Here is a 115,343-nt window from a genome sequence, read left to right on the forward strand (position 1 = left end):
GCAACAATGTCTTCCACTTCATTTCGATGTGTATCACGATAACGAATTGCAGCACCTGCCACTGCAAAGCGATGCAGAAAAGCCTTGCGGCCTTCATCTTCATTACATAGAAAAAAACTGCCGGAATTGCGCGTGATAAAATAATCCATTAAAAACTGCTGTACTGCCGCAACATCTTGCTGCTCAATGCGCAAAATTAAATGATGTTCATACAAATCACGAAATTGGTTCATGCGTTCTGGTAAATGATTTGGCAGTAGTTTCGTGAACATTTGCAAAACTTTATCCGACAATCCACGCATGCCCCAACGGGTTAGAAAACCATCAACTTTATCTTTCATGGCAAAAGCTGCAGGTACTTTACTGGTGCCAAACTTCTCGATAAACAAGAAGCTGTCTTTGCCATATTCTGCACCAATGTCATAGGCATCTCGATGAATATACTCGCCAGCAATCGGTACACGCGGCAAATCACGTAATAAAAAACGGCGAATCGCGGTTAAATCATCCTGCTGATTGCTGCCGATATAAAACACCTGACTCGGAATTTTCTCAAATGTATCCAAACGCACTGCAAACACACAGACTTTACCTGCCGAACCCGAAGCTTCAAACAAACGGCTCGGGTCGGCATTAAACCGTGCAGGCGTATCGGCATCGACTTGGGCAACATCATGCACGTAACGCTGATCTGAAGCACAACAATGTTCCGAATATTCAATATCTTCAGGGCGATATTGTTGTTGCTCAAGTTTGGTTAAAATTTCTTCTGGCGAGTTCCCTAAATTCACCCCCAAATGATTGATGAGTTGCAACTCGCCCAGTGCATCGACTTGTGCATATAAGGCCAACTCAGTATAGGCAGGACCACGTCTGACCAATGCACCACCTGAATTATTACATACCCCGCCCAACACTGAAGCGCCAATACAAGATGAACCAATGACTGAGTGTGGCTCACGCTGATGCGGCGCCAATTGCTGTTCCAAAGCATCCAATGTTGCACCAGGCAAGCAAATCACTTGCTTGGCATCGTTGATGAGCTGAATACCTTTTAAACGTTGGGTGTTGATCAAAATTACAGGACGATCATAGTCATCACCAAAAGGGGTAGAACCACCCGTGAGTCCAGTATTGGCGGCTTGCATAATAATAATGCAATCTGCTGCCACAGCCACTTGTAACACTTGCCACTGCTGCAATAAAGAACCTGGCGTGACCACCGCAAAAACCTGTCCTTCGCCAAAACGTCGCCCTTGACGATATAAACGAGTATCTGATTCATGGGTCAATACATGCGCTTTTCCCACAATATCGACCAAGTTTTTGAGGGTTGCTGCAGCATCAAATTGTGTTGCAGAAGAAATTGTCTGTGGCATAGTGTACAAGTCCTGAAACAAGGTGAAAAATACAATTAAGCGATTCAGCCAAATGCATCGGTTGATGGATTGATCGCTCCTGTTGGCAATTTAGCCTTTCAGTTCACGCTCAAGTTGTACCAAGCAATCTGAGTTAATCGCTTGAATGTTTTTAGCACCCGTTAAGGTCATTGCGACTCGCATTTCTTTATCAATCAATTCGAGTAAATTACTCACACCCGCCCCACCTGCTGCACCTAGTGCATAAATAAAGGCACGTCCGAGCATACAAGTATCCGCACCCATCGCCAACATGCGCACCACATCTAGGCCATTACGAATACCTGAATCCACTAGAATTTTTAGATCTCCTTTTACTGCATCGGCTATTGGCGGTAAAGCACGTGCAGTCGAGAGCACACCATCTAACTGACGACCACCGTGATTGGACACCACAATTCCATCAGCCCCAAAACGAACAGCATCCTTAGCATCTTCTGGGTCTAAAATGCCTTTAATGACCATTGGGCCATCCCAGAATTCACGAATCCACTCCAAGTCTTTCCATGAAATAGATGGGTCAAAGTTATTGCCTAACCAGCCAATATAATCTTCAAGTCCTGTTGGTTTGCCTAAGTATTTAGAGATATTGCCCAAGTCATGCGGACGACCTAGTAAGCCAACATCCCATGCCCAGTTTGGATGCATCACTGCCTGCATATAGCGGCGCATAGCAGCATTTGGACCACTCATGCCCGAATGTGCATCACGATAACGTGCGCCAGGCACAGGCATATCTACCGTAAAGACTAAGGTTGAACAGCCTGCTGCTTTGGCACGTTCCAAGGCATTGCGCATAAAACCACGGTCACGTAATACATATAATTGAAACCACATTGGGCGTGAAATGGCAGGCACCACTTCTTCAATTGGGCACACCGACACGGTAGATAAAGTAAACGGAATACCTTTTTTGTCAGCTGCAACTGCAGCCTGCACTTCACCACGGCGCGCATACATGCCCGTTAAACCCACAGGTGCCAAAGCCACAGGCATTGACAAGGTTTCATTAAATAAGGTGGTTTCTAAACTCAAAGCCGACATGTCATTCAAAACACGTTGGCGCAAGGCAATCTGTGAAAGGTCTTCCACATTTCTTTTCAGCGTTTGTTCCGCGTACGCACCTCCATCAATATAGTGAAATAAAAATGGCGGTAAACGGCGTTTGGCTGCTTCGCGGTAATCATTCGCAGAAGAAATAATCATGGCGCTATCCTGTTTAATCGACTCGCACGCTGACGACGCGCATCTTCCTCGTCTATCATGCGTACTTGTTGAACTACAAATTCAATATGTCCACACACTGCCGAACGGGCAGCTTCTGGATCCTGGCGTTCAATTGCATCCATCACTTGAAAGTGTTGATCGTGCAACTGATCGAAACGGTGGGCTTCGGTATAGACTTTGCGTCTGCCCAAAACTACGTTGTATTGCAACAAATCAAATAAGCCGCGCATCATTTGAATGAGCACCAAATTGTGCGATGCTTCGGCAATTGCCAAATGAAACTTGGCATCGGCAATTGCTGCCTGATCGTCATCACCTAAAATTTGAAAATGGGCGATTTGCTCATAACAGGCACGGATGTTTTTCAAATCCTCAGCAGTTGCCCGCTGTGCGGCATACCATGCCGTACCACCTTCAAGCACCATTCGTGCTTCCTGCACATCAAAACGATAAGCAGGATCTTCATCAATCAGGTTACTTAAAGGCTGCACAATTTGATATTGCGACCAATTGGTAGGCAGTTGTTGCAAAAAAGTACCCGCTCCAACTTTGCTGACCAGCATGCCCTGACTGGTCAATTGCTGAATAGCCTCACGCAAAGAGGAACGGGAAACCCCGAGTTGTTCACATAACTTTCTTTCGGCAGGCAATCGGTCTCCGACTTGCATCTGATTTTTTTCAACCAGTGTGCGCAGGTCTTGAACAACTTTGTCGGAAACTTTCATGCGGCTATCCTCTTGTGCATGTGGTTATGGAATCATCCATGGGAACACATAAGCTTGTAGAGTGATAATAATACCGATCATTACGGTGAACGTGATACTGTGTTTCACGGTAAAGCGGAATAAATCCGATTCTTTACCGACTAAACCAACAGCCGCACAGGCAATTGCAATAGATTGCGGTGAAATCATTTTGCCTGTTACCCCACCACTGGTATTGGCAGCAACCAACAGAACTTCTGGTACACCAATTTGCTGTGCGGTTGTGGCTTGCAAGGCAGCAAACAAGGCGTTGGCTGAAGTATCTGAACCTGTCAAGAACACCCCAATCCAGCCTAAAAATGGCGAGAAGAATGTGAAAGCATTGCCTGTGTGTGACAAAGCCAGTGCCAAAGTCGCAGACATACCTGAATAATTGGCAATAAATGCAAACGCCAACACCATCCCAATAGAATAAATTGGTGTTTTTAGCTCGTTGATGGTTTCAGCAAAAGTTTTAACAGCTTCACGCGGTTTCATTTTTAAATAAATGATGGTGATGATGGCCGCAATCATAATCGCAGTCCCAGTTGCGCTAAGCCAATCGAACTTAAAGATCGCATCATAGTCTTTAACATCAGCGACCACAGGCGGCATCTTTTGCACCAGTTGGTGTAAAAATGGCACTTTGATGGAAATTACCCAGTCGTGCATTGCGCCATCTTTGGCAAATAAATCTTTAAACGGCTTGATGCTCCAAATAGTGACCATCACCGTTAACACTGCAAAAGGTGACCATGCTTTAACAATCTGCCCGATGCTGTATTTTTGCTGTTGTTCTGCAACTAAGTTGGCATCCACTTTGGTGTCTGCATCGCTAAAACGGAAAATGTGTTTTGGCTGCCAGAATTTAAATAAGACCGTTAAACTAATCAAAGAGGCAATTGCGGCTGTAATGTCAGGTAACTCAGGTCCAACAAAGTTAGAGGTCAAGTATTGTGCAATCGCAAAAGCACCACCACCCACCAACACTGCAGGCCAAGTTTCTTTCACACCGCGCCAGCCATCCATAATTGCCATAATCCAGAACAGCACAATAGGCACCATAAATGGCAACTGACGCCCAACCATCTGGCTAATTTCCATGGTTTCTACACCCGAAACCTGACCCGCCACAATAATTGGAATCCCCATTGCGCCAAACGCAACAGGTGCGGTGTTCACAATCAAACATAAACCCGCAGCGTATAAAGGTTTAAAACCCAAACCCACCAACAAAGCAGCAGTAATTGCCACTGGCGCCCCAAAGCCCGCTGCACCTTCTAAAAATGTGCCAAACGCGAAGCCCACTAGTAGCATCTGGAGACGCTGATCTTCTGTAATTGACAGAATAGATGAGCGAATAATGTTAAACTGCCCTGTTTTTACAGAGATTTTATATAAAAATAATGCGCCAATAATAATCCATGCGATTGGCCATAAACCGTAGAAAAAGCCATAGATCAATGAAGCAAAAGCCATTGGTGCAGGCATGCCATAGGCAAATAACGACACCAATAACGCCAAAATAACCGTAATTGTTCCCGCAACACTTCCTTTTAAGCGAAATACAGCCAATGCCAGAAAGAAAAAGATAATCGGGATTAATGCAATAAGACTCGAAATCCAAATATTTGCCATTGGATCGTAGATCTGTTGCCAATGTTGAAGCATTGTCATCTCCTTGAAATGCTCACTCAAACGTAAACATAGGTCTAAGCATATAGATAAAATTCTAATTTTGGTCTGACCAATATTAAGATAAAAATCAAAATACTCTTAATATTTGCAACAAATAATAGTTTTATACAAATAAATGTCAACATTGGTCTGGTTATTTATTTAAATGGTCATACCAATTTAAATAAAGATGATCTTTGTTCGCAGCATAAAAAATACGGTGAAGAAAAATTTAAACTTTGTTTTTTCTGTAGTTTTTAAAAGGAAGGAAAAACCAAATTTATTCGGCACAGCCTTATACAACTTTCGTCTAATACAGGAAAATACGTGTGCTTTCTTCTAAGATGAATTGAACGCTTAATCAAAGGAATCATGGATAAATTCAGCTCAAGTGGCCGCTATTCGGCTTAAAAACATGTGGATTAAAAGAATTTTTTAGACAAAAAAATAACGCCATTATTGACTGCAACAATGGCGTCATCGTGTATTTATAACAGCAACTCACACCTTACTGTGGCTTAACCTGTCACCACGTTCAGGCGCTTTAAACGCGAAATATGCAAATCAATTTGCCCTGCAATTTCAGGTAAAATTTGCTTTAAAAACTGGCTATAGTTCATTGCATCTTCTGCTCTTAATACGCCTGCTTGTACCAATTGTTCCTGCTGTAGCAACATACTTTGTACACGGTTTAAATCAGGCTTTTGCCCTTGGCTTAAACCTGTACTAATTTGCTTAAAGCCTAAATACAACTGATCACGTTGCTGGATTAATTGCTGCATTTCAACTGCAGATACCGCAGCACGCTCTAGCATAGCGTTTGTTTCCAGTACATTTTCAGATTCATCTGAATATAGACTTTGCGTTGTTTCTATCTCTGTGGAAGCCGTGTTCGGTTTCACCCACACTGTTTCCGAAACAGTCTTATTCGGTGGTTGAAACACATACACCACGGTAAACAACACCGCGACCGCCAAAACAAAAAAGCCAATACCGAGCCATCGAGTCCCATTCATGTGCATGCTCCATAAGCAAACCATCCTAAAATGCGCTCAATTCAAATATCGTCTTGATCGCCTTAGCATGCTTTGCCTGTTATGATCGGCTTAAAAATTACGGCGTCGACCAATCGCTTGGTGCATAACCCAAACGCACTCGCTGTGGGTGATTCCCCACTGGCACACTGCGGACTTTTTCTCCCGTAGCAAAGTCAATCACCGTTACCACATCGGTTTCACTTTCTGAAATCACACAGCTTTTTCCATCTGGGCTACGGGTTGCCCAATATGGTTTACCTGCAGGAATCAGTTTGCCTGCTTTTAAACTCTGACGGTCTACAATGGTCGCGTAATCATCCATCGTGCCTGCCACACAGAGTTTTTCGCCATCTGCGCTGATGGATAAACCATGATGACGTGAATCATTTACCCATTTGCTGCGGTCTTTTGGAATTGTACTGCTGCCCGGTAATTGTCCAATACGCGTGACTTTATCGGTTTTTAAGTCGTATTCCACCAAACCATTAAAAAATGAAACCTGCGCATAAAGTTTGCTTTCATCTTTACTTAGCACCATAGGACGCACTGAGTTGGATAAATCTTTACGTCCAAAGGCATCTAACGCAGGTCGGAAATCAATTTTTTTCAGAACTTTATAATTGTTGGCATCGGCAATGGTAATAAAGCGCTTACCTTTGGTAAAATCTTGCCACTGTGCATCCATCGAAGTTTCTACGTTACCAATCGCAGAGTTTAAGATTTTCGTTCCACCTGCAAAGTAAATATTTTCGTGCGGCTTATCCCCTGTTGCAAAACGCCCCAATTCTTTACCTGTATGAATATCTAAAACATGCACCACATTACCTGACGATGCCGACACAGCAACACGTTGTCCATCTGGTGAAACCGCCATGTGGTCTGCGCGGAAACCTTCGACTGGCGTACGCCAATTAATTTTGCCCGTTTTAATGTTGATGGATACTACATCGGCAAAACTTGGACGTGAAGCCACAATCGACTGTCCATCTGGCGTGGAATACATATCATCCACCAACTGGTCATTGCCCTCACCTGCAGTTTGTTGAATGTAAGTGTAGGCAATCAATTTCACTGGATTTAAATGAATTTCTAATAAACGCTCTTTGCGGTCAGGAATCATATTGACCACACCCACTTTGCCAAAGTCTTGTGAAGGGTGAATCACCGTCACTGTGCCATCCCAGTTATTGCCGACAAAAAAGACTTGTTGGGTATTCGGTGGCTGCGGTAAATAGGTCGAATCTGCATAACTTTGTGCGCTGACACAACTTCCTAAAGCCAGCACGCCTTGAAGTAGATGTTTAAACACCTTGTTGGAATAATTCATGTTCTTGTTCTCCCTGAACAGCAAAATGAAAGTGTTGTTTTTGTTTTGGCTTGTGTTTTTACATATTTGTTGTTTTTAACTGAAGCCTGCCTAATCCATCTTGAAGCGATCTTGAAGATTGTTGGCGTGGCATTGATTGGGCAATAGCATAAGAGTTTTTGTAATTTTGCGTCTAGGGTTCGAGCTAGACTATCCGATAGCAGGTCAAGTTTCAGATAAACAGAAATACAGCATCACATCCTGTTAAAATGCCAAGTATGATAAAAGCTTGTTTTTGTCGATGAAATGACAGTAATCCCATACCCATTCAAGCATTTAAACTCAAGAATATAAGGATGTGCCGAGATGCAGTTGTTGGAACTTAAAACCTTGCGTAAACAGCTTCGACAACAGCGCAGAGCGGTCACGCGCACCCAACAGCAACACGCACAGCAAGCTGTTTTGCAGCGGCTAATACGACTGCCAAAATTTCAGTACGCAAAAAAAGTAGGTATGTATTTACATGCTTTTGGTGAAATTCATACACACCGCATCATTGAATATTGCTTCGCGCATAGCAAACAAGTGTATTTGCCCATGATTTGCAATATGAATCAACACTTGGTGTGGGTACAAATCACCCCACAACAATATCGTCAGCGTCGCTTTGCCCATCATCGTTTGGGGATGCAAGAACCAAGAACAAGTCGCGGAAAACACATCTCCCATTTAGATTTAGTCTTGATGCCCTTATTGGCTTGCGATACGCATGGCACCCGCATTGGAATGGGCGGTGGTTATTATGACCGCACTTTAGCCTCTGCCCCGCAGCATCCTTATCGCTTAGGGATTGCACATGATTTTCAGCTAATTCATACACGCTTGCCACGTGAAAATTGGGATCAACCTGTAGATGCCTTACTAACTCCACAACATTTTTTACAGTTTAAACGCACCTTGAAACGCTAAATTGATCATTTTGACTGAATAGATCAATTTAAAATCACATATTTAGCTACTTTTTAAACAATTTGTGTTGACCTGCCCTTGTATTTTAAAAAATACCCATCACTATTAAAAACATGGCAACACCGTTGTCACTCATTAGGAGTGCCCATGTCTGAAATTATTATGAATCAAGAAACCTTAGAGCCTCAGGTTCCAAGTGTATTACCGCTTTTAGCGCTACGTGATGTGGTGGTTTATCCACACATGCAAATCGCGCTATTTGTAGGTCGTGAAAAATCGATCAATGCAGTTGATGTGGCTCGTAACAGTGACAATCTAGTATTTGTAGTTGCGCAAAAAGATTCGCTTACAGAAGAAATTGATCACGACAATTTATATCAATACGGTACTGTCGCGAAGATTGTGCAAGTTGTGAATCACGAAAATGATGAAAACTGTATCAAAGTTCTGATTGAAGGCTTATACCGCGCCAAACTCGAAAAAATTATTGATGAAGACGCGTATTTGACTGCAGAACACAGCTTGAGCCCAATGACTGTTGCGATGGATGAAAATACCCAAGCAACACGTTTGCAAGAATTACGTGCCTTATTTGCGCAATATGCAGAAGCAAAATTACGCAATGCACGTGAACTGATTGCTGCTGCCAATAAAATTGAAGATTTATTGCAGTTGTTGTTCTTTGTTGCAACCCGTGTGCCATTGAATATTGATGTCAAACAAAAATTCCTTGAGCACGATGAGTTTGAAGCTCACTTGACCGAGTTAATGACTTATTTATTGCAACAGTCTGAAGAACAGCAGATTGAGCAAACCTTGCATGACTCTGTTAAACGCCAGATGGAAAAAAATCAGCGTGAATACTTCTTGAATGAGAAGATGAAAGTCATTCAACGCGAACTGTCCGATATGAACGGCGGTGCGGAAGATGATGTCGCTGAAATTGAAAAACGTCTGGCCGAAGCAGACTTGCCAGAACATGTCCGCAAAAAAGCAGAAGCTGAGTTCCGTAAGCTAAAAGCCATGCAACCTGCATCTAGCGAAGCGGCTGTGGTACGTAACTATCTGGAAGTAATTTTAGATACGCCATGGAACAAAGCCAGCAAAGTCAGCATTAACTTGGCGAAAGCACAAGAAATTTTAGATGCCGACCATTACGGTTTAGATGAAGTCAAAGACCGTATTGTGGAATACCTTGCTGTGCAGTCGCGCGTGAAAAAACTCAAAGGTCCAATTCTGTGCTTAGTCGGTCCTCCGGGTGTAGGTAAAACCTCACTGGGTGAATCGGTTGCAAAAGCCACTGGACGTGAGTTCGTGCGCATGGCGCTAGGCGGCGTACGTGATGAAGCGGAAATTCGCGGTCACCGCCGTACCTATATTGGTGCGATGCCGGGTAAAATTGTGCAGTCATTGACTAAAGTTGGTGTGAAGAACCCACTGTTCTTGCTCGATGAAATTGACAAAATGGCACAGGATTACCGTGGCGACCCTGCATCTGCTTTGTTAGAAGTACTTGATCCATCACAAAACAACAAGTTTAATGATCACTATTTAGATCTAGACTTAGACTTGTCTGAAGTGATGTTCATTTGTACTGCCAACAGCATGAATATTCCAGAAGCTCTGTTAGATCGTATGGAAGTAATTCGTCTACCGGGTTATACCGAAGATGAAAAAGTGAATATTGCAGAACGCTATCTTGTCCCTAAAGCCATCAAAAATAATGGCTTGCGTGCTAAAGAATTGACGGTTCATGAAGAAGCGATTCGTGACATTGTGCAGCGCTATACACGTGAAGCAGGTGTGCGTAGTCTGGAACGTGAAGTGTCAAAAATTGCCCGTAAGGTGGTGAAAGAAGCAGTCAGCAAAAAAGCCAAAAACCTACAGGTAGATGTGACTTCACAAAACTTGCCTGACTACCTTGGTCCACACAAATTTGACTATGGTATGGCAGAAGAAGAAGCCGAAGTGGGTCGTGTAAATGGCTTGGCTTGGACTTCAGTGGGTGGTGAATTACTCACCATTGAAGTGGCAACCATGAAAGGCAAAGGTAATTTCATCACCACAGGTTCATTGGGTGATGTGATGCAAGAGTCAATCAAAGCCGCGATGACCGTTGTGCGTACCCGTGCCGACAGTTTAGGCATTGAAGCCAATGTATTTGCCGAAACCGATGTACACGTACACTTGCCAGAAGGTGCAACACCTAAAGATGGTCCATCTGCAGGTTTGGCATTGACTACGGCATTGGTATCTGCATTTACAGATATTCCAATTCGTCCTGATATTGCCATGACAGGCGAAACCAGCTTACGTGGTCGTGCAATGCGCATTGGTGGCTTGAAAGAGAAACTTCTTGCGGCACATCGTGGTGGTATCAAACTGGTATTTATCCCACAGGAAAACGTGCGTGACTTGTCTGAAATTCCAGACAATGTCAAAGAAGGTTTGGAAATCAAGGCTGTGAAAAGCATTGATGAAATCTTGCCTTTGGCACTGACCAGTATGCCTAAGCCTTTAACCAAGGCACCGATTGTGAAGCCAGTAGCAGCAGGCAAAGCCGCACGTCATTAAGCAAGTTACTCTGCTTTAAGCATAGAACATCTCAAAAGAGCACTTCGGTGCTCTTTTGTTGTATTTAGATTCTGGATTTAAAATAATTGAATAATTTTTTAATTATTTTTAAAATGGATAGTCTGTTTTTAATTCAATTTCCTTGAAAAATAGGCAAACCATCCACATATATAAATTTAAGATACATCGCGCTGTATGTTTCTTGTTTGGTCTATTTAGACCGATAAATTGATCAGACGCTTTTGATTGAAGTGTGCTTCATGGTCTGGTCATCCATATCTCCAGGTGGATGACCTTTTAACCGCAGTCCTATTTCAATTCAGGGCTGCGTTTTTTATGCGCTGCGATCAATCATCAAGGTGATAAAATCTGTGCAACCAAGCCATTCACGACATGTGCCATTTTTTCAAAATTTACTGTTTTTAAAGTATCACCTGTGGTATGGCGAAGTGTGCTGCGATAACTGCCTGTATCGGTAATTAAAATGGCAGGAATATCATATTTCCAATAATTTAAATGATCTGAAAAATCCATGCCCTTGACGAAAGTCGGTGCGACCACACGCTCACATTGCAATTGATTCAAACGCTGCATCGCATTGCAATAGGTTGCACTCATTTCACGTGACTGCATATTGCTCAATGCCGCAATAAAATTGCCATGACTTGGGTAAATCCACTTTAAACCGATTGGGTAATTTTGCACCAAATTTTTATCGTAATAACCAATCATATCCAGCACATACACCGCACGGATTTTTTCCTTTTCAGCCTGCACAGATTTGGCATGTATAAAACTGCCCATCGACTCGGTTTTAAAAAATGGTGGCTCTGCCAAGGTATAAAAAACAAATTCAACATTTTGACTAAGTTTATTCTTTTCCTGCGCCAAAATTCGTGCTGTTTCGATTACACCTGCAACGCCAGAAGCGTTGTCATTTGCCCCCTGCTGCTGCCCATAAACATCGTAATGCGCACCAAAAATCGTTTTTTGCGCAGCACCGATATTCAATTTGCACACCACATTGCGGTAGCTTTGCTGATTGACCACATAATTTTGAAATTGACACGGAATTCCAAATACTCGCATTTGTTCCCGAATCCATGCCGAAACCCGATTCAGTTCAATCACATTTTTATAATGACGATACTGTTCGGAATTACCCAAACCCTGCTGCCCAATCACTTGCTGCATATAGACTTGCAAATTGTTTGGTTCTGCCCATTGAGCCTCAGGCACAGCAAATGTAGCAGTGGTCATCAATCCCATACCCGCGCCCAATATCCATGAATATAACTGCTGACTTTGAAACGCGCGCATGCTGATAATTCCAAGACAAAAAAGACCAATAAGATTGCTGAGTATTAAAGCAACAGCCTGTTGGCAAATTCAATTGCAAATTGTGTCGTTACACAGCGCTTGTGTTGAATCATGGTTATAATGCGAGATTCTGATTGATCGCTACATGAACTCGCCTATGAAAATTCGCATTCTGACCATTGGACAAAAAATGCCTGCTTGGGTGCTGACTGGTTTTGAAGATTATTTCAAACGGATTCAGCCTTTTGTGCAGACTCAAATTGTCGAACTGCCAATGGCGAAACGTGGCAAAAATGATTCTGAGGCCGATATTCTAAAATATCGCCAAATTGAAGGTGATAGCATTTTAAATGCCATGAAAAACAATGAGCTGTTAATTGCCTTGGAAGTGGGCGGCAAAGAGTTCAGCACCGAAAAACTTGCAGAAACCATGAAAGGCTGGATGCTAGAAGGCAATGATGTCGTGCTTGCGATTGGTGGACCAGATGGTCACTCTGAAGCAGTACGTAAAGCAGCAGCATGGCATTGGTCATTATCCAAACTAACTTTGCCACACCCTTTAGTTCGCGTGATGCTGATTGAGCAGCTATACCGTGCTATGAGCATCAACCACAACCATCCTTATCATCGTGCAGGTTAAATCAACTTATTCAATTTGTACGTTGAGTTATCAAAATATCTTCAACTCAAACGACGTTGCAAAGCTGCAACATAGCGTTGAACAAAAGTACATTTTGCTATACACACTTTTTTGCGATGCTGTAGAACAGCAGGCTTTAGGGATCTAGGCATGAACTTACAGACATTACCCGGTTTATTTATCTCACATGGTTCGCCCATGTTGGCACTCAATCCTGAACAGGTCGGGCCTGCACTCAGCCGTTTAAGTGAAAATTTGCCAACACCGCAAGCCATTGTGGTGATGTCGGCGCATTGGGAAAGTAATGCACTGGAGGTCAACACAGGTATTCGCCCTGAAACATGGCATGACTTCCGTGGTTTTCCTGAAGCCTTGTACGCCCTGCGCTACCCTGCACCTGGCTTACCTGAACTGGCAGAAGATATTTTGCAGCGTTTGGCTGATGCGGGCTTTGCTGCCCATGCCAACAGCACACGCCCGCATGATCATGGCGTATGGATGCCATTACTACACATGTATCCCGATGCCAATATTCCAGTGATTACCATTTCTTTGCCCATGAATATGAGCGCCGAACAGATTTATCACATTGGGCAAAGTTTAGCGCCATTACGTGAACAGCAAATTTTACTGATTGGCTCAGGCAGTATCACCCATAACTTACGTGAATTATCATGGAATACACCCAATGCGGCTGTGCCTGAATGGGCATCTAGTTTCCGTAATCGTGTGGTGCAGCATTTAAGTCATCGCAATTATGATGCAGTACTAGATTGGCAACAATTGCCACATGTAGCACGTAATCACCCAACCCTAGAACACTTTGCACCGCTGTTTTTTGCAATGGGTACGGGAGATCGATTTAACATTGTACATAGCAGCTTTAGCATGGGTTCACTCGGTATGGATATTTATCGTTTTGACTAACCGATAGCTCCGCTTATTTAAAATCTGACTTTTTAATTTGGATACATTTTGTTAGCAAAAGCTACGATTTGTATCCATATTTTTTGTTAATCTCTTGATTATAATCACGTTGAAACTTTAGCACATAGAATATAAACCAATGAAATTCAGTATTTTTGCGCTTGCCCTGCTCCCTTTGGCTTTAACTGCATGTCAATCTTCACATCTTCCTGCCACTTCAGGAGATCTGGCTATTTCTACTCTATCCACCACATTAAAAACGCCTACACAAATTTTGCCCGCTTATACCTGGGAACTTGATCGTGGGCTGCAACGCCCGATTGTTCTGAGCTTTGATCAACGAGGCAGACTAAGTGTAGCTTCTGGCTGTAATAGCCTTGGCACGAGCTGGACTGTTAAAGATAATACCCTGAGTACGGGTGACATGATGGGCACCATGATGGCATGTGATGCACCATTAATGGAACAGGAACGTTTTATCAGCCAGCTTCTGCAAAAGCGTAATATTCCGTTTAGTCTGGATCTAAATGATGCCAATCAGCCAAAACTGAGTATTACTGCAGCTGATGGTCAAAAATATGTCTTTACTGGAAAAATGACACCGGAAACCAAATACCAAGGTCAGGCAGAAACCATTTTCCTGGAAGTTTCGTCACAGACTAAAGCCTGTACGGGTGTAGCTCAGCAAACCTGCTTACAGGTGAAAGAAATCAAATATGATGAAAAAGGCTTAAAGACTCAGGTCGATAAAGACTGGACTTTATTTTACGATCAGATCAAAGGTTTTCAGCATTCATCGAATGAGCGTCAGATTATTCGGGTAAAACGTTATGAAATTAAAAATCCGGCAGCTGACCAGTCTAAATATGCCTATGTATTCGACATGACCGTAGAGCGTGAAGCAGTCAAAGGCACTCTATAACGATAAAATCGCAATATAAAAAAACCGAGGCATTCACCTCGGTTTTTTTTCAAGCTTAAACTCAGTCAGACTTAGAATACGCCTTGAGAAAGCATTGCATCAGCAACTTTTACGAAGCCAGCGATGTTTGCGCCGTCTACATAGTTCACGGTACCGTCTTCTTTCGTACCGAATTTTACGCAGTTGCGGTGAATTTCTTTCATGATTGCGTGTAAGCGCTCATCAACTTCTTCGAAAGTCCAGCCTAAACGCAATGCGTTTTGAGACATTTCCAGACCAGAAGTTGCTACACCACCGGCGTTAGATGCTTTACCTGGCGCATAAAGAATTTTCGCTTCAACGAATTTCTCAACCGCTTCAAGTGTAGAAGGCATGTTCGCACCTTCAGCAACACAGATTACGCCGTTTGCAAGAAGCGCTGCTGCATCATTCGCATCAAGTTCGTTTTGAGTCGCACATGGAAGCGCGATATCACATTTAATACCCCAAGGACGTTGACCTTCAAGGTATTCAAAACCGTGCTTAGACGCAAATTCAGAAATACGACCACGTTTTACGTTTTTAAGTTCCATCACTTCAGCAAGTAATTCTGGCGTGAAACCTTCTTTCACGTACACAGTACCATTCGAGTCAGAAAGTGAAACTACTTTCGCACCCAAGTACATTGCTTTGTCTGCAGCAAATTGTGCAACGTTGCCTGAACCAGAAATCGCAACGACTTTATCTTTAAAGCAATCGCCACGAGTCTTGAGCATTTCCTCAGCGAAATACACAGTACCGTAACCTGTAGCTTCTGGACGCGCCAAAGAACCACCGAAAGACAAGCCTTTACCTGTGAATACACATGAAGTGTCATTGCTGAGCTTCTTCATCATACCCGCCATGTAACCCACTTCACGACCGCCTACACCAATATCACCCGCAGGAATATCCGTGTTAGAACCTAAATGACGATATAACTCGATCATTAAGGCTTGGCAGAAACGCATAATTTCGCCTTCAGACTTACCTTTAGGGTCAAAGTCTGAACCACCTTTACCACCGCCCATTGGCAATGTAGTCAAAGCATTTTTAAAGGTTTGTTCAAAACCTAAGAATTTTAAAATAGAAAGGTTCACTGATGGGTGGAAACGCATACCACCTTTAAATGGACCAATTGCTGAGTTGTACTGTACACGGAATGCACGGTTTACGTGGGTTTGACCTTGGTCATCTACCCAAGAAACGCGGAACTGAATTGCACGCTCAGGCTCAACCAAACGCTCAAGCAAACCATGTGCTGCATATTGAGGGTTCTTTTCAATGAATGGCCAAAGACTGGTCATTACTTCTTCTACAGCTTGTAGAAACTCTGGTTGATGTGCATCACGTGTTTTAACGTAATCTAGGAATTCGTTAAGGCTGTTGTATTTCAACGCTTAATCCTCAGCAGAAAATGGATCAAAATTGGTCAAAATTTCAATCAATGATATATTTTGGCGCAAAATATTAAATATCTTTTGTTAACAATCTACAATAGTTTTTTTCAAAAAACTTTAAAACATTTGTATTTTCATAAATTTAACTTATTTTTTAGCGTGTTAAGCCCATAAGTTAATGTAACAAATTAATTCATAGTTTTGAGCATTTTTGCCCAAAAAGCTAGCAATTGTTGTTCTTAATTTGCGCACAAGCCTAAAAGCAAAAATCGTGCTAAAATCATCGACCTAGAATTTTCCCCTAGCCTTATCTTCCGTTTTTCTGCTGCTGTTAAAGTGGCATTGGTTTGTCCATGAATTCGCAAATTGCTCTGATTCAAAATATTGATGCGCTGCTCCCTCAAACTCAATGTGGCTTATGTGGTCACCGTGATGGCTGTTTACCCTACGCCAAAGCGATTGCAGAAGGCGAAGCGGCCAATAAATGCGTACCCGGTGGACAACCTGTTGCAGATGCACTAGCAAACTTACTGCAACGCCCTGTATTGACCGCAGAAGCCAGTGTTTGGCCTGTGCAGGCAGATGGACGCCCACAGCGTATGAAAGCCCTAATTCGTGAAGATGAGTGCATTGGTTGTACCAAATGTATTAATGCCTGCCCTGTCGATGCCATTTTAGGCTCAGGCAAACTCATGCACAGCATTTTGACTGATTTATGTACGGGCTGTGAATTGTGTATTCCGCCTTGCCCTGTCGATTGCATTGACTTGGTAGAAGATACACAACCCCTGCTTTCTGATAGCGCACGAGTGGCAGAACAGAATGATTTACGCCAACGCTACTACGCCCACATACAACGTGAAGAACAACGTCGTCTGCACCGTAAAGGCCCTGTGGTACGTGCAGAAATTGATACCGAACTGTTTGCTCAATTTTCTGCACAAGCCGATGCTGCTGTGCCTGTGATTGAATTGCCTGTGCAAAAAAATGAACAGATTTCCACTGCCGATGCACAAACCACCATCGAACTGGCAAAATTACGCACACAAATTAAAAAACTCGAAAAACAACTCAGTGTGCGTGACGATGAGAAAAAACGGCTATTACTAACCAATTTACAACAACAGTTACGTGAATTAGGAGCATAAACATGCCCGAAAGAAAGACACGTCTGACCAATAAAGCGGTTAAAACAACGACTGCCAAAAGCACCACGCTCAAAGAAAAGCCGTCTAAAAATATGACCAAAAAGCAAATTCAGACTTTTTTTGAGCGCTTACGTGAACAACGCCCAAATCCGACCACTGAACTGAATTTTTCCAATCCATTTGAATTGCTGATTGCGGTGACCTTATCTGCACAAGCGACCGATGTCAGCGTCAATAAAGCCACCGACAAACTGTTTCCTGTTGCCAATACGCCCGAAGCGATTTATGCCTTAGGTGTGGAAGGTTTAAAGGAATATATTAAAACCATCGGACTGTATAATTCCAAAGCAGAAAATGTCATTAAAACCTGCAAAATTCTCATCGAAAAACACGGCAGCATCGTGCCTGATAATCGTGCCGATTTAGAAGCCTTGCCCGGCGTGGGACGCAAAACTGCCAATGTGGTCTTAAATACCGCATTTGGACAGCCAACCATGGCGGTCGATACGCATATTTTCCGCTTAGGTAACCGCACAGGTTTAGCTGTAGGTAAAAATGTTTTAGAAGTCGAACACCGTTTGATTAAAGTCATTCCTAAAGAATTTTTAATTGACTCGCATCACTGGCTAATTTTACATGGCCGTTATTGTTGTATTGCGCGTAAGCCTAAATGCGCTGAATGTGTGGTGTCAGATGTGTGTAACTGGCCTGATCGCTTTGAATTTGGTGCACATCGTCATACTACGCTGCATGAAATTCATCACGCGCCCATATCTAAGTAAGTGCTTCGGTAGACTTTTGCAAAGTGATCTAAACTTATTGATGACATGCTAGATCATCAAAGCAATGCGAATCATCCAAAATAGTGTGGATAACTGTGCAATCTATGCACAAGATTGTACAGAGATGAACTTGTTTCTTCATGGTTGGTATTTTCACCGTTACCTAATCTTTTTGTCTCTGTAACTGCTTGAGATTTTATAAAAATTACAATACCTAAAGTAATAATACCAACCACAAGAATTATTAATAGAATTTTATTCTTTTTCATAAGGTTTTATAAAAACTGCCCAAATTTAAAATTGCAATCTTTTGCAGATGTGTGATGGTTTATTTATCCTGAGAATCTTCAGACTGACGTTGTTGCTCTTGCTGTTGTTTAAGTTTCGGATGCAATTGATAGTGCTTGCCTGATTTTTTTTCAGCCGAATTCTGAGCTTGTGTGTTGCGCAACAACTTATAGCTCACAAAAACAAGAAAGCCTAAAACGGCAATACTTGCCAATAACATGATGATCACAGCAGCATGTTGCAAAGCACTCTCCCAAACTGACACAAATAAAAAGAGCCCTAATATGAATCAGGACTCTTTTAAAGTCAAAACAAGCAGCCTGTTTAAACGATTTTATTTTCTTTTAAACAGACTTGGTCTAAGACCTAGACTTATTTTGCTTGGTCTAAAATAGCAAACAAATCTGCTTGAACTTCTTCAATTGGACGAAGACCATTCAATTTGTTATAGCTTGGTGCATTTTCACCAGAAGCAGCACGACCTTGATAGAAGCCAACCAATTGCTCAGTTTCTGAGTGATACGCTTTTAAACGCTTACGAATGGTTTCTTCTTGGTCATCTGGACGTTGAACCAAATCTTCGCCAGTTTCGTCATCTTTACCTTCCACTTTTGGTGGATTGTAAACAAGGTGATAAATACGACCAGATGCAGGGTGCTGACGACGACCAGACAAACGTTGTACGATTTCTTCGTCTGCAACATCAATTTCAATCACGTGGTCGATATTGATGCCTTCGCTTTCCAAGGCTTCAGCTTGTGGAATAGTGCGAGGGAAACCATCAAAAATACAACCATTCACGCAATCTGGCTGCGCAATACGCTCTTTCACTAAGCCAATGATCAGTTCATCAGATACCAAACCGCCACCGTCCATGACGCTTTTGGCTTGTAGACCTAATTCAGTACCTTCACGAATTGCAGCACGGAGCATATCACCGGTTGAAATTTGTGGGATATTGTAGCGCTTACAGATCAACTGAGCTTGTGTACCTTTACCTGCTCCAGGTGGTCCGAGTAAGATAATGCGCATAAAAAAACATCCTCATTTTAACAATGTATTTGACACTCGTTGCATATCAGAGCCATCGCCCTTTACGCAGCCAGCATCCTCTTATAAGAAAGCGACAAACAAATGTATTAAACCAGCAATAAAACCAGTTACACCACCCAAGACAATTAAAATCCACTCATCTTCCTGAAAGGCAGGACGCAAGAGATTCTGGAATTCTTTTGGCGTCAGTTCACGAATACGATCTCTGAACATTTGATAAATTTTCTGTGCACGGCTCGCATTAAAGGCAGGGTCGCATACAGGCACCATCGTAATTTCAATCGAACGATCAATCAAGTCAGTCTTGAGTTTGGCATACTCTTTTGGCCCCAAAGACAACTGTAAAGAGGTACGAACCAATGGTGTTTCCATAATTTCGTTGATGTGGCGTTTGACAATACGGCGGGTTTTGTCTTTTTTACTGCCATACATCATTTCAGTCATAATCGATTTTAACGTAATCAGATCTTCTGTGACTACCGTTGCAAACACATCCGAGACTTCTTCTTGGCGTTTCATGAACGCACCCTGAATATTATAAGTCCCAATGCGTGGAATCACTGGCTTAATCCATGGAAATTGACGATTTTCAGTCAATTTAAAGAACTGCGGATATTTCACGTAATGTGGTTCGACTGGGTTAAATACCATCCAAATCGCAATCCAGTTGGTCAAGAAGCCCCAAATTGCCGCCCAAAATGGAACCGTCCAGTGCCATGGTACAAGAAACCAAACAATCATTTGGAAAATACCAAAGAACATCCCAATCAATGCACTGATATGCCAAATAAAGTTAATTTCTTTTTGACCGACTTTTAGGAACATACGCACCATTAAGCGGCGATCACCTTCCATTTGGCTGACCACCATTTCACGCATATCCACCAAGGATTCAACATTCAAGGTCAGTTCAGTCACCAATTCACGCAGCACACCTGGCAATTGTTTATGCGCCTGAGCGTAAATACGGCGTTTAATCGAATAGGGTAGGTTTTCCCAAAGCACTGCATTACGGTCTAACATGACCTCATCAATCAAGTGTTCAAGTTCAAAACCCACTTGCTCACCAATAATACGCGCCATGTCTTCTGGGTCCATAGCGTTAAGAAACTCACGCAACGAGCCCAGTTTTGACAAGGTGTTATCGGTAATGATGCCTGAAATACGCCCTGCTTTACGCGGAACAATCCCCTGCCATCCCACAGGAATAGGTCCAAGGTGAAAGCCCCAAAAGCTAATTGGATAGAACACCATTTTTAGTGCCATCCACACGTGCGCCCAAGTCACAAAAGCAGTCACAGGAATAATACTGAGCACGGCCCAAAAATCTGGACGATTCAAAAAGGTTTGCCACAACTGATTGACGTACTCAAGCATGCATTTTTTCCATATTTAGTTCTAATTACAAGATTCTAAAGTAGTTAAAAGTCACTATTCTGACTACAAACCCATACTGAGCGTATAGGAAAATTGTAGTCTAGGCTCAGTTTCCGCAATCACTCGCCCTTGTCGATCTTCCAATTTTTCACCTGCGCCAATGCCAACACTAAAGCTACTGATGCGTTCAGGGCTCAGTAATACATAAGCCAGATCAATGCCTGCACCTAAACGCGCTTTTTCTTCACCATCCACCCATTTAGATTCTAGGTGTCCTGCGTAAGCGCCAATATAATAACCATTTTTGTCTTTACCTGTGAGGTGGTATGGGTAACGAAAACCTGTTTGCCCACCGACTTCATGGTCACCATTTAAAAAAGCCCCCGCTTTTAGATAGGCAATGCCATAAGGATTGACCCATTCACCATTCAAATGCAGTAATTTTTGGGTAATACCCGCCCCTACATTCCAGGTTTTTGCGCTATCTGCGCTAATTTTTGCTTCAGGTAAAAAAGTAGTGTTCCCAGCAAAGCTAAAACTTGAAAAGGCAAGTAATGCCACGAAAGAATAGACTTTTGTCATTATTGTCACCAGTGTCCATTTGTTTTAATTTTAAAAACAGTCCTGTTTTCGTGTTTTGACTCTAGCAGAATTGTCAGGATTCTTATATACAGCAAATTACAATTTTGATGTCGCTAAAGTCAAAAATTAAGATTGCGCCCATCTTCTAGGTTAAATCGGGCAATTCAGTCAAACATGGTTACTCAAAATTGCCAATAGATGCGTTAGAATAGTCCAAATTCGTTCTCCCTCATTTTTGTTAAGCCAATTTTTGTATGAAACAACACTATCCGTTAAAAAATGCTCAGCAAGAGAAGCGTATTTTTCGCAATCGCATCTTTTTTTCGGTGGGTGTTGTGGTTTTTTTCTTGCTGCTGTTGGTGGCTCGTTATGCCTTTTTACAAATTAGCGGCTACGATGAATTTGCGACTGCATCAGATAAAAACCGAATTCGGCTACAACCACTCGCACCTGCACGTGGTTATATTTATGACCGCAATGGTGTGTTATTGGCAGATAACTACCCTGTGTTCTCAGCCACTTTAAGCCGTGCAGATGTTGAAGATATTGACGATACCATTGCGCGACTGACACCTGTTTTACAACTGACAGAAGAAGATATCGATCGCTTTAAAAGTCGGATTAAAACTTCACGTAAAACTGAACGTGTATCGATCAAGCTGAATTTAAATGAATCGGATATTGCCCGTTTTAGTGAAGTTAAATTTCAGTTCCCTGGGGTCAATATTGAAACCCAGATGACACGTTACTATCCGCATGGTGACTTATTTGCGCACGTGATTGGTTATGTCGGGCGCATTAACGACAAAGAACTGAAAGAAATTGACAAAGATGCTTATGCAGGCACCAACTTGATTGGCAAAATTGGGGTGGAGAAATCGTATGAGCACTTGCTACATGGCGTACCCGGCAACGAATCTGTAGAAGCCGATGCACATGGTAATGTGCTGCGCAATTTAGGACGTAAAGACCCTGTACGTGGCAATGATTTGTTTTTGTCATTGGATTATGGCTTGCAAGTGGTCGCCTCTGAACAACTGGCAGAACGCCGTGGTGCAATTGTGGCACTTGACCCACGTACAGGTGAAATTTTAGCTTTAGTCTCCAGTCCGAGTTTTAACCCTAACTTATTTGTCACAGGTATTAGCCATACCGACTACTCTGCCTTACGCGATAATTTAGATCAACCACTCTATAACCGTGCAGTACAAGGTGTTTATCCACCGGGTTCTACCATTAAGCCGATGTTTGGTTTAGGCGGTATTCATTATGGCTATGTCGACTGGAAAACCGCCATTCAGGATTATGGTTATTTCACTTTACCAGGCGACAGCCACCGTTTCCGTGACCATAAAAAAACTGGGCATGGCATTGTCGATATGCACAAAGCTCAAGTCGTGTCGTGTGATACCTACTTCTATGTATTGTCGTATCGCATGGGCATTGAAAAAATGAACGACTGGATGCGTCAATTTGGCTTTAGTGAAAAAACTGGGGTCGATTTACCAAGTGAAAGCACAGGACTCTACCCAAACCCGGACTGGAAAATGCGTACGCGCAAAGCCAAATGGATGAAAGGTGAAACAATTTCCGTCAGTATTGGTCAGGGTGCATTTACCTCGACACCATTGCAATTAGCAATGGCCACCGCCATCACCGCCAACAAAGGATTTAAAGTCACACCGCACGTGTTACGTGAAAGTCGTGGCGCGAAACCATTTAAAGTTCACAATGGTACCAACGGAAAAATTGACTTTAACGGCACAGAAGAAGACTGGATTAAAATGCGTGATGCCATGGTTGATGTGATTCAATCAGGTACAGGTAAAGGGATTAAAGGCGGCTTGCAATATTCAGTTGCAGGTAAAACAGGTACAGCACAGGTTAAAAGTATTGCGCAAGGTAAACGCTATAACGAAGCCTTATTGACCGACCGTCAGCTTGACCACGGTTTATTTGTTGGCTTCGCTCCTGCCGAAAACCCTGAAATCGCAATTGCCATCATTCTAGAAAATGGTCGCGGTGGTTCTGCAGCAACGGCTTTGGCGCGTCCAATTTTAGACTATTGGTTACTGAATAAAAATAAAAAGCCAATTCGTCCATCTGCCGCACAAGTGAGTGGTGGCTTAATGACCGCAGGTTTAAAACCAAGTGAATTGCCAAGTGGTGAAGTCCCTTCATCTACTGCACCAAATACGAATAACGTGAATAATCCGAATACAGCAACCAATCACCCTGCGCTCAACCCAAATCCTTCGCAAACTACTCCGAGTTCAGCTCCAACCAATCCACCTGCAACTGCGCCAACAGCAGATGTACCCACTAACCCAATTGAGAGCGACTAAGCCATGAAAAATCAACTACGTATTATTGGTGGAGAATGGAAACGTCGTCAGTTGGCTTTTGCTTCAATTGAGGGATTACGCCCTACGCCCGACCGAGTGCGCGAAACCTTATTCAACTGGTTAATGTGGGATGTGCAAAACGCCAAAGTGTTAGACCTCTGTTCAGGTTCGGGCGCTTTAGCTTTTGAAGCCCTGTCTCGCGGTGCGGCACACGTGGTCATGATTGAGCCAAACCGTACACAAGCACAGTTTTTACAGCAAAATTTAGAATTATTACGCGTCAATAAAAGCAAAGCACAATTAAAAGTTTCTACCGCACAACATGCTTTGGCGACACTAAAAGATCAGTTTGATTTGGTATTTTTAGACCCGCCTTATAGTTTAGATTTATGGGAAGAATTGGCAGGGTTGGCTGATCCACTCATTGCGGCACAAGGTCTGATTTATGTTGAAGCAGATCGTGATTTAAACCTGTTAAAATTACCGCAGACTTGGCAAAAAGTTAAAGAGAGCAAAGCGGGAACTGTACGTGCGGGCTTATACCAAAAGATTGTTGTTTAAATTTTCTCCTTAAAAGATACGCGGTAATTTTATGACTATCGACACTTTTCAAGAGCCATCCATTAATGTAATATTATAACATTACATATTGTAGTGTTTATCTTCATGAAAGTTCGTTCATCTTTAAAAAGTGCAAAATCGCGTGCCGATTGTCAAATTGTGAAACGTCGTGGCAAATTATTTGTGATTTGCAAATCCAATCCACGTTTTAAAGCAAGACAGGGATAATCCCCTGTCTTTTAGTTTTGATAGATTATTACACTGAAATAGTGTGCTTATTCTGAATAGTAACGTGTATCGACACTAAAACTTTCAGGAAATTTTGCTTGAACCTGCGCATAAAATGCCATGATTTCAGCCATATCTTTTTCAAAATCACCGGTTGGATGCACAATTTTTCCCACACCCGTTTTCTTTTTTGCGTAATCCATATACGCCAAAGCAATTGGCACACCTGCATTTAACGCAACATGATAAAAACCTGTTTTCCATTGTTCTTGACGCGCACGTGTGGCTTCAGGCGTCACCAACATCACCAATTTAGGATGGTTTTTAAATAAGTCCGTCATGAGCTGAACCATACTAGGTCGTGCTTCGCCTGGTGCTTTCGGACGACGGTCTATACCAATACCTCCCATCGCACGGACAAATGGCCCAAACGGCAATTTCATATAGCTGTCTTTAATGGTCAAGCGAACATTAACGCCCAAAGCTTTAAGCCCTAAGCGTGCATATAAGGCATCCCAATTACTGGTATGCGGTGCAGCAATCATCACATATTGGTCTAATTCCAACGGACAATGATTGTCGATTTCCCAACCCATTAAATTTAAGCTTCGCTCAGCTAACTTTTCAAACACAACCGCATACCCCAAATAAAGTGTGCGAATTTTAGCAAGCATCGACAAATACAAAAGTCTAAAACGACGAATAAATAAACAAATACTTTATAAATGTATAAAAATTTCCTGCACTCATCTTATTTTTGTCATTCCATGCAAAATCATACTGTTTTTGCGCTTATTCATTGCTAGATTCAAGCAAGTTTAAAATGGTAAATATATAAATTTACGCACAGTTTGCTGAGTTTTTTTACGGTCTAATCCGATGTAATCCTTGAAGTGAAACTTAAAACTTTAAAACATCGGGCTTGTTATGATTTGCTACAAATCTTCATTAAAAATAAGGCAAATTGGCTTTTCAGATACAAGGTGAAAGTTTAAGGTGGCAGCAAGACAAGTTTGAAGTTTAGAACATTTATGCTGAATCGTTATCCGATTGCACTCAGTACACTTAGCTTATTTTTAGTAGCTTGCGGATCAACTGACCCAAGCAGGGAGTATCAATCCGCTTTGCCTTCTGAGCCACAAATTACGCCCAAAACTGAAGTTCAAAATTCAGCAACTTCATGGACAGGACAAGCTACAGGTAACTTTAGAGCCTTATTGCCTTGTGACAACTGTGAACAGCATGTGATTCATTTACGCCTGAATGATGATCAAACCTTTCAACTCAGCGACATTAAACGCTCGAAACAGCGCCAGCGCGAAAACCAAGTGGCGGGAACGATTCAAGCTGCTCAGGGCAACAATCAGCAAGACAAACAGAACCAACACCCATCGCAAAACACGGCAAATGAATGGTTGCTCAATACAGAAAATGGGCAAGCCTATGCACGTATTCAACTCACAGCTCACGGTCTTCAATTCAGCTTATACAATCAGAAAAAGACACAAAATCAGCAGAAAAATGAAACTCAGGTTTTCTTACATCCTGTAGAAAATATGCAAGTCAGTAATGCCCTGAAGCATGTCGATATTCAGGCTGAACACGTACAAAATGTTGAGGTCAAAGAATTAAACGACCCTGTGATGGCACACGATTATTTTCTGGCAATTCACAATCAATCTGATCAAGCATTACAATTACATGCCAATGACTTGGTTTTGGTCGATCAGCAATATCAAGAATATGCAGCCGTAGTCGATCCGCATTTTTTAGAACCAATTCCTGCACAACAAAAACAATGGATTAAGGTGTCTTTCCATTACCCAGCTTCTGTAGAGGCAGATGTGATCAAAATTAAATAGGTTACAGCTGCTGCATTTCATAAATGAAGGAACATCAATTTAAGGATGTTTCAAAGTTCTTTGACTATTTTAAATAGCCATAAAAAAACCCTGCATCAGCAGGGTTTTCTTTTAAACCATCAAGCGATTACGCGTTGAATTGGTTCATTGTGTTTTTAGCTTCGTCCGCTGCTTTAAGCGCGTTGTCACCAGAGAAAATTTCTTTGTGATCGTCACCGATGTCAGAACCAGCCATTGCTTGGTGTTTAACACAAGCGATACCACCGCGGATTTCTTTACGTTGTACGCCAGCAACATAAGCCAACATACCTTCAGAACCGAAGTAACCTTGAGCAAGCTCGTGAGTAGAAAGAGCAGCTGTGTGGTAAGTAGGCAGAGTGATCAAGTGGTGGAACACGCCTGCTTCACGAGAAGCGTCTGCTTGGAATGTACGTACTTTTTCGTCAGCTTCAGCAGCCAATTCAGAATCGTCGTACTCAGCGCTCATTAATTTAGCGCGGTCGTATGCAGATACGTCTTTACCTTCAGCAACCCAACGGTCGTACGCTTGTTGACGGAAGTTCAGTGTCCAGTTGAATGATGGAGAGTTGTTGTAAACAAGTTTCGCATTTGGCACAACTTCACGTACACGGTTAACCATGTGAGCGATTTCTTCTACGTTTGGAGTCGCAGTTTCGATCCAAAGAAGGTCAGCACCGTTTTGTAAGCTAGTTACACAGTCAAGTACAACACGGTCAATTTGAGTGCCTTCACGGAACTGGTACAAGCCAGAAGCTAAACGCTTAGGACGGTGTAATTTACCATCACGCTTGATTAGGATTTCGTCTTCTTTCGCTTCAGAGATGTCAATTTCTTGAGTGTCTAAGTAGCTGATGTATTGAGAAGCGATGTCGCCTGGCTCTTTAACTACTGGGATTTTTTGAGTTAAGTCAGCGCCTTCAGAGTCAGTACGTGCAACGATGATACCGTCGTCAAGACCCATTTCTAAGAACGCATAACGTAACGCGTGGATTTTAGCGATGAAGTCTTCGTGTGGAACAGTTACTTTACCAGCTTGGTGACCACATTGTTTCGCGTCAGAAACTTGGTTTTCGATTTGAAGTGCACATGCACCCGCTTCGATCATTTTCTTAGCTAATAAGTAAGTTGCTTCTTCGTTACCGAAACCAGCGTCGATGTCCGCAATGATTGGCACAACGTGAGTTTCAAAGTTGTCGATTTGAGCAGTGATTTCAGCAGCTTTAGCAGTATCACCAGCGTCTTGTGCTTTTTTAAGTGCGCGGAACAAATCGTTTAATTCTTTTGCGTCAGCTTGACGTAAGAATGTATAGATTTCTTCGATCAATGCAGGAACAGAAGTTTTTTCGTGCATAGATTGGTCAGGAAGTGGACCGAATTCTGAACGAAGTGCAGCAACCATCCAACCAGAAAGGTAGATATAACGGCGTTCAGTAGTACCGAAGTATTTTTTGTTCGCAATCATTTTTTGTTGCGCAACAAAACCGTGCCAGCAACCTAAAGATTGAGTGTATTTGCTTGAATCAGCATCATAAGCAGCCATATCACGACGCATAATCGCAGCTGTATATTTAGCAATATCTAAACCAGTTTTGAAACGGTTTTGCATTTGCATACGCGCAGCATCTTCAGGACTGATGTCTGCCCAAGTGTTGCCGAATTTTGCTTTTAATTCGCGGATTGCATCAATCGCTGTTTGGTATGTAGTCATGATATTGTACCCTGTAATATTATTTAGGATTTATCAATCGAAGGCTAAATCGCGCTTATGCTTGATTGCTCAGATTTAGAGCACTTCGTTACGATGAATACAGAGTAGAGTGACTGAATGAATTAATCCAATATTCTCGTGTAATTCTCGGTATTTTTTAAAAAAATGTATAGATCAAAGTCTTAATTCACAAAAACAATAAAAACACAACCTATTGATTTTAAAAACCTTATTTAGAAAATTAATCAAATATCTTTGCTTACAAATTCATCTCTGTGCCGATATTTTCTGCATTAGACTTAAGTCTTGCATTTCATAAAAAATGCTTGCATTGGCGATTTCTGCCATTTTTTAGCAAAATTTTGCTGCTTTTCAGCGCAATGTAAGTGCATAAGTTTCATACAAAATAGAATCTGCTATCAGTTCTGCCAATGCTTTTAAGTGTTTTTGCATTTAAGATTAAAAAGTATAGATGCAGTACTAGGCAACCTACATTTCTTTAGGAAATAATGATGGGGCTGGCTGTTTTTATTCAGATTTTTTGCTGTTTATCTCGTCGATTTTTTCATCATAATTTATACACAAGCCTTACGGCTTATGGCATAATTCCAATAATTTAGTGATTTTATTTTCGGTATTTATTTTATGAATCTGGAGCGGGTTGATCTTAATCTATTAATTTATCTTGACGTCTTACTTCGTGAAAAAAATGTAACCCGTGCTGCAGAACAATTGGGCGTTACCCAACCTGCGATGAGTAACATTTTACGTCGTTTGCGCAATTTATTTAATGATCCCCTGCTGATTCGTTCTTCTGAAGGCATGACGCCAACTGAACGTGCCTTAGAATTACAACCGCGTATCCGCGATGCCTTATCTGACCTTTCTATGATTTTGGAGCCGCGTACTGAGTTCCGCCCTTATACTTCAAATCGTGTATTTCGGATTATGACCTCCGATTACGCAGAAGCCACATTAGTCCCACGCTTGGTTAAAGCTTTACGCTCTGAAGCACCTAATGTGGTATTAGACTTTTTAACCCCGAGTGATGTGTCTTATCGCGACATGGAACAAGGTAAAGTCGATTTGGCGATTAACCGTTTTAATGAAATTCCACAAAGTTTCCATCAGGTTTTAGTTTGGCGTGATAGTTTTTCTTGCCTGCTCAATCACAAACACCCTGCTGCCAATAACCTGAATTTAAAAAGTTACTTAGATGCACAACATATTTGGGTTTCTAAAACAGGTATGGGCGTTGGTTTTGGTGTGAATCCAGAGAAACAAGCGGGACTGGGTTGGATTGATCAAGCTTTAGAGCGTATTGGACAAAAACGTAAAATTTCGGTGTTTACCCGTCATTATCAAATGCCTGCACTACTCGCGTCTAATGTAGATTTAGTCGCAACCTTACCTACACGTATTGCGCGCTTACAAGCCAAAAGCCAAAGTTTACTGATTAAAGACCCACCATTTTATATTCCAGAATTTGAATTAAAGATGGCATGGTGTCCGTTGTTACATCATCACCCTGCACACCGTTGGTTACGCCAATTGATTTTATATGTAGCGCGCCAAATGATTGAAGAAGAAAACCGTGAGTTTTTACTGAATAACTCTCAATTTTCAGCCTATTAATTAAAAATTCACTGAACTTATTGGCACAAACGCTTATACTCAGATGAGGAATATTTCGATATTCCTCATTGTTTAATCATGATTTAATAAAGATTCAAATTGTTATATTTAAAATAATATAATCCACAGGTGGATTCGTGAGCCTCTTCCAGAATATTGTTATTATCCTCATCCTCATTGTCGGAGCTGGTTTTTTATCGCTGACTGAAATTGCGTTGGCTGGTGCACGTAAAGTTAAACTGAAAATTCTAGCCGAATCAGGCGATGAACGTGCCCAAAAAGTTTTAGACCTACAAGAAAACTCAGCTGATTTTTTTGCTGCCTCACAAATTGGCTTAAATGCAGTTGCCATTTTAGGTGGTATTTTAGGTGAAGGCGCATTCCGTCCTTATTTTTACAACTTAGTTGTGCGCTTCTATCAAGGACCATGGGCTGAAACGCTTAGTTTTGCCTTGTCATTTACCTTAGTGACTTCGCTGTTTATTTTATTTGCCGACCTAATGCCTAAGCGTTTGGCAATGATCGCCCCTGAAAAAATTGCGGTATCGGTGATTAATCCGATTCAAATTTTTATTCGGATATGCAAGCCTTTGGCATGGATGATTAATGCGATTGCCAACGTGCTGTTCCGTTTATTCAAAGTAAACACCACGCGCGAAGACAATATTACCTTTGATGATATTTCTGCAGTCATGGATGCAGGCGCTCAAGCAGGTGTTTTACAAAAGCAGGAACATCACTTTATCGAAAACGTGTTTGAACTCGAAGAACGTAACGTACCTTCGAGTATGACCACACGTGAAAATGTGGTGTTTTTTACCCTAAAGGAATCTGAAGCCAGTATTCGTCAAAAACTTGCAGAATATCCTTATTCCAAATTTTTGGTCTGTAGCGAAAATATTGATGATGTGATTGGTTATGTTGATGCCAAAGATATTTTGGTCAGAATCCTCAATAATCAATCTTTACTACAACTAAATGAAAGCACCATCCGTAATGTATTAACCATTCCAGATACACTCACGCTGTCTGAAGTCTTAGACCGTTTCCGCTCGACCAAAGAAAAATTTGCCGTAGTCATTAATGAATATGCGTTGGTTGTGGGCGTAATTACCCTGTCTGATATTATGATTACTGTGATGGGCGATTGGGTAACACCTATTGAAGAAGATCAGCAAATCATTAAACGTGATAACAATTCTTGGCTGATTGATGGCAGTACACCAATTGAAGACATTAAACACGCGCTGCAAATTGATGAAATGCCAGATGATGAAAATTATGAAACCATTGCAGGTTTTATGATGTATAAGCTACGTAAAATCCCGCGTCCTGCCGACTCTGTACTTTTTGATGGTTATAAATTTGAAGTGGTCGACGTCGATCATTTTAAAATTGACCAACTTTTAGTGACACGAATTGTAGAAACGCAGGAAATACAAAACAACAATGAAGCAGATGGATAGTGAGATTCCTTGTATTCGTTCAGCCTGATTGCATCTACATTTTCTCGCATTCACAAAAAAGCACCACATCAAAATGAAGTGGTGCTTTTTTAAATCTGAACTGATACTTCTGAAATTTAGCTGAGTATTTACTTAATACTTACTGATCAACTCATCCAATACTGCTTGATAATGAATCGCAATATCTTCAGCTAAAATTTTATAGACATTGTCGAATTGCACCATTGGCCAACCTTCTTTCCAGAAAGGGAAAATATTGTGCAAATCATGCGTTACCACAGCATCTTCACGCACAATCGCTTGTGCAACCTGAGCCAATACTTGTGCAGTTTCTGTGCCATCAATGGCTAAATAATCAATCCCACGTGCTTTTAAAATACGCACACGGTCTTTTTTATAACGAATTTTTTTCATTTGCGCTTCATTTAACTGCAAAGCCAAACTCACCGCTTCTACAAATTTGCTTTCAAATGATTGATTCAGTGCCACCAACGCTGCTTTATGCGCTTCCTGACGACCTGCTTTCCCACCATTACGGATAATTTCTTTTGCCTCTGTGTCTAGCTCATCACTTTTCATAGACTGCAAAATGTCGAGTATTTCGATATCACTTAATGATTCAGGAGATTGGTCAATCATGTACTGCCCTTGGACAAAAATAGAAAAACGCTATTTTCGCACAATTTAGCTAAAAGCTCGACACATTCCGAAGCAATTGTTCACACAAGGCAGTGCTGCACCTATTACAGTGCAGCAGTTTAAAATTGATCTTTCAGCTTTGATCATCCTTGTTTATTTTAAATTTCTTATTGTTCCCTTAGTTTTTCTCCTGAATTTTACCGTCTATTTAAAACCCGTTATTTCAAATGAATAATCCAATAAATAACAGGTTTAACTTTTCAACTCACTTGTACTTTTTAGTAAAAAATAATTAACAGGTTGCTCTTTACACTTAATACAAGTTTTCGCGTTTATCATGATCGAGGCGGTCAATATAGCGTTCTAAATGTAGCATCGCATGATACATTTTATTTAAGTTCCGAACATTGATTTGCTGACGAACAATATTTTTGTGTAACCGTTTTAATGCACGTAGACTGTGTTTTGGCGTATATGCAGATAAAATTTTCATAAGCCTGCTCTCTCTATCAAATTATTTTACATGAACCGTTTTGTTATCTTGAGAATGAATTCAATGAATATAAAGATAAGCTCTATTATTGACAGGGTGTGTCCTACACCTCCTTAATATTTGACTATTTGGAAAAATTTTATTGTGTTGAATTGTAGTTTAAAGAAATATTTATGTAATTATGATTAAAATAATTGCTAAAAAAGATTCAAAAAATCTTTGTTAAAATCTTCTATAAAAATATGCATAAAAAAACTGACACTCGGTCAGTTTTTTATGCGGGCTGATTTTAAATTTTGAGTCTTTAAATCACTTCCACCACTACTTTGCCCACATGCTCACCTGTATCCATTTCGGCATGTGCTTGTTGAATTTGATCAAACTGGAAAGTTTTATAAATCATAGGCAGACATTCACCTTTGGCTAACAATGGCCAAACTATCTCTTGCAAACCTTTGGTAATTTCAGCTTTTTCTGCAGTATTGCGGGCGCGCATGGTCGAACCGGTAATGGTAAGACGCTTCATCATAATTTGACCAAGTTTTACTTCTTTGGCTTTTGCACCACCCAAGAATGCGATATACACCAAGCGACCATCACGACGTAATAAGTTTAAATTACGTTCCAAATACGGCGCACCAACAATATCTAAAATGATATCGACCCCGGCATTGTCTGTCGCTGCATTAATCACTTGTTCAAAATCTTGTGTCTTGTAATTAATCGCTGTGGTGAGGTGTGAAATTGCCTGTACTTTTTCATCTGAGCCTACGGTTGCAAAGGTTTTTAGATCTAAGGCATTGCACAGCATTAAAGCAGTTGTACCAATGCCACTGGTTCCACCATGAATCAGTGCCGTTTCACCTGCTTTGGCTTTACCCATTTGGAACACGTTGGCCCACACAGTAAAAAATGTTTCAGGTATCGCAGCGGCTTGCACAAAGCTGACACCCGCTGGAATTGTCAAAGTCTGGCTTTCTGGTACAACACAATATTCTGCATAGCCACCACCATTGGTTAAGCCACACACTGCATCACCAACTTTAAATTGGCTGACATCTGTACCCACAGCAACTACTTCACCTGCTACTTCTAAGCCTGGCACTGGCGTCACGCCTTTAGGCATAGGATACAGACCCTGACGCTGTAAAATATCAGGACGATTTAAACCAAAAGCATGTACTTTGACCAAAACCTCATTGGCTTGTGGCTCAGGTATTGCAACCGTTTCATAGGCTAATTTTTCTGGGCCACCTGGTTCTGTAATAATAATCTGCTGCATTGTGTTTTGTGTCATGGCAAATCCCTGATTGTTTGATGCTGATATGAATTCTGACTATTTGAACATAAAACAGCAAAGCATTAAAACCCAGATTAACTTAGGTATAATTCTCATGCCGTGGTGTTTCATGCGTGATTAAATTTTTATTTATGATTAAAGAGTATGTGATGTCAGAAATTGTGGAATACAACGAAAATAATTACCGTGAGTTTGAATATGAAACAGGCGTTGCGGTGATTCGTTTTTATGCGACGTGGTGTACGCCTTGTGTTCAAAATGCACCATTTTTTGAGCAGCTTGCCCAACTTTTTGATGCTTCGGTAAAGTTTGGCAAAGTGAATGTCGATCAATCTCCAATTTTAACTTTGCGTTATCAAGTCTTTGGTTTACCGACCACTCTGATTTTTAAAGATGGCAAATTGTTGAACGACTGTCGGGCAATGTTTCTGTCGTACAACTTCAACAAAAAATTCAGAGCTATCTTTAAGCCATGTAGAGTAGCGTCAACATATTAAGTTTGAATTACTACCTGATCGCGTCCTGCATGTTTGGCTTGATACAAATGCGCATCTGCAGCTTTCATAAAATCATCCACGTGCGTATACGCTTGTGCGCGAGTCATCCACGCTACACCGATACTTAAAGTCACATATTGTTTATGGTCTTCTCGTGCTACATGCTCAAAAGCTGCATCACGCACAGCCTGCAAGACCTTTTGCATGAGTGGTGCAATCGCAGGTTGCGGAATATCGTGCAGTAAAATGGCAAATTCTTCACCCCCATAACGTGCCACAAACGCATTTTTAGGCAAAGTATCTTGTAAAACTTTAACTAGGTTTTGCAGAATTTGATCGCCTTTTAAGTGCCCATAATGATCATTGTATTTTTTAAAATAATCGACATCGAGCATCGCAAAGACCAAAATATGTCGCTTATTTTGCAAGGTTTCAAAATACAAACGCTGAATTTCTTCATTTAATGCACGGCGATTATATGCCCCTGTTAATGCATCGGTTTTAATCTGTATTTCCAGTTTTTCATTCAAAAGACTGAGTTGTTCAGTGCGTTCCTGCACTTTTAAATCTAACGAGCTGTTTAAATGAATCAGTTTTTGGTTCAAGCGTTCAATGCGTAAGTTATGGTAGGCATAATTTCGTGCCTGCTGAAACATGATGAGCAATGCATAAACACTGGTCGAAATAAAAGATAAATGAATGGAATTGACCAGATTCAGCATTAATAAAAAATCATGAATAAATGTGCCACATAGAATAATTACTGCCCAAAAATTAATTTTGGAATAATCCTCTCCTGAACGCAGGGTTTGATAAAATCCATAAGCAAAATTTGCCAAAATCAAAACAAAGAAAAATGAACTATAAAATGCCAATTGCTGAAAAATAGTGGGTTCTGCCCACAGCGTCACCCCAATATTAAAGCTCAATAACAGCATTGCCGCGCTATATACCCAACGATGCAAATAGCGCGAACTGAGCAAAAACATATAACTCAGGAAAAATAAAATCGCTAAAAAACTAAATAAATATTCGAGTCTTATTCCCCAAGACCAACTTAAATTCAGGAAAGTGGTATAGGCATAGGGTGCAGAAAATAAATTGTGTAATGCCAGAAAAACAATAAAAATGCCGAAAATAAAAATACGCTTGGTCTTTCCACCATTTGCAAGACTAAATGCCGAAAACATCAAGGTAAACAAACCAATACCAAGTACTGCCCCACAAATCATGGCAATACTCATCATCAAACGCTGATACTGTTGATTGATGGTGCGACTTAAACCAATTTTCATTGGATTTTTTAAACCACCTTGCAAGCTCTGAAAGCTAGACGCTTGAATGGTCAGGGTAAAATATTCACTTTCAGGAACAAAATATGCAATTCGTGGGGCATTTTCGGTTTGGTGACTACTCGCATCTGCACCGACTGTGCCAACACGCACCAGTGGATCGCCATTTAAAAATACCCGATAGGCGCCATATTGGTTGGGAATCCAAATCGCAATACGTCTGCCTAGAAATTCTTTTGGAATTTGAAAGTGCCCAATAAAAGTGCCGTAAGTATTGGCATTGCCCATTAAATCTTCAAATGAAGCAGGCAATTCAACGGTATTCGATGCCAGTACCGCACTGGGTTCTTGAATCAATTGTTGCGGATAAAACAACCATCGCCCAGTCAAAATACTCGATTGATCTTCAGTAAATTGAACAGAATTGAGCAGTTGTTGATGTAGATAGTAAGATTCAGGTGCAGACTCATACTGCGCCAACACACGCGGTGGTGTGAGTACACTGCACAGTAAAATTAAGAAGAGTAATGCACACTTGTGCCACATCCGAGTGAAATTCAAAAATGCAAAAATCCTATTGTGCTTGTTTTTTAATCTAATCGTTCTTGCACTAAATTTGAAGTAAAAAATTAAGTCATTTATGCTAGACCTTACTGGCATCGGATGAATGACTTAAATTCTAGCGGTTTGGCTAAGTTGAAAGGTGTTTATTGATCGCGTGTTTTCACATCATACAATTCAATTTCAAAAATCAAATTAGAATTAGCAGGAATGATATTGCCCATTTTGCGCTCACCATAAGCCAAATGCGCAGGTACGATCAGTTTGCGTTTACCACCCACTTTCATCCCCATGATGCCTTGATCCCAGCCTTTAATGACACGACCTGTACCAATCACGGTTTCAAAATAGTTACCACGGTCTAAGGATGAATCAAACTTGGTGCCATCTTCCAACCAGCCTGTGTAATGCGTAGTAATTAAAGCGCCTTTAACCGCTTCTTTCCCCTCACCCACCACCAAATCAATAATTTCTAATTCTGCACTCATGTTCATCTCCAAATATTTACACTTCGATGTTTAAGATAATTTCCAGCTCGTGCAAGTGTTATTGCAACTGTGTCCACTCAATCTGAGCCTGTGCCTGATCGCCAATCAATGTCCATTCGCCATCCATTACATTCGACTGCAATTGCATGGTACGTTCGCATAAAGCTTGAACGGCTTCGGTACTCGCTGGCGATAGTTGCCACACTTCAACATTATTTAAAGTTTTGATTTTACTGTTACGTTTGTACCATTCATCTACCGATGAACCATAAGCAATAATCGCAACTTGCTTACAACGCGAACTGGCTTTTTTGACTTTGTCTTCATCTGGGCAACCGACTTCAATCCACTTAATTAACTGCCCTGTTAAGTCTTTTTCCCACAAAGCAGGCTCATCGGTTTCAAATAAATCTTTGGTAAATTCCAAAGCTTCATCTGCATAACGTGCGAATGCCAAAATACGCACCATCAATCGCTCAATAGTTTCAGAAGGATGCAATGCCATGGTGAGCTGATAGTCACCGTATTGATGCACATCCATATTGGCAATGTTCAAATCTGCCTTATAAATTGTCGCTTTCAGCGCCATTGTCTATTCCTAAAACTATGTTTAAATTTGCCACTAAGCATAATGGATTTTCTGTGATTTTGCTGTATCGTTTGCCCGATAACGTATAGATTTCAGTCTAGAACCGCAGCAGCATCGACCCGATACGCCAATAGTTCAGCCTCAAATTTTTCCCAATCACGCTCGCTTTGATAAATAATTTCCAACCGATTGTCTATGCCTTCATCGGTAGATTGATAATTAAATTGCTGCGGATTGAAGTTGAAACTTTTCCAACCCTGATTGGTATAAAAAATTCCTTTAATACGCAGCCAATCTTGCTGTTCACAGAGTAAATCTAATAAGGGATAAAAGTCGAATTGCCAACGTTTAGGCAATTTCCAACCTGCGACTGCATATCCTTGTGCAGTTTCGACATAGTGATATGGCAATTGTTTGATTTCTGCAGACTCTTGCAGATTTGTAGAGCTGACCTTCTGTTGCAATTTTAGCAACGGCTGAATTTTACGCTGTGTACCGACATACGGTATATCCATTTCGGTCAAAGCCAGATGACCCTGTTCTGCTTTCAACCATTTTTGCGCGTAGGCTTGATATTCCTGTTGTAGTTGTATGAGGGCTTGCTCATCTGCCGCCTGCATTTGGTCTGCATGTGACACCACAATAATTTGTGCAGCTTTGAGCTGATCGGCATACAGGTTTTGCTGCGTCCACGCCTGATCATGCAAACGCGAACCATCTACTACCGTCACCAAGGCGCGCATCGATAAATGCGTATGCCAATGTGGTTCGGTCAGTTGTTCCAAGAGTTGCGCAGGATGCCCCAAACCTGTCGGCTCGATGAATAAACGGTCAGGCTTCGCTTCGGACAATAAACGCGACAAAGCAATTTGCATAGGCAATTGGCTGCTACAACATAAGCAACCGCCCAATAATTCTTTGACTTGATAACCCTGTTGCTGAGGTAAGAGTTGTTGATCGACCCCGATTTGTCCAAATTCATTCATCAGCACCGCCCAAACTTCATGTTCTGGTTTTTGGCTGAGTAACTGTTTCAATAAGGTGGTTTTTCCTGCACCGAGAAAACCAGAAATAATATGCGTCGGGACTGCTTTTTGTGGTGCAATTAATTTCAAAATAAGCTCACTTTATTGAATTTCAAACAACTCAAGCATGCTAAGCAAGTTTAGCGATTAGTTCAATCTGAATCTAAACACACTGAAATTTATTCATTTCAGCACATCTATCACCATCATGATTTGAAAAATTCACTTACATTTATTACGTGATGATCTGCAACTTATTTGGGGAAATACACGAGTTTTAGCCGCTTGATGTTATGTTTTATTGCCAACCACGCAATTTTATTGCGGAAAACACAGCCATTTTGATTGGATTTGACTGCATATTTAAAACAAAAATTACCAAACTACGACCTATTCATCATCATTGTGCGGTTCAAGTAACCGTCATTGTTTTGCTTTGTTGCAAGCATTGATCCCATAGCTTTGGCTCTTTAGCATGAGTTCCTGTTCAGCCCGTTCAAATCAGGTGATGACTGACTTGAACACTTTAGCCGCAATAAGTTTTTTTACTTAATGCTTGTGCTGAGCACTCCCTACTACTCATGAAAAACTTTAAATAAGGATGCCAAACCATGAAATTGACACAAATTTTACTCGCTTCAACTTTTGCTTTTGCCACTGCAACTACTTTTGCTGCAAAGGCTGAATCGACAGCAACAGAACAGGAAAAAGTGGTTGTTTCAACGCAGGAAACTGTGGCTGAACCAGCTTCAGAACAAGCTGCTGCACAACCTGCATCTGAAGCAAGCACTGAAACCCCTGCTGCATCGACGCAACAGCCTTAAAACTTAGATACATTTAAAAATGTAAATCGAATACAAAAACTGAGTTTTCCGCCACTCTCTCGGTTTACTCAGTTTTTGTTTATCTGCATAACTAATCAATATTGCCTTGGACAAAATTAAAAAATAGGCACAAAAAACCTGTCTACAATTGCAAACAGGTTTTCAGCTAAATTTGATGAAAACTTAGTTTTGTTCAGTTTTCTTATAAATGCTGCAAGATGGATGATGATTTTCTTGCAAACGTGCAACTTTACGTTGCTCTGCTGCTTCAAAACGGCAACGCTTCCAGTCATTGTCTAATTTCAACGCAGGGATTTGTTTTGGTTTACCATTTTCATCGACTGCAACCATAGTGAAGTAACAGCTGTTGGTATGGCGCACTGTACGTTTTTGAATATTTTGTGCTTCTACACGAATCCCAATTTCCATTGAAGTACGACCGACATGGTTCACACTAGCAAGGAAAGTCACCAATTCACCCACATGAATCGGCTCTTTAAAGTTCACTTTATCAACCGAAAGGGTCACCACATAACTACCAGAATAGCGGCTCGCACATGCATACGCCACTTGGTCTAATAGTTTTAAAATTGTTCCACCATGTACATTCCCTGAGAAATTTGCCATGTCGGGTGTCATTAACACGGTCATGGTTAATTCTGACTGGTCATCTAACACTGGGGCAATTTGATCTAATGGTGACATCGCGTTCTCTAGACTCTTTTAAAGACAGTAAGATATGAGCCTATTATTATATCGCGTTTATAAAAGTTTGAATGTTCATTTCGGCAACAACTACATCATTATTATTTATATTGTTTATGATAACATTTATTTAAAATTATAAGACTAAAGACTAAGACTCCCAAGCTGTTATTTTTTAATCCATTTCTGATTTTTTAGAATATTTGTTCAAATTGAATATTACGTGAATCCCCCTGATTCAAGTGTTCAAAAAACAATCTAAAATCTTTTATTCAATGGATTATTCAAGCAAATTTCGGCGAATTTACACGAAAAAAAGTTCAATTTCCCCGTAAATTTTCAAACTTCGCTGCGACATTTAAACCAAGCGCAGCATTTCCTGCGACACATTGCTATAAGTCAAAGTTTGTTCAGTACTCAGTGCAGCTTCAATCACATAAGAACCATCTGGATTAATCATCGTCACTGTAAAAATAACTTGCTCCATAGTGGCAAGTTTCACCTGCTGTCCAATTTCAAAGCCGTGCATGAAGTATCCCCTCGATTTTTTATAAAGTTTTAAAGTCCTGAAGCACAAAAGTTAGGCTGTCTTGGAAGCATGTTCAATTGGTAAACTGCTTAAAAAACGAATTCAGTAAATGCTACATAGAATAAATGGAAACGGTGCGAAAGAACACGCTAAAAAATTGATTTTAAGTCTAAATACCTCATCTCAGTATTTAGATATCTTTATGGTATCTTTATTTTTAAACTATAATATCAAATACTTACAAAGAAAAATCTAAGCAATCTAACATTAAAGTTATTTTTATCAAGCACCTAATTAGACTTAAGTTAAATCTGTTGATTTCATTGAATTGACCTAAATGAAGGATCTGGACAGCTATTTAAACTGTCCATAAAGCCCAAAAGTATTACTCACTTTATAGTCTACAATTCTATGCCCATGCGCATAATGATGCTGTTGATAGACCTGATCGATTTTATTTAATTGCGCTGCGGTTGCTTCTGCACCTGCCAGCATAGTCGCTTCGCGCCCTTTTACATCAAAAATATGGGCTTTTTCACGTAAATCGGGTTGAATGACCACATCTGCCAGTTTCAATTCTTCATTGGCCAAATGCTTTTGCATAATATTAATATTTTGGTTAAACAATCCCCACACATTACTGGTTTCAGTATGAATAGGCTGCGCCAAAATATTCACGGCAATCACAATATCTGCCCCTAAATCGCGTGCAACCTTGACAGGTACAGGGCTCACTAAACCACCATCGACATATTCATGTTCTGCAATTTTAGTAGGTACAAACATACTTGGGATAGACACTGACGCACGCACTGCCTGCCCCGTATTGCCATAATTAAATACGACTTTTTTGCCTTCTTTTAATTCAGTCGCCACCACGTACATCGGGATTTTAAATTGCTCCAAACGGAGTTGATCGACTTGTGCATTGACATAATTTTCAACTTTTTTACCATCAAAAAAGCCTTTTAAATCTAAAGTCACATCCCGCACATCATTGGCTTTCATATTCATGGCAATTTCACGTAATTGCTGTGCATTTTTACCACTGGCATAAATTGAACCGACAATGCTGCCTGCGCTGCTGCCCACAATAAAATCAGGATGAATACCGTACTGCTCAAGTACTTCAATCACCCCAATATGTGCATAACCACGTGCGCCACCACTGCCCAAAACCAAGGCGACAACTGGACCTTTTTTTTGTTGTTTTAACTGACGAAAATCAATTTGATTCAGGCGTGACTCTGCTTCAACCACGGGCTGCGACTCAAGTAAAGTTTGAGTCGAAAATTGCTGCTGTGATGGCACTGCCTGACATCCCACCATCAATAATGCTGTAAGAGATACATACCCAATTTTCATAATGACCTTCTTGAATCCATAGGTTTCAGTCGATATTTCACCGCCAATCGTGACAAGGTTGATCAGCTAACTTGATACAGCAACCATCTTAACGTCAACAGTTATGCTCTCTGTTTTTACCTTGCATGAGCGCCCATAGTCTATCTACTATTTTAACCGATCCTTGTAGTAATTCGTTAAACTGTCACGTCTAGCGACTACAGTGGCGCACAAGTCAAATCTGTCTAAAATTATATGCCAACACCTTCTTATTCCTTATTATTCTGGATTTTTCTGCAATTAGGCTGTCTGTCTTTTGGTGGGCCTGCAGCGCATTTGGTGTTTTTCCATCAGCGTTTTGTGCAACAACTCAAATGGCTAGATGAATCCCAGTATTCACAAATTGTCGCACTTGCACAACTCTTACCTGGCCCAACTAGTAGTCAGGTGGGGTTAGCGATTGGTTATTTGCAAAAAGGCTATTGGGGTGCAGTCCTAGCTTGGTTGGGTTTCACCCTACCTTCAGCGTTGTTTATGGCTTTGGTTGCAGTTTTGGGACATCAATATTTAGATGTACTGTCGTCAAATAGCTTTCACAGTATTCAACTGATCGTATTGGCCGTGGTGGCTTGGGCATTTTGGCAAATGTTGCGTAGTTTTTGTAAAACGGTTTGGCAATATGCCTTAATGTTTGCTTCTGCCCTATTTATTTATCTGATGCCCTTGAGCTTCAATCAAGTTTTGGTGATTCTGATTGCCGCTTGTTTTGGCATTTGGATGGCGAAACACGCAGCACCGACTGCTGCACCAGCATCCACCAATACAACGGCGACAGATACTCATTTTACTGCGGCACATTTACTCAAACATCGTCGTTATGCTGTATTTTGGGCAGTACTTTTTGTTACACCCTTTATTGTGCTGTCAGGTCTAAACTGGCTGCAACCTCAATTACTCTATGCAGCCAATTTAAGTTTCTATCAAGCCGCATCTTTGGTCTTTGGCGGTGGGCATGTCATTTTGCCTTTATTGCATCAAGATTTTGTTAGCACATGCTTAGTCAGTGCAGAACAGTTCGATTTGGGTTATGCCATGGCGCAATTGGTGCCTGGCCCACTGTTCAGCTTTGCAACATATTTGGGCAGTTTGATTCCAATGACAGAATCTATGCTGCTGAATGCGACTTTAGCCACGTTGGCGGTTTTTCTGCCATCTTTCTTTTTGGTATTTTCGACTTTGCCTTATTGGTCTTGGTTGATGCAGCAAGCCTATATTCGTCATGCGGTTACAGGGATTAATGCAGCGGTAGTCGGTTTGCTGCTGTATATGGTGCTCGAAATGGCACAGCGTCATATTTTGAGTATTGTTGATCTGCTGTTTATTGTTTTGGTGATTGGATTATTAAAATCCAAACTACCTGTTTGGCTCAGTTTAATTGGTAGTTTTCTGGTCTATACAGCATTCTTGCATTTCATGGCTTAAATTAAAAATGCTATAGATCAAATAAAATGCCAGTTCAATTGAACTGACATTTTTTGTGGATGATTAAATCAATCCTTCATGCTTTGGAGCTTAGCCACCAAAGAATTTTAGAATAGATTGAATCACCGCAACGTTAATTAAATCGACAAAGAATGCACCACACAGCGGCACAATCAAGAACGCTTTATAAGATGGACCATACATATTGGTAATGGCCTGCATATTGGCGACTGCTGTTGGCGTTGCCCCCATCCCAAAACCACAGTGTCCTGCTGCCAACACGGCTGCATCGTAGTTTTTCCCCATAAGACGGAAGGTCACAAAAGCTGCATATAACGCCATTGTGAGTGCTTGCGCACCTAAAATCACCATCAACGGACCTGCCAAATCGGCCAATTGCCATAGTTTGAGTGACAACAACGCCATCGCCAAATATAACGATAAAGATGCATTCCCAAACACATCAATCGCACGGTCAAAAATATTAACTTTAAAAATACTTTCTAAGACATTACGCAGAACCACACCGCCCGCCAATGCCCAAACGAAAGTTGGTAATTCAAACATCGTGCCTTTGGCAGCGCCTGTCATAAATTCGGCAAATGCCAAACATCCAGCAAATAAACCCAAAGTAGTAATTGCATTATCTGCTGTAATTAAACGAACCTGATGCGGATATTCAAATGGAATAAACTCATTGGAATCTTGATCCGCAGGCGTATTATCGCGTTTTTCAATTTGTTCGTCGGTACGTGGTACAGCCAATTGATGACGGTTGATTAAAGTTTTAGCCAGTGGACCACCAATTAAACCACCAATAATTAAACCAAAGGTCGCACTTGCCATGCCCAGTGCCAAAGCACCTTGAATACCATATTGGGTTTCTAAAATTTCACCCCACGCACCTGCTGTACCATGACCGCCAGTTAAAGTAATCGATCCTGCAATTAAACCAATTAGTGGATCAATACCTAACAATGTTGCAAGACTAATGCCGACAATGTTTTGCAACACAATAAATGTGGAAATTGCAATCAAGAAAATAATTAAACCGATTCCACCCTGACGCAATTTTGTGAAGTTCGCGCTTAAACCAATCGAGGCGAAGAAAATAAGCATAAAGCTAGTTTGCAATGCGCTACTGGTGGTAATGCTATAACCCCAAAATTGATTCACCAACAATGAAACAATAGCGGCAACCAAACCACCTGCAACAGGTTCAGGAATATTATAGCGTTTTAAAAAATCAATTTTATTGACTAAAAGTCGCCCTAAGAGCAGGACGATGACCGCAGCAATCAGCGTATAAAACGCATTAAAAGTAAATTCCATGGCAATATCCATATAGTGATTGCAGATTATTTTTAATATGATCAAGAACTGTCTATGCAAACCAAAGTATTTGCATCACTATGACTCTAAATCAACTAAAAAATGCCGCAATACAAAGTATGTAAACAGTATCGTATTTGACCGAAGTTTAAGAGGTACGCATTTCGCTCAGCCAACCCATCCTTTGGTTTCACTCAAGCGTTATCATCTGCGTTTGCCTAGAACAGAAGAAAAGAAAGACAAAAGACAGCAATTTCACTTTCGGGGTGACTTCGAGTGCAAACAACTGAATCGGCTTAACACTGAGAGGTAATCTCATATAAGCTCCAAAATATCTGAGGTGGATAAATACCTTCCGATAAAGATATTCAACCACTTGATAAAAAACAGCAAGATTAAAGGTCGATCATTATGCATTTTTTTTGACAAAAAGCTGCTATTTTCTACATTTTTTCTATAAATTTTAATGATTGTTTTAAGCTATAAGTGAAAGTTACAGCATTTTATAAAAGTGGATAAAATTTAAGTTATTGAATTAATTTCATAAATTTAAATCATAAAAAAACAGAGCTTAATATTAAGCTCTGTTTTTTTTTCGCTAAAAGTACTGAAACTTAGAAGCTATAACGTGCCATAAAGCCTACACGGTCATCACTGAATTTTTGACCTTTGAAGGTTTCACGCTCACCATTAATATATTCAATACCTAAATCAACTGGTTTTACAGGTGAATAGATAAAGTTAATCCACGCTTGTTGTACTTTCTCGTTAGCGCCATCATTTAAACGCGCATAGTCTGTACCATCATCCGCAAATAAAGCACCATACGCTAAAGTTGAACGTAGTTGTGGTGAGAACTTATAGGTTGCACCCACTTGTACACCAATCGTTTCATTTTGCTCAATGCTATTACCATCAACTACAAATGCTGAGTTATTACCATATAAGTAATTGCTGTTACCTTTTACATATGTTACGTCTGCAGATACTTTTAAAGGTTCTGCAACTTGATAATTCGTGCCTACAGCAGCACCCCAACCAGTTTTATCATCATTTGCTGCTTCTGATTTGTAATGTTCAACCAATGCACGTGCAGAAGCTGAACCTTTACCATCAGCAAAACCTTGAGTCACTTTTGCAGTCAATACTGGTGCGCGATAAGTTACTGGTGTAGGTGAGACTGTACTTGCTGAAACTTTACCAGCTGTGCTGTTGCCCTCTTCAGCCGAAACAAATAATTCTGTTGCAGGCGCTAGCTTATAACCATAACGAACTTGCGGTACACGCGCTGTACCACCACCAATATTCGTTGCGAAGTCAATCATTTCTGGTGCATGATTAGACAAGAAGTTCGATGTGGTTTGACCAAATAACCAGTTATTTAAAGTCAAATAAGCATGACGGATACGTAAGTTTTCTGATTTGTCATTATCAGAACTTGCAAAATCAACTTCGATTTTACCACCTAGCTTGTTGTCACCCATTGGCGTATTAAAATCTAATCCAAAACGAGTAACTTTTGGTGTAGCACGTAATTTATCTTTTGTAGATTTAGTTGTTGCATTACCCACAGTATGAGTACTGTTAAAGTCACTATCCGCACCATCAATAATATAGTTCGCATCACCACGGATCGAACCATAAATAGAAACATCTGCACCAGATTTAGACTTTAAACTGCTTAATGCAGTTGCAGGTGCAGCAGGCTTCGCCTGTTGTACTTGGGCAATTTGAGTTTGCTGTTGTTGTTGTACTTGCTGTTGTTGCTGAATTAATGATTTTAACGCTTCAACTTCTTGACGAAGTTCTTGAATTTGTTGTTGCTCAGTTTTTGCTGCGTGTGCAGTACCTACCATTAATGTTGTAACGGCGATAGCTAAACCTTTGATCATAAATTGACCGTTGAGTAATTGACTCATTTATTCCTCCAAAATAAAACAACGCTGCATCCGTGCATGATGATTTTGTTCGTCATCTATCGATTTCACATCGAATTATAAAAATGGCTTAAAAATCAAAACACTTTTGCCAAATAGTCCAAGACACCCAAATATTTAAAATATTACAATTTGTGTCATTTATTACAGGCTTCAATCTATCAAGTTATGACGTTTATTAAAATCAGTTTTCCCGAATAAGAAATCACAATTAATCATAATTACAGATTCAAACAATTAAACCATATAAAATTCAACACCTTAAATAGGTTGATTATTCAAGTATTTACACCACCATTAGACTATTGTATATATTTCAGTTCTGTTAAAAAGCCCGATTTTTTCGAAAAAATCACCATTTGAAAAAGTATTGACCCCAACTCAATCTGATTGAGGTTGCAAAATATGAAAAACGGCAAACATCCCAAACCCAATAAATAGCAGCATTAATACAGCCATATTCAGCAAAGCACTGCCTGTTAAAAAGTTGAGTAACACCCCACCAATCAAGCCACAAAAGAATTGCACACTACCCATGACCGCACTGGCTGTTCCTGCACGTGCGCCTTGTTTTGCCATTGCCAGTGCCATGGCATTCGGGCCTGTAAAACCAATCCCAGACACGGCAAGAAATAAACCGACCATCACCAATGCCAAAGGTGCATACCCCAAACTACCTGCAAGCAGTAGAATGACCGCACCACTCAGTTGAATCATGCTGCCCAATTTTAAGCGTTGTAACACACCCAATTTGCCACTGATTTTTTTATTCAGGGTCGAAAACAGCATAATACCAATCGCATTGGCACCAAACACATAAGCAAAAGCTGTTTCACTCAAGCCATATTGATCCATCATGACTGCACTTGAACCGCTGATATAGCAAAACAATGCCCCACCAGTCAGACAGCCTGCCAACATTGGAAAACGAAAATCACGATCTTTTAAAATGGCAAAATATAAGGTCAGTACTTGCTGAAAGTTCAAATTTAAACGACGTTCTTTCGCCAAAGTTTCTTTAAAAAAGAAGTGCACACATAAACAGCAAATAATTCCAACGCAGGTCAGCACTACAAAAATAGCTTGCCAATTCATCCATCTAAGTACCCATGCGCCCAGCGTAGGTGCAATAATGGGCGCAATGGTCATCACAATCATCATGCTCGAAAAAGCTTGAGCGGATGTTTGCAAATCCAAGCGATCACGAATAGCTGCTCGTGCAATTACCACACCCACACAGCCACCCAAAGCCTGCAAAATACGTGCAGCAATCAGTCCCCATTCATTTTGTGCAAACACACACAACATACTGGCGAGTGAAAATAGTGCCAAGCCAAAATATAAAGGCGGCTTACGTCCAATCCGATCACTCAGCGGCCCGTAAATCAGTTGACCCAATGCCAAACCTAAAAAGTAGGCAGGCAAACTGTTTGCGACCATTTGGGTCGATACGCCAAACTCGCTTGCCATAACGGGCAAGGCAGGCAAATACATATCAATCGATAAAGGCCCAAGCGAAGTCAATAACGCCAACAATAAAATCCACGCAGTCGAATATTGCCGCATGTTGGGTTGTTGCGCAGATGGTGGCGTACTGCTTGAACTTGGCAGCGTTTTCGATATGCTCATATTTTATGATGAAATGACAGATGTACAGACAAGCTTACACGCTCCATAGTATGATTTGTTGTGATCAAAGATGAATTTTCACATATTAGGTACTCTAAACATCTCATCTACAGTTACAATGTACGCAAACCTTCATCTTGCAGCATAAATCTCTGTTTAGACAGAAAAGTTTACTTAAAGGAATGATGTTGAAACCTTGGCTGATAAAGCTCAAACAAGCGACCTATAACACCACATTTATGTATAACATCCGCATGCTCATTGCATTTGCGGGAACTGCTTTTGTTCCCTATTTTATGGGGATGCAGCTTGCCACTATTCCTTTAACTTTAGGTGTGCTTGCCGCAGGTTTGAGTGATATTGATGACCGTTTTTCGGTGCGTATTGTCAATCAGCTCTATACCTATATTGGTTTCTTTGTTACCGCCACATCAATTCAGTTTTTATTTCCGCATCCTATTTTATTTGCTACAGGCTTAATCCTGTCGTGTATTGTCTTAATTTTGCTCGGTTCGCTCGGACGACGTTATGCCACCATTTCTTATGGCTGTTTGGTAGTATCGGTCTATTCCATGCTTGGCGTCAACCTATTTGATGACTGGTACATGCAGCCGCTGCTTTTGGTTTCGGGCGCAATTTGGTACGGCTTAATTTCGACCATCAGCTTTTTACTGTTCCCTGTTCGTGCCTTACAAGACAAACTTTCACTCAGTTATTCTTCTTTGGGTGATTTTTTATTTGCCAAATCAAATCTATTTGATGTGGATATGACTGCACCGAGTTATCAACAAAGTATCATTGATTTATCACTTGAAAATGGCAAATTAATTGCGATTTTTAACGACTTAAAAACCGCTTTACTGACCCGTTTAAAAGGTGACCGCGGGCAAAAAGATACCCGACGTAGCTTACAGTATTACTTTGTCGCACAAGACATTCACGAACGTGCCGACTCTGCACATATTGATTATCAAAAACTGGCGAAAATATTTCAGCACAGCGATATTTTATTTCGCTTCCAACGCATTTTGTCGATTCAGGGCAAAGCCTGTAAAGATTTAAGCGAAAGCATTTTGCACCGTAAACCTTATGTGCATAACAAGCGTTTTAAACATGCTTTTGAAAATCTTAAACAGTCTTTAGAAAAACTGCGCAGTGAACAGCAATATGACCAAGTCTGGATTAATGCATTGTTTGCCCTATACCAAAACCTGAAATCTATTGATGCTCAATTGCGTAACCTTGAAACCGAACGCAATATTAAACTGGATAAATCCAAACATATTGAACAGCAACTGAAAGATGATGACTTAAAAAGTTGGGATGATATTGTCATTCGGATTAAGCAGCATTTAACCCCCGAATCGGTTTTGTTCCGCCACGCCATTCGTTTGTCGATTGTGCTGTTGATTGGCTATATTTTTGTGCAAGTCACCAACATTCAATATGGCTACTGGATTTTACTGACCGCCCTGTTTGTGATGCAGCCTAACTTTAACACCACCAAACGGCGTTTACGTTTGCGTATTATTGGGACGTTAGCAGGGATTGTAGTCGGCTACACCATTTTATATTTTGTACCGTCCGTTGAAGGGCAATTACTGGTTTTAGTGATTAGTGGCATGTTGTTCTTTGAATTGCGCAGTAAACAATATGCACAAGCCACTGCCTTTATGACCATTTTGGCGCTGATGAATTTTAACCTAGAAGGTTTGGGCTATGCCGCAGCTGTGCCACGTATGGTCGATACCTTAATTGGTTGTGCGCTAGCATGGTTTGGCGTGAGTTTTATCTTCCCCGATTGGAAATTCCGTCGTTTATCACGCACGATTCGCCGCTCACTCACCGCGCAATGTGGCTATTTGGCAGAAGTGATTGAACAATATAAAAATGGACGCAACAACGGTTTGAATTATCGTGTCGTGCGCCGTGCTGCTCATAATACCGATGCAGAAGTTGCTTCACTGATTTCAACACTCGCCACCGAACCTGATTTTGACCCCAATCAAAAAGCTCAAGCCTTTGAGTTCTTGTGTCTAAATCACACCTTTATTAGCTATATTGCTGCACTTGGTGCGCATCGTGACAAAATTGACGATCAGGAAGTCTTGCAACTGCTCGATCAAGCAATGGACGATATTCAAGGTGCTTTACTGAAAGATGAAACGCCAGATTTAAGTGCACACAACATGTTGCAAACCATTCGTCAGCGTTTAAGCCAAAACAAAGAAGAAGATCAAAAATCATTAATTATTTTGCAGCAATTATCTTTGATGATGAGTATCTTGCAACAATTAAGTCGCTTAAAACAAAGTTTAAGCCACGAACATGATCAGGACGCAACTGAACTGGCGTCTTTATAAACAATCCTGCAAACGGTCAGTGCCTACTTATTCGCCCTAAGCTGCACAAGTATTCACCGACCTTAGCATGATTTTGCGACAATATACTCACTGCATGACAGCAATTAATGCTAAACTTTTTATAGTTTTAAATTTGTTAGTTTCACTATGACCGCGAAAAGTTTATACGCCTATACCCTACAGCCTGTGATCTACGAAGTTTCTGAAGAAGAACAACGTCACGCACAACTGGTAATTTGGCGCAGTACCAATAAAATTGGCATGAAAGCATGGATTATTATGGGTGTGATTGTTGCCCTTTCCATTTTAGGCATTCTGCTATTAAAAAATTATTCGACAATTTTCTGCTGGGTTGCCATTGTCTGTGTGGTGCTCTACCTGCTCGTGCGTAAATACGGCTTGGAATGGTACGTTAAGCGAAAAATGAATGAATTTCCTGTTCAAGAAATTAAAGGGATTCGTTTAGGCGTACAGCCGCACGGTATCGTGATGCGTCAGCAAATGGGCGCTCAAGAAGGCGTGGGTGCAATTGGCTGGAAAGATGTGTATGAATGGTACAATACCCCTGAATTTATTTTGATGAACTTCAAAGTAAAAGGTCAGCAAGGTGCTTATATTCTGCCTAAGCGTATGGACAGCAAGAACTTTTCGTTCAACACCATTCGCAAGCATTTGACTGAAGCTGCAGGCGAAGCCAAGCAAATCTAAATATCCCTATTTAAAAATAAACCTCTATCCCCTGTGATGGAGGTTTTTTTTGCTTAAAATTAAAACAATGAACGATAATGAGAATAAATAGCATTTGCATTAACTTCATCTCTGCATTATTCTGCATCACAATTCATACTCAACAACCAACGCTTATGCTGAAGAAAGCCTTTTTCCAAATTCACTGGTTCCTTGGTATTACTGCAGGACTGATCTTGTCACTCATGGGCGTGACAGGTGCGATTTATTCCTACGAACAAGAAATTCTAAAATGGATGAATCCGAACAGTTATCAGGTACAAGTTGAGCAGAAAGCCAAACTAAGCCCTGCAGAAATTTATCAACATTTTCAGCGTACCCAACCTGACTATAAAATTAATAGCATCACCGTTGCAAAAGACCCGGCTGCATCTTCAACCATCAATATTGCGAAAGAAGGTGCAAAACGTGGACAAAATATCCTGATTAATCCTTACTCGGCAGCAGTGTTGCCTGAAATTCGGGGACGTGAATTTTTCCAGTTTATTCAGCAATTACACCGCAACTTAACCGTAGGGCCTATTGGTAAACAAATTACAGCCGCATGTACCCTCATGTTGTTGTTCTTTGTGTTAAGTGGCATTTACCTACGCTGGCCGAAACGCCATTCATTTAAACAATGGTTTGCGCTCAAACCTCAATTAAAAGGACGTAATTTTATTTGGGACTTACATGCCGTAGTGGGCACGTGGGTCGTGATTTTCTATCTAGTTTTGGCATGCACAGGACTGTATTGGTCGTATGAGTGGTGGCGCAATGGCATGTTTAAAGTCATGGGTGTGGAAAGACCACAAGCGCAATTGCAAGCAGATGGACGCAACAAACCTGTAAATTCAAATGCTCAAGCACTTCATCAGGCTGCGCAAACACAAACTGCAGGACGCCGCGCAAACACTACAAAACCAGCCAAGCAGAATACGCTGGATCAGGCACAAATCAATCTGGCATTGACGAAGGCATGGCAACATTTCCCGCAGCAATTGGGGCAGGATTATTCCAGTATCACTTTTAATGTGCCTAAACACGCCAATAGTGAAATTGAAATTAACTTTGTCGATGTCATTCCACAACATGAACGTGCCCGCAATAACGCAACTTTTGATTATCAACAAGCACGTATTACTCAACTTGAATTATATGTAGACAAACGGCTTAATGAAAAAATCATGAGCAGTATGCTGCCTGTGCATCGCGGTAGTTTCTTTGGGCCTGTTTATCAATTTTTAGCCATGCTTTCTGCATTGATGATGCCGCTGTTTTTCGTCACAGGTTGGATGCTGTATTTAAAACGTCGTAAACAAAAGCGTTTGACTCTTGCTGCACGTCAAAACCAGACTCAATTTCAGATCGACCCAAATGCTGCACACTGGCTCATTGTCTATGCCAGCCAAACAGGTACTGCCGAACAATTGGCATGGCGCACCGCTACTAGTCTGCAAGAAGCACATCAGCCTGTCACAGTCAAAGCCCTGCAACATCTCAGCCTTGAAGATCTTAAAAACACCACCCAACTGTTATGTATTGCTAGCACTTATGGCACAGGTGATGCACCCGATTTGACCTCAAGTTTTGTGAAAATAATCCTACCGCAAACCTGTGACCTGAGTCATTTGCGTTATGCAGTACTGGCTTTAGGTTCACGTGAATATGCAGATCATTACTGCCGTTTTGGACATACGATTGCTGCATGGTTGCAACGTAATCAAGCACATGCCTTGTTCAATACCATTGAAGTAAATAATGCCAATCCTGCAGACATACAGCGTTGGAATCAGGCTTTGGTACAGGTCACACAACTTGACTTACCAAGTATGCATATCGAAAAAACTTTTGATACATGGACCTTACAGCAACGTGACTTGCTAAATCCCAACAGTTTAGGCGCACCCGCCTTCAATATTGAACTGTTAGCACAACATGATGTGCATTGGTCTGCAGGTGATATTGCAGAAATTCAGCCTGAAAACAGCACTGCACGGATTCACGCCTTTTTAAAACAGCATCAACTCGATGCCAATACAATTCTTGCTGATGGTCAGCAAACCTTAGTACAGGCTTTGGCAGATAAAGACCTCACCGCGCCAATTCAGACATTTAAAACTGCGGATGAATTATTGGCACAACTTTCACCCTTGCCTAGTCGTGAATATTCAATTGCCAGTATTCCTTCACAACAGGTTTTAAGACTTGTGGTGCGTCAAAAATTCGATGCTCAAGGCGAGCTTGGCTTAGGTTCAGGTTGGTTAACTGCACATGCTGCACTTGGGCAAAATATCGCATTACGCATTCGCAATAATCCATCTTTCCATTTAATTGATGATGACCGCCCAATTATTTGTATTGGCAACGGTACAGGGCTTGCAGGATTAATGAGCTTATTGCATGCACGTACCCGCCTGAATTACACCCAAAACTGGTTGTTTTTTGGTGAACGTCAGCAAGCGCACGATTACTTTTATCAGCACACCATCGAGGCTTGGCAAAGCACAGGTATGCTACAACGCCTTGATTTGGCCTTTTCCCGTGATCAAGCCGAAAAAGTCTATGTACACCATAAGTTACGCGAACAGGCTGAAGAATTAAAACGCTGGATTGAACAAAATGCCGTGATTTATGTCTGCGGTAGCATTCAAGGCATGGCCAGTGATGTCGACCAAGCCTTAAAAGATATTTTGGGTGAGACTCAACTGGAACAATTACGTCAGCAAGGACGTTATCGCCGAGATGTGTATTAGGATTTGTTGACACTTTTTAAATGGCTTGCGCTGTAGCTCTATAGCTAAAACTTGGCAATTCACCCAAGTTTTATCCATAGCCTCAGCCGAAACATAATTCAGTTGAGGCAAAATTTTTCAGCAGCTTCGGCTATACTGTTTGTACAGCATCACAGTACAATAAAATTATGCAAGGCATGCAAGCAAGTCACGTACAAACACAATTTAGTCTATTTAAAAGAATATTGAGTAGCCTAATTGGATTAATTTTAGTATTGGATGGTGCCTATCTCATCAGCTTAAAGAAAATCCATTTCGGCACCATTTTACCTGTTTTAATAGGCACGATGCTGCTGTGTTATGCGATTTTCTATACTTGGATTCAAAGCCACTTAAAACAACATACTCGCTTAGATGGGCTGTGGAAATTCGGTTGGGGCATATTTTGGCTGTGGTGCATCAGCCTGCTGATCTTTTTTACTTATATTCATTTCAGTACACAGCAGCAAAATACTGTAACTAACAATGCTAAAGTGGTGATTGTACTCGGCAGTGGCATTGAAAATGGACAACCATCGCCCACGCTCGCCAAACGACTGGATACTGCAGCCGCGTATGCCTTGGAGCATCCTCAAAGTTATTTCATTGTTAGTGGTGGCCCTGCATTTGCGGAACAACTCACTGAAGCACAGGTGATGTCTAATTATTTGCAACAACGTTATGCAATTGCAGCATCACACATTATCTTGGAAACCCAAAGCACCAGTACGGCACTTAATTTGAAAAACAGTCAGCCCTTGCTGCATACATTAGGCACAGATAAAACCCAACTGATTATAATTGTCACCAGCGACTTTCACACACCACGTGCAGCAGCCATTGCCAAACGACAAGGATACACACAGTTCAGCATGCTCAGTGCAACGACACCACTCTATACCCGCTATAACGCATGGTTACGCGAGTATTTTGCTTATATCAGTGGTTGGCTGCTGAATGAGTATTAAAAATAAAATCTAGCAAGCAGATCGCTTAATTCAAACGTATCGAGCGTGGTAAAGGAATTTGCATATCTTTAAAAAATTCAGGTTTTTGCATATACACCTGATACAAATAATTTTTTAGATCAAGCAATAACTTTTCAGGGGCAACCAATACATTCTGCCCTTCTGGGCTTAGATTCATCGAAATATTGGTGGCTTCCTGACGTAAAAATGGAATCACTTTTTCAATAAAATCTTTCAGTGAAATTTCTTCGACTTGATAATTGGCCCAATTGTCTTTAATTAACAGTTTTGCCAGACTTTTATTTTGCCACATTGCAAAAGCACGTTGCCCTGTAGGCGTGGCACAGAGCGCCCAGCCATCTTCATACAATGCAAAAACATGCCCCTGAGACACAATGGTCTCAATAAATTGCTTGTAAATATCTTGTGCATTATAAGTTTGCGTTGCTTGCTTAGATGCAGCTTTACGTTGATAAGGATTTCGCATAAGTCACGGATATTAGTATTATTATTAAATAAAAATTTTAGGCGAATTTATTGCAATACGCAAGTAATATAAGATAAATGAGGATGAAAGGATATGGTGGGCGCTGACGGGATCGAACCGCCGACATTCTGCTTGTAAGGCAGACGCTCTACCAACTGAGCTAAGCGCCCTGAAGATTAAAAAATAACATCGTTATTTTTTATGATGCAAGACAAGCAAAGAACGTCGTCTTGAACTTTGAAATACATTTTTCACATCAGGGAATGAAAAATGGCGCAGCGGACGGGGCTCGAACCCGCGACCCCCGGCGTGACAGGCCGGTATTCTAACCAACTGAACTACCGCTGCAACGGTAATTGCGTAAGCAATTAAGGTCTTTTTTGTATGTATGCCAAGCATAAATACTAAAATATGGTGGGCGCTGACGGGATCGAACCGCCGACATTCTGCTTGTAAGGCAGACGCTCTACCAACTGAGCTAAGCGCCCTGATAAGATCAAAACAATATTTTGTTCTGATTTTGCAAAACTGTCAAACTTTGCATCATTTCAGTTTAAGTCTATCAGGCAACCTAAACTTTTCTTTTGAATGGCGCAGCGGACGGGGCTCGAACCCGCGACCCCCGGCGTGACAGGCCGGTATTCTAACCAACTGAACTACCGCTGCATCGCAAAAGAATCTGGTGGGCGCTGACGGGATCGAACCGCCGACATTCTGCTTGTAAGGCAGACGCTCTACCAACTGAGCTAAGCGCCCTCAAAAGCAATTTTATGTAAATGGCGCAGCGGACGGGGCTCGAACCCGCGACCCCCGGCGTGACAGGCCGGTATTCTAACCAACTGAACTACCGCTGCACTTACACAAAGTCACTATTGTGGTACAAACAATGGTTAAAGAATCTTAAGTGGCGCAGCGGACGGGGCTCGAACCCGCGACCCCCGGCGTGACAGGCCGGTATTCTAACCAACTGAACTACCGCTGCACGTAAGAATCTATAACGTAAAGGCTTGGTGGGCGCTGACGGGATCGAACCGCCGACATTCTGCTTGTAAGGCAGACGCTCTACCAACTGAGCTAAGCGCCCTTAACGTCTTTATCGTTTGTGAGGTGCATTATAGAGAATCTTTACCGCCTGTCAAACGCTTTTCGGCTTGTTTTCAGTTTTTTGTGACTGAGTGATTAAAAAATAGGTGATCCGCTATAAAAACAAACAAATTCTGCAAGTTATTTTAGTTTTCAAGCAAAATTAATGTGCTTTTCAACTTGTTAGCGTTGCACTCTACCTGCTCAATGTATTGGTTTTTTATGTTGCGATGAATACAACTTTATTCAATTGACTCGCACCATCAACGCACCATCAACCAAGCAACCCTAAGCTATTTAAATCTAGCTTGTGTTCAGAAATATAAACCAAGGCTTTTTCTGGAATCAGTTCAAACAATTCTAAAATATCATGGTTACGCATCCGAATACAGCCATGTGATGCAGGAATTCCCATCGGCTCTGTATCTGGTGTGCCATGTATATAAATATAACGCTGAAAAGTATCGCAGCCAATGCCTTGATTAAAACCTTCTTGCAAACCACTGAGCCATAAAATGCGGCTTAAAATCCAGTCCCGTTCAGGAAATTGTTCAGCTAAATCTAAATTGTAAATTTCACCTGTCGGTTGACGCGCAATAAATACTGCATTTTCAGGTTCATTTTCACCAAATTTTAAAGCGACTTCATGCCAGCCACGTGGTGTTTTACCACTATTTTCAGTTTCACCAATGCCATTCACACCACTCGAGATGACGTAGAGTTTCTGATGCTTCGGCAAATATAAAGTTTGCTCGGCTAAATCAATCAAAATATCTGCTTGTGTGTATAAAAAAGACATTGCGCTACCCTATTCTTCTTCTTTCGTGGGCGGCTGTGGTTCAGGACGTAACCACAACCAAATACACACCACCAACATGGTGGTATTGGTAAAAATTTTGACCGCAACGGGCGCAGTTGTGAACAGCATGATCACGGCACTAATACTCATCATGATCGTTGCAAACCATTTGGCTTTACGCGGTACAGTACCATTGGCGCGCCAATCTCTGAGTGTACTGCCATATTTAGGATGATTCAGTAACCAGTTGTCCATTTGCGGCCAACCGCGTGACGATGCCCAAGCTGCTAAAATCAAAAAAACTGTAGTAGGCATACCCGGCAACAATGCACCAATAAAGCCAAGGATGACAAAGATCACCACTAAACTTCGCCATAACAAGCTTTGCATACCACTGTCCTAAACTACGAATTGCGGTAGTATAAAGCGTTTTTTAATTTTCCGTTGTAATTCTGCATTTTTCAGCATGGATTCATAATGATTGAGTTGTATCAACCCGAACTTCTGCCCGAAGTATGGCTGACCTACAAAACCCCACTCATCCGTCAGTTGGCTTTTAGTGTGGCAAGTCCGAATATTTTATGTGCTGTGCCTGAGCAATTGCCCATTCAACATGCTTTTGAATTCCATTCAGATACTTTTTGGCAGCAGCATTATCACGCTTATCAATCACGTTTAGCCTATTTAGATTCACATCCAGAAGCAGTGTACGACTTTTTAAATCAACTGAAAAGCACCCGTTTAGGCTTACGCTTTGAAATGCTGATGTGGTTTTGGCTGCGTGATCGTGATTATCATCCCTTCGAATTATTGGGACACAGTATTCAAATTATTGATGGCGCTAAAACTGTGGGTGAACTGGATTTTTTACTGCACAACCATGACACACAGCAGGTTGAACATTGGGAAGTCGCATTAAAATACTATTTAGCCGAAGCGGATTGCTCTTTGGCACACTGGTATGGTTTAAACCGCTCCGATACTTTGGCGCGTAAACTGAATCATTTTAGTCAAAAGCAATTTCAATTTAAGCAAGCCTTGGATGTGCCGATTCAACGCCGTTTTGCTGTACTCAAAGGACAATTGTATTTCGCCATACATCACTTGGCACAATCATCTACAACACTTACGCCACACTGGATTAATCGCGCTCGTCGTTTAGGTCTTTGGGGGAGTGATATTCCTGCCCAAGCAGAACGGTTTTATCGCCTACAACGTCATGAATGGATTTGTCAAAATGCTCAAGCCAGTAGCCTACCGAATCAATGGTGGGGAGATGGCTTGTATTATCGGGCGGCACATTCACAATTTTATATGTATCGTGCTGCACCGCTGATTAGCTATCCCCCTTTAACACGCTGAATAACTGTTTCAACATTTTATTACGTAAGCACCATAAAAGTTGCCTATTTATTATTCTGTTTATTTCCTAAGCTAAAAAACACATCAAAATAATCTATCTAGAACATATTGGAGATGATCATGAAAAAAATTCTAGCGACTTCACTACTATTAGCCTTTGTTTTAACGGGTTGTAATACAATTAAAGGCGTGGGCGAAGACGTATCTTCTGCAGGTCATGCGGTGAGTAATACTGCTGAAAAAACCCAACAAGAAATTCGCAAATAATTCTGAGTATTTCAGGAATATCTTCACAAAAACCACAAAAAACCTTGTTCTCGGACAAGGTTTTTTCACGCTAAAATTTCACTTTTGTTGCATTATTCCCCTATTATTAGCACTTACTCTTGATAAACGTCTGAAACTCTCATGACCTCTTCTGCTACTCTGGATTTAAGCCTTCAGCTTTTACGCCAACCGTCTGTCACTCCTGTCGATCACAACTGTCAAAACCTCATGGCAGAACGCTTAGAAAAAATTGGATTTAAGATTGAATCTATGCGTTTTGACGATGTAGATAACCTCTGGGCGCGTAAAGGTACAGAAGCACCTGTCTTTTGCTTTGCAGGTCATACAGATGTTGTACCGACAGGCAATTTAGACGCATGGAATACCGATCCATTTGTACCTGAAATTCGTGATGGCAAACTTTATGGTCGTGGCAGTGCCGACATGAAAACCGCATTGGCAGCCATGGTGGTTGCCTCTGAACGCTTTGTCGCCAAACATCCTGATCACAAAGGCTCAATTGCCTTTTTGATCACTTCTGATGAAGAAGGCCCCTCTATTAACGGCACCGTCAAAGTCGTTGAAACTTTAGAAGCACGTCAGGAAAAAATGACTTGGTGTTTGGTAGGTGAACCTTCAAGTACCCATAAATTAGGCGATATTATTAAAAATGGGCGTCGCGGTTCGCTTAATGGTGTCTTGACGGTAAAAGGTAAACAAGGTCATGTGGCTTATCCACACTTGGCAATTAACCCGATTCATACCGCGTCTAAAGCGATTTCGGAACTGTGTGAAACGGTGTGGGATCATGGCAATGAATACTTCCCTGCCACCTCATTTCAAATTTCAAATATTCAAGCAGGAACAGGTGCGACCAATGTTGTCCCAGGTAACATGACGGTGACCTTTAACTTCCGTTATTCGACTGAAGTGACTGCAGATGAGCTAAAAGCACGTGTCTTGGAAATTTTAGATCGCCATCAAGTGGATTATGAAATCGAGTGGACGCTTTCAGGTTTGCCATTTTTAACCCCTGTGGGCGAATTGGTTAATGCTGCACGTCAAGCCATTCGCAATGTCACAGGTGTTGAAACAGAATTATCGACCAGTGGCGGTACATCTGATGGTCGCTTTATTGCGCCGACAGGTGCACAAGTGTTGGAGTTAGGCGTACTCAATGCCACCATTCACCAAATTAACGAGCATGTTGATGTGGCTGATTTAGAGCCATTGGCAGAAATTTATGAACAGATTTTGGAAGGATTACTAACTTAAATCCAATAAGATTAGTTGCATGAAGCAGAAAAGGAACTCTATTTGAGTTCCTTTTCTATTTTACAACGGAGAAAATTGCGTTTAGATCGTCAAATTTTCTTGAATGTATTGCAAATTAGGCACATGAAAGACCTGCTCACCCATACGGACATATTGGAATACCGCAGGATCAGTCGTGGTTTGCTGGTCATCATCTACCACTTCAGAAATACGCAAGCGCAGTGTTTTAGGCATTTCATTGCACATCAAAGCAAAACGCTGCTCCATTTCATCACCTTCAATGACCAGTGCCACGCCCATTTTTTTCTCTGGGTCATTGACTGCATAAACAGGCAATTGCGATTCGTGCCATTCCACAGTTTTAACTTGAGTGGCGTTATCCAGCGCTGACAACACAATATTTTGAGGTATCAGCATTGGTTGTTTACCATGACATTCAACAATATAAGCATCAATAAAACCGGTAGATACGGTAATTAAATGTTGCAGCTCTTGCTGACTGATTTGCCCGAGTAAATTTGGACTATTCGTCTGACTCATCGTTTACCCCTGACTGACTGCTAATAATTGTTCAATATTGGCAAGCAATTCTGCCTCTTGGAACGGTTTACCCATGTAGTGCGTCACACCCAAGCTAAACGCTCGTTCGCGGTGTTTTTCACCTGTACGTGACGTAATCATGATGATCGGCAGATTGCTATGCATGTCGTGGTGGCGTACAAGGTTAGTCACCTCAAAACCATCCATACGTGGCATTTCAATATCCAGTAACATCAAGTCAGGTTTGACGTTTTCAAGCTGCTCCATGGCATCGACACCATCTTTGGCAGTCACGATGTCATAACCTTGACGCTCAAGCAGACGTGAAGTTACTTTACGTACGGTGACTGAGTCATCCACAATCATAATTAAGCGGCGTGTATCACGACGTTGGCTATCACGTTGATCGCTGGCTTGTTTAGTACGTTGCGTTGCAAGAATTTGACGGGCAATGTTCTGACCATCCAAAATCAAACAAACTTGACCATCACCCAAAATAGTTGCGCCTGCAATTGCACCAATGCTTGAGAACTGTTGTCCAATTGGTTTCACAACAATTTGACCACGCGAACCAATCAACTGATCGACTAGTAAAGCAATGGTTTGACCTGTGCTGCCTTTAATTAACAGAACAGGTAGTGAATGACCCACATGGCTTAAACGCGGTAATGGCTGATTGCCAACGAACTCAGATAAGTAACGTAACTTGTAGTTCTGGTTGTCAATTTGGAAGAAATCTTCATTGCTGTTGAAGTAAGATTCCAAAGTGGTTGGTGCAATACGTACAATACGGTCAATTTGCGCCAACGGTACAGCAAATTGTTGATCACCAACTTTAACCATTAAGGCATCGGATACCGCAACCGTCGTTGGTACACGAATACTAAAGGTTGTGCCTTGACCTAATGTTGAATCTACAGAAACGTGACCGCCGAGCGCCTTAATCTCACTTTGCACCACGTCTAAACCAACGCCACGACCTGAAATTTGTGTAACCGATTGTGCTGTTGTAAAGCCTGGGTGGAAAATGTATTGCAGAATTTCATTTTTATCTAAATTCTGATCAGCTTTGATTAAACCTAAGCTCAATGCTTTTTCTTTAATCTTGGCATCATCAATACCCTTACCATCATCCACAAAAGTCACCATAACATCTGTGCCTTGGCGAGTAATGTTCAGTTCAATTTTACCAACTTCAGGTTTATTGGCTGCAGCACGTTGTGCAGGGTCTTCAATCCCATGGTCGACCGCGTTGCGCAGCATGTGTTCAAACGGTGTCACCAAACGCTCTAGAATGGTACGGTCTAATTCACCTTCAGTGTTATAAACCACCAATTCTGTTGGACGGTTTAAGGTCGATGAAGTCTGACGCACAATACGTTGTAAACGTGGCAATAAACGTGAGAATGGTACAAGGCGTGTGCGCATCAAGCTTTCTTGAATTTCGGCCTGAATACGTGATTGTTGTAATAACAAACCTTCAGCATCACGAATTTTTTCAGCCAAGGTGCTCTTAAAGTCCACCAAGTCCGATGCAGATTCCGCCAGAGATTTAGACAACTGATTCAACGATGAATATTGATCCATCTCTAATGGGTCAAAGTCTGCATAACGTGAGTTTTCAGAACCGTGCTTGGCAATAATTTGCGATTCCAGCTCGCCTTCCATTCGACGTAACTGATCGGCAAGACGTTTAATCGCCAATTCCATCTCATTCAACGTACCGCCCAGTTGCCCAAGCTCCATTTCAATACGTGAACGGTTAATCGAGTTCTCGCCTGACAAGTCAATCATCTTCTCGACTAAATCGGCAGAGATACGAATCATCTCATTGCTATTATCCAGCTGTGTGGTTTCGCCCCACTCACCCGACATTGCAGGTGGCTCTGTACCATCACCCTGAACAAACTCATAACTACGGCTTGGCGATAACAAGTCGGTATGCGTTAAACGCTCGGGCAATTGCGCAGATACATCTACAAACTGCATCGCCGACAAGCTAGATTTTAAGCTGTCATAATTGCTGTAATCTGCTTTGAAGATTGCATCACGCAACCACGCCAACGTGGTTTGCAATAAAGCATCATAAACATTTGAGTTAAATTGATGCACAGCAAACTGTTCAAAGGCACTTTCAAGTTGATAGGCGATTTGCGCAACAGACTCAATTTCAGCCATACGTGCACCGCCTTTTAAGCTGTGCGCCGCACGTTGTAATTGAAGCAAGATACTTCGGTCACTACGCTGTTCAAACCATTGTTTCAAGCGCTGATCTGCAGCATCCAAAATTTCTTCCGCTTCTTCTCTGAAAGTCTCAACCACAATTGAATGTAATTGCTCATCTTCAGATTCAGCACTTGCTTCAAGACTTACAGTTTCTGTGATCGGCTCAAATGCCGCAGCAGCAGCGTCTTCAAAATGTGCATCATCAGCAATAACTGCGTCATCTTCAGCTAAATCTGCAGTTGTATCTTGCAACGCTTCTACCGCCAACTCAGGCTGTGCATCAACCTCTTCTACTGCCTCAATAGTCTGTTCAGGCTGCGCTGCGGTTGTCGCACTTGCAACTGACACATCTGCATCGCCTTGTGCCAAGCTAACAATGTTGCCTAAAATTGCAATCGACTCTGGCGCAGCATAGTCCACACGCTCATCACGAATGGTCTGAATACGGTCTGCAATATCATCTTGCACCAAACGAATAATTTGAATTAACGCAGGTGAAACAACAATTTGGTTGTTAATGATACGCTCGTAAATCGACTCAAGGTTGTGTGCAATTAAACCAATATGCGTCGCAGAAATCATATTTGCACCACCTTTTAAAGTGTGCAAATAACGCATTAAGTTGTTTAAAGCCGAAGTATCGCTGGCGTCTTTTGACCAAGTATTGACATCTTCATCCATACCCACCAAAAGCTCTTCTGCTTCTTCCAAGAAGATATCCAGCAAGTCAGGATCGAAGTCTTTGTTGGCATCATCGGCATGCATGTTTTGTTGATCTGATGCAATACGTTGTGACAATTGCGCCAAATTCACTGTGCCCGAATTTTCGCTAGCAACTGCAGCAGGCACCGCTTCAGGTTCTACAACAACTGTTGTTTCTACAGCATTGTCGCTCACTGATGTTTCAGCATCTTCAAGTGCAATTGCATCAATGTCTTGCTGCACAAATGCAGTTAAGTCATTTAAGGTTTTCTGAATGTCTTCTGTAACCGTAACACGCTGTCCCGCAGCCAAGGTATCGAATAAATGAATAAACTCTTGGTGTGCCTGTGCAAATAACTCATAACCATATTCAGAGTTAAGCAGAATTGGTTTGGCTAAAACACTATCGTAAGCAGCTTTAAGTTCTTCAGTAAATTGATGAATACCCACAGACGCACGGTTATCGGTATGCTCTACCAACAATTGCGCTTGTGCGCTGAGTTCTTCTAAATAGCTTGGGAATTGCGCTTGCGCCAATTTATCAAATTCAAATTCGGCATCAAGTAAACGATCAATATTCAGTTCGATTAGCTTCGATACTAAACCTTGAGGATTAGAGTCTTCTGTATCGCTGGTGCTAAAGCCGTAGCTATCCCATGCTTTATTAAAAGTTGCATAGATTACATCTAAACCATCACAGTGACCTTGACGAAGTACATGCAGATAATCCCGGACAAATTCTGCATATTGCACCAACAGCGCAGTTTCTTTAGAGGTGGATTCAATTTCATCTTGTACAAACGCTTTAAACAAGTTTTCAACTTTAGAACTGGCTTGAAAAACTTGATCAATTTGCGCCATAGACGAACTGCCGCGCAGTGTATGTAAAGCACGGATTAAGCCATTATAGTCTTGTGAGTGAATCTGATCTTGCGCCAAGAACTGATCAATGGTCGCTAAATGCTCTTCAGCTTCTTCTACAAAAATAGCCAGAGTTTCAGCCAATAGACTCGCATCAGCAGCCGCTTCTTGTTCAACTTCTGTATGCAGCATTTCTTCAGCAGTCATTACATCTTCAGATGATTCAACTGCTGTGACTACTGCTGTTTCAACTGCAGCATCCGCCAATTCTAGTCCTGTCGGCATATCAGTTGCAGTCAGTTGATCCGCTAAAATCAGCAACTCTTCCAATGCAGGTTCAGGACTTTGGTTTTGCTGTAATTGTTGTCCTAAAAGCACTAATGGGCGTAAATCAAGATCAATTAAACCGACTTGTTTAAAAATTGGATAAAGCTTGTATTGATAAATATTTAAAACAGTTTTTGCGTATTTTTGAATATCAGTATTGAGTGTTACCGCACCCGAAAGCACACGGTTTAAAGTATCTTCAACCGTCCATGCCAATTCGCCCGCAGACTTCGCACCCACCATGCGACCCGAGCCTTTTAAAGTGTGAAAGTGACGACGAATAGTCACTAAAGTTTCTTGATCTGTTGGGTTCGCAAACCAAGTTGTAAATAATGGATTTAATTCTTCGAAGATTTCTTCAATTTCTTCGACAAAAATTTCAAGAATTTCCGCATCTTGCTCAAGATAACTATCTTCAGGAAGCGTCATTGTTTCGACTAAATTTTTTAATATTTCTTTCATAGCTAAGGCTTCTTACGTTTTCAGCACCAAAAGGCACTTCAACTTAATTGTAACCATCCTGAATGCCCCTAACCCAAAAGTTAAGTTCATCTTTGCGATGCTTTATCTCTGAATGATGGTGTACCCATAACTGTGTATAGGTACACCTTTCCCCAAGCTGGAATCCCGCTTATTCAGGTAGTTTAAAGTCAGTTACAGATTCACGTAATGATTCTGCCATGTTGGCCAACTCAGATACCGAACGTGCAGTATCGAAAGTTGCACTGGTCGTTTGCGAGGTAATTTCCTGTACAACGTTCATCGTGGTTGCAATGTGACCTGCAGAAGCAGACTGAAGTTTTGCAGCATCCGAAATGTTAGAAATCAATTTCGCAAGGTTGGTCGATACCGTTTGAATTTCATCCAGTGCAACACCCGCATCCTTAGATAAGTTCGCACCACGTACAACTTCCGATGTGGTTTGTTCCATCGAAATTACGGCTTCGTTGGTATCGGTCTGAATGGTTTTAACCAGTGTTTCAATCTGTTTGGTTGCAGATGCTGAACGTTCCGCTAGACGCTGTACCTCGTCGGCTACGACTGCGAAACCACGACCTGCTTCACCCGCCATAGACGCCTGAATTGCTGCGTTTAATGCCAAGATGTTAGTTTGGTCGGCAATATCGTTAATCAAGGCAACGATGTTACCAATCTCTTGTGAAGATTCACCCAAACGCTTAATACGTTTAGAGGTTTCTTGAATTTGCTCACGAATGATATCCATACCTTCAATTGAACGGTTTACAACGTCTGCACCATTCGATGCAATATGTACTGAACGTTCTGCTACCGCTGCTGATTCTTCAGCGTTGGCAGATACTTGGTCAATCGACATTGCCATTTCGTTAATTGCGGCAGATGCACCTGCAATTTCTTGCGCCTGATGCTCAGATGCTTCAGCAAGCTGGTTGGTAATGTTCTGTGTGGTTGCCGTATATTGTGCAACTTCGTGCGATGTTTCGTGAATACGCGATACAAGGTCACGTAATTGGTCAATTGCGAAGTTAATCGAGTCGGCAATTGCACCCGTGAAGTCTTCCGATACTGTTGCGTATGAACGTAAGTCACCATCTGCAAGGTCGGCAATCTCATCAAGTAAACGTAAAATCGCGTTCTGGTTACGGTCATATTCATCTTGTAGACGAACCACGCGAGTTTTATCGGCTTCACCACGTAAGTTCAAGAGTTTGAATACACAGAATAAGAACGCAAGTAATGCTGCAATTAAGCCAATTGCAGGAATTGCAATAGACCAACCTGAACCGCTAGACAATTTATTTAAATTGGTTAAAAGCTTATCTGACTGATCAAAAATAGAAGATGATGCCTGACGTACTTTTACAATTTGTGTTGAGTTATTTAAAACTGTTGCAGCAGCAGATTTCAATACATCTTCATATTCTGCTTGAATACCTTCTAATGAACTACGTAAATCTTCTTGAGTAATACGTTGTACACCAAGTTCCACACTACCATTTAACTGTGCTGCCAAGTAAGCACCAAACGTTTCGGTATCGGCACTAAAGTCATCTGCAGATTCACGTGAACTGTCTGTACCTGTTAATACAGAACTGATTGAACGTAAAATACGTTCTGCAATGAATACTTGGTTCTTTGCAATAACCACCTGGCTACTTGGCATGTCTTGACGTGCCATTTGGTCAACCATCAAGTTATATTCAGCCTGAATACCCGGAATGGTTTCACCAATTGCAATGTTGGTGTCATAGAGTTGGTTAATGATTTTTTGTTGCGAAGCAATCAAATCAATATTTTCAGAAACCGATTTCCACTGTGTTTCCACTTCACGCAGTGTATCTGTGCTGGCATGAATATCCTTCACTGTTTCTAAGTGAGCAGCAAAGGCTTTTTGTGAATCTGTTAAGTTTTTAATAGATTCAGGCGTACCTGATGCAGTCGCTTCGGTTGCTTGACGTGAAATGGTTTGTGACAACAGACGTAAATCACCCAAACTACGGGTAAAATCGTTATTACGCGGCACGCTATAAAAAAGGTATAACAACAGGAAAAGCGATAAGATGATACAAAAAGCTGCGCCTAAAATAAGTGGCTTAGATTTTTCTGTTTCGCCAAATACACTCGCAAACTCTTCTGTTCGCGCCTGTAATTTTGCAAAAAAACCTGGACCACTTGCTTTACGGACGGTTTCTTCGCCTGAATTTTTCTTTTTAAGTTTAAAGCCCATGCAGCTTCTCCCCGATTGACGCCTTCATTTTTTAGGTGCGCGACAGTTAATTTATAAATTTTATAGATGCGTTCATGTATTTTGGGTTTTGCAATAAACGACTAAATAAGAAAACATGCCATTGTTGGTTATGTTGGTGAAAATACCCCTGACAATATTTTTGTAAATTACTATCTAAATCATTGTGTTTAGAAAAGAAACTTTTCTTATTAAAGTGCTGTATACCCAAAACTTGATCTACAACTAAACCGACATAATGGTCATTATGACTAATACACATTACTTTTTGAGTAGGTGAATATTGGCTGCTTTGCCCAGAAACATAATGTGCCAAATCTGAAACTGAAAGTAATCTTCCGCGAATATTCGCTAAACCTACTACCCAAGGTTGGGTATTTGGCACTGGCGTATATTTCGGTGGATAAATAACCTCAGAAACTTCTCCTAATGGAGCAACGAAATATTGCCCCATCATCTCAAAAGCAATGCCTGACCAGCGGTTTACCTCATTTTCGGTACTAACGTAGTTTTTGTTTCCACGTTTAGATAACCGAAGCAATTCAATAAAACCATTTGCAGCCATAGCTTATCCTGCATTAAGGTGTTGATTAATCACATCAATTAATTGTTTTTCGTCAACAGGCTTAGTTAAGTAATCGCTTGCACCTTGGCGTTTTCCCCAAACACGATCAGTTGCCTGATCTTTGGTACTCACAATTACAATTGGAATGTGTTTGGTGGTGTCACCACGCGAAATTTGACGTGTTGCCTGAAAGCCATTCACGCCTGGCATAACCACATCCATTAATACTAAATCTGGTAATTCAGCTTGCGCCATGGTCACGCCATCTGCACCATTCGCTGCTTCAATGACTTCAAAACCATGCTTGGTCAAGATTTCTCTGAAGCGGAATGTTTCTGTAGGTGAATCATCTACAATAAGAATACGAGCCATTATTTTCCCCAATAAATCTAACTAACTAATAATTATGCTGTCACGTGGTTACGAATGGCGTTTAATAATTCATCTTTACTAAATGGTTTAGTCAGATACTCATCAGAACCTACTACACGTCCTTTGGCTTGGTCAAATAAACCATCTTTACTTGATAGCATAATGACAGGAATGTTTTGGTAGTTTTGCGAGTTTTTAATTAAGGCACACGTTTGGTAACCATCTAGGCGTGGCATCATAATATCTACGAATACGATATCTGGATTTGATTCGGCAATTTTGGATAAAGCTTCAAATCCATCAACTGCGGTAACCACTTCACAACCTTCACGCTGCAGAAGTGTTTCAGCTGTACGGCGAATGGTTTTTGAATCATCAATCACCATGACTTTTAGATTTTGGAATTTATCGTCCATTCAATGACCCTTCCCATTTTTGTTTGTACAAGCAACTGAGTAGAAAAATCTTACACATTGATCGTATTTTTAACATATCTTTACTTGTAGTTTCAATGAACATATTTAGTGTAAATCTACACTTTTACACCATTATCACCAAACCGCTCACACTTTCTTGTGACCATTGATATTTTTTATCGGTTGTATTTTTTTAATTCCTAATTTTGATCTAATATAACACTATTATTACGTGTAATTTAAGTAATTTAGTCAACTTTATTGTGGGGGACAACGTGAGCACTTTTTTTGCAAAATCACTCGCTGTAAAATTAAAACAAAATAAGCAGTCACTTAAATTGGGCATGCTTGCTTTACTGCTCTTGTCCTCTGCCCCACTCATGGCTGACAGCCAGAACAAAGCGGTGTGGTATCGCTATTATGATCAACATGGCGTTGCAAATATTAGTAGTAATGTGACACCTAATCATATTCGTCATGGCTATGAAGCATTAGACCGTAACATGCAAGTGATTCAGCGCGCACGTCCATACAACACTGAAATGGATATTAAAAAAGCCCCACAACGTGCTGCTCAAGCGTATCAAATGGAATCTGATCAGCGTTTAAAAAAAGCCTATACCAATAGTCAAACCGCAATCACTAAACGTAATAACGCTTTAGCGCATATTAAAAAGCAAATTATTTTCCAACAAGAACAACTCAAACAGCTGCAAAATGACCGTATTACTTTTAAACGTCAAGAAATGGAGTATTTACGCAAGGTCAAACCTGTGCCTGCACAACTAAAAACCAATTTGGACAATAACTTAAAAAACATCGAGCTTAAAAAAGATATGATTCAATCTTTACAAACAAGCTATCGAAATACACAAGCAGAATACGACAGAATTATTACTCGCTTAAAAGCACTTGAATAGTTGATTTGAATTACCTTGTCATTTTGGCAATCAATAAGGACAAATATGCATGCACATTGCACAGCGTATCGCAGTTAGGTTTAATCGGCAGCATTTACCCATTTTTCGTATTGGTGCAATCGGTTTATGTATTTTGCTGAGTGCCTGCCAAAAAACAGAAACTGAAAATAAAACAACAGTATCAGAAAAAATTGAACTCATTCAGCAAGATTTAGTGACACCACAACAAGGCAGCGCAATCAGTAAAACTGCCTTTACAGGCACAGTGCGTGCTGTGAATCAAAGCAGTATTCAAGCACAGGTGACTGCCACAGCAACCTCAGTCTATGTCAAAGTGGGAGATAGCGTACAACGTGGTCAAACCTTGCTACGCTTAAATAATCAGGATAATGCTGCGCGTTTAGCACAAGCTCGCGCCAATTTAGCTGCAACGCAAGCGCAAGCCAACCAAGCCCGCAACATGATGCAACGAAAAAAACGTTTGCTCGATCAGGGTTTTATTTCACAAGTGGAATATGAGCAAAGTCAGTTAGATTATCGTGCGCAAATGGAAAATGTACGCGCCCAACAAGCCAATGTCGATATTGCACTAAAAGCCGATCAAGATGGCACGATTACCAGTCCAATTCATGGTGTCATTACCCAACGTCAAGTTGAGCCTGGGCAAACTGTGGCTGCAGGACAAACCTTATTTGAAGTCGTCGATCCGAACCAATTAGAAATTCAAGCGAAATTACCAAGCGACTTACAAGCCGCACTCAAAATTGGTCAAAAAATTGAATATCAACTCCAAGGACAAGCAAACACATTTAATGCACAAATTAGCCGTGTTTCTCCTGTTGCGGATTTAGCCAGTCGTCAAATTGAATTTTTTGCAACCCCGCTTGATCGTCTTCCCTCTTTAAGTATTGGGGCATTTGTGGATGGTTATATTTTAGCGAACACGACAATTTCAGGGCAAATCATCCCACTCAATACCATTCACGATATCCAAAACAAACCTTATGTTTGGGTGATTCGAGATCAAAAAATTGCCCGCGTGGATATCACAGTTTTAGAACAGCGCTATAGTGACAATACTGCTGTGATTCAAGGCTTACAGAGCAGTGATCTAGTCAGTCGAGTGGTGTTCAACCCCGATCAAATTCAGCAGCAGGTGATCATTCAAAATAACCCTCAATAAATTGAATTTCATCTCAATGCAGTAGTGCAGATGTCCAATAAATAAAAAATCAGGATCGTTGTTATGTGGTTTACCCGAGTTAGCGTCAAGTATCCCGTTTTTACCATCATGATGATGTTTTGTCTAATGGTGCTTGGCTTGGCTTCATGGCAACGTATGGGCGTGGAAGAATTTCCTGACGTCGATTTTCCGTTTGTAGTGGTTTATACCAGTTATCCGGGTGCATCACCTGAAACAGTTGAATCTGAAATCACCAAGAAAATGGAAGATCAGATCAACACCATTTCTGGACTCAAACAACTGGTTTCACAATCCAGTGAAGGGTTATCTACTATTATTGCCGAGTTTAATTTAGATGTTCCTTCGGCAGTGGCGGCACAAGATGTACGCGATAAAATTTCGTCTGTCAGTGCAGGCTTTCGAGATGAAATTCAAAACCCTGTGGTGGAGCGCTACGACCCAACTGCCAATGCAGTCATGTCGATTGTGTTTGAATCCTCACAAATGTCTTTGCGTGATTTAAGTTCCTATTTAGATCAACAAGTTGTACCGCAACTGCGCACTGTGTCTGGTGTCGGAACTGTTAATTTATTGGGTGATGCACAGCGACAAATTCGTATTGAGGTAGATCCACAAAAGTTAATGAGTTTTGGACTGGGTGTGGATCAGGTCATCAACACGCTCAAAGCTGAAAATATTGAAGTACCTGGCGGCACACTCAAACAAGCCAATAGTGAATTGGTGGTCGAAATCCAATCCAAAGTCATTCACCCTCTGGCTTTTGGCGATTTAATTATTGCCAATAAAAATGGTGCGCCAATCTTTTTAAAACAAGTTGCCACAATTCAAGACAGTCAAGCAGAGCTGGAAACCAGTGCATTTTTAAATGGGCAAACTGCAGTTGCTGTCGATATCTTGCGTAGTTCAGACTCTAATGTCATTGAAGTGGTAGATAACACTTATAAAACCTTAGAACGTATTCAAACCCAACTGCCTGCTGGCATGACTGCAAAAGTCGTGGTGGATTCTTCTAAAGGGATTCGTGGCAGTATCCGTGATGTAGCGCGCACCATTATTGAGGGTGCGATTCTGGCAGTCCTGATTGTACTGTTGTTTCTTGGTTCATTCCGTTCTACCGCCATTACAGGATTGACCCTGCCAATCGCCCTACTCGGCACACTCACCTTTATTTGGGCATTTGGCTTTACCATCAACATGATGACCTTACTGGCGCTCTCGCTCAGTATTGGCTTATTGATTGATGATGCAATTGTGGTACGTGAAAATATCGTGCGTCATGCAGATATGGGCAAAGACCATGTCACGGCTGCTTTGGATGGTACTAAAGAAATTGGCTTAGCAGTTTTAGCAACCACCTTAACCATTGTGGCGGTATTTTTACCTGTGGCATTTATGGGCGGCATTATCGGACGCTTTTTTTATCAATTTGGTGTCACCGTCAGTACTGCCGTACTGATTTCCATGTTTGTCAGTTTTACGCTGGATCCAATGCTTTCTGCACACTGGGCAGAAAAAGCAAATCCGAATAAAAAACCTGGACGGGTAAAACGCTTCTTAAACTGGATTTCTAACAAACTCGACAATTTAAGCCATCATTATGAAAAACTTTTAAAATTGGCACTACGATTTCGCGTTATCACCTTATTGATTGCCGTGGGTTCATTATTTGCTGCACTCGGATTATCCAAACTGATTGGCACAGAGTTTGTACCTGTACCTGACAAAGGTGAAATTCGGATTAAATTTGAAACACCTGTGGATGCATCGCTTGAATATTCACAAGCAAAATTAAAACAAGTAGATCAAATCATTCGTCAACACCCAGAAGTACGCGCGACTTACGGGGCCATTAACAGCGTGACAGATCGCGGGAAAAATCATGTTAATTTACGTGTAACTGTCAGCCCGCGTAATGAACGTCAACAAACGCTAACCGAACTCAATAACGAATTTCGCCAGCGTCTACAAAGTGTTGCGGGCATCACCATCACCTCTGTCGCCTCTGCCGATGAAACGGTTTCTGGTGGGCAAAAACCTGTGATGGTGTCTATTAAAGGCCCTGATTTAGCAGAATTACAAAAAATCTCTGACCGCTTTATGACCGAAATTGCTCAGGTGAATGGTATTGTCGATTTAGAAAGCTCGCTAAAAGCTCCTAAACCTACATTAGGTGTTCATATTAACCGTGTCCTTGCCAGCGATTTAGGGCTATCGGTAAATCAAATTGCCAATATTATCCGCCCACTGATTGCGGGGGATGATGTCACCACTTGGCAAGATGAACGTGGCGAAACCTACGATGTCAATGTTCGCCTTACAGAAAACCATCGTAGCTTGCCGAGCGATGTGCAAAATATGTATTTAACTTCACAAAAAACCGATGCCAATGGACAAAATATTTTAGTGCCTCTAGCAAGTGTGGCGAAGTTTGAAGAAAGTTTAGGTGCAGCGCAAATCAACCGCCGTGATTTGGCCCGTGAAGTTTTGGTCGAAGCTAACACTGCTGGACGTCCTGCAGGGGACATTGGTGCCGACATTCAAAAAATTCAGGATAACTTTAAATTACCCGCAGGTTATAGCTTCGACACTCAAGGCGCCAATGCTGACATGGCTGAATCTGCAGGTTATGCACTGACTGCAATTACCCTGTCTATTGTGTTTATTTATATTGTTTTAGGTTCGCAATTCAACAGTTTCATTCACCCCGCAGCAATTATGGCTTCCCTACCTTTATCGTTGATTGGAGTATTCTTGGCACTGTTTATTTTTAACTCGACCATGAACCTGTTTTCTATTATCGGTATTATTATGCTGATGGGATTGGTCACCAAAAATGCGATTTTACTAATTGATTTTATTAAAAAAGCCATGGATCAGGGCGATTCACGTTATGATGCAATTATAGCTGCAGGGAAAACCCGTTTACGCCCTATTTTAATGACCACCAGTGCAATGGTGATGGGGATGGTGCCACTCGCACTTGGCTTGGGTGAAGGCGGCGAACAAAGTGCGCCTATGGCACACGCAGTCATTGGCGGTGTAATTACATCCACCCTACTCACCTTGGTGGTCGTACCTGTCATTTTCACTTACTTAGACGATTTTAAGAATTTTATGTTACGCCAAACGCGTAAACTGATTTCTTAAAATCTCACGCAAAGTCACACAATCGTTCGGGCTAAATTTTAACGCAAGTTTAGCCCGATTTTTATTGTATAATCTGGCTTTGAAAAAACTCCATTTAACGCTTCACTTTTTAGGACAGTTTCCATGCGCGCGAGTCGCTTTTTATTTGCTACGTTAAGAGAAACCCCAAACGATGCCGAGGTGATTTCTCACCAGCTGATGTTACGTGCGGGTATGATTCGTAAATTGGCTTCAGGTTTATATACTTGGCTGCCAATGGGTGTGCGTGTGCTAAATAAAGTTGAAGCCATTGTTCGTGAAGAAATGAATCGCGCAGGTGCTTTAGAAACTTTTATGCCTGTCACTCAGCCTGCCTCACTTTGGGAAGAATCAGGGCGTTATGTGCAATACGGTCCTGAGTTACTGCGCTTTAAAGACCGCCACGACAATCCTTTTGTACTTGGTCCAACACATGAAGAAGTCATTACTGATTTGGCACGTAATGAATTAAAAAGCTATAAGCAATTGCCAATCAACTTCTATCAAATTCAAACTAAATTCCGTGACGAAATTCGACCACGTTTTGGGGTAATGCGTTCACGTGAGTTTATTATGAAAGATGCTTATTCTTTCCATACCAATCAAGCCTCCCTACAAGAAACCTATGATGTCATGTACGACACATACTGCAGAATTTTCTCACGCTTAGGTTTAGACTTCCGCCCAGTACAAGCAGATACAGGTTCTATTGGTGGTTCTGGTTCACATGAATTCCACGTTCTGGCTTCAAGTGGTGAAGATGATATCGCTTTCTCTACCGAATCTGATTACGCAGCAAACATTGAAATGGCAGAAGCTATTTTAGTGGGTGAACGTGCGGCAGCAACACAAGAACTAAAAGTTGTAGATACACCAAATCAAAAAACCATTGCCGATGTCACTGCATTTTTAGGTGCAAACAGCAATCAGTCTATAAAAGCACTTTTGGTGCAAGGTGTTGCCAATGAATCAGGACAAGTTCCTGTAATTGCTTTATTCTTACGTGGCGACCATGAGCTGAATGAAATTAAAGCAGAAAAACATCCACAGATTGCTGCACCACTTACTTTTGCAACCGATTCACAAATTGCAGCGTTAGGTTTAACTGCTGGCTTTGTTGGTCCACAAGGTTTGGTCGAAAAAGGCATAACTGTGATTGTAGACCGTGCTGCATCGGTACTGTCTGACTTTGTTGCTGGTGCAAACCAAGTTGATCAACACGCAACAGGTGTGAACTGGGAGCGCGATGCACAATATACTGAAGTTTATGATTTACGTAATGTCGTTGAGGGCGATCCATCTCCCGATGGGAAAGGAACGCTACAAATTAAACGCGGTATTGAAGTCGGTCATATCTTCCAGCTTGGTACTAAATACTCAGAAGCGTTGGGCTGCAAAGTATTAGGTGAAGATGGCAAACCGTTTACTGTTACCATGGGATGCTATGGGATTGGAGTAACACGTGTAGTTGCTTCTGCTATTGAACAAAACTTTGATGATAAAGGCATCATCTGGCCTGCAGCAATTGCACCATTTGAAATTGCGATTGTGCCAATGAACGCACATAAATCACCACGTACATTAGAAGCAGCAGAAGCACTTTATGCTGAACTTCAAGCTGCAGGTTATGATGTATTACTGGATGATCGTAATGAACGTCCTGGGGTGAAATTCTCTGATCTTGAGCTTACAGGTATTCCGCACCGTATTGTGATTGGTGAGAAAGGTTTAGATGCAGGTACTTTTGAATATAAAGGTCGCCGTGATGCTGAATCTAGCAACCTGACGAAAGAAGAATTACTCATCAAAATTGCTAAAGAAGGTTAAACACTAAGCATAAAAAATCCCGCACAAGTTGCGGGATTTTTTTCATTTGGAATTAACAGAATTTCATACCACCATAACAGTTAGGGGTGACGTTCTGGTTTTGTAAAACCTTATCCGTTAATGTAATCGTAGCAGGGTTCTGAGTAGTATATTGCCCCACATTAATATTTAATTTTTTTTCAACAGGTATTCCAGCTAAAGATCCTAACGCAGCAAAAAAACCAACATCAATTGGTTCAGATTTATAAAGTAAATAATCACTAATTGCTTCAGCTACTTGTGGTAATACCGCAGAAATATCAACCTTATCTGTTGTTGCTAAATATCCCAGTTGTATAGGTTCTTTAAAAGACATCCACCACCCTTGTTGTGCAACATCGCCCTGATCAGCCCCCTGCCAATGCACAGGTTTACTTTGCAAAGATAAATAGCCCCCCGTACCATTGAGTGGAATATTGTGAATCATATTTAAAGCTTGAACAAAAGTAATATCCATATTAAGTTCATCCAAACTCGAACCTGCTGCCATTTTAAAGAATGAGTGCGTACCAACCGTACCTAATAAAGCCGGGAATTCCACATAAAGCTGGTCTTTTGAGAAGTCAGGAGTTCCCTGAACACTACCTGGTAAACTCTTACCCGACTCTGCAGCAGCTAAAGGAATAGAAGGAATAGATGAGCGAATACCACTCACTTTGGCAGCAGTCATACGTTGACCCGTAACCACCGTTTCTGGCATAGTAAAATCTACTTTCATAGAAGGAACTGTAATCCCTGTATGCCCTTCTGTTCTAACACCATTTGTAAATGGCTTACTATCAAACTGTCTTGTTTGCCCCAAAGCCTTTAAACGACCAGAAATAATTTCATCCTCGGTCATACCAAATGTCGCTTGCTCAGTAAATGAATGACCTTGAGTTTGTGCCATTTTCATATAACCACTAAAACTTTTAATCCCGTCATTTGGGTTTTGTACGTTATCTGTACCCAAAGTTAGTAGACCTAAAATTTCTTCAGCACCTAAACGAAAACCAACCACTTCACGTGTTGACGCACTATTTCCACTAATTGCAAACTCAATAAATGGATTGGTAATTTGCGCACTAGTACCCGCACGTTCACCATTAAACTCTGGACTACCTGTTGAATCATGGGACTTATTCAAACCACTTAGTGCAATATTAGAAATATCAATATCACATCCCGCTTTACCACCCATCGCATTATTTACACCACCACAACCTAATTGTAGTGTTTTAATGTTGGCATTAAGCTCCATGAGTGCATCAACACTCAGCTTATAAAAGTTGAGCCCTTGTGATTGATCTGTCGCAGTCATCAGGTTCAAAAGTGCCTGACCTTGTACATGAGATAACTGATCATCATTTAAAGCCTGCATCGCTTGAGCAGAATTGAATGAAAAAGCTGTACTTAAAATAGATGCAACTAAAATCGGTTTTTTCATTTTATTTCTATCCTTTAGCGTGGCGTAATGCCCAATGTACTGCGCATGGTTCCACCTGTAAGCGCGACAGATGCGATTTTCTGCATATTGCCATTGGTAGACATTGCAAAGTCTGTTTTAAAGGGTTGAGCAATATCATTTTTATAATTAAATTTAACTTGATTGTCTAAAGTAACCGTATCTGCACTAACGACGACTTTTCCTTTAACACCTAAATGCCCTTCCATACGATTCAAGTTAATTGAAGAAGTTTGAACAGTTTCATGATTCACTTGATCTTCATTAATCAAACTAAAATAACTACCTAAATTATTCGGATCTGCCTGTTCTGTGCTATCTAGACTTCTAAACTTAAAGTTCGCATCAAAAGACAAAAAATTTGAGTTCGGATTAGTAGCGGTTGGATCCATTCCAGGAATTACCAACAATTCACCATTTCCATCTAATTTAAACGCAATTGTGGTTAACACATCATCTTTCTTAGAGAAATTGTCGTAGGGTACAAAGCTACCGCATTTCGTTGATTCTGTGACGCAATTGTATTTTGAACCTGGTAATTGCCCAATCGCTAACTCTGCTTTTGCTGCAACCAATAAATGATCTGCACGAATATAAATCCCATCATCTTCATAACCAATCACACCGTCGGACTGAATTAATGCATCAATATTTCTTAAACCAGCATAATAGTTAACAGTTTCTCCTGCATGCAGGCTGTTTTGCCCATCAATTAGGATAATAGAAGTGGTACTGGGCAAGCCTGTTTTTGAATCTATGCCATAACCTTCGGTAGAAACCATGGCGTTATAACCAATTCCCGTTTTATTCGTTCCATCATAAGGTGACAAATATTGTTTACCCGACAAGGCCACATTGGCATTTAAATTATAAATTGGAATTCCAATACCCCAAGAACCACCATCCCCTGTCAATTCATTTAAAGAGTTATCAGAAATAATTCTCGCTTTGGCCGCAATAGACTGAAAGTCCATACCACGAACAGCAATGAGTGAGAACTGATCACCTTCAAGCTCACTCGATAGCAACTGGTTTAAAATAGGACTGGTTGCACCAATGGTATTTTTAATATTTTCATTGACTAAAAAATTGAGGTTTTTCGCTTGTACGGTATTAATATAAATATCGCCAAAATCAATATAAGCATTTTTATTGTGCAAAGCACCTTGTGCATCACGTGTGGTTAGCGGTCTTAAATTCGAAAACTCAACCGCATAACTGCCTTTTCCTGTGTGCCCAATTTCTAAGGTTGTTGGTAATTGCCCTGCAGCCAAGCCTGCCGTATTTTGATTGGTAAAATCAGCAGATAAGCCCAAATGCAAACCACCTTGCCCCACCACAGTATCGTAGCCTGTAACTGCGGTATTTTTAGTTTCAATTACACCATTGACCTTATTCGAAACGTCAAAATTGGCAACATTTTTTTGATGCCCATTAAAAAACAATTTCGCATTGCTTACCGCACCTGATGCACCAAAGCGAATTAAATTTTTATCATCATAACGCAAGTCAATATTGACCCCAGGGTTAGTTGCATTTTGTCGGCTACTAGCAACATCACTCAGGTCTTTCACTCGTCCAAGATTCACAAAATGGTCGGTGGTGCCATTTTTAGTGGTAAAGACCAATCCCTCATCGGCATCAATGTACATATAGCCGTCAGTCGCAAAATTAAAGTTAAAATCATGCATAGATAATTCATGCTTACCTAAACCATGACTAATTTTGGCATTCTGTAACTGGAAGTTTAAATGTGCCGTTTCATTTTGATTGAATAAACCTGCTTTGGTTTCTAATAAAACTTTTAAAGGTGATTTAGTTTCTAAGCCGAACTGACCCAAGCTTTGTGATTCTTTAGTACAACTATTTCCGACACAGTTTTTTTTGACCAAGTTTAAATCTGCAGTCGATTGAAAAGCATCAATACTCGCATCGATACGCACACCTGCGCCAACATCAGTTTTCCCCACATCTAAAGCAAGCTTACTGATAATAGGCTGGTTATTCTGTCCTTTAATTTCTACATTATGTAAGCCTAAACCCTGTTGAGTTCCAGCCACTAAATCAGGATCATACCAATTGACTTGATTAATCGTGGCTTTAGACATTTCATGGGTGATTACAATACCATCTTGCCCACTTACATCAGACAAATGCTGGTCTGCAATCAGCTCTAAAGCATACACTTGTTGCGCACAAAGTACGCTCAATGTTAATAAATTCAACTGCATTATTTTTTTCATTGTTATTTCCCTATACTGTACTTAATCCTATATTCAACAACGACTTGCTGCTGAACCTGTACAGTTGTAGCTAAATATTTTCACATTGCCAGACAGGTGCATATTGCCGTGAATATTTAAGCCCATAAATCCTTTTTCAGCGCCCTGATCAAACAAAGGTACATCTTGCTGAACTAAGTTATAACTACCATCTTGTTGATAATTTCTTCCTTGAAATTTGGTATATACCTCTGAATTTGCATAACCTTCATTTGCTCCCTGCCCTGTACCTGTTTCGATCGCCATGGTTGCAAAACCCAAATTTCTTATTTTTAATGGCTTATCATCATAAAACTTAAGCTGCATTGCCGTTTGTGGGTCATTTTTATGATTAATAATAGTCGTGCCATCTAAAGAAAATTTATCTATTTGTATGGTGCCCTGAATTTGTTTAAATACCAGCCATTTTTTATTGCCGTTATTATCTTCATGGTTATTGGGTGCAATCGCTAAACGACAAAGCACATTATTGTCAGCACAATTTTTACTATAGCGATAATAAACTTCTGTAGGTTTAGTCCCACCATTAAATTTAGAAATATTGCTGAGTTCTAAATTTTCGGCATATTCATGGTTTAACGATAACGTCCAACTGAGGTCTGCTCCACCTTGACCAGTAGCCTGCGTTAATTCATGATTTTCCAGTGCAATTAAATTGGCATGGGTCAAAGGACTACACATCAATGCAATACAAGACAGTTTTTTCAACATGATGATTCTCCTTTTATAGACCTGTTGTTTTAAATTTAAGGTGCTGAATCAGCACGCCATCAATTGCAACCGAACCTAGATTCTTAGTAGAACCATCTACACCTTTAAATACAACACCTGTGGCATCCGTATGATCTTTGGCACGTAACATATTATTTGGCAAGCGTTCTACAGTACCAATTGCAATACTACTATGCGTCGCATTACGTCCTTGATACATCGCAGCACTGTCATTGACATTGGCTTTTAGCGGTGTGCCACAACTCACCACATTACAGGTAGAACCTGTAAATGCTGTAGAACCTAAATACCCACCCTTTCCATCTTCATAATTTTGATAAATTTTATTGTAAATTTCAGGAACATTCGGAATACGTGTTACTTCTAGCACAATATTATTGCCCTCAGAACCAACCACAAAAGGCTGATACATATTCCCTAAAACTAAATTGATATTCGGACTGTATAAATACAAACCCTCTGTATCATGAAAAACTGGTGCCAATGAACCATCTATTGCTGGTGTGACCGCCGTTCCATCCAAAGTATCTGATTTTGCTGCTGTACTAATGCGGATTCCTTTACTATCTAAGTTTGAATCTGTGAAACTTAGATTCGCAGGATTATCATTGGTATTTAAACGCAATAAACTTGCCATACCCAATGTTTGATGATGATTTGGATTATCAGAGTCTAAAGTCTGAAATAGTCGCATTTGAGAACCATTTAGGCTTAAACCATTGGCAACAAACTGAGTACGTAAACGGTGCTCTTTATCTAAACCAGATTTTGGCGCCCCAGTGCTTGGATCCACCTCTGCACTTGAGTTCAACTGACGTGAAAAAATATCAGTCCAAAAGCCCAGTTTAATATTATTATCACTTTCAGTTGGCGTAGTAGTTGCGAGTGGTGCCTCTAGTGCTAAATAACCAACATCTTTTTCTACATTTTTAAATTGTTTAACTTTTTCTGTGCCTGCACGGAATAACCACGGGTTATCTGCTGAACCCCAGTTAAAGCCTTGATTGCTATAACGACTGCTTAATGAGTTATCACTTTTAGATAAGGCTAAACCATAAATAAAGACATCTGCTTTGGTTCTTAATGATTGCACAGGAGAACCCGATGCAGCAATTGCCGCTGCCTGTTCAGCCGATTGTATAATTTGAGCATAAATTTCTGCCACAGCAGACTTGGCTGTATCTTCTGCAAGTTGACTCGCATTATATTTAGCCCGAATATCAGCCGATGCTGTTTCTTTGGTTATTTCAGCCTGTATTAATGTGGCTACTTGTGAACCAACTTGGTCTGCTCGAGTGAAGTTGCTAAGCCCTTTATAAAAATCAGAATTCAATAAATCATTATTAGCTTCTGCCGACCGACTCCCATATAAAAGATCAAGCATTTCATAAGTGTTTGTAATAGCATATTCTTTTGCTTTTTTCTGATCTGTGCCAATATTACTCAAAGAGTACGCTGTAGTCCCATCTTTTGCTAGACCTTCACCATCAGTATATAACCATCCATCCTTCCATCCCCAAGTACCATTACTATAGTCTGCAAGACGCTGATTGTAATAATTCTTGAGCGTCTCATTATTAAAAAAACCTTCACGAACATCAAATGTAAATGTTTCTTTTTTCGCGTCAACATCAGCTTCAATATTTTTAGTATATTCTTGATACAAAGTTGAATATTGATTTGTATAGGTTTGTTCATAAGTTGAACGGTAAGTTTCGTTATATTTATGCTCAGCCTTACCTTTTAAAACACTTTGATTATAAGTATTGTTATAAACCGTATGGTATGCACTTTCTGCCAACTGCACATAATTCTCCCCCGTCGGGATAATACGAATAAAGCCCGTATCATATTGACTAGGGTTTTCTAAGCCACGTGTATAGCTCGACCCTGTAGATAGATCATTCGGTTGCTGAAACACCATTTTGAAGTCATCAAGGACTAAAGCAACCCCTTCGCCTGTGGTATTTGACAAAGAGTCATCGGAGAGTGCTTGTAAAGCATAACTCGGATTCGCCAAAAGTAAGCCTATCGCAGTGGCTAAGCAATGCTTACGAAAAGGGTAAGTAATTGCGTGTTCAGTCATCTCGACCTTCCTTTTATCTGATGCTCCGCATCTTTCTTTTATTTATCTATAGCTTGGCTATTTATTTGAGTGTTTTTATCCTTAAAAACGTGATTATGCCAAACCATTCTCATATTTAATTATGCTGAATATTTATGCAAATGCAAAACAAACTGGCTAAACAGCACAGCTTTCCGATGAATGAAAAAAAGCGAGCACATTGGCTCGCTTGTTCAACAGAAAAATTGTGATGGGTTAATCACTTATGCTTTAGGCAAGGTCACGCCTGTCTGCCCTTGATATTTACCACCACGGTCTTTGTACGAGGTTTCACAAACTTCATCTGATTCAAAGAACAGCATTTGTGCCACACCTTCACCCGCATAAATACGTGCAGGTAAGTTCGTGGTATTGGAAAACTCTAAAGTTACATGACCTTCCCACTCGGGTTCGAGTGGCGTGACATTCACAATAATACCGCAACGCGCATAGGTCGATTTACCTAAGCATACTGTCAATACATTGCGTGGAATACGGAAATATTCAACGGTACGCGCCAAGGCAAACGAGTTTGGCGGAATGATGCACACATCTGATTCAATATCGATAAAACTTTTTTCATCAAAGTTTTTTGGATCGACAATTGCTGAGTGAACATTGGTAAAGACTTTAAATTCACGTGCACAACGTACGTCATAACCATAGCTAGAAACACCATAAGAAATGAGTTTCTCGCCATTTTCGTCAAAGCGAACTTGGTTTTCTGCATACGGTTCAATCATGCCGTGTTTTTCGCTCATTTCGCGAATCCAACGATCAGACTTAATTGCCATTTATTTTCTATCCAAAATATGAATGTTTAACTGTGCTGTACTTTAACTGAAATCTAAGTTAATGAAAACCAGCCGTTTCCCTCACATCGCTTTTTTAAGTGCAATGATTAGGGTCTGTTGACAATTCGTCTATGTTTGCGACAACGCATATTTTTTAGCTGATATAAGGCATGGGACAGGAAATTTAGTCATTCTAAATGACTGGCACATAACGCAATAGCAGCAAAAAATATGCTTGTCCCCTTGCGCAGCAAACAAAGCAGTGCTTTGTTCTTGCTCATGTGGCTAAAACTTTCTCAGATTGCGTTATGAAACTTGGCAATAGACCCACTATTCCCTGCGTTTCATGCCTGATCTGCTCAGTTTTAGCCTAAAGCGCAAGCCATTTATGAAATGTCAACAGACCCTATTTCCAGTAGATACAACTTTTAGATACAACGTTGGCTTTATAGACTCAACAAAGCCGAATAACTTAAAGGAATTGAAAAGCTCAGCAACACAATAGAAGCTGTTTTTTGTAGATTGCACTGATTGAGCCAGCTAATTTTATTTTTAGCGAGCACCGAACCAATAAATGTCCAGAAAAAAGCAATCGGCACGATTAAACATAAAAATGCCAACATGTGTGCCACATAATAGTCTGCTTTTACCCATGCAATCGTTGGGAAAATTGCAGAGGCGAACAACAATGCCTTAGGGTTCAGTAAAGTCGCTAAAAATAGCTCACTCGCACGGATCGTAGGTTGATTAAAGCTTTGCTCGACTTTAGCCGTGCGCCATAATTTAATCGCCAAGAAAATAATATAGCTTGCACTGAATAATTTTAGAATGGTGGGCAACAACGGGAGATGAGTAGACACCGTACCAATTAAGGCGCCCCAAAGTGTAATAGAAATCAAATAACCCAATGCTTCTGCTGGAATTAATCGGAAAGATTTGCGGATACCAACCTGAATACCTGATGATGCAAGCAAGGTATTGGTTGGCCCTGGTGTCAATAAAATTGTGATCACCAAACCGATAAAAAACCATGAAATCATGCATTGACCTCACTACTGAATGAGCGCAGATTAAAATAGTTCATTGCAATTGGCAAAAAGTATTTTGTAAGACAAATTCTTGATCAGTTTAACATTTTAAATTTATTATTTTATTCAATCACTTATATAAAAAATATTTTTTAATTAAATGGTAACTTATAAGTCATTTTATCTTAATATTTTTAAGGTATTTAGAGATTAAACACCATTAAATCAGATGCTTGTGTATTTTTTAATCAAAAAAAATAGCTCACCGAAGTGAGCCAAATTTTCAAAATATTGTGATTTAGCTTTTAAAGGTGAATCAGTCAAAATTTAAAGGATGATAACTTAATGACTGCAACTGCAATCATTCCAAGCTGAGATCCCTCACTAGAAAATACGATTCTGATCTTTTTCAGCTTTAGGCAGTTTTTTTGCAATTTGCTTGGCAATCGCAATGTAACTATCGGCAGCATCATCGCCTGCAATCACTGACGGCGTGCCTGCATCCACATTTTCACGAATACTGACATTCAATGGTAAACGTCCAAGTAACGGAATGTCATATTGTTCTGCCAGTTTATCGCCACCACCTTGACCAAAAATTTGTTCTTCGTAGCCGCAGTTTGAGCAGATATGGGTCGACATATTCTCAATTACGCCCATCACAGGAATTTGCACACGATTAAACAGCTCGATGCCTTTCACAGCATCCATTAAGGCAACATTTTGTGGTGTAGTCACAATCACCGCTCCCGTTACAGGAATACGCTGTGCAAGGGTCAGTTGAATATCCCCCGTTCCTGGTGGCATATCAATCATCAACACATCTAAATCTGGCCATAAGGTTTGATTAAAGAGCTGCATTAATGCACCTGTGGCTTTTGGTCCACGCCACGCTACAGGTGTATTGTGGTCACCTGTTAAATGTCCGATGGATAACACAGGCATCCCAAAAGCATCCAACGGTACAAACTGCTCGGCTTCAATCATTGGGGTTCTGCCTGCATTGCCGAGCATGGTCGGAATACTTGGACCATAAATATCGGCATCCAATACGCCAACTTTTAAGCCGAGCTTTTGCAAAGCTAAAGCCAAATTTACTGTAGTGGTAGATTTTCCAACCCCGCCTTTGCCTGAAGATACCAAAATTACGTTTTGAATACGCGGATGTTTCGGCACATCACGTTGGTGTGGCGCAGCTTTTTGAATCGGTGGATTATTCGGATCGGCTTCTTGCATTGAACTTTGGCCCGCAGCATCGACCACCGGTGGTAAATGAGATGTTGCAGTCTGTGTGGTCGATGTTGCGCAGCTTTCATCTTCAGCATGTTGATGCCCACAACTTTCTTTTTTCTGTCCAGATTTCTGCTGAATCACATGCATATTCAGTTCTTTAATGCCGCATTTTTCTAAAGCATCTGCCAGTTCATCATGAATTTGTTGTAAATGTTGTTTTTCTTCAGGATAAGTATTGATGGTGATTTGCAGAATATCACCTTGCACATTCACTTGAGAAATACGATCTTTTAAAGCATGTTCAGATTCAGGCAATATATAACTTTGTAGCACGTGCTGAATAGCTTCCTCATTCACCGTATGCGAAGGTGAAAAAACTGATTTAAGTGAAGAAAGCCAAGACATAGATTTACTCCAAAGTTTGGAAATACCGCGATTTTGATAGTGTAACGATAATTCAGTATAAGGTTAAGTCGTGCTATCACTGAAATACTTAATTCTGAGTATATTGCTTGGTTTTTGACATGATTTATCTTCAAATGCAGACCAAGAGCTTGTTTCGATATTGTATTTAGCCTTCTAAGCGGATTTGAAAAGAATTCCTGGAATCCCTTGTGCATCTATGTGCTATCTAAGGTAAAATTGCCCGAATTGCATCGTCCCTATTTGAGAGAGTTATATCCGTGCGTCAAATTTTAGTCACTAACGCCCTACCATACGCCAATGGTCCGATCCATATGGGTCACTTACTCGGTTATATCCAGGCAGATATCTGGGTTCGCGCCATGCGTGCAATGGGACATGACGTGACTTATGTCTGTGCGGATGATGCGCATGGTACAGCAATCATGCTGCGTGCCGAAGCCAACGGGATTAGCCCTGAACAGCAAATTGCCAATGTGCAACAAGAACACATTCGCGATTTTGACGGTTTTGGTGTGCATTTTGATCATTATGATTCAACGCATAGCGACACCAACCGCGCACGTGCCAGCGAAATTTATGTCAAAAATCGAGATGCAGGCAATATTGCCGTGCGTCCTGTTACGCAATTATTTGACCCTGAAAAAGGCATGTTCTTATCGGATCGTTTTATTAAAGGCACCTGCCCAAAATGTAAAGCGGAAGATCAATACGGCGATTCTTGCGAAGTTTGCGGCACAACCTATAATGCGACTGAGCTGATTAATCCAAAATCGACTTTGAGCGGTGCAACGCCAGTAGAAAAATCATCAGATCATTACTTCTTTAAATTGCCTAATTTTGGCGAATATTTGCAAAAATGGACACGCGATGAAGGTCGTTTGCCAGTTTCGATCGCCAACAAATTAGATGAATGGTTTGAAAATGGCTTGAATGACTGGGATATTTCACGTGATGCACCATATTTTGGTTTTGAAATTCCAGACGCACCAAATAAATATTTTTATGTATGGGTTGATGCACCAATTGGTTATATGTCGAGTTTTGAAAACTACGTAAAAACCAAACGCCCTGACCTAAATTTTGACGATTACTGGAAAAAAGATTCAGACAAAGAAGTCTATCACTTCATTGGTAAAGACATCGTATATTTCCACGCTTTATTCTGGCCTGCAATGTTAGATGGTGCGGGTTATCGCACGCCTACAGGTTTATTTGTAAATGGTTTCTTGACTGTAAATGGTCAAAAAATGTCGAAATCTCGCGGCACATTTATTAAAGCAGAAACGTATTTACAGCATTTAAATCCTGAATATTTACGCTATTACTTTGCATCAAAACTGTCTGATAAAGTTGAAGACTCTGACTTAAATCTGGATGATTTTGTGCAGAAAGTAAACTCTGATCTTGTGGGTAAAGTGGTAAATATTGCCAGCCGTTGTGCCAAATTCATCAACACCAAATTTGATAACAAATTAAGTGCAAACTGCGCTGAACCTGAGTTAGTACAAAGCTTTATTGCTGCAGGTGACTCGATTGCCAAAGCATACGAAGAGCGTGAATTCTCTGCGGCAATTCGTGAAATTATGGCGCTTGCTGACCGCGCCAACCAATATATTGATGAGAAAAAGCCTTGGGCTTTAGCCAAAATTGAAGGCGAAGAACAGCAAGTTCATGACGTATGTTCTGTAGGGATTAACCTATTCCGTCAATTGGCGATTTATCTTGCGCCTGTACTGCCAACCTTGGCTGAACAAGTTCAAGCCTTCTTACAGTTAGATAGCTTTAACTTTGAATCACGTAAAACTGTTTTAGTCGGTCATGAAATTGCGTTGTTCCAACCACTCATGCAACGTGTTGATCCGAAAGCGGTAGCTGCAATGGTAGATGCATCTAAAGATTCTTTAGCCGCACCTGTTGAAGCACCAAAAACGGAAAAGAAAAAAGAAAAAGCCAAAGAGAAAAAAGCAGAACCAAAAGTCGGTGAAGCGGAAATTATCACGATTGATGACTTTGTCAAAATTGATTTACGTGTTGCAGAAGTTTTAGAGGCTGCAACCGTTGAAGGTTCAGACAAACTGCTTCAATTAACTTTAAATGTAGGTGAAGCTGAGCCACGTAATGTGTTTAGTGGTATTCGTGAATTTTATCAACCAGAAGATTTAAAAGGCAAATTGGTGGTGATGGTGGCTAACCTTGCACCTCGTAAAATGCGTTTTGGTATTTCTAACGGTATGGTACTTGCTGCGGGTAATGGCGAAGGTGTTTGGGTGATTTCACCTGAATCTGGCGCAAAACCGGGTGATAAAGTGTCTTAATTTTTAGACACTGATAAAAAGCCCTGCTATATTTTAGTGGGGTTTTTTTATAGTTATAAATAATGAATAGATGGATAAAGTTTTTTTGCTTAGTTCTACCAATAGTCTTGATAATTATTAGTTTGCTAGCTACCTATTTTATTTTTACCAACAAAGCTTTTCAAATTGGAGTAACCTCCTTGATTGATCCAAATTTAGGAGCTTCTTTAGGTAATTTGTATGGAGGAGTTATAGGTACTCTCTTAAGTGCATCAAGCATATTCCTCTTGATTTATACAATTATTAATCAAAAAGATGAAGCACAGAAAAATAATTTAAAGTCTAATTTTTTTAAAATGATTGATTATCACAACCAACATTTGATAAATATTTCTTTACCCAATACCAATCCGCAACACCCACCAAAAGAAGGGAAAAAGGCTTTTGTAACCTTCAAAATTCAGTTCAAACGAATTTTAGAAACGATTCAAGAAATTTCTGTACAAGAAAATCTCCAACTCAATAAATCACAAATATTAGATATCTCATACGTTATTTTTTACTTTGGTATAGAGGGAAGTTGGACGACATTTATAGTAAATAAACTATCAAGGTATAATGGATTTAATGAAGAATTAGTTATTAAAATTCAGAAAAGGTTAATGGAAAAGGATTTTAGAGGCTGCTTATTGAAAACCAATCAAACTCATTTAAGCTCTTATTTTAGAAATATGTATAATGCTATAAAAATAGTAGATGAATCAACAATCCTAAGTGATTTTGAAAAATACGAGTTAATAAAAATTTACCGTGCTCAACTTTCAAACCCTGAGCTTTATAAGTATCAACTAAAAAGTAAACATGTATTCATTACCAAAACCCTTTGAAATCTGCCCAACCCAACGCTCTATTTGATCTGCCTTCATTACCTTAAAATCCCGCCAGTTATACTTCATCTGCTTCCAAACCATCTCAATTCTATTCAGCTCAGGACTATACGCAGGTAGAAAATACAAAGTCGTTGAATACTCTTGTACAAGAAGCTTGCGCCAATCTACCATCTGTTTGCTGCGATGAATCGAGGCATTGTCAACAATCAACACCAAAGGAACTTGATAGCTGCGTTTCACCTGTGCTGCTACACCCATCAAATAGGCATAAAACCAGCGACTGTTAACGGACTCCTGTAGGCAACTGGTGATCAGATGACCCGTTGACAGGAGACAACCCATCACATTAACTCGCTTTAGTCTTACAGCATCAACCGCATGAACATCGCCTATCTTTGTCCATGCATAACGGTTATCTGGCGTAGCCGAAAATCCTGTTTCATCGACATAGCCCAATACAATTTCACCACGTGCCGCTTGCTCACGTAATGCTTCAATTTGCTGTTGCGCTTGTCCAAATGCGGTCGGGTCTCTTTTTTTTCAAGCTGTGGCGGGTGCGTTTGAAGACCATGCCTGAATCTCGCAAAAACTTGCGAATAGTTTCAACAGACACGGACACACCGTGTTTTTCATGCAGTTTGACTCGGATTTGTTCTGCATTGAGTGGGCTTGTGTTGACCCACTCTAAGATTTGAGCCTGATAGTTTGATGTCAGTGTATTGGGACGGCCTGAGCGATGACCTTCTTGAATCGATTCAAACTGATGTAGCTCCCAATGTCGGCGTTGTAGCCTTATGGTTTCTGGGATACGCTCTTGTAACGCAGCAACTTCGGCAACAGTTTTACCTTCGGAAAGCCAGAGAATAGTTTGGGCACGTTGTCTTTCACGCCAATGTGCTGCATGCTTGGTCAGGAGAATTAGTTGTGCACGCTGTTCTAAGCTGAGTGGGACGGTAACAATCCGTGGCATGTGCAAACATCGTTTAACCAAAAATGTCTTTTCGCATGTTTAGTTATTTTTGTCAACTTATCCTTTTTTTCAATGTTTTATCGCGTTTTGGAAAAAAATGGCTCCAAAATAATTTTATAAATAAATATGATTTTATTAAAAATATTCCATTTGAATATTGTGACGGATATGACCCTAAACATTACTTTCCATCTATCAAATTCGAAGAGGATGAATATTGATTTAAGTACTAACGCACAGAAAGGTGACATGGATGTAGCCTGTTCGTTAGGCACACGGACGTGCCCTCTAACGAACAAAGGATTTTTGTTACTTTTGATCCTTTAAAAGTAAGGCAAACATTTTAATTATTAGAATACCCTCATCCCAATCTTCTCCCAAAAGGCATAGGTATCTACACAAATAAATCACTTCATCCCAAAAATTAACTTTAATCCCAATACTGTCATGACCGCCCCTGCTGCACGGTCAAAAATAGCCTTAAACTTAATATAAGCCTGACGCGGTTTTTCTGCAGACAAAGCCACTGCAACCAATGAACACCAACCTGCATCAATAAAAAAACACAGAATTGGCAGCACCACATAAAAATAGTTCGGAATTTCTTTAGGCAACAAAGCCGTAAAAATACTCGCCAAGACAATTGCAATTTTAGGGTTAGATAACTGCGTAATTAAACCTGTAGTAAACGCACGGCGCAGTGACATTTGCTGTCCATGTGCAAGATTGGTTTGAATAGGCGCTTTGGCATGCTTCACAATTTTATAAGCCAAAAACAACAAATATAAACCACCACAAATTTTAAGCAGAAAATATGCTGAAGGCACTGCCAATAAAATAGCCTGCAACCCCATCACCGCCAATAAACCAAAAATTGCGGCACCCGTACCCGTGCCTAAAGCCGTAAATAAACCATGCTTACGTGAAATGGCTATCGAATTTTTTGCCACATAAATAAAGGTAGGCCCAGGACTAATTGCCCCCAACATTAATGCCAAAGCAATAGAGCCTAAAATCAATAATGATTCCAAGATAGACCTCAAGATTAGAATAATTTTCAATTATTTATTTTACTTAAAAAACCATAATAGAAGATATAATTTTTTTGATTTATGTTTATAAATTTAAGGATTTTTCAAGCAATTTGATATTTATTAAAAAAACCAAAAATAGAGTAAAAACTCAATTTAATTTCAATATCAAACAGTTAAAACATAGCATATGAACAGTAAAATTTTATTGTGCATCCATTTTTTCTATTAAAGTTTTTTTCTGATAATAATTTATCATCGATTTTTAGCAGAACTTTCATATATTTTTAAAACATATAATCCCATAATAAAATTACGGCTTTAATTTTCTTTAGAACTACAAACGAGGCACATCAGATGCAAAATAAAAGACTGAAAACATTAGACCGCTCTAAATCACATCTTTGGATTGTAGGTGGAGGCATAGCTGGTATGGCTGCTGCTGCTTTTGCGATTCGTGACGCTAAAGTGCCAGCTGAACATATCCATATTTTAGAAGAATTGAATGTTTCTGGTGGTTCGATGGATGGTGGACATAATCCGCTTAATCCGAACCAAGCATGGGTCACACGTGGTGGACGTATGCTAACTGATGAGACTTATTTGTGTACTTGGGATTTATTTTCAAGCATCCCATCTTTAGAAAATCCAGACATTTCTGTTCGTGAAGAATGTCGTGAATTTAACGAACAAGTTAAAACCAATGCTCAAGCACGTTTGATCGACTCAAATCATATTGTTGCAGAAGCTCAAAAATTGGGATTATCAACGCTCAACCGTGCTCAAATGTTACGTCTACTGGCATTAAAAGAAGATCGTATCGGTAGTCGCCGTATTGATGAATTTTTTGATGATGCATTTTTCCAAAGTAATTTTTGGCGGATGTGGCGAACCACGTTTGCCTTTCAAAAATGGCATAGCGCAGCGGAATTACGCCGTTATTTTCTACGTTTCATTCAAGAATTACCACGCATCCATACCTTAGCAGGTGTGAAACGAACTAAATACAATCAATATGATTCAATGATTCATCCTCTACAACGCTGGTTGGTGGAACAAGGCGTTGATGTTCGTTTCGGTAGTTATGTCACAGATGCAGACTTTGTCGAAGATGCCCAAACGAAGGAACGTAAGGCAACCCAACTTTATGTCAACATTCCAGAAGGCACTGAACAAATTCAACTGGGTGAGCATGATCTTGCGCTCTTTACTTTAGGTTCGATTACGGCTGATTCACGTTATGGCGATAAATTCGATGTTCCTGAGCTGATTCGTGATCGACAAGATCATGGCTGGCGTTTGTGGGAAACATTGGCTCAAAAAGCTCCTGATTTTGGTCGTCCAATGACCTTCTATGGCAACATTGATGAGCATAAATGGAAATCCTTTACGCTCACCATGCATGATGATGTGCTGCTAAAACGGATTATTGATTACACAGGAAATGAACCGGGTACAGGTGCACTCATGACTTGGTTTGAATCTGGTTGGCATCTATCTGTGGTCGTTCCAGCTCAACCGCATTTTGCTGACTTACCAGAAGGTAAATTCACCTTATGGGGTTATGGTTTTGAAATTGACCATATCGGCGATTACATTAAAAAACCGATGAGTGAAGCGACGGGTCAAGAAATTTTAATTGAGTTGATTCATCAACTTGGTTTCGATGACATTTTGGATCATGTGTTGGCACATACTGACATTACCACAGTAATGATGCCTTATGCCTCTGCCCTATTTGCATGTCGTAAAGCAGGTGATCGCCCATTGGTCATTCCAGAAAATGCAGTCAACTTTGCTTTCTTAGGTCAATTCGTAGAGCTTGAAGATGATGTGGTTTTCACTGTGGAATATTCCGTACGTTGTGCCATGATTGCCATTTATCAGCTCTTAGGTGTCGAACGTGAAATTCCAGAGATTTACAATGGTTTACTCGATCCTAAAGTTGGCTTAAATGCTTTGGAAGCAGTTTTTCATTAAATTTTAAAAAGCCATAGGGTAAATTGCTGCCCTATGGTTATTCAACTTATTTTGATAAAACGATCTTTGTACACGACAAAAAAGATAACTCATTGAAATAATGGCATAATACTTGTTTTCTGACGACGAATATGATCACACATTTCAATGAGTTACATCTCATATTAAACAAATATCTAAAGTGGAACAAGTCACATGTAAAATGTTTTACACTGATTATGCCTGCATTAATTGTAAAACAGACATGTAATCTTTCTTTTGTATCTAAAGCCTTACCCATCAAGTGCTTACCACAATCATTTTATCGACGTATACAACGCTTCTTTGCAGATCAGTATTTCGATTATCGTCGAATTTCTCAGTTAATTTTCAATATATTTTTATTCGATAAAGTCCAATTAACTTTGGATAGAACCAACTGGAAATGGGGAAAACGAGATATCAATATCTTGATGTTAGCCATCATCTATCGTGGAATAGCGATACCTATTGTTTGGACATTGCTCAATAAACCAGACCATGTGGAGCAGATTTCCACTGCTGCGGGCTCATAGTTCAGTGTACTCAAACCTGATAATGCCACAGGCAACTCTTTACCAAAGTGGTGCAACGTATTGCGGTACGCATCGCCATTGATCCAGAACAAAAAGGCATGGAAAACCTACGTCCTGGTATGTCGGTAATCACGTCGGTGGATACCGACTCATAAACCAACACTGACATTCTCAATCAAATACATTTACAATGTGGTCAAATTCATTTCTCGTTCGCAAAAAATGTTTGATCACATTGCTTTTCCTACCCCTTATCAAACATTAGAACTTCCCCAGCCTGTTCAACTGACCATCAAACGCCTTGATCAGATTCATCCCCAGATTTCGGGCAACAAGTTTTTTAAACTCAAATACAACCTCTTGGCAGCACAACAGCAAGGTTTTTCTCAAGTCCTCACTTTTGGCGGTGCATTTTCCAATCATATTGCAGCAACAGCTTTTGCAGCACAGCATTTTGGTTTTCAAAGTATCGGCATCATTCGTGGTCAAGAACTTGCGACCCAAGACTTAAATCCTACCCTACAAACAGCGCAAGATTTTGGCATGCAACTGCATTTTGTCAGCCGAGCCGAATATCGTCTGCGCCATGAAGTAGAATATTTACAACAACTTCAACAGCAATATCCTCAAGCCTTTATTATTCCAGAGGGTGGAAGCAATTCCCTTGCCATTCAAGGGACACAGGAAATCCTCTCCCCTGATGATTTAGAAAATTATGACGTAATTTGTTGTGCCGTGGGTACAGGTGGAACTCTTGCAGGCATCATTGAAAGCAGTTCAGATCACCAGCACATTTTAGGCTTTTCAGCCTTGAAAGGTGATTTTCTCAAACAGAACATTCAACAATGGACCGATAAAAGCAATTGGTCTTTAACCGATGCCTATTGTGGTGGCGGCTATGCCAAAACTACACCTGAATTATTGAAATTTATTCAAAATTTTGAGCAAAAATATCAAATTCCACTCGAACACATTTATACAGGTAAAATGATGATGGGACTTCTTGATTTAATCCAGCACAATCATTTCCCTGCCCACACTCGAATCCTGGCCATTCATACAGGTGGCTTGCAAGGAAAGCTTAAAGCATATTAAAACCCCCACAAATCTTTTATAATTGCTCGCTTTTCGTCTACCGAGTAATACTCATGGTTCATCAGGTTGATGTTGTTGTTTTAGGTGCGGGCGCATCGGGGCTGATGACTGCTTACATGGCAGCACAACGTGGTCGTAAAGTATTGGTGCTAGAAAAAGCCAATAAAGTGGGCAAAAAAATTCTGATGTCGGGTGGTGGTAAATGTAACTTTACCAACTTAGAAGTCGAGCCAAACCATTATATTTCACATAATCCACACTTTGTCATTTCTGCACTCACCCGTTATACCAATTGGGATTTTATTGGTTTAGTCTGCGAATACGGCATTGAATATGAAGAACGCAAACACGGACAATTATTCACTTTAAACGGCGCTAAAGAAATTTTAGCCATGCTCTTAGCCGAATGTGAAAAAACCAAATTGGTCGATATTCAAACCAATTGTGAAGTCAAAGCCGTGAATGCGGTAGATGATCAAGGTTTTCAAATTGCAACGACTTTGGGTTATTTCCAAGCAAGCGCTGTGGTCGTAGCAACTGGCGGTTTATCTATTCCAACTTTAGGTGGCTCTGGAATTGGCTATGAAATTGCTAAACAGTTTGGTCATCGTGTTTACCCGACCCGTGCAGGTTTAGTGCCTTTTACCTTCTCAGACAGCTTTAAAGAAGTCACTACACGTTTAAGCGGTAATGCGGTGGATGCGACTTTATCAAATTCATTGACTAGTTTTACCGAAGCATTGCTATTCACCCATCGCGGTTTGAGTGGGCCGAGTGCCTTACAGCTTTCTAATTATTGGGATGTCGGACAAAGTTTTAAAATTAACTTTTTACCTTACTTAGAACTCTATGACTTTTTTAAAAATAAAAAGCAAAGCAGTCCTAAAGTTTTACTGCGCACCTTACTCAGCGAGCATCTGCCAAAAAGTGTAGTGGCTGAATTACAGCAACTGATTTGGCCTGCACTCTCTGAAACGGCAATTGGCAATATCAGTGATGAAAAGCTAGAACAGATTGCAGCACGTTTAAATGCCTTTGAAGTCAAACCATCAGGCACAGAAGGTTATCGTACTGCCGAAGTCACTTTAGGCGGAGTCGATACCCAAGAAGTTTCCTCTAAAACTATGGAAAGTAAAAAACAAAAAGGCTTGTATTTTGTTGGGGAAGTTTTAGATGTAACGGGACATTTGGGCGGCTATAATTTCCAATGGGCGTGGTCATCTGCACATGCAGCATCGGAGTATGTTTAAGTTTGCTTTTAGATGAAACATGCAAACAAATGAATGTGATAAAAATGATTCTAGTCTAAACAGAATAATATTGATCTTGCCGATCAAATTGCAAAATGACAAAAGCCAGTTTTTTCTAAACTGGCTTTTTCTTTAACACCGTCACGTACTATAAAGACTTAGCAATACGTGAATCCTGTTATTTTATTCTAAATAATCGGTACGAAATAATACCAATTTTGGCGTATTTGCCAAACGTGATTCAGTTTGCTGCATTTTAAGCACAGCATTTTGTTGATGCATAGGTAACGAATTTGCCACTTGAACTTTTAAACTGATACGTAATTTGTTTAGCATATTGATTTCTCTCATTATTGTCATCCTTGCGCGAATTTTAAGACTCAAATATTTCAGCTTGGTTAAAACCCAAGTTTTTTATTTTTCCCTTAAACCCTCATCAAGCTTTCCAAGTTATTGATCTGATTTATCCAAATCAGTCTTTGGCTCATTCCTGCCAAAGTTGATTAATTTTTAACATAATTTAAGAGCTTGGTCTATCCTCTTTTGGATGATTTTTCTCAACATTTTCAGTTGGTTTTGCGGTGGCTTCTGGCTTGGCAAAAACAAATTTATAGGCTGCAACAAAAAAGCCGATGGTGATGCCAGCAATCACGATTGGGGCAAAAAACTTATCGGGTGCTGATTTGGACATTATCGTTTCCTCTTTTTTAATGAATACCGAAAAGAAATCGACCAATACGGTGATTGGTCGATCATCTTAGCGATTCAAATCAAAATTTGAACAGGTTATTTCGGGTCATTTTTTGGATGTTCATCAACATCTGGTTCAGCCTCACCTGTCGAACCAAATGGGTTATTGACTGGTGGATGTTCAGGATCAACCTTTAACGTATCTGGCACAGCATGATCAGTTGCCGCTTCAGGTGTTGTAGTCACATCACTTACAGACGCTTGTGGCTGCTCAGTTACGATAGGCGTCATCACACTTGATGCTGACGACGTTGCCGTTTCTGTTTTGTGCAAAGGATTCGGTTGATTCGCCTCACATTTGGCTTTATCAATCAAATCAGTTAACACACGCTCTGCAGGTTGGCGACCACCTAAACCAAAGGCAAGTGCGAAAGCCACTGCAACAGAACCGAGAGTTAAACCAAAGGCCAAGTTCACAATCGAGTCGGCAATACCCATCGCGCGTAAGCCCATGGCTACCACCAAACCCATAATTAAAATACGGACTAAGTTTGCCAACCAACGTGAGCTGTTATATTCACCGCGCTGTACCACTTTGGCGACCAAATTCGCGAGCCAGAAACCCACCACCAAAATGACAGCACCCAACAGGATATCTGCACCAAATTGGATAAACATGGCAATCAAGCCGCTGACTTGATCAAAGCCCAAACGGTTCGCCGCTTCAGATACCGCAAATAGCATGGTAAAGAATACAATCAGATAACCGACTACACATGAAATTTTAGTCGTACCTAAAAAGCGCTGTAAGTCGAGTTTGGCAGGAATATCATCGACTCCTGTACCTGCAACCACTTCCACCACAATATTGGCTACAAAACGCGACACCACATAAGCCAAAATAAGAATCAGACCTGCCGCAATAATATGCGGGATCGCATTCATAATTTCATACAGCATGGCTGTCGCAGGCTGCGAAATGGCTTCAATTCCAAGTGCCTCAAAACCAATAATCAAGGCGGTGATGATCACCAAGGCGAAAACAAACGAACCGAGTAATTTAGGTAAATTTGAATTTTTAAAAATGCCAACTTTTTCAGCATGCTGTTGAATATTCAGGCTGCCTAATAAACCTTCGACAATGCCACGAACAATTTTTGCCAGAATGTATCCGACAAAAACAATCACGCCTGCAATGAAGATGTTCGGTAAATACAGCACAACTTCATTCACCATGTTTTGCACAGGGAACAACAGACCGTTTAAGCCTAAAATTGACAGCACAATTGGCAAGAACAGCAATAAAATCAGCCAATAAACAATTTCACTGATATTTTGACTTAAGCCACTCACACCCACATCGGCACTGAGTTTTTCATCCAACTGGGTACGTGCCAACAGTTTTTGCATCCCCACTTTGACCAGATTTGCCAAAATCCACCCAATAAAAGCAACGGCTACAGCAGCCAGTAAAGAAGGAATAAACAGTAAGAACTGCTGAATCATATTACTGAATGGCCCACTGACACTGGTCAGATTCAACACATTCAGCGCACCAATGACCGCAATAATTAAAATCACCCAAAACACGACCCGCGACACAATCACTTCAATATTTGAACGATGCCCCGTTGCATTTGATAATTTTTGATCGGTACCTAATTTTTGTAGAACCTTTTTAATTCCACCCGCAACCAATAATGCAATCACCCACCCGACAAGTAAAATTGCGACTGCAGCTAAAATGGGTTGAAATTGCTCCCAATAATACATGGCATCAAAAGCTCTGCCATGTAGGTTCCCATTAAAATAATCATTCATCTTGTTTAATCCTCATGGTGATTAGCTTCATTTTTAGGTTTGCACTACAGCGCAAAACTGCTTTTTATCGATTCAAATTATTGAGTAAAGCTCTACCCACCATAGAATTTGCATATTTTTTATTCAACCTTGGGATGCAGAATCGCAACAATTCTACAAAGGAGGGATAATAAACCTTGCGAAAATCCACAAAAAAGCCCTGCATCTAGGCAAGGCTGAATTTGTAAATACGATTTTTTGACGCTTAGGCTAAGCTACCGATCTGTTGCTGTTGCAGTATTACTGTCCTCTGCACGTGCTTCATCTCCAGCTGTGCCCGTTGTCGTGCTATTTGGCGTTGCTTGTTCTACGGTTGGATTAGGATGTCCAGGAGGTGCTTCGCTTGCACTCGGTTTGCGATCCGCCATCATGTAAATCAGCAATGCCAATAAAAAGATTCCCACCAGTAGAAGCATATAGACTGGAATACGTTTTTTTCGCTTAATGTCTTCAGCTGAGTTTACATGAGGTGGTTTATTGAAATCATGCGGCATGTTCCCCTCACTTATGTATTTATCTGATGAATTTTCATACTAACAAGCTCCTCACGCTTATTGTGTGACAATACATAGCAAGATGGTGAAAAGATGTAATATACCTCAAGTACCACCTATGTTGCCCAATATCGACAAAGCTGCCTCTCACGGGGAAATGCGCTATAATCACGTACCGTTTTTTTGTGTACTTTGAACTTTATGGCGTATCGTCAACAAAGTGTATCGCTTGATCTTGACACTGACGTCACTCATCAATGTGCCTTGCACTATACCCGTGATGGGCATCTCATTGGTATTATTGAATTTAGCAAGCCCAGCTATCTGCTCAAATGGGGCGATTTGGAATATTTCCGTCGTCGTACCGAAGAATTTTCGGTCATGCCATTTCCAGATTGTGTGAATGCCATGATCATTGATATTCGCAACATTGCTGCATTTCTGGATAATGAAGTGCCAATTTTACCGTGGCGCTTACTTGAAGAAGAATGTCCTGTGCGTTTGGTGGTTCCTCAAGAGCGCTTAGAGCATTATGCAGGTTTTTTTGAACCGACTTGGCTAAGTAGCGATGTCGATAGCGCGATTCAGGAAATCCGCGAATATATGGATATGTTTGTGCACTAATTTCTTTGAAGAGTCACTTTCAAGCATTGCGTTCAAAAGTTGCTTTCAAAATTGAATCGCACCAAGCAAAAACCTCATCTGCAGCGTTGTAGATGAGGTTTTTATATGAATGGTGAAGATCACCTCAACAACCAATTTTTAGCGAATTGTGAAAATACATTTATTTTCAAAACTCGATTTAGGCAGCCACAAAACCTGCTTAAAACGCACCTGATCTATGCCAAAACTGCGCATTTTCTTAGATGTATAACGCCAACCGACACAGTCTTGATACTTCTCATATTCAGGAGTCTGCCCTGCAATGGTTGAGCTTTGCTGAACTTTAATTTTCTGAAAAAAAGCGGTTTCCTTTGCACGGATTGGGCCAATATATTCATTATACATTTGTTCCATTTCGGCACTTTCAAATTGCATTTTTTGCAAACTGCCACCATGCCAACCCAACTGACTACGCAAGTTTAAATATTTTACTTTGCCCGCAGGAAATACATAATTGGCACAAGAAGAAAAGCAATACTGTCCAACTTCAACATTCAGTTGATGGCCAAAGACCAAATTACCCAAATCAATACCTAAGCTGATCTCGCCACCACGACTGTTGATTTTTAAGGTATCAATTTTGTCTGACTGTTTAAGTAATTCCGCTGCACGTGCGTTGGCTTCAGGGCTAAGTGGCCCATCATAAATGAGTACGTGATCTTGCACAGCAACCTGAGTTTCCACCGTTTCAGCCTGTACGGTTTGTGCGACTATAAACATCAGCCCTGCGCTGGCTATATATTTGAACAGTTGATATTTGAATAGTTGCATCACATCCTCACCAATAATTTTCAACTGCAATATTGCCTTCCCCACGGCGGTTCATGGTTAAACCACGCGCTTTTAAGGCTTCTTTGGTGTCATCGACCATGGCAGGGTTACCGCATAACATCACATGGCTGGTTTCAGGGTTGAGTACACTACCCGCAGCCTGTTCAAGTTCACCATTTGCAATTAATATAGGCAAACGATCATGCAAATCAGCTTGAGGATCGCGAGTGATAATTGGGATAAATTTAAAGCCTGTATGCCCTTCGCCAAAAGTTTCGGCAATCTCGTGAATTTTATCGACATAAGCCAATTCAGCTTCGGTACGCACGCTATAAACCAAATAAATATGTTGATATTTTGTCCATGTTTCAAAATCTTGCAGCATGGATAAAAACGGTGCAAGACCTGTACCTGTGGCCAGTAACCATAAATCGTGTGGGGCAGGCAATTGATAACGCGCCAAGGTCAAAAAACCATAAGGGATTTTTTCCAAGTACAGCTCATCGCCCACTTGAAGGTGCTGCAAGTTAGAAGTAAACGCACCATCTGGCACGACAATTGAGAAAAACTCTAAAGTTTCATCAAAGGGTGATGACACCACCGAATAAGCACGTACTACCAATTCATCGCCCACTTTTAACCCGATACGTGCAAACTGCCCTGCAGTAAATTTAAAATGCGCGGGTCGGGTCATAATGAAGCTAAACAAGGTGTTGGTCCAACGATGAACCGAAAGCACTTTTTCTAAAGTAAATTTTTCAATTGACATGATTTGAGCGTGGCATGAAAGACTGTGCTCATGTTAGCATGTTGGGGTAATTTATGAATATTTTTAAATGTTAAGGCTTGATTCATGCGCATGACTTTACGCCAGTTGGCGGTTTTTGTAGCAGTTGCCCAAGAAGGGACAGTAACCAAAGCCAGTGATGCCGTTAAGCTCACCCAAAGTGCTGCAAGTATGGCCTTAGCAGATTTGGAGGATGGCTTAGGCGCTCCACTGTTTGACCGTTTGGGTAAGCGCCTACAGCTGAACGATTTAGGTCGTTTTTTATTGCCACAAGCCTTAGAAATTTTGGGTCGTTGTGAAGCATTTGAGCAAGCCGCTAAAGGCGAGCTACAAAGTATTGATTTGCGTTTAGGTGCAACTCTTACCATTAGTGACTATTTGATGCCTGATTTAATGGCAGACTTTTTGCAAATTCAGCCGCAGGCGCATTTACAGTTACAAGTGGGCAATACCCGCCAAATGATTGAAGCTGTAAACCAATTTCAGCTAGATTTAGCACTGATTGAAGGTTCTTGTCACTTACCCCAACTCCAATGTATTCATTGGCGTGATGATGAACTTGCAGTGTGCTGTGCGCCAAGTCATCCTCTAGCGCAGTTAAACCGTGCTTTAAGCATTGCAGATTTTGAAGATGCCGAGTGGATTTTACGTGAAGAAGGTTCAGGTACCCGTGAAGTGTTTGACAATGCAATTTTAAAAGACCTGCCTGATGCCAATATTCGTTTAACTTTGGGTCATAACGAAGCGATTTTAAAAATTGTCGCAGGTGGGATTGGTATGTCGTGTATTTCACGATTGGCGATTGAACCTTTACTAGAAAAAGGTCAATTGGTGATTTTAGATACACCTTTCTGGCAACTGACGCGCCCGTTATTCATGTTGGTGCATCGTCAGAAATACCAAGGGCCTGGCTTAAAGGCATTTATGAAGTTTTGCGACGCGAAATAGTTTATAAAAGAGTACCGATGATGGTACTCTTTTTTTAGCGATTAAACTGACTCTCACACGGTATGCCGTCACCATCACCGTCCATTTTAGTATTTGGACAATTTCGTATAAAGAATAATGCTTCTTCGTAAGACGTCATTTGACTACAGTGCTCACGCCCATCACAAGTAAAGTTCTGTTCAACAACAGGAACTTCTACTACTTTTTGTACTGATAAAGCTTCAGGCTGACTATTTTGCCAAGCTTGGTACTTATTAAATACTGCATAAGCCAAGACGAATATAATCAATATACCCATATAAGTCACAAAATTGGATGAGTTATTTTCAGACTTCTGCTGTCTTTTTTGAATCTGCTTTGTCGTATGAATTGCCCTTGATTGAGGCGTATGCCTTTCGACTGCAACCTTAATATCTAGACGGACAATATTATCTGCTTTGAACTTGCCATTTTCTTCTACTTTACGAAATTTTAGATTTTCTCCCACTTTTAGTGGAATATTTTTATTGGGAAAATCTTTAATATGAAAAAATAAATCTTTAGGCTCTCCTTCTATTTGAATAAAACCAAAGCCTCGTTCTTCGTTATAAGTTTTTATTTTCCCTTCTAAAAACATAAATTACTCTTTTCACGTTAATTTTTGATTATTGTACAAAAAAAGAGGCGAAAATGCCTCTTTTCTGTGCATGAAAACATTTAAAACTAACGCTTTAAGTTTGATAACAATGCAGACGTAATCGACGTATTCGCAGCAACCGCTTTGGCTTTTTTTGCTTTTTTGGATTTATCTTCTACAGGTTCAATATTAATGGCTTTATAACGATCACCATTTTGAACCACATTAAATTTAACGCGATCATTGCGCTTTGGCTCGCCTTCAGCCGCAGAAAAATCCGAGATATGGAAAAACACTTCACCTTCAGGTGCGGCAATAAATCCATAGCCTTTTTCGGCATTATATTGTTTGATTTTCCCTTGATATTGTTCAGATTTCATGGCTTAACCTTTTACGAGCTGCACTTTATATGAGTATATAAAAAAGAGGCAGTTAATGCCTCTTTTTCATCGACATTCGGCTTAATCTTTTTGCACTGAACCAAAAATTTTATCGCCTGCATCACCCAAGCCAGGCACAATATAACCATCTTGGTTTAAACCTTCATCTACCGATGCAGTAAAGATCACCACATCTGGATGCGCGGCTTCTACACGTTGAATGCCTTCTGGCGCTGCAACCAAAACCATCACACGAATGTCTTTACAACCACTGGCTTTGAGCAAATCAATCGCTGCCACTAAAGATGAACCTGTGGCAAGCATAGGGTCAATAATCATCGCAATACGGTTTTGTACATCTGGTACTAATTTTTTGTAGTACGTACGCGCTTCTAAAGTTTCTTCATCACGTTCCAAGCCAAGTACAGACACTTTGGCACTTGGAATCAAGTTTAAGAAACCATCTAACATGCCAATACCTGCACGTAAAATAGGCACAACCGTAATTTTTTTACCCGCAATACGGTCTACAGTGACTGCACCATTCCAACCCGCAATTTCGTGCTCGACCATAGGCAAATCTTTGGTCGCTTCATAAGTCAGCAACATGGTGACTTCTTGTGCCAATTCACGGAAGTTTTTGGTGCTGATATCAGCACGACGTAATAGCCCTAATTTATGACGAATAAGCGGATGTCGGATTTCATGAATAGCCACGGGAGAACACCTAAAAGGAAAGAAAAGCAAATATCATTTTATTATATGCTGTTTTTATTGTGTATATAAACCAAAAAGCCCTCAATTTATGAAGGCTTTTTGACTGAAAGTTAAACTTCTTTCAAATTATTGCTGTGACAGCATGAAATGGATTGGTGACAAAATTTCAGCTTCAAGTGCAATTTTGATAATTGGGTCTGGATAAACACCAATCACCAATACCGCTAAAGCTGCAGCCAATACCATAATACCGCCCACTTTTTGACCCCAATGATCAACAGCGTCCATTTTTGGTTCATCTGGCGGTGTCATATACATCACCACCATAACGCGCAAGTAGTAGTACAAACCAATACCTGAACCTACGATGATCATCGCAGCTAAGAACCAGTGCTGAGTCGTAACAGCAGCCATCACCACCAAGAACTTACCAATGAAGCCTGCAGTGAGTGGAATACCAGCTAGAGAAAGCATCATGACAGTTAATACAGCAGTCAATACAGGACGACGCCAGAACAAACCACGGTAGTCTGCTAAGCTTTCTGCTTCAGCTACGTTGTTATACGGGCTAGACATTAATGCCACTGCACCGAACGCACCAATGGTGGTTAAGACATAAGTAATCACATATACGCTGACATTGCCCAAACTTGCATAGGTCATGCTGATTAAACCAATCAACAAATAACCAAAGTGCGCAATAGATGAGTAAGCCAAAATACGCTTCAAGTTAACTTGACGTACAGCTAGGAAGTTACCCACCAAAATTGAAAGCACAGCAATAATGGTCATGATGGTTACAATTGAGTCGATCAGGATTGCACCTGAACCCAAAATGTAACGTACAAACAAACCAATGGTTGCTACTTTTGCTGCAGTCGCAAGAAAGGTTGCGATTGGTGCAGGCGCACCGTCATAAACGTCTGGCGTCCATTTGTGGAATGGTGCCAACGACAATTTAAATGCAACAGCAAAGACAATTAAGCCTAAACCTAAAATCACCAATGGCTGTTGGATATTTTGCATTAATGCTTGTACAGAGTCATAGAAAGACAATGAACCAGTGTATGCATAAATGTACGCCATACCCATGAGCAACATTGCAGATGCGGTTGCAGACAAGACTAAGTACTTCACGCCTGCTTCTAAAGATTTAGAACGTTGGTGAGTGTATGCCAATAAGCCATAAACAGGAATTGACATTAACTCAAGGCTAATGAAGAACGACGCATAGTGCGAGCTTGACACCATCAACATAGCGCCCGCCACTGAACACAACATTAAGATGTAGAGTTCTTCGCGGTTGTCTTTATACGTTTCAATATACGCATGTGACAAAGTAGAACATGCTAATGCAGCGATCAGAATCACCAGTTGATATAACAAGGTGAACGGATCAATCATAAACATGCCCATCACGCTGGCAGGAGCAAAGTTCCCGCCAAACATCATGAGTAAAAGGTAAGCAGCAGCGAGGTTCAAGCCCACCACTGATGCTGTAGCAATTAAGTTATGGTTACGCTTAATTGCAGTAAGGATCATCACGACAATCGCAGTTAAAGCCACGATCATCACAGGAGCTAAAGGCATAAGCTCAGAAAATGACATTGTGAAGTTCATGGCTTATTGGATCTCCACATTTTCGAGTTGAGCTGTTACTTCTTGCGTAACTTCAACTACTTCTTGAACTGGGATGTAGCTATTTGCTAACCACGCCATACTTGAATTTGAAATATCAAGGAAGGTTTGTGGATACAGACCAAGCCATACTAGACCCAGCGCACAAATTGAAAGAATCACAACTTCACGTGCATTTAAATCTTTTAACGGATTTGCATAGTGTTGTTTTTGCTCTTCATTTGGTACACCAAATAAGGCTTTGTGAATCAGGATTAAACCGTAAACACCTGCAAAAACTAAACTGATTGCCGCAATAATTGTGAAGGCTGGGAACTGTTCAAATGAACCCATTAAAATCAGGAATTCACCAATAAAGTTACCTAAACCAGGAATACCAACTAACGCTGCCACAAAGAACATCAGGAAGAATGAAAGGTATTGGAATTGACCACGAATACCGCCCATTAAACGCATGTCACGTGTATGTACGCGCTCGTAAATTTGACCACACATAATGAACAATGCAGCAGATGACAAGCCATGTGCCAACATCATGATCATTAAGCCTTGGTAAGTCAGGATATTACCTGCATAAATTGCAAGTAATACGAAGCCCATGTGCGAAATTGAGGTATAGGCAAGTAAACGCTTCATATCGGTTTGCTGGAAAGCACACCACGCGCCGTAGAACACACCAATTAAACCCAAAATAATGGCGATGTCTGCAAACTGAGCAGAAGCCGCTGGGAAGAATGGAATCACGAAACGTAATAAACCGTATGCCGCAGTTTTAATCAAAATACCTGCAAGGTCGACAGAACCCGCTGTAGGCGCTTGTGCGTGTGCATCTGGTAACCAACCGTGTAATGGGAAAACTGGAAGTTTTACCGCAAAACCGATGAATAAACAGATCATGAAGGCATAAGCGACTGCTGGTAATTGTGCGTCAAGTGTATTCGCTACAGCCAATAAATAGTTGTAGTTGAATGAAATAGTACCTGACATCATGTATCCATAGATCACTAGACCTAAGATACCAATCAACATGATTAAACCAGCAACTTGCGTGTAGATAAAGAATTTGGTTGCAGCGTAAACACGTGAACGACCGTTTGAACCTTTATGACCCCATAACGCAATCAGGAAGTAGATTGGTACAAGCATCATCTCCCAGAAGAAGAAGAACAGGAACAAGTCAATCGCAAGGAATACACCAATTACCCCACCCAAAGACCATAAAAGGTTAAGGTGGAAGAAACCAACGTTCTTTTGAATCTCACCAAATGAACAGCCTACCGCTAAAATACCCAGTAATGCAGTTAAACCCACCATGAGTAAAGATAAGCCATCCACCGCTAAGTGAATGTTGATGCCTAGGGTTTGAATCCAAGGCAACATAAATTCAGCCGACCAAGTTGGAACTTGAGCGCCTAATTCATAGTTATAGCTGGCACCTTGCCACAATGCGACGGTTAAGCCCAAAGTAACGAGCATGCCCACTAAAGCAATGTAACGTGGTAATTTTTCGTCGAGTTTATCGACCAGCCAGCAAATAAAACCTGCAATGAACGGAACAAGGATCAGCGCGGGTAGAATTAAATTGTTTGGAGTATCCATCTTATTTCCCCACGACCTGAATCACGATCAAGATCATTAGTAAGACCACCACACCAAGTGCCATACTCGATGCGTACTCACGTAATGAGCCAGTTTGACGTGAACTTGTGAAGCTATGACCACCTTTAACAATGGCAGGAAGCACTAACCACAGGCCGTCAATCGGATCACGACCTAAAATTTTCGCGATAAGCAAATATGGTTTCACAAATACGATGTTATACAACGCATCAAAACCAAGTGCATTACGGCAGATATTAGCAAGGCCAGCACCGAATGAAGTACGGGCAAAACCTTTCACTGCGTTGTAGGCAAAGACAAATAATACGATACCTACCACAAGACCAACCAGTGCAATACCCACAGCAGTATATTCAGCGCTATGCATACCATGCATTAAATGTTTATCAACCTTAAACGCAGGAATTTTCGCAGCATTTAAGATTGATTCAACCGGTGCTTTCAGGAAGTAAGCCAGACCAGTTGAAAGAACAGCAAGGATTGCCAATGGTGCCCAATACGTCGCACCTTTGATTTCGTGATAAGGCGTGTTTTCTTTTCCAAAGAATACAACCCAGATTAAACGGAATGTATAGATTGAAGTTAAGAATGCACCCGCAACACCTGTCCAGTACAAGCAGTCATAAAGCGCAATAGATTGGCCTTGAACCCATACCGCACCCAAAATTGCATCTTTCGAGAAGAAGCCGATGGTCAAGAATGGAATGGCTGCCAATGCACCGCCACCAATCGCGAAGCAGGCAAACAGGAATTTGTTATGTTTGAACAGGCCACCCATCTTGAAGATGTTTTGTTCGTGATGGTAAGCCAGAATCACCGCACCAGAAGACAAGAATAACAATGCCTTGAAGAATGCGTGTGAAAGCATATGGAATAAGCCTGCCTGGTATGCTTCAGCACCTACCGCCATAAACATATAACCCAGCTGACTCATGGTTGAGTAAGCCAGGATACGTTTGATGTCGGTTTGTACCAATGCAGCAAAACCAGCCACAATCAATGTTACCGCACCAGTGATCGAGATGAACATCATCACTTCAGGTGTCATTTCAAACACGGAGAACATACGGCAGCACAGGTAAACACCTGCGGTTACCATTGTTGCCGCATGGATCAATGCAGAAACAGGTGTAGGACCTGCCATTGCATCGGCTAACCAAGTTTGCAACGGAATTTGTGCAGATTTACCCGCAGCACCCAAGAACAACATTAACGCTGTCCAAATGGTGATCGACGAGCTTTGAGTCATTACATTGGCTGCATTTTCTACGATGTATTGTGTGTTCAACGTACCAAATTGTTGATACAACAAGAACAACGCGATCAGTAGGAAAACGTCACCCACACGTGTTACGGTAAATGCTTTGATTGCTGCAAAACCGTTTGCAGGGTTTTGGTAGTAATAACCAATCAGCAAGTAAGAGCACAAACCTACACCTTCCCAACCTAGGAACAATAACGCCAAGTTATCGCCAAGTACCAACAACAACATGCTCGCAACGAACAAGTTGAAGTAAGAGAAGAAACGTGCAAAGTCTTCTTCACCACGCATATACCATGATGCAAAGATGTGAATTAAGAAACCCACGCCTGTAATCATGCCCAGCATGAGCAAAGATAAACCGTCTAAGTGCAAGCTAAACGCAGGTGCAAAACCACCCACATTGAACCAAGTCCATAAATGTTGAGTCGTTGCAACCGAACCGTTGTTCACAAAGTCCATGCCTGCAATTAGCGCAAATAATGCAGACAGACCCACTGAACCTACGCCAATAATCGCAGCAACTTTTTCAGGTAAGTTGTTACGCCCTGCCGCTAAAAGGATAAAACCAATGAGCGGAAACAATACTGTTAGATATAAATAACTCATCCGCGCATCTCACTAGCAGCATCCACATCCAAATGATGGAAGCGATGATAGAACTGAAGGACGATCGCAAGACCGATACACGCCTCTGCCGCAGCAAGTGTCAAGATCAAGATAAACATGATCTGACCATCTGGTTGTACCCATGCACTACCAGCCAAGACAAACGCCAATGCCGCAGCGTTCATCATGATTTCAAGGCCCATTAAAATAAATAGTAGGTTGCGTCGCACCATCACACCGTAAAAACCGAGTGCAAAAAGAATGGTCGCGACAATCAAACCATGTTCTAAAGGGATGTTGCCCATTATTCTTTTTCCTCTTCTGCACTTGGTTCACGTTTACCGATGTGGAAGCCTGCAACCAAAGCTGCAAGTAATAACATTGCGGCAACTTCAACCAACAATAAGTACTGAGTAAAGAGTGCTTGACCCACTGCTTTTGGACCCACCATTTCGGTGCCCATAAGCGCGCTTGGTGCAGTGTAGTCTGAGCTTAATGACCACACTAAAACCAAACCAATTAGGAAGCTCATCAAAGCTGGGTATGCCCAAGTTGATGAAGTCAACCATTTACGCTCTTGCTCAACAGTTTGCTGACCAAGGTTGAGCATCATCACCACGAATACGAACAAGACCATGATCGCACCCGCATAAACAATGATTTCCAAGGCGCCAGCAAATGGTGCACCCACGATCATGAACATGCCTGCAACCGCAAGTAATGACACGATCAAGCTTAATAAAGCATGTACTGGGTTCGCGTTAGTCACTACACGAACCGTAGAAACAATGGCCACGAGTGCCATCAAATAAAACGGCCACATCATGGTAATAGACTCCGTACATCAATAGGTGCGCTTTCACGTTGCGCTTGACCTTTGTCTTTACCTGTAACAGCCATACCCGTTACACGGTAGAAGTTGTAGTCAGGATATTTACCAGGACCTGAAATGAGTAAGTGTTCTTTCTCATACACCAAGTCTTGACGCACATATTCACCTAACTCAAAGTCAGGTGTTAACTGAATTGCAGTCGTTGGACATGCTTCTTCACACATACCGCAGAAAATACAGCGTGAGAAGTTGATACGGAAAAACTCTGGGTACCAACGACCATCTTCCTGTTCTGCTTTTTGCAGTGAAATACAACCTACTGGACAAGCAACTGCACAGAGGTTACATGCTACACAACGCTCTTCGCCATCTGGATCGCGTGTTAACACAATACGACCACGGAAGCGTGGAGGTACAATTTCTTCGGCTGGTACTTCCGGATACAAAATGGTGTCACGTTTACGTGTCACGTGTGAGAAAACCATCCACAGTGAACGTACAATTGACCCAAACCCAGCTAGAAACTTAAACATATTGTTCTCCCTGCTGTCTTAGGCCGAATGATTCATAAGAATCACAGCACCAGTTACCAAAAGGTTAACAAGCGCCAATGGCAAGCAAATTTTCCAACCAAAGTTCATCACTTGGTCATAACGTGGACGCATTAAAGAACCACGAGCCAAGACAAACATCATCACAAAGAATGCTGTTTTGATAATGAACCAGAAAGCTGCTGGAATGAATGGAATTTCAAGGTTAAACGGCGCTAGCCATCCACCGAAGAATAGAGTCACGATAAGCGCAGAGATCAGTACCACGTTGACATATTCTGCAACGAAGAACATCCCCCACTTCATACCGCCATATTCGACGTGATAACCTTCAGCCAATTCTTGTTCTGCTTCTGGTTGGTCAAATGGGTGACGGTGAGTTACCGCAACGCCTGCAACCACGAAAATCAAGAAACCTAAGAATTGTGGAATCACAAACCAAACATCACGTTGCGCTTCAACAATTTCACGCATGTTGAATGAGCCTGCAATAGCAACCACACCCATGAGTGAAATACCCAAGAACACTTCATAAGAAATGGTTTGAGCGGCTGAACGTAAACCACCAAGCAATGCGTATTTGTTGTTTGATGACCAACCACCAAATAACACCGCATACACTGCGATACCTGCCATTGCCATAAAGAACAACAGGCCAATGCTCATGTCTGCCACACCTAAATAAGGTGATACAGGAATAACCATGAACGACAGTACCGCAGTTGCCATTGCAACTGCTGGTGCCATACGGAACGTAAGTTTGTCGGCAAATTTTGGTGTCCAGTCTTCTTTGAACATGATTTTCAGCATGTCGGCAACAATCTGGAACATACCGCCTGGACCTACACGGTTCGGACCATAACGGTCTTGCCATAAGCCCAGTAAACGACGCTCAATAAAAGACATGAGTGCAGCAATCAATACCACAACCAGTAAGATGACAATCGCTTGAATGACTGAATAGGCAATTGGCCAGTTCTCAGCCCACAGCGGCGTCTGACGGATTAATTCTTGTTGCATGAATTACACTCCTACCGCGACTGAAACAGGCTCTGCAAGAGATACCGTTGGTGCAAGACCAATTGGGTAGCCAATATAACCTGTAGGTAAATATTCAATCACTTGTACTGGCAACACGATAGATGTTTCGCCTGCTTGTACAGTAATTGTTTGACCATCTTGTAGATTCAAACGCTGCGCATCCTGCGTACCTACAGCAAATACTGCTTCAGGAATACGTGATTCCATTGCAGGAGTTTTCACCGTAAATTCCCCCGATGCAAAAATGTGATGCATTGGAATTAAACGGAAGCTGTCTGGATTTGCAAGTACTGGTGCAGGTGCAACATAGCTACGTGCAGGACGTTTCGCCAAACGGTCGAATAAACGAATACCTGCGTCACCACCTTTTAAGTGACCACCCACGTTGTCTTGGAATTTGTTCCAAGCTTGTGGCGAGTTCCAACCTGCAGACCAAGCAAATGGTACAAGTGCCGCTGGCGTTTGATTACCCACATAACCTTCCATAGAGAATGTTAATGCTGAATCTACATCGACAGGTTGTTTTGGTTCGTGAATGGATAACGGTGCACGCATAGCGGTACGACCTGAGTAACGACGTGGTTCACGCGCAACTTTTAAGCCATGTACACGGAAACCTGCATCTGGTGCAACATCTTGAATTGCTTCAAGTGCTGGAACATTCTTCACTACAGATTCAATCACGTCATCTAAAACAGTCCAAGCAATTGCTTTGCCTTTTAAGCCTGTTTCAAGTGCGTGTAACCAGCGCCAAGATTCTTTAATCGCCAATTCAGGTTTGTAGTAGCTTGGGTCATAAACTTGGAAGAAGCGTTGTGCACGACCTTCCTGACTCACCACCGTACCATCACCTTCCGCGAAGCTTGCTGCAGAAAGTACGATATTGGCTTTTTGCACAGTTGCGGTTTCAGCATGATCTAGCACGATGACATCTTGTGCTTTCGCTAAAGCTGCATCGACTTGTACTGCAGGTAAACGACGATATAAGTCATTTTCAACCACAATCACAGCATCGTAATCTTGCGCAAATGCTTGCTCTAAGCTTTGACCACCAAAAATAGCCAAGCCCATTGAGTTCACTTCTGGCACAGTTAAGCTTAAACCTGCGTTTTCACCCAAGTTTTGTGCCACTTGTGCAGCCGCTTCCATAATGGCAGCGTCTAGTAAGCTTGTACCTGAAATCACCAATGGTTTTTTCGCAGCTTTTAACGTGTCAGCAATGGTTTGTGCAAATGCTTTCGCATCGTCATCTAAACCTGTGATCACGTCACCTGCAACCGCAGCAGCAATGGCAAAACCTAAACGTGCAATATCATTTGGAGAAGCAACCACTTCACCTGTTGCGACATCAGCTAAACGAGTTTGCGTTGCAGCCAAAATGTAAATTGGTGATTTTGCATCTTGCGCAATACGTTGCACAGGTTCAGCCAACCAATCTGGCGTACGACGCTCTGCCGCCATTTCTTTGGCTTTGTTTTTCGCCGCTTGACGAACAGACAACGCCATACGTGGTGCAGTTTGGGTTAAATCTTCACCCAAAATTAACACAGCATCGTAGTCTTCAATTTCACGCATACCCGGGTTGTAAATCCCTTCGGTTTGCATGATTGAAGCTGCAAGTTCAACCAAGTTTTGCTCTTTTTGCGATAAACCTGTTGAGTAGTTGTCTTGGCCAACCAACTCACGCAAAGCAAAGTTTGATTCAAGCGATGCACGCGGTGAACCAATACCCAAAACTTTTTTGCCTTGAACTTTGGCAATAATCGTATCAAGTGCAGCATCTACAGAAACGGTTTCTACGCTCGCACCGTTACGGAACTGAGGCTGACGTGGACGATCTTCACGGTTCACATAACCTGTACCGAATCGACCTTTATCGCATAGGAAGTATTGGTTGACTTCACCGTTAAAGCGGTTTTCTACACGACGCAATTCGCCATAACGCTCACCCGGAGAGATGTTACAACCTGAAGAACAGCCTTGGCATACGCTAGGCGCATACTGCATGTCCCACTTACGGTTATAACGCGCAGAGTGAGTTTTGTCGGTGAATACACCTGTTGGACAGACTTCAGTCAAGTTACCTGAGAATTCAGATTCCAAAGTACCCGATTCAGGACGACCAAAGTAAACACGTGATGCGTTGGCATAGACACCAAAGTCTGTACCGCCTGCATAGTCTTTGTAGTAACGCACGCAACGATAACACGCGATACAACGGTTCATTTCATGCGCGATGAACGAACCAAGCTCTTGGTTATAGTGAGTACGTTTAGTAAAGCGGTAACGACGACGATCGTGCTGTGTCATTACAGTCATATCTTGTAAATGACAGTGACCACCTTCTTCACAGACTGGACAGTCGTGTGGGTGGTTGGTCATCAAGAACTCTACAATTGAAGCACGGAACTCAGTTGCTTCCTTGTCTTCAATCGAGATATAGGTATTGTCAGCAGCAGGTGTCATACATGACATCACCAAGCGACCACGAGTATCTTCAGGGTTCGCATATTGGGTCACGGCACATTGACGGCAAGAACCGACAGAACCTAAGGATGGATGCCAACAAAAGTACGGAATGTCGATCCCAAGGCTCAAACATGCTTGCAGCAAGTTTTCCGAGCCATTGACTTCGTACGATTTTCCATCGACATGAATTGTAGCCATAGTCGAATTCCTTAAGCTTGTTCTACGTTGCTAGCTTGAGCAGCAGGACGGCTATTTGCCACTTTTGCTTCAAACTCGCCACGGAAATATTTGAGTGCGCCCATTAATGGCTCCATCGCACCTGGTGCGTGAGCACAGAAGGTCTTACCAATCCACAATTTTTTGGTGAGTTCTTGAAGATGTTGAATGTCTTCTTCTTTCCCTTCGCCATTTTCAATTGCTTTGAGTGCTTTTACAGCCCACGGTAAACCATCACGACATGGGGTACAGAAACCACATGATTCGCGCGCAAAGAATTCTTCTAAGTTACGGGTTGCAGAAACCATACATTGGGTTTCATCGACCACCATAAGCAAACACGTACCTAAACGTGAACCTGCCTTCATGATGCTTTCTGCATCCATAGGCAAGTCAATGTGTTCTGCTGCCAAGAAGTCGGTAGATGCACCACCCGGTAACCATGCTTTTAGCTTCAAGCCATCACGCATGCCACCCGCATAGTCTTCAATTACTTCACGTGCAGTCGTACCAAATGGAAGCTCCCATAGACCTGGGAATTTCACCTTACCAGAAGCACCGTAAATTTTTGTGCCAGGGTCTTTCGATTTACCTGCAGATAAACCGATATACCACTCTGCACCACGCAACATGATTGCAGGTAAGTTGTTATAGGTTTCTACGTTGTTGACAATCGTTGGACGACCCCATGCCCCTGCAACTTGCGGGAATGGTGGTTTAGTACGTGGGTTAGCACGGCGACCTTCAAGCGAGTTAATCAATGCGGTTTCTTCACCACAGATATAACGACCTGCGCCTGTATGCACGTATAGCTCAAAGCCCCAGTTGGTACCTAAAATGTTTTCGCCCAAATAACCTTTGGCACGAATTTGCTCAATCGCTTCATTTAAGTACTGTGCAGCTTCGATGTATTCGCCACGAATAAAGATATAGCCGTGGGTAGCTTCAAGCGTGTACGCAGCAATCAGCATACCTTCAATCAGTTGGTGTGGAAGTTTTTCCATCAACAAACGGTCTTTGAAAGTACCCGGTTCCATCTCATCGGCATTACAAATCAGGTAACGTGGACCTGAATTGTCGTTTGGTGCCATCAGTGACCATTTGATCCCTGCTGGGAAGCCTGCACCACCACGACCTTTCACTGTCGCAGCTTTAATGACTTCAAGCACATCTTTAGGCG

Annotated in this window: 99 protein-coding genes, 8 tRNA genes and 2 pseudogenes (2 of these 109 cut by a window edge); 37 read left to right on the forward strand and 72 right to left on the reverse strand. The window is 41.1% G+C overall.

Annotated features, from left to right (window positions below):
* The 6 genes from dld to FTU39_RS01980 form a co-directional block, all read right to left on the reverse strand.
* A protein-coding gene (gene dld / locus FTU39_RS01955) for a D-lactate dehydrogenase (RefSeq protein WP_035311162.1) crosses the window boundary here: on the reverse strand, window positions 1-1,379 show its 5' portion. 337 nt of this gene lie to the left of the window's left edge; 1,379 of the gene's 1,716 nt are visible here — the first part of the coding sequence; the start codon lies at window positions 1,377-1,379; its stop codon lies beyond the left edge, outside the window.
* A gap of 90 nt (window positions 1,380-1,469) precedes the next feature.
* Window positions 1,470-2,624 carry an FMN-dependent L-lactate dehydrogenase LldD gene (gene lldD, locus FTU39_RS01960; protein ID WP_016659249.1) on the reverse strand — a complete coding sequence of 385 codons (1,155 nt, stop codon included), beginning with the start codon at window positions 2,622-2,624 and terminating at the stop codon, window positions 1,470-1,472.
* Window positions 2,621-3,370, reverse strand: coding sequence for a transcriptional regulator LldR (gene lldR, locus FTU39_RS01965; protein WP_004970689.1), 750 nt, complete (start codon window positions 3,368-3,370; stop codon window positions 2,621-2,623). The genes lldD and lldR overlap by 4 nt, the downstream gene beginning before the upstream one ends.
* 24 nt (window positions 3,371-3,394) lie before the next feature.
* Entirely contained in the window at window positions 3,395-5,065 is a 1,671-nt protein-coding gene (gene lldP, locus FTU39_RS01970) for an L-lactate permease (protein WP_179988566.1), read from the reverse strand.
* Window positions 5,066-5,583: 518 nt separating this feature from the next.
* Complete coding sequence (locus FTU39_RS01975; protein ID WP_004970693.1) at window positions 5,584-6,081, reverse strand: hypothetical protein; 498 nt, start codon at window positions 6,079-6,081, stop codon at window positions 5,584-5,586.
* A gap of 97 nt (window positions 6,082-6,178) precedes the next feature.
* On the reverse strand, window positions 6,179-7,429 hold the full coding sequence (locus tag FTU39_RS01980; protein WP_096902747.1) for a YncE family protein: 1,251 nt from the start codon (window positions 7,427-7,429) through the stop codon (window positions 6,179-6,181).
* A gap of 351 nt (window positions 7,430-7,780) precedes the next feature.
* On the opposite strand from FTU39_RS01980, the gene FTU39_RS01985 reads away from it, so the two are divergent.
* Window positions 7,781-8,377, forward strand: a complete 597-nt coding sequence (locus tag FTU39_RS01985) for a 5-formyltetrahydrofolate cyclo-ligase (RefSeq protein ID WP_026438444.1) — start codon at window positions 7,781-7,783, stop codon at window positions 8,375-8,377.
* A 147-nt stretch (window positions 8,378-8,524) separates the two neighbouring features.
* Window positions 8,525-10,951, forward strand: coding sequence for an endopeptidase La (gene lon, locus FTU39_RS01990; RefSeq protein WP_131260796.1), 2,427 nt, complete (start codon window positions 8,525-8,527; stop codon window positions 10,949-10,951).
* Window positions 10,952-11,305: 354 nt separating this feature from the next.
* Here the strand turns inward: lon and FTU39_RS01995 are convergent, their stop codons facing one another.
* A complete protein-coding gene (locus FTU39_RS01995) occupies window positions 11,306-12,271 on the reverse strand; it encodes a M28 family peptidase (protein WP_371971487.1) in 966 nt (321 codons plus the stop codon).
* 157 nt (window positions 12,272-12,428) lie between these two features.
* Between FTU39_RS01995 and rlmH the strand changes: the two genes are divergently transcribed.
* The 3 genes from rlmH to FTU39_RS02010 all read left to right on the forward strand — a co-directional run bounded on the left by rlmH (window position 12,429) and on the right by FTU39_RS02010 (window position 14,760).
* Entirely contained in the window at window positions 12,429-12,911 is a 483-nt protein-coding gene (gene rlmH, locus FTU39_RS02000; RefSeq protein ID WP_026438445.1) for a 23S rRNA (pseudouridine(1915)-N(3))-methyltransferase RlmH, read from the forward strand.
* A gap of 150 nt (window positions 12,912-13,061) precedes the next feature.
* The gene (locus tag FTU39_RS02005; RefSeq protein ID WP_096901485.1) at window positions 13,062-13,838 is read left to right on the forward strand and encodes a dioxygenase; all 777 of its coding nucleotides are present in this window, start codon (window positions 13,062-13,064) and stop codon (window positions 13,836-13,838) included.
* Between the two features lie 139 nt (window positions 13,839-13,977).
* A complete protein-coding gene (locus FTU39_RS02010; RefSeq protein WP_180051651.1) occupies window positions 13,978-14,760 on the forward strand; it encodes an META and DUF4377 domain-containing protein in 783 nt (260 codons plus the stop codon).
* Window positions 14,761-14,831: 71 nt separating this feature from the next.
* Here FTU39_RS02010 and gdhA read toward each other — a convergent pair whose 3' ends face one another.
* Entirely contained in the window at window positions 14,832-16,175 is a 1,344-nt protein-coding gene (gene gdhA / locus FTU39_RS02015; protein WP_004970711.1) for an NADP-specific glutamate dehydrogenase, read from the reverse strand.
* Between the two features lie 356 nt (window positions 16,176-16,531).
* On the opposite strand from gdhA, the gene FTU39_RS02020 reads away from it, so the two are divergent.
* Together FTU39_RS02020 and nth are read left to right on the forward strand one after the other, a co-directional pair.
* On the forward strand, window positions 16,532-17,326 hold the full coding sequence (locus FTU39_RS02020; protein WP_004970712.1) for an RnfABCDGE type electron transport complex subunit B: 795 nt from the start codon (window positions 16,532-16,534) through the stop codon (window positions 17,324-17,326).
* Window positions 17,327-17,418: 92 nt separating this feature from the next.
* Entirely contained in the window at window positions 17,419-18,108 is a 690-nt protein-coding gene (gene nth / locus FTU39_RS02025; protein ID WP_178867175.1) for an endonuclease III, read from the forward strand.
* Window positions 18,109-18,436: 328 nt separating this feature from the next.
* Here nth and FTU39_RS02030 read toward each other — a convergent pair whose 3' ends face one another.
* The 4 genes from FTU39_RS02030 to FTU39_RS02045 all read right to left on the reverse strand — a co-directional run bounded on the left by FTU39_RS02030 (window position 18,437) and on the right by FTU39_RS02045 (window position 21,408).
* Window positions 18,437-18,661 (reverse strand): hypothetical protein, encoded by a 225-nt coding sequence (locus FTU39_RS02030; RefSeq protein WP_225543532.1) that lies wholly within the window; start codon window positions 18,659-18,661, stop codon window positions 18,437-18,439.
* Between the two features lie 107 nt (window positions 18,662-18,768).
* Window positions 18,769-19,428, reverse strand: coding sequence for an adenylate kinase (gene adk / locus FTU39_RS02035; RefSeq protein WP_004970717.1), 660 nt, complete (start codon window positions 19,426-19,428; stop codon window positions 18,769-18,771).
* Window positions 19,429-19,509: 81 nt separating this feature from the next.
* Window positions 19,510-20,826, reverse strand: a complete 1,317-nt coding sequence (locus tag FTU39_RS02040; RefSeq protein WP_004970719.1) for a hypothetical protein — start codon at window positions 20,824-20,826, stop codon at window positions 19,510-19,512.
* A gap of 63 nt (window positions 20,827-20,889) precedes the next feature.
* Window positions 20,890-21,408 carry a hypothetical protein gene (locus FTU39_RS02045; protein ID WP_004970721.1) on the reverse strand — a complete coding sequence of 173 codons (519 nt, stop codon included), beginning with the start codon at window positions 21,406-21,408 and terminating at the stop codon, window positions 20,890-20,892.
* 254 nt (window positions 21,409-21,662) lie between these two features.
* Between FTU39_RS02045 and mrdA the strand changes: the two genes are divergently transcribed.
* From mrdA to ykgO, 3 genes are all read left to right on the forward strand, one after another.
* Window positions 21,663-23,753, forward strand: coding sequence for a penicillin-binding protein 2 (mrdA, locus tag FTU39_RS02050; RefSeq protein WP_180051652.1), 2,091 nt, complete (start codon window positions 21,663-21,665; stop codon window positions 23,751-23,753).
* A 3-nt stretch (window positions 23,754-23,756) separates the two neighbouring features.
* The gene (rsmD, locus tag FTU39_RS02055) at window positions 23,757-24,314 is read left to right on the forward strand and encodes a 16S rRNA (guanine(966)-N(2))-methyltransferase RsmD (RefSeq protein WP_004970724.1); all 558 of its coding nucleotides are present in this window, start codon (window positions 23,757-23,759) and stop codon (window positions 24,312-24,314) included.
* A 105-nt stretch (window positions 24,315-24,419) separates the two neighbouring features.
* Window positions 24,420-24,542 carry a type B 50S ribosomal protein L36 gene (gene ykgO, locus FTU39_RS02060; protein ID WP_026438469.1) on the forward strand — a complete coding sequence of 41 codons (123 nt, stop codon included), beginning with the start codon at window positions 24,420-24,422 and terminating at the stop codon, window positions 24,540-24,542.
* A gap of 47 nt (window positions 24,543-24,589) precedes the next feature.
* Here ykgO and FTU39_RS02065 read toward each other — a convergent pair whose 3' ends face one another.
* Window positions 24,590-25,216 carry a 1-acyl-sn-glycerol-3-phosphate acyltransferase gene (locus FTU39_RS02065; RefSeq protein ID WP_104852321.1) on the reverse strand — a complete coding sequence of 209 codons (627 nt, stop codon included), beginning with the start codon at window positions 25,214-25,216 and terminating at the stop codon, window positions 24,590-24,592.
* Between the two features lie 357 nt (window positions 25,217-25,573).
* Between FTU39_RS02065 and FTU39_RS02070 the strand changes: the two genes are divergently transcribed.
* A complete protein-coding gene (locus tag FTU39_RS02070; protein ID WP_167846151.1) occupies window positions 25,574-26,404 on the forward strand; it encodes a copper resistance protein NlpE N-terminal domain-containing protein in 831 nt (276 codons plus the stop codon).
* Between the two features lie 127 nt (window positions 26,405-26,531).
* On the opposite strand, the gene FTU39_RS02075 is transcribed toward FTU39_RS02070, so the two are convergent.
* Complete coding sequence (locus FTU39_RS02075) at window positions 26,532-28,133, reverse strand: isocitrate lyase (protein WP_004977281.1); 1,602 nt, start codon at window positions 28,131-28,133, stop codon at window positions 26,532-26,534.
* Between the two features lie 645 nt (window positions 28,134-28,778).
* Between FTU39_RS02075 and FTU39_RS02080 the strand changes: the two genes are divergently transcribed.
* Window positions 28,779-29,768: a LysR family transcriptional regulator gene (locus tag FTU39_RS02080; RefSeq protein ID WP_004977282.1), complete on the forward strand. Its 990-nt coding sequence runs from the start codon at window positions 28,779-28,781 to the stop codon at window positions 29,766-29,768.
* A 137-nt stretch (window positions 29,769-29,905) separates the two neighbouring features.
* Entirely contained in the window at window positions 29,906-31,234 is a 1,329-nt protein-coding gene (locus FTU39_RS02085) for a hemolysin family protein (protein WP_180051653.1), read from the forward strand.
* Window positions 31,235-31,366: 132 nt separating this feature from the next.
* Here the strand turns inward: FTU39_RS02085 and FTU39_RS02090 are convergent, their stop codons facing one another.
* The 3 genes from FTU39_RS02090 to FTU39_RS02100 form a co-directional block, all read right to left on the reverse strand.
* Complete coding sequence (locus FTU39_RS02090; protein WP_004977287.1) at window positions 31,367-31,873, reverse strand: hypothetical protein; 507 nt, start codon at window positions 31,871-31,873, stop codon at window positions 31,367-31,369.
* Window positions 31,874-32,186: 313 nt separating this feature from the next.
* On the reverse strand, window positions 32,187-32,366 hold the full coding sequence (locus FTU39_RS02095) for a hypothetical protein (RefSeq protein ID WP_096901477.1): 180 nt from the start codon (window positions 32,364-32,366) through the stop codon (window positions 32,187-32,189).
* A 304-nt stretch (window positions 32,367-32,670) separates the two neighbouring features.
* Window positions 32,671-33,663, reverse strand: coding sequence for an NAD(P)H-quinone oxidoreductase (locus FTU39_RS02100; RefSeq protein ID WP_180051654.1), 993 nt, complete (start codon window positions 33,661-33,663; stop codon window positions 32,671-32,673).
* 152 nt (window positions 33,664-33,815) lie between these two features.
* On the opposite strand from FTU39_RS02100, the gene FTU39_RS02105 reads away from it, so the two are divergent.
* Entirely contained in the window at window positions 33,816-34,163 is a 348-nt protein-coding gene (locus FTU39_RS02105; RefSeq protein ID WP_257224381.1) for a co-chaperone YbbN, read from the forward strand.
* On the opposite strand, the gene FTU39_RS02110 is transcribed toward FTU39_RS02105, so the two are convergent.
* The 4 genes from FTU39_RS02110 to FTU39_RS02125 all read right to left on the reverse strand — a co-directional run bounded on the left by FTU39_RS02110 (window position 34,160) and on the right by FTU39_RS02125 (window position 38,208).
* Window positions 34,160-36,001: a diguanylate cyclase domain-containing protein gene (locus FTU39_RS02110; protein ID WP_372238838.1), complete on the reverse strand. Its 1,842-nt coding sequence runs from the start codon at window positions 35,999-36,001 to the stop codon at window positions 34,160-34,162. The two genes, FTU39_RS02105 and FTU39_RS02110, sit on opposite strands and share 4 nt — an antisense overlap.
* 161 nt (window positions 36,002-36,162) lie before the next feature.
* Entirely contained in the window at window positions 36,163-36,504 is a 342-nt protein-coding gene (locus FTU39_RS02115; protein WP_004977304.1) for an FKBP-type peptidyl-prolyl cis-trans isomerase, read from the reverse strand.
* A 58-nt stretch (window positions 36,505-36,562) separates the two neighbouring features.
* Complete coding sequence (locus tag FTU39_RS02120) at window positions 36,563-37,093, reverse strand: YaeQ family protein (RefSeq protein ID WP_180051655.1); 531 nt, start codon at window positions 37,091-37,093, stop codon at window positions 36,563-36,565.
* 92 nt (window positions 37,094-37,185) lie between these two features.
* Entirely contained in the window at window positions 37,186-38,208 is a 1,023-nt protein-coding gene (locus FTU39_RS02125; protein ID WP_096901474.1) for a GTP-binding protein, read from the reverse strand.
* 521 nt (window positions 38,209-38,729) lie between these two features.
* On the opposite strand from FTU39_RS02125, the gene FTU39_RS02130 reads away from it, so the two are divergent.
* Window positions 38,730-38,942 (forward strand): hypothetical protein, encoded by a 213-nt coding sequence (locus tag FTU39_RS02130; RefSeq protein WP_004977309.1) that lies wholly within the window; start codon window positions 38,730-38,732, stop codon window positions 38,940-38,942.
* Window positions 38,943-39,125: 183 nt separating this feature from the next.
* Here FTU39_RS02130 and FTU39_RS02135 read toward each other — a convergent pair whose 3' ends face one another.
* The 3 genes from FTU39_RS02135 to FTU39_RS02145 all read right to left on the reverse strand — a co-directional run bounded on the left by FTU39_RS02135 (window position 39,126) and on the right by FTU39_RS02145 (window position 41,541).
* On the reverse strand, window positions 39,126-39,647 hold the full coding sequence (locus tag FTU39_RS02135) for an acyl-CoA thioesterase (protein WP_004977311.1): 522 nt from the start codon (window positions 39,645-39,647) through the stop codon (window positions 39,126-39,128).
* 358 nt (window positions 39,648-40,005) lie between these two features.
* Window positions 40,006-40,176 (reverse strand): hypothetical protein, encoded by a 171-nt coding sequence (locus FTU39_RS02140; protein ID WP_004977313.1) that lies wholly within the window; start codon window positions 40,174-40,176, stop codon window positions 40,006-40,008.
* Window positions 40,177-40,530: 354 nt separating this feature from the next.
* The gene (locus FTU39_RS02145) at window positions 40,531-41,541 is read right to left on the reverse strand and encodes a patatin-like phospholipase family protein (RefSeq protein WP_214129004.1); all 1,011 of its coding nucleotides are present in this window, start codon (window positions 41,539-41,541) and stop codon (window positions 40,531-40,533) included.
* Window positions 41,542-41,775: 234 nt separating this feature from the next.
* Between FTU39_RS02145 and chrA the strand changes: the two genes are divergently transcribed.
* The gene (gene chrA, locus FTU39_RS02150) at window positions 41,776-43,002 is read left to right on the forward strand and encodes a chromate efflux transporter (RefSeq protein WP_180051656.1); all 1,227 of its coding nucleotides are present in this window, start codon (window positions 41,776-41,778) and stop codon (window positions 43,000-43,002) included.
* Window positions 43,003-43,092: 90 nt separating this feature from the next.
* On the opposite strand, the gene gltS is transcribed toward chrA, so the two are convergent.
* The 3 genes from gltS to FTU39_RS02165 form a co-directional block, all read right to left on the reverse strand.
* The gene (gene gltS, locus FTU39_RS02155; protein ID WP_131261496.1) at window positions 43,093-44,334 is read right to left on the reverse strand and encodes a sodium/glutamate symporter; all 1,242 of its coding nucleotides are present in this window, start codon (window positions 44,332-44,334) and stop codon (window positions 43,093-43,095) included.
* A 614-nt stretch (window positions 44,335-44,948) separates the two neighbouring features.
* Window positions 44,949-46,253 carry a DcaP family trimeric outer membrane transporter gene (locus FTU39_RS02160; protein ID WP_180051657.1) on the reverse strand — a complete coding sequence of 435 codons (1,305 nt, stop codon included), beginning with the start codon at window positions 46,251-46,253 and terminating at the stop codon, window positions 44,949-44,951.
* 399 nt (window positions 46,254-46,652) lie between these two features.
* Window positions 46,653-47,837, reverse strand: coding sequence for a multidrug effflux MFS transporter (locus FTU39_RS02165; protein ID WP_131261542.1), 1,185 nt, complete (start codon window positions 47,835-47,837; stop codon window positions 46,653-46,655).
* A gap of 251 nt (window positions 47,838-48,088) precedes the next feature.
* On the opposite strand from FTU39_RS02165, the gene yccS reads away from it, so the two are divergent.
* The 4 genes from yccS to FTU39_RS02185 all read left to right on the forward strand — a co-directional run bounded on the left by yccS (window position 48,089) and on the right by FTU39_RS02185 (window position 54,731).
* The gene (yccS, locus tag FTU39_RS02170) at window positions 48,089-50,263 is read left to right on the forward strand and encodes a YccS family putative transporter (RefSeq protein ID WP_131261543.1); all 2,175 of its coding nucleotides are present in this window, start codon (window positions 48,089-48,091) and stop codon (window positions 50,261-50,263) included.
* A 147-nt stretch (window positions 50,264-50,410) separates the two neighbouring features.
* A complete protein-coding gene (locus tag FTU39_RS02175; RefSeq protein ID WP_004977388.1) occupies window positions 50,411-50,971 on the forward strand; it encodes a YcxB family protein in 561 nt (186 codons plus the stop codon).
* Between the two features lie 155 nt (window positions 50,972-51,126).
* On the forward strand, window positions 51,127-53,745 hold the full coding sequence (locus FTU39_RS02180) for a sulfite reductase flavoprotein subunit alpha (RefSeq protein WP_180051658.1): 2,619 nt from the start codon (window positions 51,127-51,129) through the stop codon (window positions 53,743-53,745).
* 167 nt (window positions 53,746-53,912) lie between these two features.
* Window positions 53,913-54,731 carry a YdcF family protein gene (locus FTU39_RS02185; RefSeq protein WP_180051659.1) on the forward strand — a complete coding sequence of 273 codons (819 nt, stop codon included), beginning with the start codon at window positions 53,913-53,915 and terminating at the stop codon, window positions 54,729-54,731.
* 25 nt (window positions 54,732-54,756) lie between these two features.
* On the opposite strand, the gene FTU39_RS02190 is transcribed toward FTU39_RS02185, so the two are convergent.
* From FTU39_RS02190 to FTU39_RS02240, 11 genes are all read right to left on the reverse strand, one after another.
* Window positions 54,757-55,218: a DUF2750 domain-containing protein gene (locus tag FTU39_RS02190; protein WP_004977378.1), complete on the reverse strand. Its 462-nt coding sequence runs from the start codon at window positions 55,216-55,218 to the stop codon at window positions 54,757-54,759.
* A 94-nt stretch (window positions 55,219-55,312) separates the two neighbouring features.
* A tRNA-Val gene (locus FTU39_RS02195) sits at window positions 55,313-55,388 on the reverse strand.
* Between the two features lie 101 nt (window positions 55,389-55,489).
* Window positions 55,490-55,566 (reverse strand) — tRNA-Asp (locus tag FTU39_RS02200).
* Window positions 55,567-55,630: 64 nt separating this feature from the next.
* Window positions 55,631-55,706 (reverse strand) — tRNA-Val (locus FTU39_RS02205).
* 101 nt (window positions 55,707-55,807) lie between these two features.
* Window positions 55,808-55,884: transfer RNA gene (locus FTU39_RS02210), tRNA-Asp, on the reverse strand.
* A gap of 14 nt (window positions 55,885-55,898) precedes the next feature.
* A tRNA-Val gene (locus tag FTU39_RS02215) sits at window positions 55,899-55,974 on the reverse strand.
* Window positions 55,975-55,995: 21 nt separating this feature from the next.
* Window positions 55,996-56,072, reverse strand: a tRNA-Asp gene (locus FTU39_RS02220).
* A gap of 51 nt (window positions 56,073-56,123) precedes the next feature.
* Window positions 56,124-56,200 (reverse strand) — tRNA-Asp (locus FTU39_RS02225).
* Window positions 56,201-56,226: 26 nt separating this feature from the next.
* A tRNA-Val gene (locus tag FTU39_RS02230) sits at window positions 56,227-56,302 on the reverse strand.
* A gap of 273 nt (window positions 56,303-56,575) precedes the next feature.
* A complete protein-coding gene (gene elsL, locus FTU39_RS02235) occupies window positions 56,576-57,100 on the reverse strand; it encodes a cell wall-recycling L,D-carboxypeptidase ElsL (protein WP_131261501.1) in 525 nt (174 codons plus the stop codon).
* A 9-nt stretch (window positions 57,101-57,109) separates the two neighbouring features.
* On the reverse strand, window positions 57,110-57,490 hold the full coding sequence (locus FTU39_RS02240) for a YbaN family protein (RefSeq protein WP_004968265.1): 381 nt from the start codon (window positions 57,488-57,490) through the stop codon (window positions 57,110-57,112).
* Window positions 57,491-57,577: 87 nt separating this feature from the next.
* On the opposite strand from FTU39_RS02240, the gene FTU39_RS02245 reads away from it, so the two are divergent.
* The 3 genes from FTU39_RS02245 to dapE all read left to right on the forward strand — a co-directional run bounded on the left by FTU39_RS02245 (window position 57,578) and on the right by dapE (window position 60,004).
* Window positions 57,578-58,462 carry a DUF1853 family protein gene (locus tag FTU39_RS02245; protein ID WP_179988576.1) on the forward strand — a complete coding sequence of 295 codons (885 nt, stop codon included), beginning with the start codon at window positions 57,578-57,580 and terminating at the stop codon, window positions 58,460-58,462.
* Between the two features lie 120 nt (window positions 58,463-58,582).
* Window positions 58,583-58,729, forward strand: a complete 147-nt coding sequence (locus FTU39_RS02250; RefSeq protein ID WP_096901466.1) for an entericidin A/B family lipoprotein — start codon at window positions 58,583-58,585, stop codon at window positions 58,727-58,729.
* Between the two features lie 141 nt (window positions 58,730-58,870).
* Window positions 58,871-60,004 carry a succinyl-diaminopimelate desuccinylase gene (gene dapE / locus FTU39_RS02255; protein WP_004968259.1) on the forward strand — a complete coding sequence of 378 codons (1,134 nt, stop codon included), beginning with the start codon at window positions 58,871-58,873 and terminating at the stop codon, window positions 60,002-60,004.
* Window positions 60,005-60,085: 81 nt separating this feature from the next.
* Here dapE and FTU39_RS02260 read toward each other — a convergent pair whose 3' ends face one another.
* From FTU39_RS02260 to pilG, 6 genes are all read right to left on the reverse strand, one after another.
* Window positions 60,086-60,544 (reverse strand): hypothetical protein, encoded by a 459-nt coding sequence (locus FTU39_RS02260; protein ID WP_004975530.1) that lies wholly within the window; start codon window positions 60,542-60,544, stop codon window positions 60,086-60,088.
* Between the two features lie 3 nt (window positions 60,545-60,547).
* Window positions 60,548-65,122, reverse strand: a complete 4,575-nt coding sequence (locus tag FTU39_RS02265; RefSeq protein ID WP_180051660.1) for an Hpt domain-containing protein — start codon at window positions 65,120-65,122, stop codon at window positions 60,548-60,550.
* 169 nt (window positions 65,123-65,291) lie between these two features.
* Window positions 65,292-67,367, reverse strand: coding sequence for a methyl-accepting chemotaxis protein (locus tag FTU39_RS02270; protein WP_004975528.1), 2,076 nt, complete (start codon window positions 67,365-67,367; stop codon window positions 65,292-65,294).
* A gap of 46 nt (window positions 67,368-67,413) precedes the next feature.
* The gene (locus FTU39_RS02275) at window positions 67,414-67,950 is read right to left on the reverse strand and encodes a chemotaxis protein CheW (RefSeq protein ID WP_180051661.1); all 537 of its coding nucleotides are present in this window, start codon (window positions 67,948-67,950) and stop codon (window positions 67,414-67,416) included.
* A 3-nt stretch (window positions 67,951-67,953) separates the two neighbouring features.
* Entirely contained in the window at window positions 67,954-68,322 is a 369-nt protein-coding gene (locus FTU39_RS02280) for a PleD family two-component system response regulator (RefSeq protein WP_004975526.1), read from the reverse strand.
* Between the two features lie 32 nt (window positions 68,323-68,354).
* Entirely contained in the window at window positions 68,355-68,738 is a 384-nt protein-coding gene (pilG, locus tag FTU39_RS02285; RefSeq protein WP_004975524.1) for a twitching motility response regulator PilG, read from the reverse strand.
* A gap of 275 nt (window positions 68,739-69,013) precedes the next feature.
* Here pilG and FTU39_RS02290 point away from each other — a divergent pair, with 275 nt between their 5' ends.
* From FTU39_RS02290 to FTU39_RS02305, 4 genes are all read left to right on the forward strand, one after another.
* Window positions 69,014-69,658: a hypothetical protein gene (locus FTU39_RS02290; protein ID WP_154320463.1), complete on the forward strand. Its 645-nt coding sequence runs from the start codon at window positions 69,014-69,016 to the stop codon at window positions 69,656-69,658.
* Window positions 69,659-69,707: 49 nt separating this feature from the next.
* Entirely contained in the window at window positions 69,708-70,841 is a 1,134-nt protein-coding gene (locus tag FTU39_RS02295) for an efflux RND transporter periplasmic adaptor subunit (RefSeq protein ID WP_131261509.1), read from the forward strand.
* A gap of 63 nt (window positions 70,842-70,904) precedes the next feature.
* On the forward strand, window positions 70,905-74,009 hold the full coding sequence (locus FTU39_RS02300) for an efflux RND transporter permease subunit (protein WP_180051662.1): 3,105 nt from the start codon (window positions 70,905-70,907) through the stop codon (window positions 74,007-74,009).
* 123 nt (window positions 74,010-74,132) lie between these two features.
* Window positions 74,133-75,854, forward strand: a complete 1,722-nt coding sequence (locus FTU39_RS02305; protein ID WP_180051663.1) for a proline--tRNA ligase — start codon at window positions 74,133-74,135, stop codon at window positions 75,852-75,854.
* Window positions 75,855-75,906: 52 nt separating this feature from the next.
* Here the strand turns inward: FTU39_RS02305 and FTU39_RS02310 are convergent, their stop codons facing one another.
* The 7 genes from FTU39_RS02310 to apbC all read right to left on the reverse strand — a co-directional run bounded on the left by FTU39_RS02310 (window position 75,907) and on the right by apbC (window position 85,915).
* Entirely contained in the window at window positions 75,907-77,319 is a 1,413-nt protein-coding gene (locus FTU39_RS02310) for a hypothetical protein (protein WP_180051664.1), read from the reverse strand.
* Window positions 77,320-77,333: 14 nt separating this feature from the next.
* A complete protein-coding gene (locus tag FTU39_RS02315) occupies window positions 77,334-79,580 on the reverse strand; it encodes a DUF6160 family protein (RefSeq protein ID WP_180051665.1) in 2,247 nt (748 codons plus the stop codon).
* Window positions 79,581-79,613: 33 nt separating this feature from the next.
* Window positions 79,614-80,330, reverse strand: a complete 717-nt coding sequence (locus FTU39_RS02320; RefSeq protein WP_019837504.1) for a hypothetical protein — start codon at window positions 80,328-80,330, stop codon at window positions 79,614-79,616.
* A 13-nt stretch (window positions 80,331-80,343) separates the two neighbouring features.
* Entirely contained in the window at window positions 80,344-82,437 is a 2,094-nt protein-coding gene (locus FTU39_RS02325) for a hypothetical protein (RefSeq protein WP_180051666.1), read from the reverse strand.
* Between the two features lie 242 nt (window positions 82,438-82,679).
* The gene (gene dcd, locus FTU39_RS02330) at window positions 82,680-83,249 is read right to left on the reverse strand and encodes a dCTP deaminase (RefSeq protein ID WP_004975507.1); all 570 of its coding nucleotides are present in this window, start codon (window positions 83,247-83,249) and stop codon (window positions 82,680-82,682) included.
* Window positions 83,250-83,695: 446 nt separating this feature from the next.
* Window positions 83,696-84,289: a LysE family translocator gene (locus FTU39_RS02335; RefSeq protein ID WP_070152620.1), complete on the reverse strand. Its 594-nt coding sequence runs from the start codon at window positions 84,287-84,289 to the stop codon at window positions 83,696-83,698.
* 372 nt (window positions 84,290-84,661) lie between these two features.
* The gene (gene apbC / locus FTU39_RS02340) at window positions 84,662-85,915 is read right to left on the reverse strand and encodes an iron-sulfur cluster carrier protein ApbC (RefSeq protein WP_004975505.1); all 1,254 of its coding nucleotides are present in this window, start codon (window positions 85,913-85,915) and stop codon (window positions 84,662-84,664) included.
* Between the two features lie 278 nt (window positions 85,916-86,193).
* Here apbC and metG point away from each other — a divergent pair, with 278 nt between their 5' ends.
* Together metG and FTU39_RS02350 are read left to right on the forward strand one after the other, a co-directional pair.
* Window positions 86,194-88,251, forward strand: a complete 2,058-nt coding sequence (gene metG, locus FTU39_RS02345) for a methionine--tRNA ligase (protein WP_179996045.1) — start codon at window positions 86,194-86,196, stop codon at window positions 88,249-88,251.
* A gap of 179 nt (window positions 88,252-88,430) precedes the next feature.
* Complete coding sequence (locus FTU39_RS02350) at window positions 88,431-89,117, forward strand: putative phage abortive infection protein (protein WP_257224383.1); 687 nt, start codon at window positions 88,431-88,433, stop codon at window positions 89,115-89,117.
* Here the strand turns inward: FTU39_RS02350 and FTU39_RS02355 are convergent.
* Complete coding sequence (locus FTU39_RS02355) at window positions 89,079-89,618, reverse strand: IS630 family transposase (protein WP_126038012.1); 540 nt, start codon at window positions 89,616-89,618, stop codon at window positions 89,079-89,081. The two genes, FTU39_RS02350 and FTU39_RS02355, sit on opposite strands and share 39 nt — an antisense overlap.
* Window positions 89,614-90,090, reverse strand: a complete 477-nt coding sequence (locus FTU39_RS02360; protein WP_005262470.1) for a helix-turn-helix domain-containing protein — start codon at window positions 90,088-90,090, stop codon at window positions 89,614-89,616. Before FTU39_RS02360 ends, FTU39_RS02355 begins: the two co-directional genes overlap by 5 nt.
* A 35-nt stretch (window positions 90,091-90,125) precedes the next feature.
* On the opposite strand from FTU39_RS02360, the gene FTU39_RS02365 reads away from it, so the two are divergent.
* Window positions 90,126-90,311 carry a putative phage abortive infection protein gene (locus FTU39_RS02365; protein ID WP_257224384.1) on the forward strand — a complete coding sequence of 62 codons (186 nt, stop codon included), beginning with the start codon at window positions 90,126-90,128 and terminating at the stop codon, window positions 90,309-90,311.
* 186 nt (window positions 90,312-90,497) lie between these two features.
* Here FTU39_RS02365 and FTU39_RS02370 read toward each other — a convergent pair whose 3' ends face one another.
* Window positions 90,498-91,121 carry a LysE family translocator gene (locus FTU39_RS02370; RefSeq protein WP_096901823.1) on the reverse strand — a complete coding sequence of 208 codons (624 nt, stop codon included), beginning with the start codon at window positions 91,119-91,121 and terminating at the stop codon, window positions 90,498-90,500.
* A 357-nt stretch (window positions 91,122-91,478) separates the two neighbouring features.
* Here FTU39_RS02370 and FTU39_RS02375 point away from each other — a divergent pair, with 357 nt between their 5' ends.
* From FTU39_RS02375 to FTU39_RS02395, 5 genes and pseudogenes are all read left to right on the forward strand, one after another.
* On the forward strand, window positions 91,479-93,101 hold the full coding sequence (locus FTU39_RS02375) for an oleate hydratase (RefSeq protein WP_180051668.1): 1,623 nt from the start codon (window positions 91,479-91,481) through the stop codon (window positions 93,099-93,101).
* 134 nt (window positions 93,102-93,235) lie between these two features.
* Window positions 93,236-93,613, forward strand: a pseudogene (locus FTU39_RS02380) (IS4 family transposase); the annotation flags it as partial.
* Between the two features lie 6 nt (window positions 93,614-93,619).
* Window positions 93,620-93,810 (forward strand): annotated as a pseudogene (locus FTU39_RS02385) (HlyD family secretion protein); the annotation flags it as partial.
* A gap of 67 nt (window positions 93,811-93,877) precedes the next feature.
* On the forward strand, window positions 93,878-94,750 hold the full coding sequence (locus FTU39_RS02390; protein WP_180051669.1) for a 1-aminocyclopropane-1-carboxylate deaminase/D-cysteine desulfhydrase: 873 nt from the start codon (window positions 93,878-93,880) through the stop codon (window positions 94,748-94,750).
* 53 nt (window positions 94,751-94,803) lie between these two features.
* Entirely contained in the window at window positions 94,804-96,000 is a 1,197-nt protein-coding gene (locus FTU39_RS02395) for an NAD(P)/FAD-dependent oxidoreductase (protein WP_131261523.1), read from the forward strand.
* A gap of 183 nt (window positions 96,001-96,183) precedes the next feature.
* On the opposite strand, the gene FTU39_RS02400 is transcribed toward FTU39_RS02395, so the two are convergent.
* From FTU39_RS02400 to FTU39_RS02415, 4 genes are all read right to left on the reverse strand, one after another.
* Window positions 96,184-96,351, reverse strand: coding sequence for a hypothetical protein (locus tag FTU39_RS02400; RefSeq protein WP_004975492.1), 168 nt, complete (start codon window positions 96,349-96,351; stop codon window positions 96,184-96,186).
* A 169-nt stretch (window positions 96,352-96,520) separates the two neighbouring features.
* Entirely contained in the window at window positions 96,521-96,691 is a 171-nt protein-coding gene (locus FTU39_RS02405) for a hypothetical protein (protein ID WP_004975491.1), read from the reverse strand.
* Between the two features lie 95 nt (window positions 96,692-96,786).
* The gene (locus FTU39_RS02410) at window positions 96,787-98,511 is read right to left on the reverse strand and encodes a mechanosensitive ion channel (RefSeq protein ID WP_179989671.1); all 1,725 of its coding nucleotides are present in this window, start codon (window positions 98,509-98,511) and stop codon (window positions 96,787-96,789) included.
* A gap of 254 nt (window positions 98,512-98,765) precedes the next feature.
* The gene (locus FTU39_RS02415; protein WP_179989669.1) at window positions 98,766-99,044 is read right to left on the reverse strand and encodes a hypothetical protein; all 279 of its coding nucleotides are present in this window, start codon (window positions 99,042-99,044) and stop codon (window positions 98,766-98,768) included.
* 201 nt (window positions 99,045-99,245) lie between these two features.
* Here FTU39_RS02415 and FTU39_RS02420 point away from each other — a divergent pair, with 201 nt between their 5' ends.
* Window positions 99,246-99,668, forward strand: a complete 423-nt coding sequence (locus FTU39_RS02420) for a hypothetical protein (protein WP_004975486.1) — start codon at window positions 99,246-99,248, stop codon at window positions 99,666-99,668.
* Window positions 99,669-99,806: 138 nt separating this feature from the next.
* Here FTU39_RS02420 and FTU39_RS02425 read toward each other — a convergent pair whose 3' ends face one another.
* Together FTU39_RS02425 and FTU39_RS02430 are read right to left on the reverse strand one after the other, a co-directional pair.
* A complete protein-coding gene (locus tag FTU39_RS02425; RefSeq protein WP_154320450.1) occupies window positions 99,807-100,478 on the reverse strand; it encodes a hypothetical protein in 672 nt (223 codons plus the stop codon).
* 7 nt (window positions 100,479-100,485) lie between these two features.
* On the reverse strand, window positions 100,486-101,247 hold the full coding sequence (locus FTU39_RS02430) for a ferredoxin--NADP reductase (protein WP_180051670.1): 762 nt from the start codon (window positions 101,245-101,247) through the stop codon (window positions 100,486-100,488).
* A gap of 84 nt (window positions 101,248-101,331) precedes the next feature.
* Between FTU39_RS02430 and gigC the strand changes: the two genes are divergently transcribed.
* Entirely contained in the window at window positions 101,332-102,213 is an 882-nt protein-coding gene (gigC, locus tag FTU39_RS02435; RefSeq protein ID WP_004975482.1) for a LysR family transcriptional regulator GigC, read from the forward strand.
* A 34-nt stretch (window positions 102,214-102,247) separates the two neighbouring features.
* Here the strand turns inward: gigC and FTU39_RS02440 are convergent, their stop codons facing one another.
* The 12 genes from FTU39_RS02440 to nuoF all read right to left on the reverse strand — a co-directional run.
* Complete coding sequence (locus FTU39_RS02440; RefSeq protein ID WP_180051671.1) at window positions 102,248-102,829, reverse strand: cold shock domain-containing protein; 582 nt, start codon at window positions 102,827-102,829, stop codon at window positions 102,248-102,250.
* A gap of 86 nt (window positions 102,830-102,915) precedes the next feature.
* Complete coding sequence (locus FTU39_RS02445) at window positions 102,916-103,209, reverse strand: cold-shock protein (protein ID WP_167846181.1); 294 nt, start codon at window positions 103,207-103,209, stop codon at window positions 102,916-102,918.
* A gap of 81 nt (window positions 103,210-103,290) precedes the next feature.
* The gene (gene upp, locus FTU39_RS02450; RefSeq protein WP_004975475.1) at window positions 103,291-103,926 is read right to left on the reverse strand and encodes a uracil phosphoribosyltransferase; all 636 of its coding nucleotides are present in this window, start codon (window positions 103,924-103,926) and stop codon (window positions 103,291-103,293) included.
* A gap of 126 nt (window positions 103,927-104,052) precedes the next feature.
* Window positions 104,053-105,546, reverse strand: a complete 1,494-nt coding sequence (nuoN, locus tag FTU39_RS02455) for an NADH-quinone oxidoreductase subunit NuoN (protein WP_180044322.1) — start codon at window positions 105,544-105,546, stop codon at window positions 104,053-104,055.
* A gap of 3 nt (window positions 105,547-105,549) precedes the next feature.
* Window positions 105,550-107,163 carry an NADH-quinone oxidoreductase subunit M gene (gene nuoM / locus FTU39_RS02460; protein WP_180051672.1) on the reverse strand — a complete coding sequence of 538 codons (1,614 nt, stop codon included), beginning with the start codon at window positions 107,161-107,163 and terminating at the stop codon, window positions 105,550-105,552.
* Between the two features lies 1 nt (window position 107,164).
* Window positions 107,165-109,054 carry an NADH-quinone oxidoreductase subunit L gene (gene nuoL / locus FTU39_RS02465; protein WP_180051673.1) on the reverse strand — a complete coding sequence of 630 codons (1,890 nt, stop codon included), beginning with the start codon at window positions 109,052-109,054 and terminating at the stop codon, window positions 107,165-107,167.
* Window positions 109,051-109,359 (reverse strand): NADH-quinone oxidoreductase subunit NuoK, encoded by a 309-nt coding sequence (gene nuoK / locus FTU39_RS02470; RefSeq protein WP_004975463.1) that lies wholly within the window; start codon window positions 109,357-109,359, stop codon window positions 109,051-109,053. The genes nuoL and nuoK overlap by 4 nt, the downstream gene beginning before the upstream one ends.
* Window positions 109,359-109,877, reverse strand: a complete 519-nt coding sequence (gene nuoJ, locus FTU39_RS02475) for an NADH-quinone oxidoreductase subunit J (protein WP_171062597.1) — start codon at window positions 109,875-109,877, stop codon at window positions 109,359-109,361. The genes nuoK and nuoJ overlap by 1 nt, the downstream gene beginning before the upstream one ends.
* Complete coding sequence (gene nuoI / locus FTU39_RS02480; RefSeq protein ID WP_004975460.1) at window positions 109,877-110,419, reverse strand: NADH-quinone oxidoreductase subunit NuoI; 543 nt, start codon at window positions 110,417-110,419, stop codon at window positions 109,877-109,879. The genes nuoJ and nuoI overlap by 1 nt, the downstream gene beginning before the upstream one ends.
* 18 nt (window positions 110,420-110,437) lie before the next feature.
* Window positions 110,438-111,457 (reverse strand): NADH-quinone oxidoreductase subunit NuoH, encoded by a 1,020-nt coding sequence (gene nuoH / locus FTU39_RS02485; RefSeq protein ID WP_004975457.1) that lies wholly within the window; start codon window positions 111,455-111,457, stop codon window positions 110,438-110,440.
* Window positions 111,458-111,460: 3 nt separating this feature from the next.
* The gene (gene nuoG, locus FTU39_RS02490; protein ID WP_131261530.1) at window positions 111,461-114,145 is read right to left on the reverse strand and encodes an NADH-quinone oxidoreductase subunit NuoG; all 2,685 of its coding nucleotides are present in this window, start codon (window positions 114,143-114,145) and stop codon (window positions 111,461-111,463) included.
* Between the two features lie 11 nt (window positions 114,146-114,156).
* Window positions 114,157-115,343, reverse strand: the 3' portion of a protein-coding gene (gene nuoF, locus FTU39_RS02495) for an NADH-quinone oxidoreductase subunit NuoF (RefSeq protein ID WP_004975453.1). Its footprint extends 151 nt past the window's final position; the window shows 1,187 of its 1,338 coding nt (coding positions 152-1,338); the start codon falls outside the window, past its right edge — the gene reads right to left on this strand; the stop codon is at window positions 114,157-114,159.

The organism is Acinetobacter sp. YH12099 (assembly GCF_013419195.1).
In the GTDB taxonomy this organism is placed as follows: domain Bacteria; phylum Pseudomonadota; class Gammaproteobacteria; order Pseudomonadales; family Moraxellaceae; genus Acinetobacter; species Acinetobacter towneri.

Excerpts from the sequence above, each read along its gene's own strand:
- FTU39_RS02305 (WP_180051663.1), top strand. The coding sequence starts at position 74,133 with ATGCGCGCGAGTCGCTTTTTATTTGCTACGTTAAGAGAAACCCCAAAC.
- FTU39_RS02275 (WP_180051661.1), bottom strand. The coding sequence starts at position 67,950 with ATGGCTGCAAATGGTTTTATTGAATTGCTTCGGTTATCTAAACGTGGA.
- FTU39_RS02090 (WP_004977287.1), bottom strand. The coding sequence starts at position 31,873 with ATGATTGACCAATCTCCTGAATCATTAAGTGATATCGAAATACTCGAC.
- FTU39_RS02365 (WP_257224384.1), top strand. The coding sequence starts at position 90,126 with ATGTTTAGTTATTTTTGTCAACTTATCCTTTTTTTCAATGTTTTATCG.
- FTU39_RS02295 (WP_131261509.1), top strand. The coding sequence starts at position 69,708 with ATGCACATTGCACAGCGTATCGCAGTTAGGTTTAATCGGCAGCATTTA.
- FTU39_RS01975 (WP_004970693.1), bottom strand. The coding sequence starts at position 6,081 with ATGAATGGGACTCGATGGCTCGGTATTGGCTTTTTTGTTTTGGCGGTC.
- FTU39_RS02245 (WP_179988576.1), top strand. The coding sequence starts at position 57,578 with ATGATTGAGTTGTATCAACCCGAACTTCTGCCCGAAGTATGGCTGACC.
- ykgO (WP_026438469.1), top strand. The coding sequence starts at position 24,420 with ATGAAAGTTCGTTCATCTTTAAAAAGTGCAAAATCGCGTGCCGATTGT.
- FTU39_RS02080 (WP_004977282.1), top strand. The coding sequence starts at position 28,779 with ATGAATCTGGAGCGGGTTGATCTTAATCTATTAATTTATCTTGACGTC.
- FTU39_RS02375 (WP_180051668.1), top strand. The coding sequence starts at position 91,479 with ATGCAAAATAAAAGACTGAAAACATTAGACCGCTCTAAATCACATCTT.
- nuoJ (WP_171062597.1), bottom strand. The coding sequence starts at position 109,877 with ATGTGGCCGTTTTATTTGATGGCACTCGTGGCCATTGTTTCTACGGTT.
- FTU39_RS02160 (WP_180051657.1), bottom strand. The coding sequence starts at position 46,253 with ATGAGTCAATTACTCAACGGTCAATTTATGATCAAAGGTTTAGCTATC.
- FTU39_RS02130 (WP_004977309.1), top strand. The coding sequence starts at position 38,730 with ATGAAATTGACACAAATTTTACTCGCTTCAACTTTTGCTTTTGCCACT.
- lldR (WP_004970689.1), bottom strand. The coding sequence starts at position 3,370 with ATGAAAGTTTCCGACAAAGTTGTTCAAGACCTGCGCACACTGGTTGAA.
- FTU39_RS01995 (WP_371971487.1), bottom strand. The coding sequence starts at position 12,271 with ATGCGCGCGTTTCAAAGTCAGCAGTTATATTCATGGATATTGGGCGCG.
- FTU39_RS02445 (WP_167846181.1), bottom strand. The coding sequence starts at position 103,209 with ATGAAATCTGAACAATATCAAGGGAAAATCAAACAATATAATGCCGAA.
- rsmD (WP_004970724.1), top strand. The coding sequence starts at position 23,757 with ATGAAAAATCAACTACGTATTATTGGTGGAGAATGGAAACGTCGTCAG.
- FTU39_RS02040 (WP_004970719.1), bottom strand. The coding sequence starts at position 20,826 with ATGCTTGAGTACGTCAATCAGTTGTGGCAAACCTTTTTGAATCGTCCA.
- FTU39_RS02145 (WP_214129004.1), bottom strand. The coding sequence starts at position 41,541 with ATGAAAATTGGGTATGTATCTCTTACAGCATTATTGATGGTGGGATGT.
- FTU39_RS02405 (WP_004975491.1), bottom strand. The coding sequence starts at position 96,691 with ATGTCCAAATCAGCACCCGATAAGTTTTTTGCCCCAATCGTGATTGCT.
- FTU39_RS02315 (WP_180051665.1), bottom strand. The coding sequence starts at position 79,580 with ATGAAAAAAATAATGCAGTTGAATTTATTAACATTGAGCGTACTTTGT.
- lon (WP_131260796.1), top strand. The coding sequence starts at position 8,525 with ATGTCTGAAATTATTATGAATCAAGAAACCTTAGAGCCTCAGGTTCCA.
- FTU39_RS02065 (WP_104852321.1), bottom strand. The coding sequence starts at position 25,216 with ATGCTTGCTAAAATTCGCACACTTTATTTGGGGTATGCGGTTGTGTTT.
- dapE (WP_004968259.1), top strand. The coding sequence starts at position 58,871 with ATGACCTCTTCTGCTACTCTGGATTTAAGCCTTCAGCTTTTACGCCAA.
- lldD (WP_016659249.1), bottom strand. The coding sequence starts at position 2,624 with ATGATTATTTCTTCTGCGAATGATTACCGCGAAGCAGCCAAACGCCGT.
- FTU39_RS02360 (WP_005262470.1), bottom strand. The coding sequence starts at position 90,090 with ATGCCACGGATTGTTACCGTCCCACTCAGCTTAGAACAGCGTGCACAA.
- nuoI (WP_004975460.1), bottom strand. The coding sequence starts at position 110,419 with ATGTTTAAGTTTCTAGCTGGGTTTGGGTCAATTGTACGTTCACTGTGG.
- lldP (WP_179988566.1), bottom strand. The coding sequence starts at position 5,065 with ATGACAATGCTTCAACATTGGCAACAGATCTACGATCCAATGGCAAAT.
- FTU39_RS02005 (WP_096901485.1), top strand. The coding sequence starts at position 13,062 with ATGAACTTACAGACATTACCCGGTTTATTTATCTCACATGGTTCGCCC.
- FTU39_RS02300 (WP_180051662.1), top strand. The coding sequence starts at position 70,905 with ATGTGGTTTACCCGAGTTAGCGTCAAGTATCCCGTTTTTACCATCATG.
- FTU39_RS02395 (WP_131261523.1), top strand. The coding sequence starts at position 94,804 with ATGGTTCATCAGGTTGATGTTGTTGTTTTAGGTGCGGGCGCATCGGGG.
- FTU39_RS02165 (WP_131261542.1), bottom strand. The coding sequence starts at position 47,837 with ATGCGGCAATATTCGACTGCGTGGATTTTATTGTTGGCGTTATTGACT.
- nuoN (WP_180044322.1), bottom strand. The coding sequence starts at position 105,546 with ATGAACTTCACAATGTCATTTTCTGAGCTTATGCCTTTAGCTCCTGTG.
- FTU39_RS02415 (WP_179989669.1), bottom strand. The coding sequence starts at position 99,044 with ATGCCGCATGATTTCAATAAACCACCTCATGTAAACTCAGCTGAAGAC.
- nuoL (WP_180051673.1), bottom strand. The coding sequence starts at position 109,054 with ATGAGTTATTTATATCTAACAGTATTGTTTCCGCTCATTGGTTTTATC.
- chrA (WP_180051656.1), top strand. The coding sequence starts at position 41,776 with ATGCCAACACCTTCTTATTCCTTATTATTCTGGATTTTTCTGCAATTA.
- FTU39_RS02185 (WP_180051659.1), top strand. The coding sequence starts at position 53,913 with ATGCAAGGCATGCAAGCAAGTCACGTACAAACACAATTTAGTCTATTT.
- gigC (WP_004975482.1), top strand. The coding sequence starts at position 101,332 with ATGCGCATGACTTTACGCCAGTTGGCGGTTTTTGTAGCAGTTGCCCAA.
- FTU39_RS02250 (WP_096901466.1), top strand. The coding sequence starts at position 58,583 with ATGAAAAAAATTCTAGCGACTTCACTACTATTAGCCTTTGTTTTAACG.
- FTU39_RS02190 (WP_004977378.1), bottom strand. The coding sequence starts at position 55,218 with ATGCGAAATCCTTATCAACGTAAAGCTGCATCTAAGCAAGCAACGCAA.
- FTU39_RS02120 (WP_180051655.1), bottom strand. The coding sequence starts at position 37,093 with ATGGCGCTGAAAGCGACAATTTATAAGGCAGATTTGAACATTGCCAAT.
- FTU39_RS02400 (WP_004975492.1), bottom strand. The coding sequence starts at position 96,351 with ATGAGAGAAATCAATATGCTAAACAAATTACGTATCAGTTTAAAAGTT.
- nuoK (WP_004975463.1), bottom strand. The coding sequence starts at position 109,359 with ATGGGCAACATCCCTTTAGAACATGGTTTGATTGTCGCGACCATTCTT.
- nuoH (WP_004975457.1), bottom strand. The coding sequence starts at position 111,457 with ATGCAACAAGAATTAATCCGTCAGACGCCGCTGTGGGCTGAGAACTGG.
- FTU39_RS02175 (WP_004977388.1), top strand. The coding sequence starts at position 50,411 with ATGACCGCGAAAAGTTTATACGCCTATACCCTACAGCCTGTGATCTAC.
- FTU39_RS02140 (WP_004977313.1), bottom strand. The coding sequence starts at position 40,176 with ATGCACGGCTTTGAAATTGGACAGCAGGTGAAACTTGCCACTATGGAG.
- FTU39_RS02105 (WP_257224381.1), top strand. The coding sequence starts at position 33,816 with ATGTCAGAAATTGTGGAATACAACGAAAATAATTACCGTGAGTTTGAA.
- FTU39_RS02240 (WP_004968265.1), bottom strand. The coding sequence starts at position 57,490 with ATGCAAAGCTTGTTATGGCGAAGTTTAGTGGTGATCTTTGTCATCCTT.
- rlmH (WP_026438445.1), top strand. The coding sequence starts at position 12,429 with ATGAAAATTCGCATTCTGACCATTGGACAAAAAATGCCTGCTTGGGTG.
- FTU39_RS02045 (WP_004970721.1), bottom strand. The coding sequence starts at position 21,408 with ATGACAAAAGTCTATTCTTTCGTGGCATTACTTGCCTTTTCAAGTTTT.
- nuoM (WP_180051672.1), bottom strand. The coding sequence starts at position 107,163 with ATGGATACTCCAAACAATTTAATTCTACCCGCGCTGATCCTTGTTCCG.
- FTU39_RS02010 (WP_180051651.1), top strand. The coding sequence starts at position 13,978 with ATGAAATTCAGTATTTTTGCGCTTGCCCTGCTCCCTTTGGCTTTAACT.
- FTU39_RS02280 (WP_004975526.1), bottom strand. The coding sequence starts at position 68,322 with ATGGCTCGTATTCTTATTGTAGATGATTCACCTACAGAAACATTCCGC.
- FTU39_RS02135 (WP_004977311.1), bottom strand. The coding sequence starts at position 39,647 with ATGTCACCATTAGATCAAATTGCCCCAGTGTTAGATGACCAGTCAGAA.
- FTU39_RS02070 (WP_167846151.1), top strand. The coding sequence starts at position 25,574 with ATGCTGAATCGTTATCCGATTGCACTCAGTACACTTAGCTTATTTTTA.
- FTU39_RS02320 (WP_019837504.1), bottom strand. The coding sequence starts at position 80,330 with ATGTTGAAAAAACTGTCTTGTATTGCATTGATGTGTAGTCCTTTGACC.
- FTU39_RS02430 (WP_180051670.1), bottom strand. The coding sequence starts at position 101,247 with ATGTCAATTGAAAAATTTACTTTAGAAAAAGTGCTTTCGGTTCATCGT.
- FTU39_RS02440 (WP_180051671.1), bottom strand. The coding sequence starts at position 102,829 with ATGTTTTTAGAAGGGAAAATAAAAACTTATAACGAAGAACGAGGCTTT.
- FTU39_RS02390 (WP_180051669.1), top strand. The coding sequence starts at position 93,878 with ATGTTTGATCACATTGCTTTTCCTACCCCTTATCAAACATTAGAACTT.
- FTU39_RS02180 (WP_180051658.1), top strand. The coding sequence starts at position 51,127 with ATGCTGAAGAAAGCCTTTTTCCAAATTCACTGGTTCCTTGGTATTACT.
- adk (WP_004970717.1), bottom strand. The coding sequence starts at position 19,428 with ATGCGCATTATCTTACTCGGACCACCTGGAGCAGGTAAAGGTACACAA.
- elsL (WP_131261501.1), bottom strand. The coding sequence starts at position 57,100 with ATGTCTTTTTTATACACACAAGCAGATATTTTGATTGATTTAGCCGAG.
- nth (WP_178867175.1), top strand. The coding sequence starts at position 17,419 with ATGACCAAAAAGCAAATTCAGACTTTTTTTGAGCGCTTACGTGAACAA.
- FTU39_RS02410 (WP_179989671.1), bottom strand. The coding sequence starts at position 98,511 with ATGAATGATTATTTTAATGGGAACCTACATGGCAGAGCTTTTGATGCC.
- FTU39_RS02110 (WP_372238838.1), bottom strand. The coding sequence starts at position 36,001 with ATGTGGCACAAGTGTGCATTACTCTTCTTAATTTTACTGTGCAGTGTA.
- FTU39_RS02260 (WP_004975530.1), bottom strand. The coding sequence starts at position 60,544 with ATGAGTCAGACGAATAGTCCAAATTTACTCGGGCAAATCAGTCAGCAA.
- FTU39_RS02075 (WP_004977281.1), bottom strand. The coding sequence starts at position 28,133 with ATGACTACATACCAAACAGCGATTGATGCAATCCGCGAATTAAAAGCA.
- FTU39_RS02325 (WP_180051666.1), bottom strand. The coding sequence starts at position 82,437 with ATGACTGAACACGCAATTACTTACCCTTTTCGTAAGCATTGCTTAGCC.
- gltS (WP_131261496.1), bottom strand. The coding sequence starts at position 44,334 with ATGGAATTTACTTTTAATGCGTTTTATACGCTGATTGCTGCGGTCATC.
- FTU39_RS02265 (WP_180051660.1), bottom strand. The coding sequence starts at position 65,122 with ATGAAAGAAATATTAAAAAATTTAGTCGAAACAATGACGCTTCCTGAA.
- pilG (WP_004975524.1), bottom strand. The coding sequence starts at position 68,738 with ATGGACGATAAATTCCAAAATCTAAAAGTCATGGTGATTGATGATTCA.
- FTU39_RS02020 (WP_004970712.1), top strand. The coding sequence starts at position 16,532 with ATGAATTCGCAAATTGCTCTGATTCAAAATATTGATGCGCTGCTCCCT.
- FTU39_RS01980 (WP_096902747.1), bottom strand. The coding sequence starts at position 7,429 with ATGAATTATTCCAACAAGGTGTTTAAACATCTACTTCAAGGCGTGCTG.
- apbC (WP_004975505.1), bottom strand. The coding sequence starts at position 85,915 with ATGTCTTGGCTTTCTTCACTTAAATCAGTTTTTTCACCTTCGCATACG.
- FTU39_RS02335 (WP_070152620.1), bottom strand. The coding sequence starts at position 84,289 with ATGATTTCATGGTTTTTTATCGGTTTGGTGATCACAATTTTATTGACA.
- FTU39_RS02095 (WP_096901477.1), bottom strand. The coding sequence starts at position 32,366 with ATGAAAATTTTATCTGCATATACGCCAAAACACAGTCTACGTGCATTA.
- FTU39_RS02425 (WP_154320450.1), bottom strand. The coding sequence starts at position 100,478 with ATGCAACTATTCAAATATCAACTGTTCAAATATATAGCCAGCGCAGGG.
- FTU39_RS02270 (WP_004975528.1), bottom strand. The coding sequence starts at position 67,367 with ATGGGCTTTAAACTTAAAAAGAAAAATTCAGGCGAAGAAACCGTCCGT.
- dcd (WP_004975507.1), bottom strand. The coding sequence starts at position 83,249 with ATGGCAATTAAGTCTGATCGTTGGATTCGCGAAATGAGCGAAAAACAC.
- FTU39_RS02100 (WP_180051654.1), bottom strand. The coding sequence starts at position 33,663 with ATGACACAAAACACAATGCAGCAGATTATTATTACAGAACCAGGTGGC.
- FTU39_RS02115 (WP_004977304.1), bottom strand. The coding sequence starts at position 36,504 with ATGAGTGCAGAATTAGAAATTATTGATTTGGTGGTGGGTGAGGGGAAA.
- FTU39_RS02420 (WP_004975486.1), top strand. The coding sequence starts at position 99,246 with ATGGCGTATCGTCAACAAAGTGTATCGCTTGATCTTGACACTGACGTC.
- FTU39_RS02310 (WP_180051664.1), bottom strand. The coding sequence starts at position 77,319 with ATGAAAAAACCGATTTTAGTTGCATCTATTTTAAGTACAGCTTTTTCA.
- mrdA (WP_180051652.1), top strand. The coding sequence starts at position 21,663 with ATGAAACAACACTATCCGTTAAAAAATGCTCAGCAAGAGAAGCGTATT.
- nuoG (WP_131261530.1), bottom strand. The coding sequence starts at position 114,145 with ATGGCTACAATTCATGTCGATGGAAAATCGTACGAAGTCAATGGCTCG.